This window comes from Sphingobium sp. (assembly GCA_035196065.1).
Classification (GTDB): domain Bacteria; phylum Pseudomonadota; class Alphaproteobacteria; order Sphingomonadales; family Sphingomonadaceae; genus Sphingorhabdus_B; species Sphingorhabdus_B rara.
Genome location: CP136575.1, coordinates 2,563,066 through 2,676,419 on the forward strand (window position 1 = coordinate 2,563,066; position 113,354 = coordinate 2,676,419).

General features: G+C 59.2%; 110 protein-coding genes, 3 tRNA genes and 2 pseudogenes (1 of these 115 running past the window's edge). 39 read left to right on the forward strand and 76 right to left on the reverse strand.

Features of this window, described 5'->3' with window-relative positions:
• On the reverse strand, positions 1-44 hold the start of the coding sequence (locus tag RSE16_12315; GenBank protein WRH75485.1) for a fumarylacetoacetate hydrolase family protein. It extends 964 nt beyond the left edge of the window; 44 of the gene's 1,008 nt are visible here — the first part of the coding sequence; its start codon is at positions 42-44; its stop codon lies off the left edge, out of view.
• Positions 45-142: 98 nt separating this feature from the next.
• Here RSE16_12315 and RSE16_12320 point away from each other — a divergent pair, with 98 nt between their 5' ends.
• Complete coding sequence (locus RSE16_12320; GenBank protein ID WRH75486.1) at positions 143-1,069, forward strand: C13 family peptidase; 927 nt, start codon at positions 143-145, stop codon at positions 1,067-1,069.
• Between the two features lie 14 nt (positions 1,070-1,083).
• Here the strand turns inward: RSE16_12320 and RSE16_12325 are convergent, their stop codons facing one another.
• The 5 genes from RSE16_12325 to maiA all read right to left on the reverse strand — a co-directional run bounded on the left by RSE16_12325 (position 1,084) and on the right by maiA (position 6,005).
• Positions 1,084-1,638 (reverse strand): VOC family protein, encoded by a 555-nt coding sequence (locus RSE16_12325; protein ID WRH75487.1) that lies wholly within the window; start codon positions 1,636-1,638, stop codon positions 1,084-1,086.
• Positions 1,635-2,729 carry a 4-hydroxyphenylpyruvate dioxygenase gene (gene hppD, locus RSE16_12330; GenBank protein ID WRH75488.1) on the reverse strand — a complete coding sequence of 365 codons (1,095 nt, stop codon included), beginning with the start codon at positions 2,727-2,729 and terminating at the stop codon, positions 1,635-1,637. Before hppD ends, RSE16_12325 begins: the two co-directional genes overlap by 4 nt.
• Before the next feature lie 73 nt (positions 2,730-2,802).
• Positions 2,803-3,276 carry a MarR family winged helix-turn-helix transcriptional regulator gene (locus RSE16_12335; protein WRH75489.1) on the reverse strand — a complete coding sequence of 158 codons (474 nt, stop codon included), beginning with the start codon at positions 3,274-3,276 and terminating at the stop codon, positions 2,803-2,805.
• A 9-nt stretch (positions 3,277-3,285) separates the two neighbouring features.
• Positions 3,286-5,370, reverse strand: coding sequence for a TonB-dependent receptor (locus tag RSE16_12340; GenBank protein WRH75490.1), 2,085 nt, complete (start codon positions 5,368-5,370; stop codon positions 3,286-3,288).
• Positions 5,371-5,372: 2 nt separating this feature from the next.
• A complete protein-coding gene (gene maiA / locus RSE16_12345; GenBank protein WRH75491.1) occupies positions 5,373-6,005 on the reverse strand; it encodes a maleylacetoacetate isomerase in 633 nt (210 codons plus the stop codon).
• A 106-nt stretch (positions 6,006-6,111) separates the two neighbouring features.
• On the opposite strand from maiA, the gene RSE16_12350 reads away from it, so the two are divergent.
• Positions 6,112-6,528 carry a DUF2147 domain-containing protein gene (locus RSE16_12350; GenBank protein WRH75492.1) on the forward strand — a complete coding sequence of 139 codons (417 nt, stop codon included), beginning with the start codon at positions 6,112-6,114 and terminating at the stop codon, positions 6,526-6,528.
• A 36-nt stretch (positions 6,529-6,564) separates the two neighbouring features.
• Here RSE16_12350 and RSE16_12355 read toward each other — a convergent pair whose 3' ends face one another.
• Positions 6,565-7,419, reverse strand: a complete 855-nt coding sequence (locus RSE16_12355) for an ABC transporter permease (GenBank protein WRH75493.1) — start codon at positions 7,417-7,419, stop codon at positions 6,565-6,567.
• Between the two features lie 91 nt (positions 7,420-7,510).
• Between RSE16_12355 and RSE16_12360 the strand changes: the two genes are divergently transcribed.
• From RSE16_12360 to RSE16_12370, 3 genes are all read left to right on the forward strand, one after another.
• A complete protein-coding gene (locus RSE16_12360; GenBank protein ID WRH75494.1) occupies positions 7,511-8,167 on the forward strand; it encodes a GcrA family cell cycle regulator in 657 nt (218 codons plus the stop codon).
• A gap of 96 nt (positions 8,168-8,263) precedes the next feature.
• On the forward strand, positions 8,264-10,252 hold the full coding sequence (parE, locus tag RSE16_12365) for a DNA topoisomerase IV subunit B (protein WRH75495.1): 1,989 nt from the start codon (positions 8,264-8,266) through the stop codon (positions 10,250-10,252).
• A gap of 39 nt (positions 10,253-10,291) precedes the next feature.
• The gene (locus tag RSE16_12370) at positions 10,292-11,602 is read left to right on the forward strand and encodes a serine hydrolase (GenBank protein WRH75496.1); all 1,311 of its coding nucleotides are present in this window, start codon (positions 10,292-10,294) and stop codon (positions 11,600-11,602) included.
• On the opposite strand, the gene RSE16_12375 is transcribed toward RSE16_12370, so the two are convergent.
• The 9 genes from RSE16_12375 to RSE16_12415 all read right to left on the reverse strand — a co-directional run bounded on the left by RSE16_12375 (position 11,595) and on the right by RSE16_12415 (position 18,817).
• Positions 11,595-12,134, reverse strand: a complete 540-nt coding sequence (locus RSE16_12375) for a GNAT family N-acetyltransferase (GenBank protein ID WRH75497.1) — start codon at positions 12,132-12,134, stop codon at positions 11,595-11,597. The genes RSE16_12370 and RSE16_12375 overlap by 8 nt on opposite strands.
• On the reverse strand, positions 12,131-12,922 hold the full coding sequence (locus RSE16_12380) for a LysR family transcriptional regulator (protein WRH75498.1): 792 nt from the start codon (positions 12,920-12,922) through the stop codon (positions 12,131-12,133). The genes RSE16_12375 and RSE16_12380 overlap by 4 nt, the downstream gene beginning before the upstream one ends.
• Positions 12,919-13,320 carry a Co2+/Mg2+ efflux protein ApaG gene (apaG, locus tag RSE16_12385; GenBank protein ID WRH77353.1) on the reverse strand — a complete coding sequence of 134 codons (402 nt, stop codon included), beginning with the start codon at positions 13,318-13,320 and terminating at the stop codon, positions 12,919-12,921. Before apaG ends, RSE16_12380 begins: the two co-directional genes overlap by 4 nt.
• Positions 13,321-13,348: 28 nt before the next feature.
• Positions 13,349-14,557 (reverse strand): aminotransferase class I/II-fold pyridoxal phosphate-dependent enzyme, encoded by a 1,209-nt coding sequence (locus RSE16_12390; GenBank protein ID WRH75499.1) that lies wholly within the window; start codon positions 14,555-14,557, stop codon positions 13,349-13,351.
• A 26-nt stretch (positions 14,558-14,583) separates the two neighbouring features.
• Positions 14,584-15,630 (reverse strand): 3-isopropylmalate dehydrogenase, encoded by a 1,047-nt coding sequence (leuB, locus tag RSE16_12395; GenBank protein WRH75500.1) that lies wholly within the window; start codon positions 15,628-15,630, stop codon positions 14,584-14,586.
• Between the two features lie 77 nt (positions 15,631-15,707).
• Complete coding sequence (locus tag RSE16_12400) at positions 15,708-16,313, reverse strand: recombination protein O N-terminal domain-containing protein (GenBank protein ID WRH75501.1); 606 nt, start codon at positions 16,311-16,313, stop codon at positions 15,708-15,710.
• A gap of 1 nt (position 16,314) precedes the next feature.
• Positions 16,315-17,664: a phosphotransferase gene (locus tag RSE16_12405; GenBank protein ID WRH75502.1), complete on the reverse strand. Its 1,350-nt coding sequence runs from the start codon at positions 17,662-17,664 to the stop codon at positions 16,315-16,317.
• A 27-nt stretch (positions 17,665-17,691) separates the two neighbouring features.
• Positions 17,692-18,105 carry a ribose-phosphate pyrophosphokinase gene (locus RSE16_12410; GenBank protein ID WRH75503.1) on the reverse strand — a complete coding sequence of 138 codons (414 nt, stop codon included), beginning with the start codon at positions 18,103-18,105 and terminating at the stop codon, positions 17,692-17,694.
• Entirely contained in the window at positions 18,077-18,817 is a 741-nt protein-coding gene (locus RSE16_12415; protein WRH77354.1) for an NAD-dependent deacylase, read from the reverse strand. Before RSE16_12415 ends, RSE16_12410 begins: the two co-directional genes overlap by 29 nt.
• A 37-nt stretch (positions 18,818-18,854) precedes the next feature.
• On the opposite strand from RSE16_12415, the gene dapB reads away from it, so the two are divergent.
• A complete protein-coding gene (gene dapB, locus RSE16_12420; GenBank protein ID WRH75504.1) occupies positions 18,855-19,589 on the forward strand; it encodes a 4-hydroxy-tetrahydrodipicolinate reductase in 735 nt (244 codons plus the stop codon).
• A 7-nt stretch (positions 19,590-19,596) separates the two neighbouring features.
• On the opposite strand, the gene RSE16_12425 is transcribed toward dapB, so the two are convergent.
• Positions 19,597-20,592: a LacI family DNA-binding transcriptional regulator gene (locus RSE16_12425; GenBank protein WRH75505.1), complete on the reverse strand. Its 996-nt coding sequence runs from the start codon at positions 20,590-20,592 to the stop codon at positions 19,597-19,599.
• A gap of 55 nt (positions 20,593-20,647) precedes the next feature.
• On the reverse strand, positions 20,648-21,724 hold the full coding sequence (locus tag RSE16_12430; protein ID WRH75506.1) for an MBL fold metallo-hydrolase: 1,077 nt from the start codon (positions 21,722-21,724) through the stop codon (positions 20,648-20,650).
• A 268-nt stretch (positions 21,725-21,992) separates the two neighbouring features.
• Here RSE16_12430 and RSE16_12435 point away from each other — a divergent pair, with 268 nt between their 5' ends.
• Complete coding sequence (locus tag RSE16_12435) at positions 21,993-24,551, forward strand: TonB-dependent receptor (protein WRH75507.1); 2,559 nt, start codon at positions 21,993-21,995, stop codon at positions 24,549-24,551.
• A 152-nt stretch (positions 24,552-24,703) separates the two neighbouring features.
• Here the strand turns inward: RSE16_12435 and RSE16_12440 are convergent.
• The 5 genes from RSE16_12440 to infA form a co-directional block, all read right to left on the reverse strand.
• Positions 24,704-24,779: transfer RNA gene (locus RSE16_12440), tRNA-Phe, on the reverse strand.
• Between the two features lie 78 nt (positions 24,780-24,857).
• Positions 24,858-25,058 (reverse strand): DNA gyrase inhibitor YacG, encoded by a 201-nt coding sequence (gene yacG, locus RSE16_12445; protein WRH75508.1) that lies wholly within the window; start codon positions 25,056-25,058, stop codon positions 24,858-24,860.
• Positions 25,039-26,136 carry a ribonuclease E/G gene (locus RSE16_12450; protein WRH75509.1) on the reverse strand — a complete coding sequence of 366 codons (1,098 nt, stop codon included), beginning with the start codon at positions 26,134-26,136 and terminating at the stop codon, positions 25,039-25,041. The genes yacG and RSE16_12450 overlap by 20 nt, the downstream gene beginning before the upstream one ends.
• Complete coding sequence (locus tag RSE16_12455) at positions 26,133-26,702, reverse strand: nucleoside triphosphate pyrophosphatase (GenBank protein WRH75510.1); 570 nt, start codon at positions 26,700-26,702, stop codon at positions 26,133-26,135. The genes RSE16_12450 and RSE16_12455 overlap by 4 nt, the downstream gene beginning before the upstream one ends.
• Positions 26,703-26,713: 11 nt before the next feature.
• Positions 26,714-26,932 carry a translation initiation factor IF-1 gene (infA, locus tag RSE16_12460; GenBank protein ID WRH75511.1) on the reverse strand — a complete coding sequence of 73 codons (219 nt, stop codon included), beginning with the start codon at positions 26,930-26,932 and terminating at the stop codon, positions 26,714-26,716.
• Between the two features lie 262 nt (positions 26,933-27,194).
• On the opposite strand from infA, the gene RSE16_12465 reads away from it, so the two are divergent.
• Entirely contained in the window at positions 27,195-29,882 is a 2,688-nt protein-coding gene (locus RSE16_12465) for a TonB-dependent receptor (protein WRH75512.1), read from the forward strand.
• A 20-nt stretch (positions 29,883-29,902) separates the two neighbouring features.
• On the opposite strand, the gene RSE16_12470 is transcribed toward RSE16_12465, so the two are convergent.
• The 10 genes from RSE16_12470 to RSE16_12515 all read right to left on the reverse strand — a co-directional run bounded on the left by RSE16_12470 (position 29,903) and on the right by RSE16_12515 (position 41,525).
• On the reverse strand, positions 29,903-30,748 hold the full coding sequence (locus tag RSE16_12470; protein WRH75513.1) for a transcriptional regulator: 846 nt from the start codon (positions 30,746-30,748) through the stop codon (positions 29,903-29,905).
• Positions 30,745-31,953, reverse strand: coding sequence for a GNAT family N-acetyltransferase (locus RSE16_12475; GenBank protein WRH75514.1), 1,209 nt, complete (start codon positions 31,951-31,953; stop codon positions 30,745-30,747). The genes RSE16_12470 and RSE16_12475 overlap by 4 nt, the downstream gene beginning before the upstream one ends.
• Before the next feature lie 138 nt (positions 31,954-32,091).
• A complete protein-coding gene (locus RSE16_12480; protein WRH75515.1) occupies positions 32,092-34,182 on the reverse strand; it encodes a prolyl oligopeptidase family serine peptidase in 2,091 nt (696 codons plus the stop codon).
• 190 nt (positions 34,183-34,372) lie between these two features.
• Positions 34,373-36,469 (reverse strand): sodium-translocating pyrophosphatase, encoded by a 2,097-nt coding sequence (locus tag RSE16_12485; GenBank protein WRH75516.1) that lies wholly within the window; start codon positions 36,467-36,469, stop codon positions 34,373-34,375.
• Positions 36,470-36,604: 135 nt separating this feature from the next.
• A complete protein-coding gene (thiL, locus tag RSE16_12490) occupies positions 36,605-37,522 on the reverse strand; it encodes a thiamine-phosphate kinase (protein ID WRH75517.1) in 918 nt (305 codons plus the stop codon).
• A gap of 97 nt (positions 37,523-37,619) precedes the next feature.
• On the reverse strand, positions 37,620-38,057 hold the full coding sequence (gene nusB / locus RSE16_12495) for a transcription antitermination factor NusB (protein ID WRH75518.1): 438 nt from the start codon (positions 38,055-38,057) through the stop codon (positions 37,620-37,622).
• A 10-nt stretch (positions 38,058-38,067) separates the two neighbouring features.
• Positions 38,068-39,357, reverse strand: a complete 1,290-nt coding sequence (gene hisD, locus RSE16_12500; protein WRH75519.1) for a histidinol dehydrogenase — start codon at positions 39,355-39,357, stop codon at positions 38,068-38,070.
• Positions 39,350-40,000, reverse strand: coding sequence for an ATP phosphoribosyltransferase (hisG, locus tag RSE16_12505; GenBank protein ID WRH75520.1), 651 nt, complete (start codon positions 39,998-40,000; stop codon positions 39,350-39,352). The genes hisD and hisG overlap by 8 nt, the downstream gene beginning before the upstream one ends.
• Positions 40,001-40,101: 101 nt before the next feature.
• Positions 40,102-41,010 (reverse strand): alpha/beta hydrolase, encoded by a 909-nt coding sequence (locus RSE16_12510; protein ID WRH75521.1) that lies wholly within the window; start codon positions 41,008-41,010, stop codon positions 40,102-40,104.
• A gap of 233 nt (positions 41,011-41,243) precedes the next feature.
• Positions 41,244-41,525 carry a BolA family protein gene (locus tag RSE16_12515; protein WRH75522.1) on the reverse strand — a complete coding sequence of 94 codons (282 nt, stop codon included), beginning with the start codon at positions 41,523-41,525 and terminating at the stop codon, positions 41,244-41,246.
• 58 nt (positions 41,526-41,583) lie between these two features.
• Between RSE16_12515 and RSE16_12520 the strand changes: the two genes are divergently transcribed.
• Genes RSE16_12520 through cobS form a run of 3 tightly spaced genes read left to right on the forward strand, consistent with a single transcriptional unit; the run spans position 41,584 to position 43,706 of the window.
• A complete protein-coding gene (locus RSE16_12520; protein ID WRH75523.1) occupies positions 41,584-42,075 on the forward strand; it encodes a hypothetical protein in 492 nt (163 codons plus the stop codon).
• Entirely contained in the window at positions 42,076-42,684 is a 609-nt protein-coding gene (locus tag RSE16_12525) for a DnaJ domain-containing protein (GenBank protein WRH75524.1), read from the forward strand.
• A 29-nt stretch (positions 42,685-42,713) separates the two neighbouring features.
• The gene (gene cobS, locus RSE16_12530) at positions 42,714-43,706 is read left to right on the forward strand and encodes a cobaltochelatase subunit CobS (GenBank protein WRH75525.1); all 993 of its coding nucleotides are present in this window, start codon (positions 42,714-42,716) and stop codon (positions 43,704-43,706) included.
• A gap of 36 nt (positions 43,707-43,742) precedes the next feature.
• On the opposite strand, the gene RSE16_12535 is transcribed toward cobS, so the two are convergent.
• Entirely contained in the window at positions 43,743-47,042 is a 3,300-nt protein-coding gene (locus RSE16_12535) for an amidohydrolase family protein (protein WRH75526.1), read from the reverse strand.
• Between the two features lie 197 nt (positions 47,043-47,239).
• On the opposite strand from RSE16_12535, the gene RSE16_12540 reads away from it, so the two are divergent.
• Entirely contained in the window at positions 47,240-47,674 is a 435-nt protein-coding gene (locus RSE16_12540; GenBank protein WRH75527.1) for a hypothetical protein, read from the forward strand.
• Here RSE16_12540 and RSE16_12545 read toward each other — a convergent pair.
• On the reverse strand, positions 47,671-49,761 hold the full coding sequence (locus RSE16_12545) for a bifunctional (p)ppGpp synthetase/guanosine-3',5'-bis(diphosphate) 3'-pyrophosphohydrolase (GenBank protein ID WRH75528.1): 2,091 nt from the start codon (positions 49,759-49,761) through the stop codon (positions 47,671-47,673). The genes RSE16_12540 and RSE16_12545 overlap by 4 nt on opposite strands.
• Positions 49,762-50,048: 287 nt before the next feature.
• Positions 50,049-50,408 (reverse strand): hypothetical protein, encoded by a 360-nt coding sequence (locus tag RSE16_12550; protein WRH75529.1) that lies wholly within the window; start codon positions 50,406-50,408, stop codon positions 50,049-50,051.
• Positions 50,409-50,588: 180 nt separating this feature from the next.
• Between RSE16_12550 and RSE16_12555 the strand changes: the two genes are divergently transcribed.
• From RSE16_12555 to RSE16_12580, 6 genes and pseudogenes are all read left to right on the forward strand, one after another.
• Positions 50,589-51,107, forward strand: a complete 519-nt coding sequence (locus RSE16_12555) for a helix-turn-helix domain-containing protein (GenBank protein ID WRH75530.1) — start codon at positions 50,589-50,591, stop codon at positions 51,105-51,107.
• 199 nt (positions 51,108-51,306) lie between these two features.
• Positions 51,307-51,834, forward strand: a complete 528-nt coding sequence (locus RSE16_12560; protein WRH75531.1) for a CarD family transcriptional regulator — start codon at positions 51,307-51,309, stop codon at positions 51,832-51,834.
• A gap of 132 nt (positions 51,835-51,966) precedes the next feature.
• Complete coding sequence (locus tag RSE16_12565) at positions 51,967-52,698, forward strand: DUF2807 domain-containing protein (GenBank protein ID WRH75532.1); 732 nt, start codon at positions 51,967-51,969, stop codon at positions 52,696-52,698.
• A complete protein-coding gene (locus RSE16_12570; GenBank protein WRH75533.1) occupies positions 52,698-53,216 on the forward strand; it encodes a DUF192 domain-containing protein in 519 nt (172 codons plus the stop codon). The genes RSE16_12565 and RSE16_12570 overlap by 1 nt, the downstream gene beginning before the upstream one ends.
• A gap of 48 nt (positions 53,217-53,264) precedes the next feature.
• Positions 53,265-53,651 carry an NADH:ubiquinone oxidoreductase subunit NDUFA12 gene (locus RSE16_12575; GenBank protein WRH75534.1) on the forward strand — a complete coding sequence of 129 codons (387 nt, stop codon included), beginning with the start codon at positions 53,265-53,267 and terminating at the stop codon, positions 53,649-53,651.
• Positions 53,652-53,803: 152 nt separating this feature from the next.
• Positions 53,804-54,103, forward strand: a pseudogene (locus tag RSE16_12580) (DUF2155 domain-containing protein).
• Here the strand turns inward: RSE16_12580 and aat are convergent.
• Positions 54,091-54,879: a leucyl/phenylalanyl-tRNA--protein transferase gene (aat, locus tag RSE16_12585; GenBank protein ID WRH75535.1), complete on the reverse strand. Its 789-nt coding sequence runs from the start codon at positions 54,877-54,879 to the stop codon at positions 54,091-54,093. The pseudogene RSE16_12580 and the gene aat sit on opposite strands and share 13 nt — an antisense overlap.
• Positions 54,880-54,997: 118 nt before the next feature.
• Here aat and RSE16_12590 point away from each other — a divergent pair, with 118 nt between their 5' ends.
• The gene (locus tag RSE16_12590; protein WRH75536.1) at positions 54,998-55,777 is read left to right on the forward strand and encodes a phosphoribosylaminoimidazolesuccinocarboxamide synthase; all 780 of its coding nucleotides are present in this window, start codon (positions 54,998-55,000) and stop codon (positions 55,775-55,777) included.
• 50 nt (positions 55,778-55,827) lie between these two features.
• The gene (locus RSE16_12595; protein ID WRH75537.1) at positions 55,828-58,692 is read left to right on the forward strand and encodes an insulinase family protein; all 2,865 of its coding nucleotides are present in this window, start codon (positions 55,828-55,830) and stop codon (positions 58,690-58,692) included.
• 1 nt (position 58,693) lies between these two features.
• On the opposite strand, the gene RSE16_12600 is transcribed toward RSE16_12595, so the two are convergent.
• Complete coding sequence (locus RSE16_12600) at positions 58,694-58,846, reverse strand: hypothetical protein (GenBank protein WRH75538.1); 153 nt, start codon at positions 58,844-58,846, stop codon at positions 58,694-58,696.
• Between the two features lie 174 nt (positions 58,847-59,020).
• Here RSE16_12600 and purS point away from each other — a divergent pair, with 174 nt between their 5' ends.
• The gene (purS, locus tag RSE16_12605) at positions 59,021-59,251 is read left to right on the forward strand and encodes a phosphoribosylformylglycinamidine synthase subunit PurS (GenBank protein WRH75539.1); all 231 of its coding nucleotides are present in this window, start codon (positions 59,021-59,023) and stop codon (positions 59,249-59,251) included.
• A complete protein-coding gene (gene purQ, locus RSE16_12610) occupies positions 59,251-59,916 on the forward strand; it encodes a phosphoribosylformylglycinamidine synthase subunit PurQ (protein WRH75540.1) in 666 nt (221 codons plus the stop codon). The genes purS and purQ overlap by 1 nt, the downstream gene beginning before the upstream one ends.
• On the opposite strand, the gene RSE16_12615 is transcribed toward purQ, so the two are convergent.
• Positions 59,869-60,261 (reverse strand): hypothetical protein, encoded by a 393-nt coding sequence (locus tag RSE16_12615; GenBank protein WRH75541.1) that lies wholly within the window; start codon positions 60,259-60,261, stop codon positions 59,869-59,871. The two genes, purQ and RSE16_12615, sit on opposite strands and share 48 nt — an antisense overlap.
• A gap of 5 nt (positions 60,262-60,266) precedes the next feature.
• Positions 60,267-60,998, reverse strand: a complete 732-nt coding sequence (locus tag RSE16_12620) for a queuosine precursor transporter (GenBank protein WRH75542.1) — start codon at positions 60,996-60,998, stop codon at positions 60,267-60,269.
• A 59-nt stretch (positions 60,999-61,057) separates the two neighbouring features.
• On the opposite strand from RSE16_12620, the gene RSE16_12625 reads away from it, so the two are divergent.
• Positions 61,058-61,134: transfer RNA gene (locus tag RSE16_12625), tRNA-Arg, on the forward strand.
• Positions 61,135-61,182: 48 nt separating this feature from the next.
• On the opposite strand, the gene def is transcribed toward RSE16_12625, so the two are convergent.
• Complete coding sequence (def, locus tag RSE16_12630; protein WRH75543.1) at positions 61,183-61,740, reverse strand: peptide deformylase; 558 nt, start codon at positions 61,738-61,740, stop codon at positions 61,183-61,185.
• Between the two features lie 63 nt (positions 61,741-61,803).
• Positions 61,804-62,400, reverse strand: a complete 597-nt coding sequence (gene recR / locus RSE16_12635; protein WRH75544.1) for a recombination mediator RecR — start codon at positions 62,398-62,400, stop codon at positions 61,804-61,806.
• A 43-nt stretch (positions 62,401-62,443) separates the two neighbouring features.
• Here recR and fmt point away from each other — a divergent pair, with 43 nt between their 5' ends.
• Together fmt and truA are read left to right on the forward strand one after the other, a co-directional pair.
• Positions 62,444-63,349 carry a methionyl-tRNA formyltransferase gene (gene fmt / locus RSE16_12640; GenBank protein ID WRH75545.1) on the forward strand — a complete coding sequence of 302 codons (906 nt, stop codon included), beginning with the start codon at positions 62,444-62,446 and terminating at the stop codon, positions 63,347-63,349.
• On the forward strand, positions 63,346-64,086 hold the full coding sequence (gene truA, locus RSE16_12645; protein WRH75546.1) for a tRNA pseudouridine(38-40) synthase TruA: 741 nt from the start codon (positions 63,346-63,348) through the stop codon (positions 64,084-64,086). The genes fmt and truA overlap by 4 nt, the downstream gene beginning before the upstream one ends.
• Here truA and RSE16_12650 read toward each other — a convergent pair.
• The 12 genes and pseudogenes from RSE16_12650 to RSE16_12705 all read right to left on the reverse strand — a co-directional run bounded on the left by RSE16_12650 (position 64,083) and on the right by RSE16_12705 (position 78,033).
• Positions 64,083-65,975, reverse strand: coding sequence for an amidotransferase 1, exosortase A system-associated (locus RSE16_12650; protein ID WRH75547.1), 1,893 nt, complete (start codon positions 65,973-65,975; stop codon positions 64,083-64,085). The two genes, truA and RSE16_12650, sit on opposite strands and share 4 nt — an antisense overlap.
• A gap of 9 nt (positions 65,976-65,984) precedes the next feature.
• Complete coding sequence (gene xrtA / locus RSE16_12655; protein ID WRH75548.1) at positions 65,985-67,547, reverse strand: exosortase A; 1,563 nt, start codon at positions 67,545-67,547, stop codon at positions 65,985-65,987.
• A complete protein-coding gene (locus tag RSE16_12660; protein ID WRH75549.1) occupies positions 67,544-68,731 on the reverse strand; it encodes a TIGR03087 family PEP-CTERM/XrtA system glycosyltransferase in 1,188 nt (395 codons plus the stop codon). The genes xrtA and RSE16_12660 overlap by 4 nt, the downstream gene beginning before the upstream one ends.
• Complete coding sequence (locus RSE16_12665; GenBank protein WRH75550.1) at positions 68,728-69,801, reverse strand: FemAB family PEP-CTERM system-associated protein; 1,074 nt, start codon at positions 69,799-69,801, stop codon at positions 68,728-68,730. Before RSE16_12665 ends, RSE16_12660 begins: the two co-directional genes overlap by 4 nt.
• Positions 69,798-70,643, reverse strand: coding sequence for a DUF3473 domain-containing protein (locus RSE16_12670; protein ID WRH77355.1), 846 nt, complete (start codon positions 70,641-70,643; stop codon positions 69,798-69,800). The genes RSE16_12665 and RSE16_12670 overlap by 4 nt, the downstream gene beginning before the upstream one ends.
• Positions 70,644-70,664: 21 nt before the next feature.
• Entirely contained in the window at positions 70,665-71,795 is a 1,131-nt protein-coding gene (locus RSE16_12675) for an XrtA-associated ATPase (protein ID WRH75551.1), read from the reverse strand.
• A gap of 26 nt (positions 71,796-71,821) precedes the next feature.
• Positions 71,822-73,528: a hypothetical protein gene (locus tag RSE16_12680; GenBank protein WRH75552.1), complete on the reverse strand. Its 1,707-nt coding sequence runs from the start codon at positions 73,526-73,528 to the stop codon at positions 71,822-71,824.
• Between the two features lie 2 nt (positions 73,529-73,530).
• A complete protein-coding gene (locus tag RSE16_12685; protein ID WRH75553.1) occupies positions 73,531-74,463 on the reverse strand; it encodes an AAA family ATPase in 933 nt (310 codons plus the stop codon).
• Positions 74,464-74,477: 14 nt separating this feature from the next.
• The gene (locus RSE16_12690; GenBank protein ID WRH75554.1) at positions 74,478-75,980 is read right to left on the reverse strand and encodes a GNVR domain-containing protein; all 1,503 of its coding nucleotides are present in this window, start codon (positions 75,978-75,980) and stop codon (positions 74,478-74,480) included.
• A gap of 17 nt (positions 75,981-75,997) precedes the next feature.
• The gene (locus RSE16_12695) at positions 75,998-76,639 is read right to left on the reverse strand and encodes a polysaccharide export protein (protein WRH75555.1); all 642 of its coding nucleotides are present in this window, start codon (positions 76,637-76,639) and stop codon (positions 75,998-76,000) included.
• 196 nt (positions 76,640-76,835) lie between these two features.
• Positions 76,836-77,366: pseudogene (locus RSE16_12700) on the reverse strand (methylated-DNA--[protein]-cysteine S-methyltransferase).
• A complete protein-coding gene (locus tag RSE16_12705) occupies positions 77,365-78,033 on the reverse strand; it encodes a dienelactone hydrolase family protein (GenBank protein ID WRH77356.1) in 669 nt (222 codons plus the stop codon). Before RSE16_12705 ends, RSE16_12700 begins: the two are co-directional and overlap by 2 nt.
• Before the next feature lie 278 nt (positions 78,034-78,311).
• On the opposite strand from RSE16_12705, the gene RSE16_12710 reads away from it, so the two are divergent.
• The 5 genes from RSE16_12710 (at position 78,312) to RSE16_12730 (ending at position 83,267) form a co-directional block, all read left to right on the forward strand.
• Positions 78,312-78,878, forward strand: coding sequence for a F0F1 ATP synthase subunit delta (locus RSE16_12710; GenBank protein ID WRH75556.1), 567 nt, complete (start codon positions 78,312-78,314; stop codon positions 78,876-78,878).
• A gap of 8 nt (positions 78,879-78,886) precedes the next feature.
• The gene (gene atpA / locus RSE16_12715; GenBank protein WRH75557.1) at positions 78,887-80,416 is read left to right on the forward strand and encodes a F0F1 ATP synthase subunit alpha; all 1,530 of its coding nucleotides are present in this window, start codon (positions 78,887-78,889) and stop codon (positions 80,414-80,416) included.
• A gap of 95 nt (positions 80,417-80,511) precedes the next feature.
• Positions 80,512-81,390 (forward strand): F0F1 ATP synthase subunit gamma, encoded by an 879-nt coding sequence (locus RSE16_12720; protein ID WRH75558.1) that lies wholly within the window; start codon positions 80,512-80,514, stop codon positions 81,388-81,390.
• A 28-nt stretch (positions 81,391-81,418) separates the two neighbouring features.
• Positions 81,419-82,963: a F0F1 ATP synthase subunit beta gene (gene atpD / locus RSE16_12725; protein ID WRH75559.1), complete on the forward strand. Its 1,545-nt coding sequence runs from the start codon at positions 81,419-81,421 to the stop codon at positions 82,961-82,963.
• 49 nt (positions 82,964-83,012) lie between these two features.
• A complete protein-coding gene (locus RSE16_12730; GenBank protein WRH75560.1) occupies positions 83,013-83,267 on the forward strand; it encodes an ATP synthase F1 subunit epsilon in 255 nt (84 codons plus the stop codon).
• 106 nt (positions 83,268-83,373) lie between these two features.
• Here RSE16_12730 and RSE16_12735 read toward each other — a convergent pair whose 3' ends face one another.
• A complete protein-coding gene (locus RSE16_12735; protein WRH75561.1) occupies positions 83,374-84,270 on the reverse strand; it encodes a DMT family transporter in 897 nt (298 codons plus the stop codon).
• Positions 84,271-84,470: 200 nt separating this feature from the next.
• On the opposite strand from RSE16_12735, the gene RSE16_12740 reads away from it, so the two are divergent.
• Both RSE16_12740 and RSE16_12745 read left to right on the forward strand, forming a co-directional pair.
• On the forward strand, positions 84,471-86,009 hold the full coding sequence (locus tag RSE16_12740; GenBank protein WRH75562.1) for a CpaF family protein: 1,539 nt from the start codon (positions 84,471-84,473) through the stop codon (positions 86,007-86,009).
• Between the two features lie 107 nt (positions 86,010-86,116).
• Positions 86,117-86,434, forward strand: a complete 318-nt coding sequence (locus RSE16_12745; protein ID WRH75563.1) for a hypothetical protein — start codon at positions 86,117-86,119, stop codon at positions 86,432-86,434.
• 72 nt (positions 86,435-86,506) lie between these two features.
• Here the strand turns inward: RSE16_12745 and RSE16_12750 are convergent.
• The 4 genes from RSE16_12750 to RSE16_12765 form a co-directional block, all read right to left on the reverse strand.
• Positions 86,507-86,583, reverse strand: a tRNA-Arg gene (locus tag RSE16_12750).
• A gap of 34 nt (positions 86,584-86,617) precedes the next feature.
• Positions 86,618-87,103, reverse strand: a complete 486-nt coding sequence (locus tag RSE16_12755; GenBank protein ID WRH75564.1) for a DUF1178 family protein — start codon at positions 87,101-87,103, stop codon at positions 86,618-86,620.
• A gap of 3 nt (positions 87,104-87,106) precedes the next feature.
• A complete protein-coding gene (grxC, locus tag RSE16_12760) occupies positions 87,107-87,367 on the reverse strand; it encodes a glutaredoxin 3 (protein WRH77357.1) in 261 nt (86 codons plus the stop codon).
• 31 nt (positions 87,368-87,398) lie between these two features.
• Entirely contained in the window at positions 87,399-88,163 is a 765-nt protein-coding gene (locus RSE16_12765) for a ComF family protein (GenBank protein WRH75565.1), read from the reverse strand.
• A gap of 42 nt (positions 88,164-88,205) precedes the next feature.
• On the opposite strand from RSE16_12765, the gene RSE16_12770 reads away from it, so the two are divergent.
• A complete protein-coding gene (locus tag RSE16_12770) occupies positions 88,206-89,030 on the forward strand; it encodes a methyltransferase domain-containing protein (protein WRH75566.1) in 825 nt (274 codons plus the stop codon).
• A 3-nt stretch (positions 89,031-89,033) separates the two neighbouring features.
• Here the strand turns inward: RSE16_12770 and RSE16_12775 are convergent, their stop codons facing one another.
• On the reverse strand, positions 89,034-89,408 hold the full coding sequence (locus tag RSE16_12775; protein ID WRH77358.1) for a (deoxy)nucleoside triphosphate pyrophosphohydrolase: 375 nt from the start codon (positions 89,406-89,408) through the stop codon (positions 89,034-89,036).
• Between the two features lie 125 nt (positions 89,409-89,533).
• On the opposite strand from RSE16_12775, the gene RSE16_12780 reads away from it, so the two are divergent.
• From RSE16_12780 to RSE16_12790, 3 genes are all read left to right on the forward strand, one after another.
• Complete coding sequence (locus RSE16_12780) at positions 89,534-89,713, forward strand: Flp family type IVb pilin (GenBank protein WRH75567.1); 180 nt, start codon at positions 89,534-89,536, stop codon at positions 89,711-89,713.
• A 95-nt stretch (positions 89,714-89,808) separates the two neighbouring features.
• Positions 89,809-89,988 carry a Flp family type IVb pilin gene (locus RSE16_12785; GenBank protein ID WRH75568.1) on the forward strand — a complete coding sequence of 60 codons (180 nt, stop codon included), beginning with the start codon at positions 89,809-89,811 and terminating at the stop codon, positions 89,986-89,988.
• A gap of 171 nt (positions 89,989-90,159) precedes the next feature.
• Entirely contained in the window at positions 90,160-90,564 is a 405-nt protein-coding gene (locus RSE16_12790; protein WRH75569.1) for a PilZ domain-containing protein, read from the forward strand.
• Positions 90,565-90,567: 3 nt separating this feature from the next.
• Here the strand turns inward: RSE16_12790 and pgl are convergent, their stop codons facing one another.
• The 9 genes from pgl to acs all read right to left on the reverse strand — a co-directional run bounded on the left by pgl (position 90,568) and on the right by acs (position 102,703).
• Positions 90,568-91,275, reverse strand: a complete 708-nt coding sequence (pgl, locus tag RSE16_12795) for a 6-phosphogluconolactonase (protein WRH75570.1) — start codon at positions 91,273-91,275, stop codon at positions 90,568-90,570.
• A gap of 15 nt (positions 91,276-91,290) precedes the next feature.
• Entirely contained in the window at positions 91,291-91,905 is a 615-nt protein-coding gene (gene eda / locus RSE16_12800) for a bifunctional 4-hydroxy-2-oxoglutarate aldolase/2-dehydro-3-deoxy-phosphogluconate aldolase (protein ID WRH75571.1), read from the reverse strand.
• Positions 91,906-91,914: 9 nt separating this feature from the next.
• Positions 91,915-92,883 carry a glucokinase gene (gene glk / locus RSE16_12805; GenBank protein ID WRH75572.1) on the reverse strand — a complete coding sequence of 323 codons (969 nt, stop codon included), beginning with the start codon at positions 92,881-92,883 and terminating at the stop codon, positions 91,915-91,917.
• Positions 92,883-94,721 (reverse strand): phosphogluconate dehydratase, encoded by a 1,839-nt coding sequence (gene edd, locus RSE16_12810; GenBank protein WRH75573.1) that lies wholly within the window; start codon positions 94,719-94,721, stop codon positions 92,883-92,885. The genes glk and edd overlap by 1 nt, the downstream gene beginning before the upstream one ends.
• Positions 94,714-96,159 (reverse strand): glucose-6-phosphate dehydrogenase, encoded by a 1,446-nt coding sequence (gene zwf, locus RSE16_12815; GenBank protein ID WRH77359.1) that lies wholly within the window; start codon positions 96,157-96,159, stop codon positions 94,714-94,716. The genes edd and zwf overlap by 8 nt, the downstream gene beginning before the upstream one ends.
• 84 nt (positions 96,160-96,243) lie before the next feature.
• Complete coding sequence (locus tag RSE16_12820; protein ID WRH75574.1) at positions 96,244-97,278, reverse strand: ACP S-malonyltransferase; 1,035 nt, start codon at positions 97,276-97,278, stop codon at positions 96,244-96,246.
• Positions 97,275-99,467, reverse strand: a complete 2,193-nt coding sequence (locus tag RSE16_12825; protein ID WRH75575.1) for a thiamine pyrophosphate-dependent enzyme — start codon at positions 99,465-99,467, stop codon at positions 97,275-97,277. The genes RSE16_12820 and RSE16_12825 overlap by 4 nt, the downstream gene beginning before the upstream one ends.
• Before the next feature lie 52 nt (positions 99,468-99,519).
• A complete protein-coding gene (locus tag RSE16_12830) occupies positions 99,520-100,659 on the reverse strand; it encodes a CaiB/BaiF CoA-transferase family protein (GenBank protein WRH75576.1) in 1,140 nt (379 codons plus the stop codon).
• Between the two features lie 82 nt (positions 100,660-100,741).
• Complete coding sequence (acs, locus tag RSE16_12835) at positions 100,742-102,703, reverse strand: acetate--CoA ligase (GenBank protein ID WRH75577.1); 1,962 nt, start codon at positions 102,701-102,703, stop codon at positions 100,742-100,744.
• 221 nt (positions 102,704-102,924) lie between these two features.
• On the opposite strand from acs, the gene RSE16_12840 reads away from it, so the two are divergent.
• Positions 102,925-103,707: an SDR family oxidoreductase gene (locus RSE16_12840; protein WRH75578.1), complete on the forward strand. Its 783-nt coding sequence runs from the start codon at positions 102,925-102,927 to the stop codon at positions 103,705-103,707.
• 1 nt (position 103,708) lies between these two features.
• On the opposite strand, the gene prfB is transcribed toward RSE16_12840, so the two are convergent.
• The 3 genes from prfB to RSE16_12855 form a co-directional block, all read right to left on the reverse strand.
• A complete protein-coding gene (gene prfB / locus RSE16_12845) occupies positions 103,709-104,836 on the reverse strand; it encodes a peptide chain release factor 2 (GenBank protein WRH75579.1) in 1,128 nt (375 codons plus the stop codon).
• 84 nt (positions 104,837-104,920) lie between these two features.
• Complete coding sequence (locus RSE16_12850) at positions 104,921-105,619, reverse strand: acyl-CoA dehydrogenase family protein (GenBank protein WRH75580.1); 699 nt, start codon at positions 105,617-105,619, stop codon at positions 104,921-104,923.
• A 10-nt stretch (positions 105,620-105,629) separates the two neighbouring features.
• Positions 105,630-106,763: an acyl-CoA dehydrogenase family protein gene (locus RSE16_12855; protein ID WRH75581.1), complete on the reverse strand. Its 1,134-nt coding sequence runs from the start codon at positions 106,761-106,763 to the stop codon at positions 105,630-105,632.
• A gap of 81 nt (positions 106,764-106,844) precedes the next feature.
• Between RSE16_12855 and RSE16_12860 the strand changes: the two genes are divergently transcribed.
• Positions 106,845-107,120: a DUF167 domain-containing protein gene (locus RSE16_12860; GenBank protein ID WRH75582.1), complete on the forward strand. Its 276-nt coding sequence runs from the start codon at positions 106,845-106,847 to the stop codon at positions 107,118-107,120.
• Here RSE16_12860 and RSE16_12865 read toward each other — a convergent pair.
• Entirely contained in the window at positions 107,117-107,911 is a 795-nt protein-coding gene (locus RSE16_12865) for a class II aldolase/adducin family protein (protein WRH75583.1), read from the reverse strand. The two genes, RSE16_12860 and RSE16_12865, sit on opposite strands and share 4 nt — an antisense overlap.
• Before the next feature lie 71 nt (positions 107,912-107,982).
• Positions 107,983-109,272 carry an adenylosuccinate synthase gene (locus RSE16_12870; protein WRH75584.1) on the reverse strand — a complete coding sequence of 430 codons (1,290 nt, stop codon included), beginning with the start codon at positions 109,270-109,272 and terminating at the stop codon, positions 107,983-107,985.
• Positions 109,273-109,414: 142 nt separating this feature from the next.
• Here RSE16_12870 and RSE16_12875 point away from each other — a divergent pair, with 142 nt between their 5' ends.
• Positions 109,415-110,476: an alpha/beta hydrolase gene (locus RSE16_12875; GenBank protein ID WRH75585.1), complete on the forward strand. Its 1,062-nt coding sequence runs from the start codon at positions 109,415-109,417 to the stop codon at positions 110,474-110,476.
• A gap of 25 nt (positions 110,477-110,501) precedes the next feature.
• Here RSE16_12875 and RSE16_12880 read toward each other — a convergent pair whose 3' ends face one another.
• Positions 110,502-111,563, reverse strand: coding sequence for an ATP phosphoribosyltransferase regulatory subunit (locus RSE16_12880; protein ID WRH75586.1), 1,062 nt, complete (start codon positions 111,561-111,563; stop codon positions 110,502-110,504).
• Positions 111,564-111,717: 154 nt separating this feature from the next.
• The gene (gene serA / locus RSE16_12885) at positions 111,718-113,301 is read right to left on the reverse strand and encodes a phosphoglycerate dehydrogenase (GenBank protein WRH75587.1); all 1,584 of its coding nucleotides are present in this window, start codon (positions 113,299-113,301) and stop codon (positions 111,718-111,720) included.
• Between the last annotated feature and the right edge of the window lie 53 nt (positions 113,302-113,354).

Genomic DNA, 113,354 nt, shown 5'->3' on the forward strand with positions numbered 1-113,354 from the left:
ACAAGGCGGCCATCACGGCCGGATTTCAATGATGCTAATTTCATATGGCGTTCCTGCTGTAGAGCTTGATCATGGCTGGACATTGATCTTGCGGCAATCGCTGAATTCGTCCTAAACTGGTCCAAAGGGGAAATGACAGGCGATGAGGGTCAAGACAATCCTTGCGGCGATGGTGGGTGCGGCGGTTCTGGCTGGCCCATCGAGCAGTCAGAACGGCTTCGACAACCGATTGGCAGCGGACAATGGCTGGTCGATGGAGCAAAGCCGGAGCGCGGCTTGGCATTTTGCCCAGCACCGGCGGCTTTCGGGGGCGATCGCCGCATTGCAGCCGCAACGCCCCGGAATCGTCGATGCCTATGTTGTCTCTATCGGCCTCGATTCCGACCCGGTTTTCGGGCGTGAAGCCGGTGAAGCGCAGAAAGTTCTCGCCCGCCGTTATGGCGCGGTTGGCAGGTCCATATTCCTTGCAGCTGGTGCTGGCCCAGAAGCCATCGGCGCACCGCAGGGTTCGCCGCCCAATCTGGCAACCGCCCTCGCCGCCGTTGCCGCCAAGATGAACCCCAAGGAGGATGTACTCGTCCTTTTTGCTACAACCCATGGCGATCCGCGGCTCGGGCTGGTCTATCGTGATGGCAACAATGCGGTAGGTATGATCGCACCCAAGAAGCTCGCATCGCTTCTCGACGATCTGAAGATAGAACGACGGCTGATCATCTTGTCGGCCTGCTATTCCGGAGTGTTCGTGCCCGCATTGAGCAACGAGCAAAGCGTTGTCGTGACGGCGGCTTCTTGGCAGCGCACCTCCTTCGGCTGTGCGCCAGGCAATGACTGGACCTTTTTCGGAGACGCCTTCATCAACAACGCGCTTCGCAAACCCCAGCCGCTGGAAAAGGCCAATGACGAAGCCCGATCGCTGATCGCCCTTTGGGAGGCTGGCCGCGGCCTTGTTCCGTCTGATCCGCAGATATTCGTTGGCGCCAAGGCGCGGGCTTGGCTCGATCCACTTGAGGCACGCATGCCCAAGACGGAAACCCCCAAGGTCGGCCGGGCCGCCAACGAAACGAGCTGACGGCATAGCCAGCCTTATTCGGATGCCTCAACCGGCGGTTTGTGCAGCCAGTCTGCATGGCGCGGCGCTGTCTTGGTGCGGCTCCAGTCGTCCAGCATCGCAGGGGCAACCCGCTTCAGTTCGGCATATTGGTCTTCGGTACCAATGTCGCAGGCCAGTTCGAGCCGGTGGCCATTGGGATCGAAGAAGTAGATCGACCGGAAAATGCCGTGCCATGTCGGACCCAGCACCTCGACACCCTGCGCCTCGATATGTGCCTTGGCGGCTTTCAATGTTTCGAAATCGCCGACCTTGAACGCCAGATGCTGCACCCATTTGGGCGTCTGTTCATCGCGGCCCATTTCCGGTTGGTTGGGCAGTTCGAAAAAAGCGAGCACATTGCCACCGCCGCAGTCGAGGAAGATGTGCATATAAGGATCATATTCGCCGGTCGACGGCACATGATCCTCGGCAAAGGCATTGGTATAAGTAAAACCCAATACCCGCTCATACCATTCCACCGTCTCCTTCGCGTCCTTGCAACGATAGGCGACGTGGTGGATGCGATCTGTCTTGAATGGCACGGTCATTCTGCAACCTCCAATACGCCACGTTCGATCTGGTCGCGTTCAATGCTTTCGAAGAGCGCCTTGAAATTTCCTTCGCCAAAGCCTTCGTCGCCGCGGCGCTGGATAAACTCGAAAAACACCGGTCCTATTTGCGGCTGCGCAAAGATCTGCAAAAGGAGGCGCGGCGCCCCACCTTCAATGGTGCCATCAATCAGTATGCCCCGCATCTTCAGTTGATCGACAGGTTCGCCATGACCGGGAAGCCGATCTTCCAGCATGGCATAATAGGTGTCGGGCGGTGGGGTCATGAAGGTGACACCCAGTTTCTGCAGATTGTTCCAGCAGGCAATAAGATCATCGCAGATCAGCGCGATATGCTGGATACCTTCGCCATTATAGGCGCGCAGATATTCCTCAATCTGACCACCACCTGCCTTGCCTTCCTCGTTCAGGGGGATGCGGATTTTGCCATCTGGCGCGGTCATTGCCTTTGACGTCAGGCCGGTATATTCGCCCTTAATGTCGAAATAGCGGATTTCGCGGAAGTTGAAGATCCGCTCATACCAAGCCGCCCAATGCGCCATCCGGCCGCCATAGACATTGTGGGTCAGGTGATCGATCGACTTGAAACCGGCACCCACCGGAAAATGCTCAACGCCGGGCAGGAACACGAAATCAATATCATATATCGACAGCGCGTCAGGATTTTCGAGCGTGGCATATCGATCCACAAGATAGATGAACGCGCCGCCAATTCCTTTGATTGCGGGTATGCGCAATTCCATGACGCCGGTGCGGCTTTCGACAGGTTCGGCGCCGCGCTCAATTGCCTTCTTATAAGCCTTGGCGGCGTCCTTGACGCGAAACGCCATGCCGCAGGCCGAAGGGCCATGTTCGGCGGCGAAGTAGGCGGCGGGGCTGCGCGGTTCATAATTGGCGATCAGGTTGATTTCACCCTGCCGCCAGAGATGCACATCCTTTGACCGGTGCCGGGCAACACGGGTGAATCCCATGCTTTCAAAGACCGGTTCGAGAAGGCCTTTTTCAGATGCAGTAAATTCGACAAATTCGAAGCCATCAAGGCCGAGGGGATTATCGAAAAGATCGGGCATGGAAAATCATCCAGAAGAAGCAGAGCTATGTTCGCTTCCCCGATCGCCCAATTTGGTATCAATTGCAACTAGTTTATGCGCTGCCGGCTGGATCCGCACCCTGCTCCATCTCGTCCACCCGCGCACGCAATTTCGCCAGGATCGAGACAAGCTGCTCCGCCTCGCCCCGATCCAATATGCCCTCAATCCCGGCCTCCACCGAAAGCGCGAGGGGGACGATCTGCCCATAAAGTTCCTGCCCCACCGGCGTCAGCGCCAGATGGTGCGAGCGGCCATCGGTTTCATTGGGCGCACGCCCGATCAACCCGCGATCGACAAGCGCCTTGGACGCGCGATTGACCGTCACCTTGTCCATCTGCGTCGCGGCGACCAGTTCGCGCTGCGTTGCACTGGCGCGTTCACCCAGCACTGCCATCACCCGCCATTCGGGAATTTTCAGGCCGAAACGCCCACGATAGCTGCGCGCGATAAATTCGCTCACCGCATTCGACGTTGTCGACAATTGATAGGGCAGAAATTCGCCGAGGATGAGTTTGGAACGGGCCATGGTTCGACGCTAGTCAAAATTCCAGCTTAGGCCAAGCCAAAGGGTGCGCGGATTGGCCCGTTCAATAATGCCGCTGCCCGAAATCGCTGCCTCCACCCGCGCATCGAACAGATTTTCGCCGCGCAGTTGCAGGCGCACATCACGCCCCACATCGAAACCCAGATCGAAATCCATCGTCACCGCATCGGCCAGCACGCGTATATTGGCATCATCTTCAAACTGGCTGCCAATATAGCGCAAGGTCGTCGCAACCGAGACCGGATCAGCATCATAGGCCAAGGTCGCATGGCCGAAATGCTGTGGCACCTGTGCCGGGCGCAAACCGTTTAGCGGGGCCGAAGCGCCAGTCCCACGCACTTCGGCATCAACATAGGCATAGCCCAACCTTGCATTCATCCCGGCGCCCAGATCGAAACGCACGTCTGCCTCTATCCCCTTGGATAGGATAGCGTCGAGATTGCGTCGCTGCCGATAGGTGCCGCCCGCAGCAACAAAACCTACGCCTGCAAAATTGCCGGGCCCCTGCCCCAGCGTGACATTGGCAATCGCATCGGAAAGCCGGTTGCGGAAAATCGTGATCCCAAGGTCAAGACCGCCGGTTTCAAATTCGATTCCGGCATCAACGCCTTCGACGCTTTCCGGTCGCAGCAATTCATTGGCCGCAGTGGCATCGGCACCCACGCGGAACGGCCGGTAAAGTTCATTCAGCGTCGGCAATCGCCATGCGCGATATGCGGCCCCGCGCAACGTGAAAATGTCATCAATATTCCAACCAAAACCGGCACGCCCGGTCCATTCGGTACCGCTGCGATCGGCGAAGCGATCATCCGAACGCACCGTGCCTCCGATATTCACCTCTCGCCGGAAACCATCCTGGATGGCCCAGCTATCCAGCCGCCCGCCCGCCGTCAGCGTCAGTTCATTGATTGGTTGGTAGCTCAACTCCGCAAAGCCGCCATAAATGTCGGTCTGTCCGCCCGCAGTGCGAAAACGCGTCGGCGCGCCTGCGACATAGGTGAAAAATTCGCGGGTCTCACCACTGGTGCGTCGCCATTCGCCGCCGAGCCGCAATTCCGCACTGTCACCAACCGGCGGGCGGATCTCAAAACGTGTACCAAGACCGGTAGATGGCGTCGCAAACTGGTCGAGCGTGGGGGTCACGCTATTGCGATCTGCGGCGACCGCGCCAAATTCCGACGCAAATTCACGCAACTGGAGATAGCCGGTCGCCGCCCATTGCCAATCACTGTCGCGGTCAACAAGCCGCACACTGGCATCCACCCCGCCATTGCTGTTGTCGCTGAAATCGACACCGCGATCACGCCTATCGGTGAAGGCACGCAGATTGGCCTGCAAGTCGGTCGATGCGGAAATTGGAGCAACAGCCCGCAGCGCAACGCCCGCCTGTTCATAAGCGGCACGCCGGTCGGCGCTTCCGCGCTGTCCAGCCAGGATCGGGATGAAGCCATCGCCACGCATATAGCTGCCGCCGAAGGAGAAGGAGCCAGCGCCGATCCGGGTTGCCAGCCGCGCCTTGGCGTCAATTGCGTTGCGGCTGCCATAGGCAAGGCCAAGACTAGCTTCTTCGCGGTTCTGCGCGCTATCAAGTTCGACCACGCCGGACACGGCGCCCGGCCCTGCCGCCACCTGTCCGCCGCCCTTGCGCACGCGGATGCTGGCAAGGTTGAGCGCATCATAACCGGGCCAACTGACCCAGCCGCCAAAGGGATCGGCCTGCGGCACATCGTCAAGGAACAACAGGGCGCGCGAAGAGGCGTTTCCGCCAAGACCGCGCATTGTGATGCCCTGACTGGTCGGGTTGGCCGTGCGCGCATCGGAACGGCGGAATTGTTGCAATCCCGGAACATTGAGCAGGCTGGCCTCTATCCGGCCAGAATCGACATTGACCGTGGCTATCGTCTCGGTCCGTTCGGATACCGAACCATCAAGATTGCCGATCACGTTAATCCGGCAATGCAGCCAGATTTCATCTTCTGGATGCGGCGGGCATTCCACCTCTTCGGCCTTGTTGGCCTGGGCATAAGCCGGCGTCGCTGCTGCCAGCAATGGCAGGATTGCAAGATGAGAACGCATTTTCATGCCGGCTTCACCGCATCCGGTGCGGCCTTGGCAAAGGCCGGGAGCGCCTGCAACGCCGCATCGATGCGCACCAGCTTGGGAAATGCGTCCAGCGGGGTATCAAATCGGCGGGCATTGGCCATTTGCGGGACAAGGCAGACATCGGCCAGGTTCGGCAAATCGCCCCCGAAAAGCCCCTGCTCTGGGGCCATCGCCTCCAGCGCGGCAAAGCCTTCGACGATCCAGTGGCGATACCATTTGGCGACCGCTGCATCGCCTGCACCAAATTCGCTTTTCAGATATCCCAATATGCGCAGATTGTTCACGGGGTGAATGTCCGCTGCAATGACCAGCGCCTGCGCCAGCGTTTTCGCGCGCGTTGCAGGATCCGAGGAAACCATCGGCGGATCGGGATAGTTGGCATCCAGATAATCTATAATCGCAAGACTCTGCGTCAAATCATGGCCATCAATGCTGAGCATGGGCACAAAGCCTTGCGGATTGCGTGCGACATAATCGGCCGCCTTGTGTGAAGCGGCGAGTAGGTCGGTCGGGACCGCCTGATAATCCACGCCTTTCAAGTTTAGGGCAATGCGAACACGGTAACTGGCGGAAGAACGCCAATAATCGAACAGGAGCGTCTCGGTCATGCGATGCGGCCTAGCATGGCTTCTGCAACTGGCAAGTGGCTTGCGGCAAAAGCATTGCTTCCCGCAATCGATGCGTTAAAATTCGGCCTAAGGAGACACTGATCCCATGCGTAAATACATGCTTTCGGCGCTATTCTTGGCGGCTGTTTCAACGGCGGCGCAAGCAGGCGCGCCAATTACCGGTCGATGGATTACGCAAACCAAGGATGGCGTGGTTGAAGTTTATGCCTGCGGCGAATCCATTTGCGGCAAGCTCGCCAAATTTCTGACCCCGCCACCGGGCGGCAATGCGCAGAAAGATGTCAATAATTCCAATCCCGCGCTGCGCAGTCGCCCGCTGCTGGGCATCAACCTGCTGTCGGGTTTCAAATCGGATGGAAAGGAATGGAAGGGCCAGATTTACGACCCCCGTTCTGGCAGAACCTACCGTTCGGTCGTGTATAAAGGCAAATCAGGCAATCTGGTCGTCAAGGGCTGTGTTGGCCCTATCTGTCAGGCGCAGACCTGGACGCCTGAACCCTGATCTGAACGGGCCCGCCCCGCCTTCGAGAGGAGCCACTCAGTTACGCAGCTTCCACCCGGAGCGCAGCAGCGCATAACAGGTGACGCCCAGCACTATATTGATCCCGAGCAGCAAAAACGCGCCGAACAGGATCGGGCTGTCGGCACTGTCAATAAAGCCATAGCGGAAGCCCGAAATGGCGTAGAAGAAGGGATTGGCGTGGCTGATCGCCTGAAAGGTAGGCGACAATTTATCGACCGAGTAAAAGGTGCCCGACAGCAAGGCGGCGGGCGCGACAACGAAATTGGTGATCGCCGCCGCATGATCGAATTTTTCCGCCCAGATTGATGTCATCACGCCGATCAGCGCCAGCAACATCGCCCCCATCAGCCCGAACCACAATACCGCCCAGAAATGCACCGGCGTCACATTGACGCCCGGCCATAACGCCATGGCGAGCCAGACGGTACAGCCCACCATCGCTGCGCGCGTAACCGCCGCACCCACCATTGCGACCAGCAATTCCAGATTGGACAAGGGTGGCATCAGATAATCGACGATCGTCCCCTGGATCTTGCCGACCAGCAGCGAGAAGCTGCTATTGGCAAAGCTGTTCTGCATCATCCCCATGATGATCAGGCCCGGTGCAATGAAATCGGCAAAGGGCACGCCCAGCACTGACGGTTTGATGCCCCCCAGCGCGACGGTGAAGATGATAAGATAAAGCAAAGTGGTGATTGCAGGCGCCCAGACGGTCTGCGTCTGTACCTTCATGAAGCGGCGCACTTCCTTAAGATAGAGCGTCTTCAAGCCGACCCAATTGACGTTGCGGATCAAGCGCTCACCTTGAATAGGAAGCGCATCATCACCAGATTCGGCAGGGCGGGTGGAATTATTCTGGATAGTCATCATATTTTGGACTATCGGCTTGCCCCTTGCGCGGCAAGGCGCTTTTATCATCTGCACCCCTTTAGCGCCGCTAAAATGAAAGTTGGAGTTTTCGATGTCCTGGACCGACGAACGGATCGATCGCCTTAAATCCATGTGGGAAAAGGGCCTGACTGCCAGCCAGATTGCCGATGAACTTGGCGGAGTGAGCCGCAACGCGGTGATCGGCAAGGCGCACCGCCTTGGCCTGAAATCGCGCCCATCGCCCGTGAAGGCGAATGAGACAGACGCGAAACCTGCACCTGCCGCAGCCAAGGCGAAGCCGAAAGCTGCCGAAAAGGTCGCTCCGCGCGCTGCCGCGCCTGCGCAACCGGAGCGTGCACCGGCAGCCGCTGCGCCGGCCGCACCTGTCGCCCCGCGTCCGCAATCGGACATGCCGAAAATCGTTTCGATCGGCCCCGGCGGCTTCATGCGTCAGGGCCCCGGCGACCAGCAGGCTCCCATCCCGCCTGCCCCGCCGCGCCGTCTGGTGCCCGCCAAGCCGAGCCCGGAAATCGCCGACAAGACCAGCCTGCTCGATCTTTCGGACAAGGTATGCCGTTGGCCGATGGGCCATCCGGGCGAGCCCGACTTTCATTTCTGCGGCGTCGCGGTCAATCCCGGCTTTCCTTATTGTGTCGAGCATTGCGGCCGTGCCTATCAGGCGCAATTGCCGCGCGGCGTGCGCCGGCCACCGCCGCCCATGCCCTTCGGCACCCCGCGCGTCCGCTAAACCCGCACGGCACTGGCAACGACAAAGCCAGTGTTTTCCACAAGCCATTTCGCCGCTCTCTTGCGCCGCTGACTCCGCAGCGCCTATAGCGGCGACATGAGTGATGACCTGTTCGGCGGCGCAGTGCCTGCCGGTTCTGAACCAAGCGGCTATGATGCCTCGGCAATTGAGGTTCTGGAGGGGCTTGAGCCTGTCCGGCGGCGGCCCGGCATGTATATCGGCGGCACCGATGAACGGGCGCTGCACCATCTTGCTGCCGAGGTTCTCGACAATTCGATGGATGAAGCGGTTGCAGGCCATGCCACGCGCATCGAAATCACGCTGGGTACCGGCAACAGGCTGACGATCACCGATAATGGCCGCGGCATCCCGGTTGATCCGCACCCCAAATTTCCCGGCAAATCCGCCCTCGAAGTGATCATGACCACGCTCCATTCGGGCGGCAAGTTCGAGGGTAAGGCCTATGCCACCTCCGGCGGTTTGCACGGCGTCGGCGTTTCGGTGGTCAACGCCCTCTCAACCGACACGGTGGTCGAGGTCGCCCGCAACAAGCAGCTTTACCGCCAATGCTTCGCGCGCGGCGCGGCGCTGGGCGGGCTGGAGGAAATGGGCCCCACCCCCAACCGGCGCGGCACAAGCATCGCCTTCACCCCCGATCCCGAAATCTTTGGCGAGGACGCCAAGTTCAAGCCGGCGCGGCTGTTCAAGCTGGCGCGATCAAAGGCCTATCTTTTTGCCGGTGTCGAAATCCGCTGGAAATGCGACCCATCGCTCGCCAGCGAAGATGTGCCGCAAGAAGCGGTATTCCAGTTCCCAGGCGGGCTTGCGGACCATCTGAAGGAGCAATTGGGCAGTCGCAATTGCGTCACCACCGATTTCTTCCACGGCAATCAGACATTCCCCGACGAGCAAGGTCGCGTCGAATGGGCCGTCGCATGGCCGCTTTATTCGGACGGCAGCTATAGCTGGTATTGCAACACCATCCCCACCCCCGATGGCGGCACGCATGAAGCCGGCGTCCGCGCCGCGCTGACCAAGGGGCTGCGGGCCTTTGGCGAGCTGGTAGGCAACAAAAAAGCAGCCCAGATCACCGCCGACGATATCTTCAACGAAGCCGAACTGATGCTGTCGGTATTCATCCGCAACCCGCAATTTCAGAGCCAGACCAAGGACCGGCTAACGTCACCCGAAGCAGCGCGGCTGGTCGAAAACGCGGTGCGCGACCATTTTGACCATTTCCTTGCCGACAATATGGAACGCGGCAAGGCGATGCTCGGCTTCATCCTTGAAAAGGTCGATGACAGGCTGCGCAGGAAAGCCGAGCGTGAGGTCAAGCGCAAGACCGCGACTAGCGGCAAGAAGGTCCGCCTGCCCGGCAAGCTCACTGACTGCTCGTCCGACGATCCGGCCGGCACCGAATTGTTCATCGTCGAAGGCGACAGCGCCGGCGGCAGCGCGAAACAGGCGCGTGACCGCAAAACGCAGGCGATATTGCCCATTCGCGGCAAGATATTGAACGTGGCATCGGCCACCGCCGACAAGATCCGCGCCAATCAGGAAATTGCCGATCTGACGCTGGCCTTGGGCTGCGGCGTGCGCAAAGATTGCGACCCGGACAATCTGCGGTACGACCGGATCATCATCATGACCGACGCAGATGTCGACGGCGCGCATATCGCGACGCTTTTGATGACCTTTTTCTTTCAGGAAATGGCCCCCATTGTGGAGCGCGGCCATCTCTATCTTGCACGTCCGCCGCTCTATCGCCTCACAGCTGGCAGCCAAAGCGCCTATGCGCAGGATGATGCGCACCGTGCCGAACTGGAAGCCACGCAGTTCAAGGGCAAGAAGGTCGAGGTTGGCCGTTTCAAAGGTCTGGGCGAGATGAACCCCGGCCAGTTGCGCGAAACGACCATGGACCCGAAAAGCCGTTCATTGATCCGCATCACCCTGCCGCATGAGTATCAGCGGCAAATGGCGGTGAAGGAACGCGTCGAGCAACTGATGGGTAAAAGCCCCGAAGCGCGATTCCGCTTCATTCAGGAACATGCGACAACGCTTGACGAAGCAGCCATTGATGCCTGATTAAGCGGGCAGACAGGGGCAACGTCTAAGGAGATCGCGATGCGCAATTTCTGTTTGTTTGCCGCCCTTGCCGCCATGGCCCCATTGTCGCTGGCCCAACCTGTTGCCGCGCGAGAACCGGCAAAAGATGCCGCAAAGCCCGCCCCAACGATTGATCGACGCATTGGTCAGTTGGTGCCGCTGATCAAAGGTGAAATCACGCCGGAAAGCTTTTTCTCGCCCACATTTCTTGCCGCCGTGCCATCCGCACAGTTCAAGGCGATCAGCGCAAGCATCACCGCCCAATATGGGCAACCGACCCGGATTGTCTCGGCCACGCCCGCCCGATCCAATGGTGCAACCGTCAAACTGGCCTTTGAAAAGGCAGTCGCGACCGTCGAAGTCGATGTCGAACCGGGTGCAGTGGGCAAAGTAATCGGCCTGTTGATATCGGGCTTTGAAGTCACCGGCGACAGCGTGGAAGCGATCAGCGCAGAGTTTGCCGCGCTACCGGGCGGCAGCGGCTTCCTGCTTGCCGCGTTGAACGACGACGGACGAATCAGCCCGATTGCCAGCCGCAATTCCGATCAACAGTTCGCCATAGGTTCGACCTTCAAGCTCTATATCCTGGCCCAATTGGCGAGCGAGGTGCGTGCCGGAAAGCGCCAGTGGAACGATGTCGTGCCGCTGACGCATCACAGTTTTTCCTCCACGGCAACGCAGGGCTGGCCCAAGGACAGCCCGGTCACGCTGCACACGCTGGCCGGATGGATGATTTCGGTCAGCGACAATGGCGCAACCGATACGCTGCTGTCGCTTTTGGGGCGCGAGGCCGTCGAACAGAAACTGGCGAGCATCGGCCATAGTGCACCCGACAAGACCCTGCCCTTCCTGTCGACGGTGGAAGCCTTTGCATTGAAAGCAGACGCGCCGCTGCGCACCCGTTTTCTCGCCGCTAGTGAAGCGCAGCAACGTGTGCTTCTGGACAAGGAGGCAGCGCATCTCACGCTGGAAAATGCAACCGGCGGCAGTATCGGCGGCGCACCTGCATCGATCGATACAATCGAATGGTTCGCCTCAGCGCAGGACATTGGCAATCTGATGCGGCACATTCGCATGCAGCGCGATGACCGGATGATGGCTATTCTTTCGATCAACGACGGGCTGGGCGCGGCCGCCGCAAAGAAATGGCGTTATGTCGGTTATAAGGGCGGGTCGGAACCGGGGGTGATCTCGATGAGCTATCTTCTGCAATCGCCCGCGGGCAAATGGTATATCGCCAGCGGCAGTTGGAACGACACCCAGCAAGAGATCGACAAAGCCCGTTTCGCGGCGTTGATGGAAAGACTCGTCGGGGTCGCTCTCAACTGAGCTTGCGCACCGCCCATTCGTTCCGCAACAATCCAAAGATCAGGCTGTCGCGTATGCCGATATGGGTTTCCCATTCCTCGCGCAAATACCCTTCGCGCTGGAAGCCAAGTTTGCTCAGCAGACCGACCGACGCAGCATTTTCGGGGTCGGTGTCAGCCATGACGCGCCGTGCGCCAAGCTGTTCAAAGGCGTAATCCAGCGCACAGCAAATGGCTTCATGGGCATAGCCATTGCGCCAATGCGTCCGGCCGAGAATATAGCCGAGTTCAAGATTGTTGCTGCGATGCGGCAGCAAGATCACCCAGCCAAGCGCGGCGGTGCCATCAACCGTAATGGCCCAGCAGACATGATCGGCGCTGCTATCGGCATTCCAGCCGATATAATCGCGGCTTTCATCAACGTCACTATGCGGTCCGCTCGACCAGTAACGCATGACCTCGCCGTCTGACAGAACATCAAATAATGCCGGTGCATCTTCAAGTGTCAGTTGGCGCAAGACCAATCGGTCTGTGCGCAGGGTCGGCGCAATCATGCGGTCAATGCTTCGACCAGCGCCTTGACCTTCTTTTGCCGCCATTGCGGCAATGGCGCGACCAGCCAATAGGCAAGCGGATGTTCGCGGCTGTTGTCCAGCGCGCGTACGCGCGCCGAATCGAGATCACCGGCAACCAACAGAAAGGGCACAACCGCCTCACCCAGACCGATCGCGGCGGCATCAATGGCAAGCCCGGCATCGCCCAACCGAAGCCCGGCCTCGCCTTCGGCCATGGGGCAGCCCGGCCAGCTGATCCGCGTGGTGGCGCCGCCGTCTGGAGCGCCAACACGAACAAAGGCGCCATCGCCCAGCTTTACGCCTTCATGTTCGCCGGGGCCTTCCGCAAGGCGGATCGCAAGATCGAGATTGGCTTCGGTAAAATCGACATCATCATCGGCTGATACCAGCGTAAACTGTACGTCCGGATTGGCGGCACCAAAACGGGCGAGCCGGGGCGTCAACCATTTGGCGGTGAAATCACGCGGAGCAGCAATGGTCAGATAGTTGGAGCTTTGCCCCGATTGCATCGCACGCACTGATTCTTCAAACTGCAGGAAACCGGCGCGCAGAGCATCGAGGCCCTTGTCCGCTTCAGGCGTCAGTTCCAATCCCTTGGGCGTACGGCGGAACAGCACGACGCCCAGCATATCTTCCAGTGCGCGAATCTGCTGGCCGACCGCCGCAGGTGTAACGGCAAGCTCGTCTGCCGCCTTGGTAAAGCTGAGATGGCGGGCCGCCGCGTCAAATACGCGCAGGCCATTCAAGGGAAGATGCGTACGCTTCATCTTGCCGTTGCCGGAGCCACCAGTTCAAAGAGCGGGATATTGACGAGGAAGGTTTCGCCGCCATCACGCAGAAAGCGGTAATGACCTTCCATGGTGCCGCTGGGCGTAGTCAGCGGGCAACCCGATACATAATCATGGCTGCCGCCGGGGCGCAGCAAGGGCTGTTCGCCGACAACGCCATCACCATCCAGATGGCTGATCTTTCCGGTGCCATCGGTGATTTTCCAGTGCCGGGTCAGTAGTTTGACGGCATCGTCGCGGTGGTTTTCGATACGGATATGATAAGACCAGAACCAGCGTTTCTGCGCCGGAACCGACTGATCATCCAGAAAATCGGTAATCACCCGCACGGTAACGCCGTTTGTGGTTGCAGATTCTTTGAAAAAGGAATCGAGTATCACGGCGCTACATCCTGCAAATTAAGGTTCAGAGACCGACCTTTAACAAGGCCTGATCCAGATCGTCGATCAAATCCTGCGGATCTTCAAGACCGATATTGATCCGAAGCATCCCTTCTTCAACACCCATCAACGCACGCTGTTCGGCAGAGACGCTGAAATGCGTTGTTGATGCCGGGTGACAGCACAGGCTGCGGCTGTCACCGATATTGTTCGATATATCGATCAGTTCGAGGGCATTGAGCAGCGCCATAGCCTGCGCCCGGCCGCCGTCGAGGACGAAGCTGAAGATAGGCCCGCAGGCCTTCATCTGGCGCATCGCCAGTTCATGCTGTGGATGGCTGGCAAGGCCGGGGTGGAGCATTTTGGGCACACGCTTTTCGAGAAAACGTCCGACTGTCAGGGCATTTTCTGACTGGCGCATCGCGCGCAGTTCCAGCGTTTCGAGGCCTTTGTGCACGACCCATGCGTTAAAGGGCGAACAATTGGGGCCGGTGTTGCGCTGGAAAGGCAGCAACACGTCGGTGATCCACTTTTCCGTCCCGCACACCGCGCCGGCCAGGACCCTGCCCTGCCCGTCCATCAATTTGGTCGCGCTATAGGCCACGACATCGGCACCATAATCCAGCGGGCGTTGCAGCACGCTGGTGGAAAAGGCGTTGTCGACAACGGTGGTAATGCCATGCTCTTTCGCCAAGCCGCAGACATAAGCCATATCGACAATATCCATGGTCGGATTGGCCGGTGTTTCAAAGAAGAACACCTTGGTGTTGGGCTGGATTGCCGCTTTCCAGGCATCATTATCACGGCTGTCGATCGTCGTGGTGGTAATGCCCCAGCGCGGAAGCAGGCTGTCGGTCAACCAGCGGCACGAACCAAATGCCGCGCGGGCGGCAACCACATGGTCGCCGCTGCTCAACTGGCACAGTAAAGCGGTGGTCATCGCCGCCATGCCGGTGGCCTGCATCCGGCACGCCTCCGCCCCTTCCATCAGCGCGATGCGTTCTTCGACCATCGCAACGGTCGGATTCTGCAACCGGCTATAGGTCATGCCCTGCTGTTCACCTGCAAAGCGGGCCGCAACGGTTTCGGCGTCATCATAAGTGTAGCCGGATGACAGGAACAGCGCCTCTGACGTCTCGCCATGTTCGCTGCGCCAGGTGCCACCGCGCACGGCTTGCGTGGCGGGCCGCCATTTGGAGGTAATCTCGCGATTGAGGCCGGTGGTTTTCTTCATGGGTCGCTTTTCGGATGGAGCAGGGTTCAGGTCAATGCTGCAAGCACAGCATCACCCATTTCGCGGGTGCTGTGGCTGCCGCCCAGATCGGGCGAGCGCACACCAGCGGCGAGCGCCTTGGCAACCGCAGCCTCGATCCGGTCGGCCGCCGCAGCATGGCCCAGCGAATAGCGCAGCATCATCGCCGCCGACAGGATCGTCGCCAGCGGATTGGCCTTGCCTTGCCCGGCAATATCGGGCGCGCTGCCGTGAATGGGTTCATACAGCCCTTTCTGCGCGGCATCGAGCGTTGCGCTGGGCAACATGCCGATAGATCCGGCACACATGCTGGCCTGATCCGACAATATGTCGCCAAAAAGATTGCCAGTGACGATCACGTCGAACTGGCCAGGGTTGCGCACCAACTGCATCGCGGCATTATCGACATACATGTGGCTCAGTTCGACTTCAGGATAGTCGGCCGCCATTTCGATCACCACGTCGCGCCACAATTGGCTGGTCTCCAGCACATTGGCCTTATCGACCGAGCAGAGCTTCTTGCCACGCGCCATCGCGGTTTCAAAACCGACACGGGCGATGCGGCGCACTTCATCCTCGTCATAGGACATGATGTCATAGCCCTGCCGCTTGCCATCGGCGGTGGTACGCATGCCCTTTTCGCCGAAATAGACATCGCCATTGGTTTCGCGCACGATCACCATGTCGATCTGTGCGGCAACCTCTGGGCGCAGCGCAGATGCGTCTGCGAGTTCGGGAAACAGCTTTGCCGGGCGCAGATTTGCAAAAAGCTCCAACTCCTTGCGCAAGCCAAGGATCGCCTGTTCGGGGCGCAAATGCCGTTCGAGCCGGTCACAATCCGGGTCGCCCACCGCGCCAAAAAGGATCGCATCAGCGCGGCGCGCAAGGTCTAGCGTTTCAGGCGGAAGCGGATGTCCCACAGCCTTATAGGCCGCACCGCCCACCAGCGCCTCTTCATAGGTCAGCCCGGGCAAATCGAGCGCATCCAGAACACGGCGCGCTTCGGCAATGACTTCAGGTCCGATCCCGTCTCCGGGCATGAGGGCGATTAGCATATCAATCCAATGTCCATACTAGCAGCAACCTGAGCGGCGGCTGTCCTTTGCAGGTGCCTTTGCCCCCTCGAACCGGCTTATGCAACCGCCCTTTTCAGCCGGTCGACCAGCCTTTCGCGTGCCGCGAGCACATCGGCGCGCTTCTCCCCCAGCACATGCCGGATCAACGCCTCGCGATTGCCGGCCATCGCCTTCAACGCGGCACCGGTACCTTCGCCTTCGAACGCATCGCGCGTGCCATAGCCCAGTTCTGCGAGCAGCAATGTTTCATAACGGGCCATGGCAACGGCCCAGCCGCGGGCGGCCGGTGCCAATTCGACCGCCGAAAGCAAGCCATCCAGCGCAAGGAAAAGCTGGGGATAGGCATAGGCTTCGGGCAATGTGGAGGCGGTGAGCGCGCAGGCCCACTCAATCGCCGCCGTCGCCAGCGGTTCGCCGAGCAGGTGCGCGCGGCTGTGCTGCAACTCCACTGACAGCGACGCAAGCTGCCCCGATGTGCGTGCGCGCCATTCGCCCGAGACGATATTGCCCGGAATCAGCACCGGGCGCAGCGTCCTGCTCCGCGCGCCCTGAACATAGCCCGCAAGCAGCCCATATTCCTGCGTCAGACAGCGGACAATCGCCCCCACCTCCCCATGCGGCCGGACGGCGCAAACTATGGCACGTTCAGCGCCTTGTTGCATCTCAACCGGCCAGCCAGCGCGCCTTCGCAGCAGCGAGCGAGGCATATTTGGGGCTGTCATTGGCCAGTTTGGCGAGCATCGTCGCGCGCAGCCTTTGCAGCAGGCCCGGCGTTGCTAGGCTTTGCTTGCCCGCCAACAATGCCGCCGAAAGCGCGGCATCATGAACTTCGACCGGATTTTCCGCCTCACGGATCAACATGCCGAGCGCGTTCATCGCAACCGCCGCCATGAACTTGTCACGACCCGAAGCCTTTGCCTTGACGCTGTCATCAACCCAGAGGCGGATCGCCTCCAGCATCTCGACCGTCGAAGGCTCACCTGCGCGGCGGGCTGGGATGGATGCGGGCGCAGCCACCGGCTGCCTTTCGGCCTCGGGCGCATCTTCCTCCAGCAGCAGCAGCAGGTCGACCTCATTCTCGCTCGTCCGCCGGCCAATCACCGCCCGTTCGAGCGTGCGGTCAGCACCAATGCGCCAAATTTCGGCCATTTGCATGCAGCCCAGCGCCCACCAAAGCGTGCGATAGACCAGCCAGAAACGAAAGCGCGTCCGGTCAACAGGCATGCCCCCGGCCGCTTCATAGGCGGCAAAATAGCTTTCCAGATCCCCCACACCAAAGGCTGGCCGGTCAAAATGGCCAAAGCGCCATACCGCCATGCAGCCATAGGCCAGATCCTCATGGCCATCGCCCCAATGCGCCAATTCCCAATCGAGCACTGCAGCAAGTCCGTTTGCATCGACCATCACATTGCCCATGCGAAAGTCGCCATGGACAAGGACAGGATCGGCAGGCGGCGGCAGATGCGCCTCGCACCAGCGCAGCGCGAGCGCGATCACCGGCCGGTCGCCGCCATAGGCAATGAAGCGCTTTTTCAGCTCGGCAAGCGCATCGGCCGTATCCATTAGCGGGATCGCAATATCGGCCCGCGGCCGGATCGCATGGATGCGCGCCATTTCGCGAGCAATATCGGCCAAAAGCGATGCTGGGGGTGCCGAAAGGATCTTGGCAGGGTTCACCTCAGCCGCGACCCGGCGCATGATATAGCCGGTTCCCAGATCATCGTTTTCAACCAGATCGCCGACCACAATAGGGGCGAGCACGCCGCCGGCATGTGCTGCACGCACCAGCGCCGCCTCTACATCATGGCCAAAAGCGCGGCCTTCCATGAAAGCTGCAGACGGGGCGCGGCGCAGGACATAACCCTGCCCCGCGCGGTCAAAGCTCCAGCTTTCCATGTTTGCGCCGCCCGAAAGCCGGCCCAGATTCTCGATCGCTGCACGGTCGCCGAGCACCCGGTCCATGCAGGCTGCCAATTTATCTTGAAAGTCCTCCATGCCCTTTTCGTTAGGCATGGCGCGCAGCTTGGCAAGGGAAAAGCTTCAGCGTGCCGACCAATAGTCAAAGGCGCGTTGCTGGTGTCCGGCCAGATAGGCACGCGCCTCTGCGCCTTCCCATACGCCCTTATAGTCCTCACGACCGACCCACCAGCCCTGCCCGGGCAGGCCGTCGCCCTCGCGCACCACAAGGCAGGCGAGCGCAGGTTCGCCACATAAGGCCGCCTCGGCATCGATCCGGTCTAGCGTGCGACACAGCGCGCGCATCTTGGGCCGGGTAAAGCGAAAGCCAAGCATCATCAGCATTTCGGAATAGCTCATCGCCCGCTGTTCGCGCGCGGCCTGCTGCAACATCGACCGGATACCCGGAACATCGGCAAGGCGGCTGGCAATATCGGGGCCGTCATCAAGAAAGGGGTTGTCCTTCACCTCAGTTGCCTGCGCCCGACAGGATTTCATCGACCCAGTCCGGCACGATCTGCGTAGCCGGGCCATGGCGCGCTTCATCGAACCAGCGGCTGCCCTGCGACGGTTCAAGATTCAGCTCGATCGTCCGCACCCCGTTCATCCGCGCCTCGCGCACAAAACCCGCCGCGGGATAGACCGCGCCTGAGGTACCAATGCTAACAAACAGGTCGGCCCGATTGAGCGCATGATAGATCTTTTGCATATGGTAGGGCATCTCGCCGAACCAGACGATGTCCGGCCGCAACTGGCCTTCAACACCGCATGCCGGGCAGGCAGGGCGGTCAATCAACGGTTCGCGCCAATCGGGGCGATCGTCGCAGGAAAGACACCATGCCGTCAAATGCGTCCCGTGCATATGGATCAGCCGCTCATTGCCCACACCGGCCATCTCTCCGGCCCGGTCGTGCAGATCATCGACATTCTGGGTCACGATCGTCAGGCTGCGTCCCTCGCCCCGCCATTCGCGGTCCAGCCGTGCCAGCGCATGATGCGCGGCATTGGGCTGTTTCGTCTGAATCGCGGCGCGGCGCATATCGTAAAAACGCAGCACCAGATCGGGATCGCGGGCAAAGGCTTCGGGCGTTGCCACATCCTCGACGCGATGTTTTTCCCACAATCCGCCTGCGTCACGAAAAGTATCAATCCCGCTTTCGGCACTAACGCCCGCGCCGGTTAGGATAACAATATTGCGAATATCGGCCATCTCGACCATGAAGCATCAAAATCAAAGGCGGGCAAGCATGACGAAAATCGGTATCATCGGATCGAATGGACGCATGGGCCATGCGCTAGTTTCAGCGATAGAGGAAGCAGGCCTTGTTCATGCCGGTGGCATCGACAAGGATGGCGATCTTGCCGCACTCGTCGCCGCGTCCGACATATTGGTCGACTTTTCATCCCCCCATGCGCTTGAAAGCAATCTTTCCGCCTGCATCGCAGCCGGCAAACCCATTGTTATCGGCACCACAGGGCTTGAGGAACGGCACCATTGGCTGATCGACGATGCCGCACAGGACATTGCCGTACTCCAGACCGGCAACACTTCACTGGGCGTCACCATGCTGGCGGCACTGGTGCGAGAGGCGGCCTCGCGGCTGGGCCCTGATTGGGACATTGAGATTGTCGAGGCGCACCACCGGATGAAGGTTGATGCACCATCGGGCACTGCCTTGCTGCTGGGCGAAGCGGCAGCGGCGGGCCGCCATGTCGATCTTGCCAGCCATAGCGAGCGCGGGCGTGACGGTATCACCGGAGCACGGCGCGAAGGCGCAATCGGCTTTGCCTCGCTGCGCGGCGGCACAATTGCCGGCGATCACCAGATATATTTTGCCGGCAATGAAGAGAGCATCACCCTTTCCCACCGTGCGGAAAACCGGATGATCTTTGCACGTGGCGCGGTAAAGGCGGCGTGCTGGCTGCAGGCGCAAAATCCGGGGCGCTACACCATGCCCCAGGTGCTCGGCCTCGAAAGCTAAGCGGGCCCTAGCTTCCCCGCTTCACCAGATGAACCGGCACGCGCCGTTCGGTCACCGGCTGGCCGGCAATACGGTTCAGCACATTTTGGACCAGCAATGCCCCTGCCTGATCGAATTCGGGTTCGATCGTCGTCAAAGGCGGTGAGGAATAATTGCCGGCACGGATGCCGTCAAAACCGATCACCGAAACATCGCCCGGAACGGAAACCCCGTGGTTTGCCAGTTCGCGCAATATGCCGAGTGCAGTCAGATCACAGGCGGCGAAGATTGCGTCAAAATGCTGCCCGCTTTCGATCAGTGACGCTACCGCCTTGACGCCCTGTTCCTCTCGCGACAAATTTTCGTCGACATCGACAAATAACGGCTTGATCCCGGATTTGGCGAGTTCATCGACAAAGCCATCATAGCGTTCACCGAACTGGCGCTGTTGCGAAGCACGCGCGCCGATAAAGGCAGGCGCACTCCGCCCGCATCCAAGCAGGTAACGCGCCGCAATCTGGCCACCACCTTCATTTTCACTGCGCACCCAGCGCAGTTCGTCATCGGGCGCGCCCCAGCAGACCCAGGCCTTGCCCGGATGGTCGAGCCCGCGAAAATACTCCCATGCCTCCGCATTTTGCGTCGTGCCAATCACGATCATGCCATCGGCCTGCCGCGCATCATCATATTGGCCGAAGAAATTGTCGGGGCTGTCCTGGAAGGAAACGATAAGGTTATAACCCTGAGCCGCTGCAGCGGCGGCAATGCTGCCCAGAAGCGAGAAATAGAAGGGATTGGTTTCGGTCGGGCTTTCGCCGGCCCGGCCGATCAGAACCACAGCGAGGGTAAGCGTTTCGCCGCGCCGCAGCCGGGTGGCATTCTGGTTGATTACATAGCCCAGTTCACGCGCCGCCTCGATCACCCGCGCACGGGTTTCGTCGCTGACCTTGGGGCTGCCGCTCAACGCACGCGACACCGTCGGCTGGGTGACACCCGCGCGCTGCGCTACATCAAATGCTGTCACCCTGACTTGCATAGGCCCCTTCCCGAACGACCGCCTCTTTAGCGGCGCGCACGGGTTACATCAACGTCTGCCGCTCAATTGCCTTGCTGCCTGCAGGAAGGCTGATCATCATGCCATCTTCGCCCACCACAATCTTGCCGTCAAAACTGTCCGCCGATCGCCCGACAAAGGCGGGATAGAAGAAACGGACCGGCATGGGCGGCACGATATGGGTGAAGACCAGTTCGCGCACCCCGGCCCGCGCCGCGCTTTGTGCGGCCTCTTCAGGTGAGGCATGATAATCGAGGATGTCGCGGGTGATCTTCGCAGTGTTTTCCGCGCCCCGCTTTTCAAGAGCTGCCGTCATCTTTTCGACCAGCCTGGGTTGCAGCGCCTCATGCAGCAGCAGGTCCGCATCCTTGGCAACCTTTTCCAGATTGGCGGATTTCGCTGTGTCACCGCTGATCACGACCGACCGGCCCTTATAGTCAAAGCGATAACCGACCGCAGGCGATACCGGCGTATGATCGACGCGAAATGCCGTGATCTTCACTCCGCCATCGTCAAACACAACCGCGCTATCCCCGGCCATTGCGAAAGGAACCGCAAGCGCTCCAGCCCCCGATGGCGGCGTGATCGCGGCGCCATGGTGCGCGGTTCGATAGCCATTGTCCTGCGCATAGGCCGCGTTGAACCCCGCAATCACAGCCTCGACACCTTCAGGTCCGTGCACCGGCAAGGGCGTGGTTGCCGAACTGCCGGTCCAGCGCAGCAGCATCATGGGGCCCATGCCGTCGATATGATCAGAGTGGAAATGCGTCAGCAACAACCGTTCGATCTTGCCATTGGGGATGCCCATCATCGAGATATTGCGCGCGCCGCCTTCTCCCGCATCGACGACAAAAATCCGCTTTCCCGCGATGATAACGGTGCATGCACCAGCGCGATCGGCATTGGGCAAGGGTGAACCTGTGCCGCACAATGCGACATGCAGCCCGTCAGCAAGCCCCGTGGTTACATCGCGCCCTGCCCGTTCGCCGACAGCGCGGGCGAACAGCGCTTCACCGATTTCCGACTGATATTGCCGACCGGCGAACAACAGCGCGGCCGCAATCACCGCACCCCCCAAAATCCAGCGCCACTTCTTTGCCATGCCTCGCTCCTCCCTCAATCCCAGTGCCTTACCATGCGGCGTCGGAACAACACCTCCTTAAATTGTAACATGATGTTGCAAATTTGCCGCGCTGAACGAAGAATTATCACATGCCAGTCTTACCGCATTGCGCGCCCATGACCGAGCGGCTACGCGACGCGCCATGGTTACCTAGGCCAAACTGATCCTGGCAGGGAGGCGGTCTGCCCTACTGCCACAGAAACGCCGACCATATTGTCGGCACGACATTCAACGGGAGAGAATGATCATGAAAATAGCGAAGCAGGCAGCGCGCGTGGCGTTGCTTTCAACCATCAGCATTGCATCGCTCGGTATCGGGTCGATGGCGGTGGCGCAAGATGATGCTGCAGCCTCTGCAAATGACGAAGAAGTTATCGTCGTTACCGCAACCAAGCGCGAACAGACGCTTGAAGAAGTGCCGGTTGCCGTATCGGTAACATCCAGTGCAGAAATCGAACGTGCCCATGTGCGCGATCTGAACGACCTTCAGACACTGGTCCCCTCGTTGCGCGTCAGCCAGCTGCAGAGCTCGGCCAACACCAACTTCATCATCCGCGGTTTCGGCAATGGCGCCAACAACCCTGGCATCGAACCGTCGGTCGGCGTGTTCATCGACGGCGTCTATCGTTCGCGTTCGGCCGCCCAGATTGGCGATCTGCCCAACCTGCAGCGCGTCGAAGTGCTGCGCGGCCCTCAGTCGACGCTGTTCGGCAAAAACGCTTCGGCAGGCGTGATCTCGATCGTCACTGCCGCCCCGCAGTTCGAATTCGGCGGTTCGGCCGAACTCAGCTATGGCAATTTTGACGCAATCGTCGCCAAGGCCGATGTCACCGGCCCGATCAGCGATACCCTCGCCTTCAGCATCGGCGGCAATTACAACAAGCGCGACGGTTATGCGATCAACCTTGCCGATGGCAGCCGGACCAACGAACGCAATCGTTGGGGCACGCGCGGCCAGCTGCTGTTCCAGCCGAGCGACAGCGCCAGCTTCCGCTTCATCGCCGATTATGACAAGATTGACGAAAATTGCTGCTTTGTCGGCAACGTCCTTGATGGCCCCACCGGCAACGCCATTCGCGGGCTGGGCGGCCGGGTCAATTCGGGCGGGATCAATACCTACAACGAATATTACAACTTCGCATCGACCAACCAGATCGAAAATTTCGGCTTCTCGTTGCAGGGCGACCTTGATTTTGACGCCCTCAAGCTGACCTCGATTTCGGCCTATCGTGAATCGCATGCATTGACCAATGCGGACAGCGACTTCACCAGCGCCGACCTGATTGGCCAGAACCTCGGTGACGTTGACATCAAGACGATCACCCAGGAACTTCGCCTGACGTCTGACTTTGACGGACCAGTAAACTTCCTGCTCGGCGGCTATTATTTCAAGGAAGACATCGGCAACAAGCAGGCGCTGACTTTCGGTCGTGATTTCCGCAACTATGCAAGCCTGCTCAGCGGCGGTGCATATAGCGGACTTGAGCCCACGATCCGTGCGCTTGCCGGCCTTCCGGCAGCCACTGCGACCACGCAGTTCGGTGCGCAGGGCCAGGGCCGTTTCGAAGACTGGGACTATAAGAACACCGCATGGTCGCTCTTCGGCTCGGTCGATTGGGAACTGACCGATCGTCTCGTGCTGACCGGCGGCTTCAACTACACCAAGGACAAGAAGAACGTCCTCAGCAACACCGTGACCACCGACGTCTTCTCGTCGGTTGATCTGGTGCGCGTCGGTGCAAATGCAGGCATTCCGGCAACCATCCCCGCCGGTTCGTTCCCGGGCCAGACGGCAGCACTGTTCCCGCGCACCACGCCTTGCGCAACGGGTGCACCGGCAGGAACCTGCAACCCGTTCCTGGGCCTGCGTCCTCTGCAGTTCATCCCCCCCTTCCTCAACATCCCCAATGCGGTGGAAAGCGGTCGGACAAACGACAGTGACTGGTCTTACTCGATCCGTTTGGCCTATGAAGCGACAGACAACATCAACGTCTATGCAAGCTATGGCACGGGCTTCAAGGCAACTTCCTGGAACCTTTCGATCGACTCGCGTCCCTTCGCAGCCGATTTCATTCCAGGTTCGGCGGCCCAGTTCCCTGCCCCTGCCGCTTCGCCCATCCGCACTGCAGCAGGCGCAAACCTGCCAAACAACCTGACGACCGGCACGCGTTATGCGAACCCGGAAAATGCAACCGTCATGGAAGCAGGCATCAAGGCGCGCTGGGATAATGTTGCCTTCAACATCACCGTGTTCGACCAGTCGATCAAGGGCTTCCAGGGCAATGCCTTTATCGGTACCGGCTTCGTGCTGACCAATGCGGGCAAGCAGTCGACCTTCGGCGTCGAATTTGACGGCAGCGTGTCGCCGATTGATCCGCTGCGGATCAACCTCGACTTCACCTATCTCGATCCGAAATATGACAGCTATGTCGGCAGCGCCTTTGGCGATCTGTCGGGCCGCCAGCCCGCCGGTATCCCCGAACTGTCGATGACGATCGGTGCAACCTATACGCATGAAATGGCGAATTCGAACGCGCTGATCCTCAGCGCTGACTATCACCATGAAGCACAGGTCGCTCTGGACGATAACCCGGCCAACAGCCGCTATCAGCGCGAAGTGAACGCCCTCAACGCGTCGCTGACCTATCGCCTTGATTCAGGTCTGCAAGTCACGCTGTGGGGCCGCAACCTGACCGACGCACGCTACATCACGACGATCTTCCCGTCGGTGGCGCAGTCGGGTTCGATCTCGGGCTACCCGTCAGCACCGCGCACCTATGGCGCGTCGGTCAAGTATAAGTTCTGATCTTATCCAACATAAGGCCTGCAAAGGCCTGAAAAACGAAGAAAGCCGGCCTGCAAAGGTCGGCTTTTTTCATGCCGGAAACGCGGGCATAAAACGCCAACAACAGCGGCCTGCATTGCAGCACGCAAAGCGGATTTCTGAATTTGGGGAAGTGGTGCCTCGGGGCGGATTCGAACCACCGACACGCGGATTTTCAATCCGCTGCTCTACCAACTGAGCTACCGAGGCATCTGCGATGGGCCATGCACACCGCGATTTGGAGCGCCGCCTATAGGCAGGGCAGCGGGGGGTTGTCCAGCCCCTATTTCACCTGTCGCCATCCCAATTTTCCGGCCAGTCTTCAGGCAGGTCCGGGTCGGCGGGCGGGCCTTTCATCCGATAGCCTTCGCCCAGCCAGTTCAGAAGGTCACGATCCTTACAGCCCTTGCTGCAAAATGGCTTATGCTGTGCGTCTTCTGGGTGGCCGCAGAGCGGACAGGCGGAGGCTTTAGGATTGGACATGGACATGCCCATAGCCTGCAACAGATGAATCGGAAACCAGTTCGATGGGATAACCGAGCAACGTTGCCGCATCTCCCACAGCGTCAGGCCAAGCCCGCAGGACATCGATAGTCGCCGGGGGTGCAACGATCCGCCGGGTTCCTGCGCCAACGGAACGGGCGGCCTGCCGCAACAAGGCAACCGCCCGGCTTTCAACCGAGAGTCGACCGGGCGTTATCGCGCATAATATTTCGGGGATTGATGGCCGGCTGCGCGGGCGCACGATCTGCGCAAAACCGAAACCATTGGTCGCTGTGCGCTCATGCGGGCCAAGCACGGCACAGGCGTCTGCCAATGCGGTATCGACCCGCTGCCGCGCGGCACGGTCGGGCAGCGCAAGGAAATCGATGCCCACCTGCCCGCCAATATCAAGCAGGCGCAAAAGGCGGGGTATCTGCTGTGCTGCCGCCAAATTGAGCGCCAACGGATCACCGCCGCCGTCAATATCGATCAGGGTCATGGCGCGGGTGCGCTCTACCGACAACAGCCCCCCTTCAACGGGAAATTCGCCGCGCACAGCCTGATCGGCAAGTCCTTCAAAATCGGCTTCGTCCAACGCGGCACTGTCGATTGCGATCGGCGGCCCCCTGTCTCCCAGCAGCCCTGCCAGATCACGCGCCGCAAGCGCATCGCCGCACAATATGCGGTCGGCTCCCTCCACCAAAGGCAATAGAAAATGTCGCATTGCGCTGTCCGTCGCAATCGGACCCGCTGCAGACTGCATATCAATATCGGGGGCGGGACGGACAATAGCGAGTTTCCAACGCCCCGGTTCGGCAATCGGCATCCGCACCAGTTCTACGGCCAGCAGCGCGCCTTCGGGCAGCTTTGGCGCTTGTTCAAGCTGCGCCTCAATCGTGCCGCCTATATCGACCAGCGGCTTTCCATTGGACGTGCGACCGATGACGCGGGCGGTGAAATGGCTTCCCGTGGCACCCGCATGCCAACAGGAACGATAGATCCGGAATTCAACAAGCTTTCCGTTTTCAACAACCCCTGCGCGCATTTCGCCGGGTGCAGCATCCCATAACAGGGTGCGGTTCATTCGACCGGATAGCCGGCCGCACGCAATAATGCGCGGGTTTCATAAAGCGGAAGGCCGATAACGCCAGAATGGCTTCCCGCCATCCAGTCCACCAGCGCCTCGGCGCGACCCTGGATTGCATAGCCGCCAGCCTTGCCAATCCCCTCGCCGCTTTCAATATAGGATGCGATTTCCGCCTCGCTAAGCCGCTTGAAACGGACGATGGTATCACTGATCCGCGTGCGAACCTGGCCGTGGGTATCGATCACGCACACCGCGCTCAACACATGGTGCCGCCGCCCGCTCAGCAGTTCAAGGAACTGCCGCTGCATTGCTGCATCACTCGCCTGTTGAAGGATGCGCCGTCCAACGGCGACCGTGGTGTCGCCTGCCAGCACGATCTCGTCCGCCTCACGGGCAACCGCGCGCGCCTTTTGTTCAGCAAGGCGCAGCGCATAGACGCGCGGAATTTCACCCTTTAGCGGCGTTTCGTCGATATCGGGGGATGCAATCCTGGCTGGCGTAACACCAATCCGGGCGAGCAAATCGCGGCGGCGCGGGGATGAAGAGGCAAGGGCTAGCCGCAAGGCGGCCGTCCTTATTTGAAACGATATGTGATCCGGCCTTTGGTCAGATCATAAGGGGTCATTTCGCATAGCACCTCGTCGCCGACGAGAACGCGAATACGGTTCTTGCGCATCTTGCCAGCGGTATGGCCGAGAATCTCGTGACCATTTTCCAGCTCGACGCGGAACATTGCGTTGGGCAGCAGCTCGCGCACCGTGCCGCGCATTTCAATAAGTTCTTCTTTTGCCATTCGGCCCCTTACAGATTTTTTCTATATTGGCGGGAAGGTGCAGCGCCTTTAGCGACAACATGGAGAAAAGAAAAGAGCGAGCTGAACGTCTGTTTCACCCTTGGATCGGGCCGCGCTTTGCGACAAAAAACTACAAAAATGGGACTGTTAATTGCGCCCATAGTTCCCATAAATAACACTCAAACGAATATCGGACATTCTCCCCATGCTTGCGACCCTCTCTCTGCGAACGAAAACGACCTTGTTCTGCGCAGCTTCGCTGTTGGCATTTCCGGTCCATGCATCTGCAGACACCAGTGCAGCGGAGGCGATTCCGCCAAGCGCGGAGGAAAAGCCGGCGCAGGAAATCATCGTCACCGCCGAACGGATTCGCGGCTCGGTCGATACTGACGTTCCACCCATTGACGAACTATCCGCCGACGAGATTGAAGGACTGGGCGCATCTTCTGTTGCCGATATCCTGACTGCCGTGGCACCACAGGCGGGAAGCGGGCGTGGACGCGGCGCCGGCGGACCTCCGGTCATCCTGCTCAACGGCCAGCGCATCGGCAGTTTCCGCGAATTGCGCGACCTGCCGCCAGAGGCAATCCGCCGGGTCCAGATCTTCCCGGAAGAACTGGCGCTGAAATATGGATTCCGTCCCGACCAGCGCGTGGTGAATTTCATCCTTAAGGACAATTTCGCGTCATTCAGTGTCGAAACCGACCTCGCGCTTCCCCAAGACGGGGGTTTCAGCCGCAAGGAATTTGAAACAACCTTCACCCGCATCGGCAAGGACAACCGGCTCAACATCGATTTCGAATTCGAAAGCCAGAGCCGCATCACCGAGGATGAGCGCGACATAGTGTCTAGCGAGACAGCAGCGCCCTTTGCACTGCAGGGCAATGTCTTGTCAGCCATTTCGGGTGCATCGATTAGCCCGGCGCTAAACGCGCTGGTCGGCCGTCCCGTGACCATCGCCGCTGTACCCGGCACGCCGACACTGGCTGGATTTGCCACGACCGCCAACCAGCCGGCATCGGGCAATATTGGCGAGTTCCGTACCCTGCTGCCCAGTTCGCAGCGCTACAGCGCCAACGCGACATGGAGCAAAGTGCTTGGCCCACAGAGCAATTTTTCGCTGAACGGCCGGCTCGAATCCGAAGACCAGCAGAGCCTTTTAGGATTGCCATTTGCCAGCCTGGCCGTGCCGGCAAGCAACGCTACCAACCCCTTTGGCACAGATGTTGTCGTCAACCGCTATTTCGAAAACCCGCGTCCGCTAAACCGCGAACGCACGACGCAAACCGCGCAGACCGGCTTTTCCCTCAACCTGCCGGTCGCCGGATGGCGCTGGGCACTGACCGGCGACTATACGCTGATCGACAGCGAAACGCTGACCCAGACCAATGGTGATTTCACCGCACTGCGCAGCGGCATCACTGCGGGAACGGTCAATCCCTTTGCTTCCACGCTGGGCAACGACCTTTTGTTCACCGCTCCCGATACCGCCGACAGCAGCAGCGGCACGCTTTCCATGCGCAGCACCTTTGCCGGCGAATTGTTCGACTGGCAGGCAGGAACCGCGCAGATCACCCTGCGCAACGGCTTTGACCGGCAGACGATCGACAGCGTCGCCGTGCGCCGTGCTATCGTCACCTCCGCCGATCTGACGCGTGAGAATATCAACAGTGCGTTCAACCTCGAATTGCCGCTGGTCGATCGCGGCGTCGGCGCGCTGGGCGGCATCGGCAGGCTCTCGGTCAACGGCAATATGGGTTTCACCGACCTTTCCGATTTCGGCACGCTGATCGAATATGGCGCGGGCCTGCGCTGGCAGCCGGCCGATAATCTCAGCTTCACCGCATCGATCATCGGCGATGAAAACGCGCCGTCGCTGGGGCAGCTTGGAAATCCGCTGATCGTCACCCCCAATGTCGCGGTCTTCGATTTTACGCGCAATGAAAGCCGCTTCATCGAAGTCGTCACCGGCGGCAATCCCGGCCTGCAAGCCGAAAGCCGCCGCGACCTGAAACTGGGTGTCGACTGGTCACCGAAATTTGTCGAAAGCCTGTCGCTGCAGTTCGAATATTTCCGCAACCGAAGCGACAACACCACATCGGCTTTCCCGATCCTGACACCCGAAATCGAGGCCGCCTTTCCGGGGCGCGTGACCCGCGCCGCCAATGGCCAATTGCTGCGCCTTGACCAGCGTGCCGTCAATTTTGATCAGGAACGGGGCCAGCGGATCCGCTGGGGTTTCAACATTTCCGGCGCATTGGGCGCCCAGCCCTCGCCTGGCGGCTTTGGCCGACCGGGTACAGCCGCGCCGGCAGGCGCACGCCCGCAAGCCGCTGCCGCCCCCGCCCCCGCAGGCGCGCGTCCGCAAGGCGCTGGTGCGCCGACTGGTGGCGCTAGGCCGATGGGCATGGGCGGGCCAGGCGGCGGTCGCGGTGGGATGATGATGGGTGGCATGGGTGGCCCACCCAGCCGCTGGAGCATCGCGCTCTATCACACTTACCGGATACAAGAGGAAATTCTGATCCGTCCGGGCGTGCCCGTTCTTGATCTGCTCGATGGCTCTGCCACCAGCAATCTGGGCGGCGCGCCGCGGCATGAATTGTCGCTCAATGGCGGCCTATTCCACAAGGGCATGGGACTGCGCTTTGAGGGCAGTTATAGAGGCAGCACACGCGCCGATGGCAGCGGCCTTCCCGGCAGCACCGACCTGTATTTCAGCGACCAGATGGCGATGAACCTGTTTCTGTTTGTCAGCCTCGACCAGCGTGGCAATCTGACCAAGAAACTGCCCTGGCTGAAGGGGAGCCGTATCGCCGTGCGCGTGGAAAACCTGTTCGACGATTATGTGAAGGTGCGCGATGCGGCGGGGAACCAGCCGCTAAGCTATCAGCGGGGCTTTCTGGATCCGCAAGGCCGCGTTGTTGAGTTGAGTTTCCGCAAGCGGTTTTGATGCACCTGTGAGGCGCGGCATCAACCGGCTTTGCGCAGCTTTCGGACGATCCGCCAGCCATAGGCCTTAAGCCGGTTTTGCGCCGGATAGCGCCCGGGAGCTAGGGGTCGCAGCCCTGCCTTGCGCAACAGATGGTTGAACGCACGGGCATCTGCCTCGGCATAGCTCCAGTCGCTCCGCCATGTAATCGACAATGATATGGACGGGTCGGGGCCGACCTTTACATGGTGCGGCGCCATCACAGGGACAAACACCGCCTCGCCCGGAACGAGCGTCCATGGCGTTCCGCCCGCAGCCAGTTCGTCGCGCCATATAAGGTTGCGATGCCCGCCCGTATGATAGCCTTCATGGGTTTCGTCTGGCGCAAAACGGGGATCACCCGCCGGAAACTGGGTCATCGTCTTGCTGCCCTTCAATTGCAGCAGGATGTTATGTTCGGGATCGAAATGATAGGGCGTCACTGCCTGAGGCGATGACACAAAAATGAACCCCTGCGGCATCAGCATCGCCCCGGTTTTCGCCTCGATCAGCGGTTTCAGTTCGCCCAGCAGCGACAGCAACAGATCGCGATAATCGGGCATCTGCTCGATATTCTTCAGCACCGCCCAACTGCGGCAGCTATCGACATGGCGGATCGTGTCGCCAATCGACAGGCCGTTTGCGATGTCGCTTTCAGGATCGACGCCGGTGGGCAGATCGCCCCGATTATATTCAACCGACGCTGCAGGCAGGCTTTCGCCCAGCCGCGCCAGCGCATTTAGCGTCAGCAACGGATGGTCCCGCAAATCATGCTCAACTTTGTGCGCGGCTTCCGGATAATTGCCCGCAAAGCAGGCTAACGCCGCGTCCCCGAAAATGGCTGTCATTGCTTCAATCCACTGCCAATCCTGTTTGAGCTGCCGACGATCTGCCTGATCCTTGCCTTGGCCTTTTCTGCACCGATCATTGCCGCAAATGCCGCACGCCGCAACGGGCCACCGATCGCAACCGAATAGCGGCCAATGGCGCGCCGCCCCGTCCAGATGCTGTCGATCATGGGATGGTCCTGTGCGGCACAGCTATCGCACCAGGCAAGGTCGGCATGGTTGAGAAGTTCAAGATTTTCGATCTGCAGCAAAACGCCCGGCGAAAAGCGCGAATAATCCTCGTCAAACGCGGTCTTGAAGGCAAACGCGCCAGGCAGGCAGAGGAAATTCACCAGCATTGCGATCGCACGGCCATCAAGCCGCAATGCCAGCAGGTCGAGCCGGCCTGCGCTATGCGCGCCTTGTAGCGCAGCGCGGAACATTGCCCGCGTCTTGTCTGCACAATCGAGCGCTGACCCGTTGGCCCCCTTCCAGCCGCGCCGTTCGAGCGCGAGAAATTCGTCGATCCAGCCATCAAGCCCTTGCGCGCCAAAGCCATGCTCGCAGTTGAGTGCACCGAGTTCGGCCAGGCGCTTATGCTGACGACGCAATTCCTTGCGCTTCTTTCCGCGTACCGCCTGTTCAAGATAGGCATCGGGCGCAAGGCCACGTTCCAACAGCGCGCGCCCCTCGTTATGGACCTGCGCAATCTGGCGTTTCTGTGCGGCGCAGATGCGGTGCAATGCCGCCATCACAGGGCCCTCGCCCGCCATGGCGCGCAGATGCAGGAAATTCGCTCCACCGTCATGACCATCGAGGAAAGTCAGCAATTTTGACCAGAAAGCCTCTTCATGACCGCGTCGGATCAACGGCGCGCCCAGAAAGGCATTGGGGTTGAGCCAGTTCTGAAGATGCGCAATCGGCAGCCGGGCGTAAGCCGGCATATGCTGCATCGGAAACAAGCCAATAATCTCGGCATCGCTGACAATCGCAAAACGCAAATCATCCCCGGGGCATAATTTGTCCGCAGCGGCGGCCAGATACCAATATTCTGAAAAGGCATTGGGTTCGGCGGGACTCTTCGCAATCTCACCCAAGACTGCGTGCAGGCCCGTATCGCAAAGGAATTCTGCAGCAGTTACAAGGCGCACATCGACCGCCATGCCGCGCCTCTGCGCCGCTGGCGACCTATCCAGTTTATCGATGACAGCCCTGTCCGCGTCCATCGCGCGCCACATCCCCTGCTTTCCAAGGATGAATGTTAAGACAAAAGCACAAAGATTGCGTGAAGATTTGTAAACAAAGAAAAGGCCGCGCTGCCTGTGCAGTCGCGGCCTATTTCCAATTCATGGGGCGTTATCGCCTCAGCCGTTGACCTTGACGGTCACTGCAGGTTCCTTGTCCGGATCGGTGGCGATATAGGCCGGGTTGAACCGGCGCGCCCAATTTTCCGCCTCTACCAGCCATTCGATGTGAACATCTTCATAAGGCAGGTTGTGCGTGCCTTTGGGCTGTTCGACATAACGGAAATCGACGCCTTCCTTCTTGCCCGAACCCTTCAACCGCGAAACCAGCGTGCGCGACTGTTCGATCGGAATACGGGCATCGCGCAGACCGGCAACGATAAGGATCGGCGACCAAGGCCCGTCGGTGTTGCGCGCCGAAGAAATGCCAATGAGGTCGTCTGACGTCGCCTGGAAATTCGCACCGAATGAACCGAAGGTGCGGGTATCAAACGCCTTCATCATCGGGAAATCATAGACGCCGGCACCGGCAATAGCGCATTTCCAGACATTGGGATCGCGCTGCGCGCCGCGCGCAGTGGCATAACCGCCATAGGACCAACCCATGATGCAGGCGCGATCCTTGTCGATCAGGCCGCTATTGGCAAACCAGGTGACCGCATCGTTGAGATCATCCTGCATGCGCAGGCCATAACCATTGGGCTTGCGCCCTTCCTTGACGAAATCCTTCCCATAACCGCCTGAACCACGATAGTTGGGCTGGATCACGACATAGCCGAGTTCGGCCATCGCCTGATGCCAGGGGAAGAAGCCGAATTCCTCCTGATCGCGCACGCCGAACGGGCCGCCATGCGGCATCACAATCACCGGCAGATTCTTGCGATGCGGGCGATTGCGCGGATAGGTGACGACTGCCTCAATCTCCATACCGTCCGACGCCTTGTAGCGGATGGAATCGGTCGGGTTGAGTTCGGCATCCTTCAGGATCGGGTGGAACCAACCCAGCAGCTGCATCTTGCCGCTTTCGGTATCATAGAGAAAATAGCCGCCGGGCTCATTGGGCTTGCCCTTAAAAAGGACCAGCTTGGTATCGCCATCATTGGATGAGACCACGCGCACATTGCTGCGGCCGAAATCCTCATCCATAAACTTTTGCACTGCTGCAAGACGGGGATCAAACCAACGGGTCCGCTCCTTTGTCGTCGTATAGGCAACACCCGCCAGATTATTGTCGTCTTCGGTAGCAATCAGGTTATCAACGTCATAGCCCTTGATACCAAACACAGGCTCGCCAACGACCTCCATGGTGCGGACGTTGATCTTGTAAACCTTGCGGAACCCATCCTTGTTGCTCGTGGCATAGGCCATGTCCGGTTCGTCGAGGAAGATTTCGGGAACGATCTGTGTACCGGTAAAGGTCGGATCCGCCTCGTTTGAAACCGTCTTGAACGTATCGTTCGGGCCGGAGCGATACATCAGGCGCTGCTTACCGCTGCTGCCATCGCCGCCAAGACCTGCGCGAACGACACCCTTGCCATCAACCAGCCAGCTGCCGACGAGGACGTTTGAACGCTGCACGGTCTTGTATTTGCCGGTGCGGGCATCAACCTCGATCACCTCGGGATTGCCTTCATAGTCAACGCCATCCTTGATGCTGTCGCGCTGGACGAGAAGGGTTTCCTTGGCATCGTCGATATACATGATGCGTGCGCCGTTTGCACCGGTCTCGTCCCAGGCCAGCGGCGTCATCTTGCCGGTTTCGACATCATAGCCGACCAGCCGCGCCATATCGATGCGGCTGCCGTTGATATTTTCGCGCGAGGTCAGCGTATAGACGATCGTGCGGTTGCCCACCCAGCGCCAGCTTGCAACCGAGCGGTCACCCACTTCGCGCTGTTCTTCAGCGGCAAGGAAAAAGGTTGGCGCAGAACCAGGCTTGTTGAGGTCGATCCAGCCCAGATTATCGACGCCGTTGCGCGACATCATCACTGCAATCTTGGTGCCGTCAGGCGAAAGGCGTGGCGAGCGCATGAACGGGCGCTTGCCAAAAACAGCGGTTTCGGCGCGGCCACGCAGACCGTTTACGACGATCGCATCCTTCGCTTCTGCACCTTGGCCGGCATCACCACCATTGGCCGATACGGGCACAGACAAGGACACCGAAAGGGTGGCGGCCGACAACAGCAAACCCGCCAATTTAGACATTCGCATCAATAGCTCCCCAGCTTAAATTTCTCTTTTTGGTTATAGTGTATCGTCACAACGAAACAACCAGACTCTCATCGTTTCGCCGTGAAATTCGACGAAGTGCAACGCGGCATTTTTCCTAGGGTCGAGACAAAGAAAAACCCCGCCGGATCGCTCCGACGGGGTCTTGATTTTCTAGGCGTCGCCGATGCGATCAGACAGCGCCATGTGCCAGCGCTGCAAGCAGCAACAGGGCAACGATGTTGGTGATCTTGATCATCGGGTTGACGGCAGGACCAGCCGTATCCTTGTAAGGATCGCCAACCGTGTCGCCCGTCACCGCAGCTTTATGGGCTTCGCTGCCCTTGCCGCCATGATGGCCGTCTTCGATATATTTCTTGGCATTATCCCATGCGCCACCACCCGAGGTCATCGAGATGGCAACGAACAGACCGCCCACGATCACACCGAGCAGGAGCGCACCGAGAGCGGCAAAGCCCTCTGCCTGGCCTGCAACAGCCGTGATGATGAAATAGACCGCAATCGGCGCGAGGACCGGCAACAGCGACGGAATGATCATTTCCTTGATCGCCGCCTTGGTCACCAGGTCAACCGTACGCGCATAGTTCGGCTTTGACTTGAAGGTCATGATGCCCGGATCGTTTGCGAACTGGTCACGCACGTCCTTCACCACTTCGCCAGCCGCACGACCCACAGCGGTCATGCCCATCGCACCGAAGAGGTACGGCAGGAGCGCGCCGAGCAGGAGCCCGACGATGACATAGGGGTTTTCGAGGCTGAAATTGACCGTCAGGTTCGGGAAGAACTCGCGAAGGTCGGTCGTGTAAGCGGCGAACAGCACCAGTGCGGCAAGACCTGCCGAACCGATGGCATAGCCCTTGGTCACGGCCTTGGTGGTGTTGCCAACGGCATCGAGAAGGTCAGTCTTTTCACGAACGCTGTCGTCCAGACCGGCCATTTCGGCGATACCGCCCGCATTGTCCGTCACCGGACCATAGGCATCGAGTGCCACGACCATACCGGCCAGTGCAAGCATCGCGGTTGCCGCAAAGGCAATCCCGATAACGCCAGCCAGCTGGTAAGCGATGATGATGCCAGCGCAGATCACGATGGTCGGCATGGCGGTCGATTCAAGGCTGATAGCCAGACCCTGAATGACGTTGGTGCCATGGCCCGTTTCCGACGCCTTGGCGATCGACCGTACCGGACGATAGTTGGTGCCGGTATAATATTCGGTGATCCAGATGATCAGGCCGGTGATGATCAGGCCGAGCAGCGAGCAGTAGAACAGCGTGCGGCCGGTGAAACCGCCCACATCCGTTTCCATGCCGCCCATAGCATAGCTGATCGAGAACCAGATCGCTGGAACCGAAAGAACCGCGGTAACAAGGAAGCCCTTGTACATCGCACCCATGACATTGGTGCCGCCGCCCAGACGGACGAAATAGGTACCGATGATCGAGGTTACGACACACACACCGCCAATGAGGAGCGGGAGGCTCATCAGGTTCATCAGCAACGCACTGTCGGTTACGCCCTTCACCAGAAGCGCGATGAGGACCATCGTTGCGCCAACGGTGACGACATAGGTTTCGAACAAGTCCGCAGCCATACCGGCGCAGTCACCGACATTGTCACCGACATTGTCGGCGATAACTGCCGGGTTGCGTGGATCGTCTTCCGGAATGCCTGCTTCGACCTTGCCAACAAGGTCGGCGCCGACATCTGCAGCCTTGGTGAAGATACCACCGCCGAGACGGGCGAAGATCGAGATGAGCGATGCGCCAAATGCCAAAGCAACCAGAGCGTCGACAACGGCGCGGCTGTTCGGTTCCATCATGGCGATATCGGTCAAATACCAGAAGAACACGGCAATCGCGAGCAAGGCGAGGCCAGCGACAAGCATGCCGGTGATCGCACCCGCACGGAACGCCATGGTCAGGCCAGCCTGCAGGCCGGTCTGCGCAGCAGCTGCCGTACGCACGTTCGCACGCACCGAGATGTTCATCCCGATATAACCGGCAACACCGGAAAGCACGGCGCCGATGACGAAGCCGATGGTCGGAATGACGCCCAGGAACGCGGCAACAAGCACAGCAACGACCACACCAACAATGGCGATGGTGCGATACTGGCGGCCCAGATAGGCCTGTGCGCCTTCTTGAATGGCAGCTGCGATTTCTTGCATTTTTTCATTGCCTGCCGAGGCGCCCAGCACCTGGCGGCTGGTGACGAAGCCGTAGATTACGGCCAAGACACCGCAAATAATTGCGATTAATGTCAAAGACATGGAGTCTCCTTCCCCCTTGTATCTCTATATCAAAGTTGCGGACGTTCGCACGGGCGCCCAACCGCAAGCCGGCCAGCTATGCTGTGGAATGCAGGCTTAGGCAACCCTTAAAAGCCGCAGAAATCTGCGATAGCTTCAATGATGTTGATAACCCAGCGAAGGCGGCAGCGGGAGCGCAGCCCCTGCATGAAGGAGTGAGATGCCGCTGCCCTCGCCTACCTGGCCGATAATCGTCGCCGCAACGGGGAGCTCAATGTCAGCAGAAATGGTAAAGAGCAGCTGGTAATCATCGCCCCAGCTTGCCGCCTGCAAGCGGCTGTCGCGATTTTCGCCGCGACAGGCGCGATAGTCTTCACTCAAGGGAATTTTTGCCAGATCAATCTCGATTGCAACGCCGCTAGCGGTGGCGATACGTTCTACATCGATCAGCAGACCATCGGATACATCCATCATCGCCGTGACATTCGGCGCGAGCGCCTTGCCATCATCGATGCGGGGCACCGGGCGATTATAGGCAGCGGCCAGCGCGGGCGGCGGATCAAAGCCTGCCTCGATCAATTCAAAACCGGCAAGCGCGTCGCCCAACACACCGGTAACACACAATAGATCGCCTGGCTGTGCACCACCGCGCGAGGGCACTGGCCGGAAGGTCGCCGCACCAATGGCAGTCAGCCCGACGGCGCGCTTGTCGCCCCGGTTGGAAACGGTATCACCGCCAAGCAAAGGCACGCCATATTGCCGCAGCACCTGCCCCAGCCCCTCTGCAAAGCGGCGGTCCCAATCACTGTCGCCCAGCATGAAGCCGAGCAACACGCCCAAGGGCCGGGCACCTTTTGCTGCAAGATCGGAAAGGTTCACCGCGACCAATTTCCAGGCGATATCGGTGGGATCGGCAGATTGCAGCCAGTGGACGCCTTCTGCCATCATGTCATGCGTCAGGATCAGGCTTTCCCCGCCCAATTCAATCACCGCCGCGTCATCCCGCAAATCGCGCGCAGCGGGATCGGTCGCGATAGCGCGCATCATCTGGATGAAAACGGATTCCGTGGTCATATCATGCTTGTAGCGCTGGTTTTCGTTTCAGCCAAAGCGCGAATCTGTGGCCCACGGTTCTGATCAGCGATGACACAATATTGGCGAATGAAGGGACTTAGGCCCTTTTTTCCTTCGCCACCGCATCGAGCAGGCCATTGACGAACTTCGCATCTTTGTCGTCGAAAAACGCATGGGCTACATCAAGATATTCGTCGATCACGGTTGCAGTTGGCACGTCAGGGCGTGCTATGATTTCATAGGTGCCGGCGCGCAGCAATTGCAGCATCGTCTTGTCCAGACGACCAATCTTCCACTGTTCGCCCAGTTTCGATTCGATCAGCGCATCGATTTCCGTACGCCGGGCATGGACGCTGCTGACAATGTCATCGAAAAAGCTCTGCTCGGCCTCGGTATAGACGGCATCCTCAATTTCAGCGCCCAGCCGGTGCGCATGAAATTCATCGAGCAATCGGGCAAGGCCGATATTCTCCATGTCCATCTGATATAGCGCCTGCACAGCGGCGAGGCGGGCGGCGGAACGGGCCTTGCTCATGATATGACTTTCATAATCTGACTTTGACGCTTGCGGCATGCGCGGGAAGGCCTTCTGCCTCGGCAAGCGCAACCGCCGCCGGGCCAATAGCCTTCATCGCGCCGCGATCCAGCGCAATGAAACTGGTACGCTTCATGAAATCGAGCACAGACAGGCCCGATGAAAAGCGGGCGCGCCGACCTGTGGGAAGCACGTGATTAGGGCCAGCGACATAATCGCCGATCGCCTCTGGTGTCATCCGGCCGAGGAAAACCGAGCCAGCATGGCGGATCAAACCGAACAGCGCCTCTGCACGGTCATCGTCAACGGCAAGCTCGACATGTTCGGCCGCGAGGCGGTTCACCAATGGCATTGCCGCATCAAGGCTTTCGCAGACAATGATCGCGCCATTTGTCTGCCAGCTTTCAGTTGCTACCTTTGTCGTTGCCAACTGGGTCAACTGGGTCGTCACAGCCGCCGCAACCGCATCGGCAAACGCGGCGTCATCGGTGAACAGCACCGACTGGCTTGTCGGATCATGTTCAGCCTGACTCAAAAGGTCGGCCGCAATCCATTCAGGATCATTGGCCGCATCAGCAACGACAACAATTTCGGACGGCCCGGCCACCATGTCGATCCCGACCTGGCCGTATAGCTGGCGCTTTGCCTCTGCCACAAAAGCATTGCCCGGGCCGGTGATCACATCGACCGGCGCAATGCGTTCACTGCCATGTGCCAGCGCGGCAATCGCCTGTGCGCCGCCAAGCCGCCAAATCTCATCCACGCCGGCAAGATGCGCGGCGGCCATCACTGTCGGATTCACCTGCCCGTTCGGCGTCGGCGTGACCATCACGATCCGTTCCACGCCTGCAACCTTGGCGGGAATAACGTTCATCAGCAGCGACGACGGATAGGCGGCACGGCCGCCCGGCACATAGACACCCGCTGCATCGACCGCGCTCCAGCGCGCACCAAGACGCACACCAGCCGCGTCGCGATAATCGCGATCTTCGGGCAATTGTGCAGCATGATAGGCGCGAATACGTTCGGCTGCGAGTTCCAGCGCATCGCGTAACGCAGGCTCCAGTGCAGCAAAGGCGGCTGCGCAATCTTCCGCCGAAATCTGCCAGCCCTGTTCGGCAAGGCTGAAGCCGTCAAAGCGCTGGGTCAATTCGAGCAGGGCAACATCGCCGCGGGAGCGCACATCACGGATCGTCGCCGTAACGATCGCAGAAACATCCGCATCGGTTTCACGTCGGGCATTGACGAGCGCGTCAAATTTCCGATCAAAATCTGCGTCGCTGCTCGACAGTCTAAGCATTGGCTGCCTCGCGGAATTTCTCCACCAGCATCGCGATCCGGGCATCGGTCTTGAACGCGGCGCGATTAACGACAAGCCGCGCCGAAACCTGCGCAATCGTCTCAACCTCGACCAGCCCGTTTTCCTTCAACGTTTTGCCGGAAGAGACAAGATCGACAATCCGGCTCGACAGACCAAGCAGCGGCGCGATCTCCATCGCGCCGTTCAGCTTGACGCATTCGGCCTGCACGCCGCGGGCGGCAAAATGCTTGCGCGTCAGATTGGGATATTTGGTGGCAACGCGGACATGGCTCCATGATCGCGGATCGTCGCTAGCGGCCAGTTCAGCAGGCTCCGCAACCGAGATGCGGCAATGGCCAATATCGAGGTCGACGGGGGCGTAAAGCTCCGAATAATCAAATTCGTCGATCACATCGGAACCGACGATCCCGATCTGCGCTGCGCCATGGGCTACGAAGGTCGCCACATCAAAGGCGCGCACGCGGATAACCTGCACCGAAGGGTCGGTACAGGCAAACATCAGCGCGCGGCTGTCCTTGTCGAAAAAGGCGGGTTCGGGGTCGATGCCCGCCGCCTGCATCAGCGGCAGCGCTTCATCAAGGATCCGGCCTTTCGGAATGGCAAAGATGATCGGTGCGGTCATTACCGGCGCGCTTTACGAGCGCTAAGCGCCAAGGGCAAGGAGTAGCACGCACAAGATGCTGCTTTCACTGCGCAGGATGCAGACGCCCGTTGGCGAGAATGTCAGCCGGTTTGCGAAAGGAAGGCGCGCATAGCCGCGATCACTGCCTGCGGTTGTTCCCAAGTGACAAAATGGCCGCAATCCTCAATCCGTTCGATCTGGATATTAGGAACAAAAGCCTCAATCCCCTCAATATTCGAAGGCGGAAGCGCCTTGTCCTGCATGGCCCAGACCAGCAGCGTCGGAATTTCAAGCTTGGGGAAGTCGGCGGCGGCCCAATCGGGCACCGGGCAAACCTCCCCGATTGCGGGCACGACCATTTGCGAGGCGCGATACCAGTTGATCATGCCAAAGGCGGTATCGGGATGCTGCCAGCCAGCGCGCAAATCGTCATATTCCTCCTGCTCCATCGCAGGCGGCTTTACCCAATTCATCGCTTTTTGCAGGACTGGAAACAGCCCGCGCGTCGCCATAACCGAATCAATCGCGGTATCGCGGAACATGCGGATATATTGCGCCGAGGCCCGCTGCGTCGGATCGTTGATCAAAACCCGCTGATAAATGCAGGGATGCGGTGCATTTGCGATCATCGCGCGCGTCACTCGCCCGGCCCATTGCGGTCGAAATCCGGCGGGTTGGCCATTCAGGGCAACGCTCCATGCGACCGCGCCGCCCCAATCATGGCCGGCAATAGTAAATTGCTCAATTCCGAACGCATCGGCCAGCGCGAATATATCAGCCGTCAGCTTGTCGGTCGAATAAGCGGACACCGCCGAAGGCTTTGATGAACCGCGATAGCCCCGCTGATCAGGGGCGATACAATAATATTGGTCTGAAAGTGCAGCCAGTTGATGGCGCCAGGTGCGGTGCGATTCAGGAAAGCCATGAAGAAACACGATAGGCGGATTGTCCGGATCGCCATGGACAGCGACATCAAGTTCAACACCGGTTGAAATCTTTACACGGCGCATGGATTGTAACAACGCATTAACTCCAAATAATATTACACCTGCGGTACGCATAATTAATCGAAATCGAATGATCGGTATTGTATGGATTAATCATTATATGCCACTTTGTGTCAACATCACTTGAGAATTAGGTATCAATACATTCAGATACACTAACATAATCAGCACATACTAAGTCTTACGGCCGGCAACGGAGTAACGAGGGTGCGACCTCGACTTCAGGCCGGGCCGGATCACTCCCCCGGTGCGCGCGCCTTGATGGCTAGGGCGTGCACCCTGTCCCCAGGCAGGTCGCCCAGCGCCTTGTTCACCATCCGCTGCCGCAGGACGCGATTCACCCCGGCAAAGGCGCTGCTTTCTATTTCAACGGTGAAGTGGCTCTCGCCCGACCCATCATCGCCGCTATGGCCGCGATGTGTTGCGCTGTCGTTGGTCACGGTAAGATGATTTGGGGTGAAGGCTGCTACTAACAGTGCCTCCATTTCACGCTGGATTGGGCCTTTGCTCATTGTCATATGGTAGGTTGTGACAAAGCTTTCGACAAGCAGCATAGCAACGAATATCGGACGAAAAATGGACGTGACAATCATCAAGGGAACCAGCGACGACCGGATCAGCATCATCCGGAATGATGGATCCTGCGCCGATACCAGTTTTCCAAAGAAAGGCCCTTTCCCGCACGATGCTGTCCACTTTGCAGTGGAAAAGCATCTCGGATTGGCACGCGGTTTCTGGGGCATGGTGGCGGCGGGACAGCATCCCGAAGAATTGGCCGACATTGCGAAAATGGCGGGCCATGCAAGCGCAAAGCGCGCGCAAGTTCCCGAACCGCAGATCGTGGAACTGTTGCAGGCCGAACGCATCGTCGAATGCTTCGAAGCTGATATGTGGGGTGGCGGGGCAGAGGATGGCATGCTGCTCGAAACGATTGAAGTGGCATGCGGATATTCGCATGTACCGCCGCCGCCGATGGGCAGCAGCCATATAGCGGCGATCCGCGACGAACTGACGCAACTCGGCAGCCAGTGGGCAAATGGCCGCATTGAATTCCATTGGGCAGCTTGAATGTCCGCCCCGCGCAATCCAGACCGATTCCATGGCCGCATGCACAGTTCGCGGCGTCAGTGCCAACATCCAACCTGCCAGCGCGCCGGTGAATTTCGCGCGCCTAACCCCTATGGTCGCCCGCCCGGACCCAATGGTCCGGGTGACTATCTCTGGTTCTGCCTCGATCATGTCCGTGAATTCAACGCAGGCTATGATTGGTTTGAGGGGATGAGCGCGGAGGAAATCGCCAAGGCGCAAAGCCCGATGAACGTCTGGCCCAGTGAAACCCGCGCCTTCAGGGCAAATGGCAATGTCGATTCGCCGCCGCGCTGGGCCGATTTCCGCGATCCAATCGATGCGATATCGGCGCGCTTCAAGGGGCGGATGGAAGATGCACGCCCCGCGACCACCGCAAACGGCCATATATTGTCCGCCGACGATAAAAAGGCGTTAAAGACGCTAGGGCTTGGCCATGATGCGGATCGCAAAGCCATGCGCTCGGCTTATTCGCGACTGGTACGCAAATATCATCCCGACAAGAATGGCGGCGACAGGGCGCATGAAAAGGCTTTGCAAGATGTGATTGCCGCTTATACGCACCTCAAGACGGCACCGGCCTTCGCCTAGCCTTGCAGATTTATTCCGAGACCCAAGACATGACCGATATCCCGAACATCCAGCCAGACAGCCGTTCCACCACCATTCTTTCGGCCCCCGACAAGACAGTGAATGTGCGCGAAATGTTTGGCATCGACATCGACATGGAATGCCCGGCATTCAGCGAGGCGGACGAACGAGTACCCGATCTTGACCCCTCCTACGTATTTGACCCGGACACCACGCTCGCCATTCTTGCAGGCTTTGCCCATAACCGCCGCGTGATGGTGCAAGGCTATCATGGCACAGGCAAATCGACGCATATCGAGCAGGTTGCAGCGCGGCTCAACTGGCCATGTATCCGCATCAACCTGGATGCCCATATCAGCCGTATCGACCTGATCGGCCGCGATGCCATCGTGCTGCGCGACGGCGTGCAGGTGACAGAATTCCGCGAAGGCCTGCTGCCCTGGGCATTGCAGACACCGACCGCACTGGTGTTCGACGAATATGATGCCGGCCGCCCCGATGTGATGTTCGTAATCCAGCGCGTCCTCGAAACCGAAGGCAAGCTGACCCTGCTTGACCAGAACCGCGTCATCCGGCCCAACCCATGGTTCCGCATCTTTGCGACCGCCAATACCGTGGGCCTTGGCGACACTAGCGGCCTTTATCATGGCACGCAGCAGATCAATCAGGGCCAGATGGACCGTTGGAACATCGTTGTCGGGCTGAATTATCTGCCCGCACAGGTCGAAAGCGAGATCGTTCTGGCCAAGGCCGAAGGCGTCGATCCGGCGGACGTTGCCAATATGGTGAAGGTCGCCGAACTGACCCGCCAGGGCTTTATCAATGGCGACATTTCGACGGTGATGAGCCCGCGCACGGTGATCACCTGGGCGCAGAATACCGCGATCTTCAAAGATCTGGGCTTCGCCTTCCGCCTGTCCTTCCTCAACAAATGTGATGAGGCAGAACGGATGCTAGTCGCCGAATATTATCAGCGCGTCTTCGGCAAAGACCTTCCCGAGAGCGTCGTTCGCAAGGCATGATGGACGAGGCCTTTACGGCCTCGCCCATAGCTTTTCTCAGTCGCCGTGCGAATGGCCTGCCGCGCCGGCAATCCCGGCACTGCCGCTACCGCCGCCTTGTGCGCCTTCCCACCAATAAGCCGGCCGCTTGCGATTGCCGGTCACTTCCTCATTGAGCGTTGCGGCATTATAGAGACGGCCGTTGAGCATCACCTTGGCGATCTTTTCGGAATTGCGGATGTCCGCCGTCGGATCGGCGTCAAGGATGACGAGGTCGGCAAGCTTGCCCGGTTCGATCGAACCAATATCCTTGTCATAACCCAGCGACCGGGCAGATTCGATTGTGCCGGCACGCAATGCCTCGACCGTTGTCATCCCGCCACGGACAAACGACCAAAGCTCCCAATGCGCGGCGATCCCGGGCTCCTGCCCATGCGCACCAATGGCCACCGGAACGCCCAGCCGCGCCAGCTTGGCGGCTTCGCGCGCGCTTTCATCGTCGACATAATTGTCTTCGGGCGCAATCGGCCGCCGGGCATTGGCCGCGACGAGCAAGCTTTCGGGCACATGCTTTTGCAGCAAAGGCTGTTTCCAAACATCGGTGTGCGCCCGCCAATAGGGGTCAGCCGCCGGGCCACCATAGGTGACAACCAATGTCGGTGTATATCCAACCTTTGACCGCGAGAAGAATTGCTGCACATCCTGGTAAAAGATTTCCAGCGGCACATTATGCTCAACCGTGGTGTTGCCATCGGCGATCAGCGTCATGTCGAGACCGAACAGCGATCCACCCTCGGCGACCGAGCGCATATTCTCTTGTATTGCGGCGGCTACAACCTGCTGGCGCTGGTCACGGCGGGGCTGGTTGTAATTTTTAATGCTGTGCGCGCCCTGCGCCTTCAACCGGCGGATATGCGCCAGCGCATCGGCCTTGCTGTCAATCTGCGCATAAACATGCGGGCTTTTCGCACCATAGACGATTTCGCCTGTTGAAAAGCTGCGCGGGCCGATGATCTTGCCAGCACGCACCATTTCCAACGCCGGGAAGACCAGCGCCGAACGGCTGGACGGATCATGACGGGTGGTCACGCCAAGCGCGAGATTGACCATCTCCGCCCAATTGGCCTGCGGCGTATATTCATCGACGCCATAAGGGCCATGGGCATGCGCATCGATCAGGCCGGGAATGATTGTCTTGCCGCTGACATCGACGGTTGGTGTACCTGCGGGAATTGTCACTTCACCCCGGCGACCCACCGCCTTGATCCGGTTATTTTCAATCAGGACAATGCCATCCTCGATCGCGCCGCCATCGGGCGAAGCCATGGTGACCAACCGCGCGCCAACCAGCGCGACAGTGCCGGTCGGCTTGTCGGCATTGACGCGCATTGAGAGGGAAACGCCAGTTCTCGGCGATTCAAACTTGGTCGGCTTGGCATCCTTGGCCAAGGGGGCAGACGCAAACATCGCGCTACGCTCGCCAGTGAACAGTGTCGGCCCGAGCGACCAGTGCAGCCTTGCGCCGCCATTGGACCAGTGGATCCAGTCGGCGCCATCGCCACTGGCTTTCGCGACGGGCATCGGCCCACCCGAAGGCGATGCCGTCACCGTCTGTGTGCCGGGCATCAAGGGCATGACATAGGCCTGGTAATTCTGGCGGAAGGCAAAATGGCTGCCATCGGGTGACACGCTATAGGCGTTGACCATTTCCCCTTCGGCATGGGTACGCCGCGCCTCTCCGTCCAGATCTGTGCTGACCAGCTTCGCGCCCTTGCCGTCGCTCGTCGTGAAGAAAATCCGGTCGTTCGCCGCACCGAAATGCGGGGCTTCGCCATCGCGCGCGAAACGGACGGGTTCGCCGCCAGCAATCGCCACCCGGTAAAGCCCGGGTTCAGCCGAAGCAATCGGGCTGACCAGATTGCCGCCGCTGCCTTTTTCAAAGACGATGGTTTTACCATCAGGCGCAAAGCGCGGGCGCGCATAATGGCCGGCCGCCTTGGTAACGATGCGGCTGGCGCCACCATTGGCACCGACAGTCTGAATGCTGCCAAGACCGGCGTCGGTCCAGCGGACATAGGCTATCGTTTTGCCGTCGGGCGACCATGTGGGATAGGCCTCCATCGCATCGGCATCGTTGGTCAGGCGCCGCGGTTCGCCCCCTGCCATTGCCTTCACCCACAATTTGCCAAGCGTTTCGAATACCACCCGGTTGCCATCGGGGGATACCGCCGCGCCGCGCGGGATTTTCGTTTCAAAACTGTCGGGCGCAACCTCCACCGGCGGGCGCGGCGGATCGATAACGCCGCGGCTATCCTCTATGCGAAAAGGGATGATCGCGCTTTTGCCGCTGGCAAGATCAAGCCGGTTCAGCTTGCCGCCCGCCCAAAAGACGAGCGCTGCCGAATCCGGCGTCCAGGCCATATTGGGGTAAACGCCGGTGACCGCCCAGGTTTCTTGCACATCCTGATCCAGCGTATCGAAGAGCTTGCGGTCTGCGCCGGTTTCAAGATCACGAAGATAGAGTTTTGAACGGGTTTTCTCGCGCCGGACATAGGCCAGCTTTTTCCCATCGGGTGATGGCGTCGGGCGCACGGCGCCGCCCTCTCCGCCGACGACAAATTCGGTCTCGCCAGTTTCTAGATCATATCGTTCGATCGCGAAAATCTGGTTATTCGAATCCTGCGCATATTCGAAAATCGGTCCCGATGTCGTATTGCGCGTGAAATAGATATGCTTGCCATCGGGTGCGAAAATCGGTTCGCCTAATTCCTTTTGGTGCGTTTCATTGGGGCGTTTCACCAAAGGCACGCCTGACCCGCCCGAAATATGGTATAGCCAAACCTCTCCCGTGCCGAGCGAGCGTTGCGTGGTGAAATGCTTTTTTGCGGCAATGAACTGGCCGTTCGGGCTCCAGCTTGCCTGATTGAGGAGGCGGAAATCTTCTTTGGTCAGTTGGCGCTTGTCACTGCCATCGACATTCATCACCCAGATATTGTCACCACCGCCCCGATCGGACGTGAATGCAATCCGCTTGCCATCGGCTGAAAAGCGCGGCTGCGTTTCATAGGCAAGCCCCTCTGCGATGCGGTTTGGCGTGCCGCCCGAAATTGGCATGACATAGATGTCACCCAACAGGTCAAACGCGACCGATTTTCCATCGGGGCTGACATCGACATTCATCCATGTGCCTTCGTCCACTGCGATAGGGACTTCACGAATGGTGAGGCCGGGAGGCGCATTGACATCCCATTTCGCGTCTTCGCCCTTGTCCTGTGCGGACAGCGGCACGGCCGCAAGGGCACCAAGACAAACGCCGGCAAGCGCAAGGTGCGAGGCCGAAAAGAGATGCAGCTTCATGTAAAATCCTCCTGTCTGCCCGCTATCCGACGCGTCAGGGCATGAGTCAATCCGCCGCCATGGATCGTTTCGACGAACAACCATCACGCCCCGTCGCATGACACCCACCCTCATTCATCGCACAGCAATCTTTAGACGCCACTCGTGGCCTGACACGGGCGGGAAAGGTGCAACTGCGGGGGCGATGGAGGTCGCTAATGGTAGGGGTTTTTCGTGAAGGGCACACCAAAAGGCCATCGCGGCGGCATGAGCCGCTGATCATCGGACCACCGGCGGTTTCGTGGAAACGCCGCTTTGCCATCGGCTTGGTGCTTGTCGGTGCAGCAACCGCAGCGCTGCTATTATTTTCGAAAGTGGCGCAGGCTCACCCTTCCCCGCATGTTCATGCACAGGTCCTTGAAAGGCCGATTGCAGGCGTTCGCAACAATTACTGGTATGATTACCGTTCGGATATCGAGGAAGCCGAGATTGAACTGCGCAAGGATTTGCGCCGGGCAAAAACGGCGCAGGATGAACGTGAGGCTTGGGCCGAATATCATCGCGAACTGCGCGACGCCCGGTCTGACTATCGCAAGGAAATGGCCGAGAGAGGCTATATCGCGCGGCGCGGCCGCGTGACTGTCGGCAATTAACCGAACACCCGATCTGCCTGCGCCACGGCATCCGATGCGCGCAGGGCGGACAGGATACGCATCAGGTGCTGAAGGTCATGTACCTCCAGATCCGCCTCGAATGTGTGGAAGCTGGCGTCGCGCGCGGTCAGGCGCAGATTGATGATATTGGCCTTGTGATAGCCGAATATCCCGGCCATTTCGGCGAGCATGCCGGGGCGGTTATGAATGATCACACGCAACCGCGCAGCGCCGCCATCGCTGCCCTGCCCCCAACTGAGATCAACCCAATCGGCATCGGTGATGCTGTCCAGCCGCGCGCAGTGGATCGTGTGGACCTCAACCGGCTGATCGACGCGACGGATACCGACGATGCGGTCGCCGGGCACTGGATGGCAGCATTCGCCCAGTTCAAACGCTACGCCCGGCGTAAGGCCACGAATGGAAATGACCCGTTCCGGGGTTGGCCAATCGGTGTCTTCACCAGGATCAAAGCCCGGCACCAGTGCCTGCATCACATCGCGATCGGTAAGCTTGCCCGATCCGATCGCCAGCATCAGTTCGTCATCACTGGGAAGTTTCAACCGGCCAAGCGCGGCCTTAATCGCCTTTGCACCGATCCGGCCGGGCACGCGTGCAGAGATATCTTCGAACAATTGCCGGCCAAGCTGCACCATTTCGCCGCGTTCGCGATGGCGCACATGGCGGCGGATTGCGGCCCGGGCCTTACCCGTCGCAACAAAATTCAGCCAGGCAGGTTCGGGCCGGTGCGCCTTGCTCGAAAGGATTTCGACCATGTCGCCATTGTTGAGCAATGTCCGCAGCGGCACGTGGCGGCCATTGACCTTTGCCCCCACGGCACGGTCGCCCAGATCGGTATGCACCGCATAAGCGAAATCAACCGGTGTTGATCCCTTGGGCAATTGATGCAGCGCGCCCTTGGGCGTGAACGCGAAGATGCGATCCTGATACATCGCCATCCGCGTGTTTTCGAGCAGCTCTTCAGGATCGTGGCTGGTTTCCAGAATCTCTAGCAGGTCACGCAGCCAGCCGGCCTGCCCATCGGGCACATCTTCCTGCTTGTAAGCCCAATGTGCCGCCAGCCCATATTCGGCGGCGCGATGCATATCTGCGCTGCGGATTTGGACTTCGACGCGCATATTCTGCGCGAACATGATCGTGGTATGCAGCGAGCGATAGCCATTGCGTTTTGGCGTCGAAATGAAATCCTTGAAGCGGCCGGGCACCATCTGCCAGCGCCGGTGCAGTACGCCCAGCGCGCGATAACAGGATTCCACATCATCAACGATCACGCGAAAAGCGTTGATATCGGACAATTGATCGAACGCGACATGGCGTTCCTGCATCTTCTTCCAGATGGAATAGGGATGCTTTTCCCGCCCCGAAACCCGCGCCTTTATTCCGGCGCGCTCCATCGAACCGGCAATGGACTGGTTGATTTCCTCGATCAGCTTGTCGCCATTTTCACGGATCTGCGCCAGCCGGCTGGTGATCGTCTTATAGGCTTCTGGCTCCAACTGCTCGAAAGCAAGCAACTGCATTTCATGCATATATTCATACATGCCGATGCGTTCTGCCAGCGGCGCATAAATATCCATCGTTTCGCGCGCGATCCGCCGCCGCTTATCCGGGCTTTTGATGAAATGCAGCGTGCGCATATTGTGCAGCCGGTCAGCCAGCTTGACCAAAAGCACGCGTATGTCATCCGAAATGGCGAGCAGGAATTTACGCAGATTCTCGGCTGCGCGTTCATCGTCGGTCTGCGCCTCGATCTTCGATAATTTGGTAACGCCATCTACAAGGCGCGCAACCTCAGGGCCGAACTTGCTTTCGACATCCTCGATACTGGTCAGCGTATCTTCGACCGTATCGTGCAGCAGCGCGGTGATGATCGTGTCTTCATCCATCTTCAGATCCGTCATCAGCCCGGCAACCTCTACCGGATGGCTGAAATAAGGATCGCCCGACGCACGCTTTTGCGTGCCGTGCATCTGGACGGTGAAGACATAAGCCTTGTTGAGCCGATCTTCATCGACATCCGGTGCATAGGCGCGCACCCGTTCAACAAGTTCATATTGCCGCATCATGGGTTTCCTAGATGTGGGATTTACACCGCGATGCAACATAAAAATTTCGATTGCGGCAAATGCTTTGGTCGATGTGCCGGCCCCATCGGACGGAGAAGCAAGAATGGCAGCCGCTGCCTGCGGCAAGGTTGAATGAAAAACGCCGGTGGCACCTTGCTGCACAGGGGGAGAGGAGGCAGCAGGCGCGCACCGGCGCAAATCATTCTCGGCCTTTGCGGTTCACCGGGCTATCCCCGGGACCGTTGAATTCAGGAAGCGTGGCCGATCAGCCCCCCGGATTGTGGCGATCAATCCTTGGCGATGATCACTTTTTTCTTGCTGTTGCAGCCATCGATGGCCGACGCATCAAGTGCACGGTCGCCTGCCGTGAAGCTGGTGACTTCGCCGAACTCGCGGGCGACGCTGGCGCAAACATTGCGCGGAGCAGAGCTGGTCAGCGGCGCACGGCAGGTGGTGCCGTTGCACTGGAACACAACACCGCGAACGACAGCCTTGCTGGTTGCAGCGGGCTGGGCCAGCTCAACAGTATAATAGCGGCCAGCGGCCGACTGGGCGTGCGCCTGCGGTGCAGCGAAAAGAAGAACTGCGCTGGTTGCGACAGCGGTAACGAGCGCGCCAAAGCGCGTGGAAGTTTGGGAGAGGGTCATTTTCATTATCCTTGATCTGGATCTTGTTTCCGCCCCGTGCCGACCCATATCAAAGTCAGCTATCGGATTGGGCCCCTGGAAAACCAGTTGCGAATCACTACTTACTTAGGTAGAAATTAAGTTGCAACTGAAAACTTATATTGGTCTGGCAAAAAAATTCAGACCCGTTAGGACCGTCCCATGGGGAAATTGAGAGAGCCACTAAACGAGATCGCCAATTGCGGGCTTCCGGCCGCGCTTGAGGCGATTGGCGAGCGTTGGTCTTTCATGATCCTGCGGGCCGCCTTTAACGGCGTTCGCCATTTCGAAGAGTTCCTTTCTGAGATCGGGATTGCCCGCAACATATTGGCAAACCGCCTGACCCGCCTGACCGAAGCGGGCATATTGCATCGCAACCCCTGCCCCGATGATCGACGCCGCGTCGAATATCGACTGACCGCAAAGGGACTCGATTTTCTGCCAACGATGATCGCCCTGCGCCAATGGGGCGAACGGTGGGAAACCGGTGTGCCATCTAACCCGGTATTGTGCGATGAACGCGATCGCCGTCCGATCATGCAGGTTGCGATCAGAAGTCATGACGACCGTATTTTGAATAATATGGATCTGTGCTGGATCGATGCTTCCGAAGTGTCTGCCAAGGCGACAGAGATCACGCCAGAGGAACGCAGCAAGGTTCGCAAACTCGGCTCTGCCTGAACCGTCAGTTGCATATCGCAATGCAACATTGAAATTTTCTTGCGAATCTGTTATGACGGGTAAAATTCGAGAGCGATTGGGGCGTTCTCGGGCATCAACTGACTAGAAAGACAAACAATCAACGCTTGCCGAAGCAATCGGAGCGAAATGCCAACGGCATTAACGCCTGCGTTGATATAATCAGAAAGGGTCCGTTTTCATGGCGTCCAGCGCAATCTTATTCGATGTTGGCGATTATGTTGTTTATCCCAAGCATGGGGTCGGCCGCGTAATCGAGTTGCAGAATTCCGAAATCGCCGGAATGCAGCTCGAACTTTACGTGCTGCGGTTTGAAAAAGAAAAAATGACGCTGCGCGTTCCGGTGAACAAGGCCGAGAGCGTTGGCATGCGCAAATTGTCTTCGGACAAGACCCTGAAGGAAGCAATGGAAACGCTGAAGGGCAAACCGAAGGTCAAGCGCACCATGTGGTCGCGCCGTGCACAGGAATATGAAGCAAAGATCAATTCGGGTGATCTGGTTTCGATCGCCGAAGTGACGCGCGATCTGTTCCGTCCCGACGACCAGCCTGAGCAGAGCTATTCGGAGCGCCAGATTTTCGAAGCGGCGTCGAGCCGTCTTGCCCGCGAGCTGGCAGCGATGGAAAAGACCGATGAGCCTGCTGCGCTCAAGAAAATCCTCGGCGTGTTGAAAGAGGCCGCGCCGCAATATTATGAGCGCGCCGAATAATCGGGTCGTCATAGTGCATCAGACAAAAAGGGCATCTTCGGGTGCCCTTTTTTCTTGCCCACAAAACCGCCGGCGACGAACCGAAAGCGAAGCTGTTTGACCGCTACTGTGGCAAAAGGCATAGATACCGCCATGCGATCCACCAAAGCCATCTTTCATCTGGCGCTGATTGCGCCTGCCCTGTCCCCCCTAGCGGCTCCGGCAATGGCCGCAGAGCGCAGCTTTCTGATCGGCAGTTTCGAAGAGTTGCTGGTCGAAGGTGACATGCAGGTCATTTTCGACAACAACCGGTCACCCTCTGCCAAGGCGAGCGGAGACCGCCAGATGATCGAGGCTGTGAAGATCGAACGCAATGGACGAACCTTACGCGTCCGCATTCAGGAATATGAAGGCCAGACAAGCAAGGCGCCAGCCACCACGCCTTTGGTGATCCGTCTGGGCGGCCGTGACGTAAACCGCATCTCGGTGGATGGCAGTGCCAATGTCACAGTCAACCAGATGCGCGTCATCGGCGGCACCGGCACGGTCAAATTATCCGGCCCGGGATCGATCGACATCGCCCGGCTGGAAAGCGACCGTTTGAGCCTGAGCGTCGCCGGCCAGGGCATTGTGAAGATCGGCAGCGGTACCGTGCGCGCGGCACAAATCGGTATCAATGGCGGCGCGACGGTCGATGCGGCAGGACTGCGGCTCCAGCAGGCAAAGCTTGCACAAACCGGCAATGCCGCAACACATTTACAAGTCACCGACACGGTTGAAATCGTCAATTCAGGATCGGGATCGATCACCGTCGACGGCAAGGCGACCTGTTTCATTCGCCAGCCCGGTTCGGCCCGGATCATCTGCGGAAAGGCAACAAAATAATGCGTAAGTTTTGGCCATTGCTGGCGCTGGCAACAGCGGCGCTGATGGGATGCGGCGGCACCGCCGACAGCTTGGCGGCAACCCAAAATGCCACAGGTTCGTCATGCGATCCCGGCGCAAAACTGGCGCCGAGCGAGGCGGGGCTCGATCAGGTCCAGCTTTGTGTCAAAAGCGGGACAAAAAACCACGCCTTCACCGTTGAGGTGGCCCGCACTTCGGCGCAGCAAGCACGCGGCCTGATGTTCAGAACCGCACTCGCCGATGATCGCGGCATGATCTTTCCCTTTCCCGATACGCGCATGGCCAGTTTCTGGATGAAGAATACGGTCATTCCGCTCGATATCATCTTCGTTCGGGCAGACGGCCGGATCGAGAATATCGCCGCCAACACCACGCCCTATTCAACCGACCCGGTCGAATCGACCGCGCCTGTAGTGGCTGTGCTGGAACTTCGCGGCGGTTTGGCCGCCGAGCTTGGCATAAAGGCGGGCGATAGCGTGCATTGGCAGGCGCGCTGACTGCCTTTTTGATTGCAAGGCTTCACGCTTGCGCTTAATCGGCGGCGCATGGGAATATTGGCAAAAATCTTCACTTGGTGGGACGGCGCGACGATCGGTACAGCGCTGTTCAGCGCGCGTAACGGTATCATGGTGGGCGAGGATGCGGAGGGTAACCGCTATTACCGCAACCGTGACGACAGCCGCCGCTGGGTGATTTATCATGGCCCGAACGACGCGAGCCGTGTTGCACCCGAATGGCATGGCTGGCTGCACCATACCTTTGAAGGTGAGCCGGACAGCTATCTTCCGCCCAAGCGCAATTTCGAACTACCCGCCGGCGTCAATGCAACCGGCAGCCAGGCGGCCTATCGTCCCGGCGGCGCCATCGAACAGGGCGGAAAAAGACAGGCCGCAACCGGCGACTATACCGCATGGAGCCCGGATGCAGCATGAGGCGGCGCGTTCCGCCTTTGCTGCTTGCATCGCTGGTCGCGTTGTCTGCCTGCCAAAGCGGTGAGCCGCAGGCCGCATCGAAGGAAAAGGCAAAAACGACCGCAAGTGCTGACCGGCCCGTTTCCGCACTGGTCGATCAGCCCGGTACACCGATGGCAGAGCGCATTGCCGTTGTCGGCCTATTGAACAAGCGCAACGGCCAGACCCGCGATTTCGAACTAAAGCCTGGCGAAGCCGTCCGTTTCGGCAAGGTGGTGATCCGCGTGCGCGCCTGCGAAAAAACCGCGCCATGGGAAACCTATCAGGATCAGGGTGCCTTTGTGCAGTTGATCGTCAATCAACGCCCCGCCGGCACCAATGCCGCAGAGCGCTGGGTTCAGGTCTTCTCGGGCTGGTTGTTCAAAGAAAATCCGGCCGCCAACATCGTGCAGCACCCGGTTTACGATATCTGGGTCAAGGAATGCAGGATGAGCTTCCCGGGCGAAGAAGCGGCCGATGAGGAACCGGACACCGAAACGCCCGCCAACAAATCGTCCAGCGAGCCCCAATCGCCACCCGATGCTGCAGCGCCCGCACCCGCGCCAGCCACCGAAGAAGCCGGCGGCGCTGACGAAGCGACGGTCGAGACCTGATCGCGTGACAGCGCTGCTTCGAGCAGCTTGAGATACTGCCGCTGCGATACTTCGATCGCGCCCAATGATTGCAGGTGATCGGTCATGAACTGGCAATCGAGCAGGGTGAAATTGCCGACACGCATACGTGCAACCAGCCATGCCAGCGCGACTTTGGACGCATCGGTAGCGCGGGAAAACATGCTCTCGCCGAAAAATGCTCGTCCCATGGCAAGCCCGTAAAGCCCGCCAACAAGCTGTCCGTCCGACCAGCATTCAATGCTGTGCGCCATGCCCATGCGATGCAGCTCGCAAAATGCCGCTTCAATATCGCTGTTGATCCAGGTTTCCTGCCGATCCTCCGTGCTTTGCGCACAGGCCTGGATGACCGCGGCAAAGCTGGTATCCGTCGTCACAATGAAACGGTCCTGCTTTATCGTTTTGGCGAGCGATTTCGATATATGAATGCCATCCAGCGGCAGTATCGCCCGGGTCTTGGGCTCTACCCAAAACGAATCCCTGTCTTCACGTGAATCTGCCATCGGGAAAATGCCGTGCGCATAGGCTTTCAACAGCAAGTCGAGATTCATCGCCACTTTGTTTCCCCTAAACAACATCCCTAACATCAATTGCACGGAAAGTCATATTGGGCTAAAGCCTGCCCATGCCCCGGCCCGATCGATCGCCTTTGCGCGACGATGGCGCGGGGTGATTTGTTTTTTACGGGAACTGCCGATGACACGCCGCCGCAAAATTTATGAGGGCAAGGCCAAAATTCTGTACGAAGGCCCCGAACCCGGCACCCTGATCCAGTATTTCAAGGATGATGCCACCGCCTTCAACGCGCAGAAGCGCGGAACAATCACCGGCAAGGGCGTGATCAACAACCGCGTGTCCGAACATGTCTTCACGCGGCTGGCCCATATCGGCATCCCGACCCACTTTATCCGTCGCCTGAATATGCGTGAACAGTTGATCCGCCAGGTTGAAATTGTCCCGATCGAGGTGATCGTTCGCAATGTCGCGGCAGGCACGCTTTCAAAGCGGCTGGGCATTGAGGAAGGCACACCCCTTCCCCACACACTGCTCGAATATTGCTACAAGGATGACAGCTTGGGCGATCCCCTTGTAGGCGAAGAGCATATCGCCTGCTTTGGCTGGGCAAGTCAGGAAGAGATGCAGGATATCAGCTCGATGGCGATCCGCGTCAATGATTTCATGTGCGGGATGTTCGCAGCAATCGGCATCCGCCTTGTCGATTTCAAGCTGGAATTCGGCCGCCTGTATGACGGCGATTTCAGCCGCATCATCCTGGCCGATGAAATCAGCCCTGACGGTTGCCGTCTATGGGACATTGAAACCGGTGAAAAGCTCGACAAGGATCGTTTCCGTCGCGACCTGGGCGGCGAAGCAGAGGCCTATCAGGAAGTTGCCCGCCGGCTTGGCCTGATTCCCGAAGAGGGCGAAGGCGCGGTTCTCGACATGGTCACGCATCGGTTGCGCAAGGGCAAATGATTTACAACTTCGCCGATTGCGTTTGAAGGCAAAGCGGCGATAACGGCGCGATGGGGAAGAAATCCGCCGCCATATCCTTGGCCCTTGCATGCGCATTTGCGTGTCTTTCGGTTCCAGTCGAGGCATCAGCCGCCGACAAGGCGCAGCGCACCGCGCCGTGGAACAGCGAGACCAGCGATCTGGAGGCGGACAAGCGCATCATCTATGGCGTTCTGCCCAACGGCCTGCGCTATGCCATTCGCCATAACGAACGGCCTGAAAACCAGGTCCTGATCCGGCTGGCGGTCGAATTCGGATCGGCTGCAGAAGCAGATAACGAACAGGGCCTTGCCCATTTTATCGAGCATATGGCGTTCAACGGCACCACCAATGTGCCCGAGGGCGAAATGGTGCGCAAACTCGAACGGCTCGGGCTGAGCTTTGGCGCAGATACCAATGCCTCGACCGGCTATCTGCGCACGCAATACAAGCTTGATCTGCCCAAATCCGATCCACAGCTCATCGATCAGGCGCTGTTCCTGCTGCGCGAGACGGCAAGCGAAGTGCTGTTCAATCCCGAAGCGGTCGAACGCGAGCGCGGCGTCGTGATCGCCGAAATGCGCGACAGGGAAAATTACAATTTCCAACGCGCCCGCGCGGTCAACCAGCTATTTTATCCCGACAGTTATTTTTCCACCCGCTATCCTATCGGGACGCTGGATGTGCTCCAAAATGCGCCGGCCGAACGCATGCGCGCTTTATATCGCCGTTGGTACACCCCGGACCGCACCCGGCTGATCATTGTCGGACCAGTCGATCCCGTCGCGATGGAAAAGGCGATCCTGCGCCATTTCGCCTCATGGCGCGGCGAAGGCCGGCAGTTGGGCGATCTGGACCGATGCGGTTTTGATACGCAGCGTCCCAGCGGCGCGGGCGTCTTTAGCCATCCCGAAGTAAGCGAGGCCATCAGTGTCGAGCAGATTTTGCCCGACAGGCCGCGCCCCGATACCTTCGAACGCGCACTGCTCGATCTTCGCATGCAGATTGCGGCAGGGATTATCGGTGACCGGATCGCGCGCAAAAGCCGCCGCGAAGATGTGCCATTGCTGGGCAGCAACATCGGCTTTTCCGCAGGTTTCTGCGATAAACATGCAAGGGTTGGATTCGCCATCGGTTCAAAGGATGGCGCGTGGCGCAAAGCCCTGCCCATCGTCGAACAAATGGTGCGTCAGGCGGTCGAACATGGTTTTGGCGAGCAGGAAATTGCCGAGCAGATCCAACGGCTGGACGCGGCCTTTGCCAATGCTGTGCGCAGTGAAAGCACCACAACGAGCGGGGCCTTTGCCAATGAACTGACCAATCTGGACGATGATATCGTCACCGCCGCCGATTACCGCCAGCGGCTTTGGTTGCAATTGCGGCCGTTCATGGGCGCGGATAGCGTCAGCCGCGAATTTGCCTATTGGTTCAATAAGCTGGAACGGCCGCAAATTTTTCTGTCCGGCCGCAAGATCGACGGCGTGACAGAGGCAGACATAGTTTCCGCCTTCACTGCCAGCCGGAACAGCGCTGTCACCCCGCCCGATCTGCGCGTGGCCAAAGGCTGGGCCTATTCCGATTTTGGCACAGCGGGTGTCCTTGTCAGCGACACCCGAATATCCGATCTCGATATCCGCACATTGCGTTTTGCCAATGGCGTCCGGCTCAACCTGAAAAAGACTGATTTTGAAAAGGATCGGGTGCGTTGGTCGTTGCGGGTCGATGGTGGACGGATGCATTTCGCACAGAAAGACCAACCTCTGGCGATGTTCATGCAGGGTGCTTATGTCGGCGGCGGGCTTGGTGCCTATGACGCTGATGATCTGCGCGCAGCCCTTGCCGGAACAACCGCAGCCCCGATCCTAGCCGTCGGTGCAGACCATTTCGGCGGATCATCGGCGGTGGTTCGAAAGGATCTGGAACGCCAATTGCAATTGCTTGCCGCAATGATCACCGATCCTGGCTATCGCGGCGACGCCGTCAGGCTGTTTCGCCGCCCACTGGCCGAGTTTTACAGCCGCTTGAACGCGACACCCTCTTCCACACTGACGCAGGGGCAGGCGCGTGTGATGAACGGCGATGATTTGCGGTTCGTGCTACCGCCGCGCGAACAACTGGAAGCCGCCGATTTTGCTGCGCTTCGTACCGCTCTGGGCGATGTTTTGGCGACAGCGCCGATCGAGATCGGGCTGGTCGGGGATTTCGACGAGGCAGAAGCAATCGCGATGGTCGCACGCACCTTTGGCGCCTTGCCGATGCGAAAAGCCGAGGCCGGGATCGATCCGGCGGCACGCGCCACCCGATATAGCGGCGCCTTTGGCATCCATATTCTGCCACACCGCGGTGAAGCAAACCAGATGGCTTGGCGGCGAGTCTGGCCGACAACAGACGACAGCGACCAGCGGCAGGAACAGACGATGGAACTGCTTGCCGACATCGTCCGCATCCGCCTTCTTGACGAACTGCGCGAGAAACTGGGCGCGACCTATGGTGCGGGCGCATCGTCGGATATGTCGGACATTTATACCGGCCGCGGCACATTTTCGGTTGGTACCAATGGCGATCCCAAGGATATCGACGCGATCGAAAAGGCAGTCGAGGCGGTCATCGCGGAAATCACGGCAGCGCCGGTCGACGCCGACCTGTTCGAACGCGGGCGCAAGCCTTCGCTAGAAAGCTATGCCGACTGGCGGCGTCAAAACTCAACCTGGATGCAGATCGTCGATCAGGCGCAGACAGAACCCGAGCGGCTTGAACGCTTCCGCCGCAATGAAGAGCGGTTCCGCTCGATCACGGCGCAGGATGTGTGGGAGGCGGCCAAGCGCTTTCTGGCGGATAAGCCCAGCTATATCTTTCGCGCAATGCCCGAGGCAAAGGCAACCGCACCAGCCGGCTAGATCAACCTTTGGTCTTGTATCCGCACAATATGCCAAGGACGAAGGACAGGAACAGCGCCAGTTGCACCTCGTCCTGCGTATAGCGGCTCCAGCCAAAAATCTGCGAGCCAAATCCGAACATGGCGACGAACATCGCCGCTGATAGACCGACCATATCGCACCTCCATGGCTCTGCTGCCACCTTTGTCGTCGATCATGTCGCATAACTTTTCCTGGTCAACCAACGGTTCGATTTTGAGGTTATTGCGCGTTTAACCATCAATCGCCCCCTTGTTTCCGGCCCGGTGGCAGCTATAGGGGGCGAAACTTTCCCAGCAGGCAGTTTCATATGAAAACCCGCGTTTTTGTTACCCTGAAAAATGGCGTTCTCGATCCCCAGGGCAAGGCAATCCACCATGCGCTTGAAGGGCTTGGCTTTTCCGGGGTGCAGGACGTGCGCGCCGGCCGGTTGATCGAGATCGAGCATGACGAAAGCGTCGGCAAAGCCGAGCTTGAAGAAATGGCGCGCAAGCTGCTCGCCAATATGGTGATCGAGAATTTCGAGATCGAGGCCCGCTGATGCGCGCCGCAGTCATCCAGTTTCCGGGGTCCAATTGCGACCGTGACATGGCGGTTGCCATTCGCGAAGTAACCGGCGCCGAAACCTCGCTGGTCTGGCACCGCGAAAGCGAACTGCCCGCAGGGCTGGATCTGATCGCCGTTCCGGGCGGCTTTTCCTATGGCGATTATTTACGTTCGGGCGCGATGGCCGCGCGGTCACCGGTTATGCAGGCGGTTATTGCTGCTGCCGGCCGCGGTGTTCCAGTGCTCGGCGTCTGCAACGGTTTCCAGATATTGACCGAGGCAGGCCTGCTGCCCGGCGCCTTGATGCGCAATGCCGGTATTCGCTTTGTCTGCCGCGAAGTGAAGCTGACCGTCGAAAACAGTCAGTCAATCTTTACCAGCCGCTATGACGCCGGCGAAGAGATTGTGATTCCAGTGGCCCATCATGACGGTAATTATTTTGCCGATGATGCAACGCTCGACCGGCTGGAAGGCGAAGGCCGTGTCGCCTTCCGCTATGCCGAACCCGTCAATGGCTCGGCGCGTAACATTGCAGGCATATTGAACGAGGCCGGCAATGTTCTGGGCATGATGCCGCACCCCGAACGCATGATCGAAGCGGTGCAGGGCGGATCAGACGGTCGGCGGCTGTTCGAAGGGCTTATCCGCGAAATCGCCTGATTCCGGCACAGCCGGTTTTGACTGGGGCTGCAGCCAGCGGCCTACCAGCAACAGCATAGTCGGCCAGAACATCGTATTCCAGATATCGTGCCAATGGGCCGCATCGGGCATGATTGCGCTATTGGATGCTTCTGCCAGCATGTCGAGCCATTCGACACCGCAGGCCAATGCCAGCGTTGCAAGCCAAGCCAGCACCCAGCCGCCCTTGCGGCGCCAGACCAGCCTTACCAGCAGGAATAGGCCCATACCGGCATAAATATGCAGGGCATCTTTGGCGAGCCCGGTCGATTCGATCACCACAAGCTTGAAATGCTGAAAATCCAGCGGTGTGTAACCGAACAGCATGGCGATTAGACCTGTGTTTTGAACGGCGTGAAATTGGTGTGATCGTCAAAGATATCCACGCCTTCACGCCGTTTGAGGCCACCGACAACCGCATAGGTGACCGGCGTCAACACCACTTCCCACAACACCTTGAGCAGCCAGTTCGTCACCATGACGGCAAGCACCGCTTCATTCTCCCAAACGCCCCAAAATGCCAGCGGGTAGAAGATGATGCTGTCGACCCCCTGCCCCACCACGGTCGATCCGATGGTGCGCGACCAGAGATGCTTGCCTTTGGTCCAGACCTTCATCCGCGCCAGAACATAGCTGTTGACGAACTCGCCCGCCCAAAAAGCAACGATTGAGGCAAAGACAATGCGCGGCACTTGGCCGAAAACGCTTTCATAGGCAGCCTGCCCTTCCCAACCATCCGCCGGCGGAAGGCTGACGACGACCCAACTCATAAAGGCCATGAACAGCAGCGCTGCAAAACCCGCCCAGATCACCCGGCGCGCGCGCGCATAACCATAAACTTCGGTGAGGACGTCGCCGATCACATAACCCAATGGAAAGAACAGGATGCCTGCGCCGAACACCCAGGGCTCACCGCCCAATTCGATCTGCGCCGGCTTTGCCGCACCAATCACGTTGGAAAGCAACAACACGGCAACAAATGCCGCCATGACAAAGTCATAATAGCGGAAATGCCGCCCCGCGGCGGCGCTGGCGCTTTGCGCTTCGATATGGGTTTCGCTCATGCAGGAAGCCATATCTGCTTTGCAGCGCGGCGCAAAGCCGTTATTGGCGCAGGCAGCGCGCGCCCTTAGCTCAGCTGGATAGAGCGCGAGACTTCTAATCTTGAGGTCGCAGGTTCGACTCCTGCAGGGCGCGCCACTTTCCCAAGATCAAAACTGCACCGCGCCTCCGCGCAGCGCAAGGGCATCAAGCCGCGACTTTGCGCTGCTTCTCCAGTTTCTTCAGCACCATCTGGCGCTTGAGCCGCGAAAGATGATCAATGAACAATATGCCTTCAAGATGATCCATCTCATGCTGCAGGCAGATAGCCATCAGGCCTTCCATATCTTCTTCATGCACCTTGCCATCAATATCCTGCCACCGCGCGCGGATGCGGGCGGGGCGCTCAACTTCGGCAAACTGGTCGGGAACCGACAGGCAACCTTCGGCATAGGTTGAATATTCGTCTGACGGATCGAGGATTTCTGGATTGATGAAGATACGAGGATTGCGAACCACGTCATGATCGTGGTTGCACGGCCCGTCATGGTCGTGATGATGATCGGCAGGCTCCTGTAGATCGATCACCAGGACGCGCTTCGGCACGCCGACCTGGATCGCCGCCAAGCCTATACCGGGAGCATCATACATGGTGTCGAACATGTCTTCGACCAGTTGCTTAAGCTCGTCGTTAAACTCCGTCACCGGATTTGAAATCACTTTGAGCCGCTGATCGGGCACTTCAAGAATGGGGAGAATAGCCATGCGCGCAAAATAGGCGGCGCGAGGGCATTGGTCAACCATTGCCCCACCGAAAAGCTGGTCCCGTCAGCTGACAGGACGCCGCGCCCGCAGCGCCTGCGCCAATGTACCTTCATCGAGATAATCCAACTCACCCCCCACCGGCACGCCATGCGCCAGCTGCGTCAGGCGGATCGGGAAGGCTTCCAGCCGCTCGGCAAGATAATGGGCCGTGGTCTGCCCTTCGAGGGTCGCATTCATCGCCAGCACCACCTCGTCAATGCCGCCCTCGGCAACGCGCGCCACCAGCCCATCGATATTGAGGTCTTCAGGGCGCACCCCATCAAGCGCGGAAAGCCGTCCGCCCAGCACATGATATTTGCCGGGAAACAAACGGGAACGATCGAGCGCCCACAGGTCGGACACATCCTCGACAACACATAATGCGCGGGTGTCGCGGCGGGGATCGGCGCAAATGCCGCAAGGGTCGCTGGTATCGACATTGCCGCATGTCGCGCAGGTTTTGAGCCGTTCTTCGACGGCTTCCAGCGCGCGCAGCAACGGCTGAAGCACCGTTTCGCGCTTTTTCATCAGATGCAGCACGACGCGGCGGGCAGAACGCGGGCCCAGCCCCGGAAGACGGGACAATGCCTGCGCCAGCGCGTCTATTTCTTGCGATGCCATATCGGGGTAGCTAGTGCCCCTTGCAGATAAAGGAAAGACTTGGATGCGCATCATCTTCATGGGAACGCCGGATTTTGCTGTGCCGACGCTGAACGCGTTGGTGAAAGCCGGGCATGATGTGGTCGCAGTCTATTCGCAGCCCCCTCGCCCCGCAAACCGGGGAAAGAAACTGACGCCATCGGCCGTCCATGCACGGGCGGAGGCTTTGGGGCTGGAGGTGCGCACGCCGGTCTCGCTGAAAGCGACTGAAGAACAAGCCGCCTTTGCCGCGCTGCATGCCGATGTCGCCGTGGTTGCGGCCTATGGATTGTTGCTGCCACAACCAATCTTGGATGCGCCCCGTCATGGCTGCCTCAACGTCCATGGCTCGCTCCTCCCGCGTTGGCGCGGTGCAGCGCCAGTGCAACGCGCCATCCTTGCGGGCGACGAAACAACCGGCGTCATGATCATGCAGATGGAAGCGGGGCTGGACACCGGGCCAGTCCGCGCGACTGCCTCCACCGCTATTGACCGCAAGACGGCAGGCGATTTGACCGACGAACTGGCCGGGCTGGGCGCTGCGCTGATGGTAAAGGTGCTCGCTGACCTTGATGCCCACCCGGCGGCCGCGCAACCTGACGACGGCGTGACCTATGCCCGCAAGATCGAAAAGGCAGAGGCGCGGCTCGATTTCAGCCAGCCTGCCGAAGCGGTCGAACGGCAAATTCGCGCATTCAACCCGGTACCGGGCGCCTTTTTCGAACTGGGCGGGGAGCGTTACCGCATACTCGCTGCCGATAATGTCGATGGCGTCGGAAACAGCGGTGGCGTGCTGGACGACCAGTTGACCATCGCCTGCGCTGACAGGGCAATCCGCCCGACAATCATCCAGCGCGCGGGCAAACCAGCCATGGCGCTTGCCGAATTCCTTCGCGGCAACCGCATAATGGCGGGCACCATACTTTCATGAACCGTTTTGCCTTCACCATCGAATTTGACGGCACGCCCTATATGGGCTGGCAGCGGCAGGGACATGGCCCGTCGGTGCAGCAGGAAATCGAAGAGGCGATTGGCCGCGTCACTGGCGAAGCGGCAATCCTGCACGCGGCAGGTCGCACCGATGCCGGCGTGCATGCACTGGCGATGCGCGCCCATACCGATATCGAAAAGCCAATCGAACCCTTCCGGCTGATGGAAGCGGTTAACGCGCAATTGCGACCCCGGCCGATCGCCATTCTAGCCTGCGAGATTGTGCCTGATGACTGGCACGCCCGCTTTTCCTGCATCGGCCGCGCCTATATCTATCGCATCGCCAATCGCCGTGCGCCTTTGGCACTCGAAGCCCGCCGGGCTTGGAAAGTGCCGCAGCCACTGGACGCCGATGCCATGCATGAAGCAGCGCAGCGTCTGGTCGGCCTGCATGATTTCACCACCTTCCGTTCGGCCCATTGCCAGTCAGACAGCCCGGTCAAGACATTGGACCGGCTCAATGTGCGGCGCGAGGGCGAGCATGTGCTGATCGAGGCTGCGGCCCGCAGTTTCCTGCATCATCAGGTGCGATCGATGGTCGGCTGCCTCGCCTTTGTCGGCATGGGACGCTGGACTGTCGATGATCTGCAGGTCGCGCTGGAGGCGAAGGATCGGGCGGCACTGGCGCTGAATGCCCCGCCGGACGGGCTATATTTCGTGCGCGCGGTCTATCCCTAACCGAAAATCCGCGAGACCGATTTTTCCAGCATCAGCAATTGCCAGAGCAGCCGGCTGTGATCCGAACGGCCGGCGATATGTTCATCGGCAATGCGCGCAATGGCCGCACTGTCAAACCAGCCGGTTCGCGCCAAGGTGGTATTCGACGCAATCCCACGCGCGGTATCTGCGAGCGGCCCGCGAAACCATTGCGCGATCGGCGTTACAAAGCCCATTTTCGGGCGATAGAGGATATCCTCGGGCAGATAGCGCTCCATCGTCCGCTTCATAAGCCATTTGCCCTGCCCGCCGCGCACACGCATATTTTCCGGCAGGCTTGCCGCAAATTCGAGCAAGCGATGATCGAGCAGCGGCTCACGCGCCTCCAAACCCACCGCCATGCTGGTGCGATCGACCTTGGTCAATATGTCGCCGGGAAGCCACAATTTCATGTCTGCATATTGCGCCCGATCAAGCCCGCTGCGCGCCGGCGCGCCATCCATCAACCGGTGCATATGATATTCGGCCCGATAGCCACGGAGCAATTGCTGGGTGCGGCGGGAATAAAGCCGGTCGCGCAAAGCCGGCGGGGTAACGCCAACCGCCTCGGCATAGCCCTCTGCCCCTGTACGCCCTAGCGAGAGCAGCGTTGTTTTCGCGCGCAACGGACGCGGTGCCCAATCCGCCTTTGGATAGAGCCTGCCCAGCGTTCCGAACAGCGGGCCACGGATGGCTTGCGGCAAAAACGCACGCATCCGCTCTTCGCCTTGGTGAAAGACATGGCGGCGATAGCCGGCAAAGGCCTCATCCGCGCCATCGCCAGACAGAGCGACCGTCACATGTTCACGGGCCATCTCGCTCACCCTGTAGGTCGGAAGCGCGGAGGCATCGGCAAAGGGTTCGTCAAAATGGAAGGCGAGTGTATCGACCAGACCGAAATCGTCAGCCGCCACCGTCTTACTGTGATGATCGGTCAGGAACCGCTTGGCAATGCGAGCGGCATATTGGCTTTCGTCCAATTCCCCAACATCAAAGCCAATCGAGCAGGTCTTCACCGGCAGGCGGGATGCCTCCGCCATCAGGGCCACTACGCTGCTGCTGTCCACGCCGCCTGAAAGAAACGCCCCCAAAGGCACATCGGCGACCATGCGGCTGAGCACGGCATGGCGCATCAGCCGCAGCAACTCCTCTTGCAACTCGGCCTCGCTGCCCTTCACCCGCCTTGAAAAGTCGATATCCCAATAGCGTGTCGGTGCAGGTTCTGCCTTCCCTTGGGTGAGCAACCAATAATGGCCCGCCTCCAGTTTGCGAACCCCGGCAACGATGCAGCCATGATCGGGCACATAGCCAAAGGCCAGATAGTCATCGACCATTGCCAGATCGGGTTCGCGCCGCAGCCCCGGATGTTCAAGCAGCGCCTTCAGTTCCGAACCGAAGATGATGCTGCCGTCCGCCAGCCGCGCATGATAAAGTGGCTTTACGCCCAGCCGGTCGCGCGCCAGCAACAGGGTGCGGTGGGCGACATCATAAAGCGCGAAAGCAAACATGCCGTGCAATCGCTCCACACTGGCAGGCCCCCATGCGCGATAGGCCTCCAATATTACTTCGCTGTCGCTATGCGTGCGAAACGCGTGGCCCATCGCCTCCAATTCGCGGCGCAATTCCTGGAAATTGTAGATTTCCCCGTTGAAGGAAAGCGCGAAACGCGCGTCTTCGGTCAACATCGGCTGTGCGCCGCCGCCAAGGTCAATGATCGACAATCGGCGATGGCCCAGACCTATTCCGGGCGCGGTCCACACGCCTGATCCATCGGGCCCGCGATGCGCGAGCACGTCTGTCATCCGTCGCACACGTTCAGGATCGACGGGTTTCGAACTTTCGACATGGAAGATACCGGCGATGCCGCACATAATCGCTATCTAGTCCAATCCGGCCATTCGGTCAGCCAGTTTGTCGATATCACCGACAGATTTGACAAAAGCATCCATCGTCGGCCGGGGGCTTTGCTTGCCCGCCTGTTCGGACGATACCAGTATTGCGACCGATTGCTGATCGCCGCCGGTCAGCCGCGCCTTCATCGTTGCAAGTTTGATTGCAGCGGCGGACCCGCTGGTAACGCCACCAACACGATAGAAACTCAGCACCTCACGCCTGTGCTGATGCCGCGAACTTATCCGTTCACAGCGGCCATTGGTCGGCGCGGGGCAACCCTCGATCCATGACCAGACGTCACCCAGCCCTTCAGCACCCTGCCCAAATCCTATCAGTTCGCGGCCCTCGCTCTGCCGGTCATAGACGGCGATGAACAGGTCGGCCGTCTGTCCCTCAACGTTCTGATAGCGACCAAGCAGCGTGTGGCTGGCATCGACAAAGCGCGGTTGCCAGGGATGGACTGGGCGGTAATCAACACGCTGCCAGCCAGGAACATCGGGCAAGGCGATCTGCGCAGGCACTGGGGCGGCGCGCTGCGCGACATAATGCGTCCAGCCGAGGGGAATGAGCAGAACTGCGGCAAGCATCGCGAAAGCCTGGGCCTGGGGGAGCGGCCTGGGCGCGCGGATGTTCCAGCCATCCACCTTGATCGGCGCTGCGTCGGCGGCGCGATCAAAAAAGGGCCAGCCGGCGCCGAGGACGAGGGCGATCACAACGCCGAAAAAGACCCAGCCGTAAACGACATGGTCAAAACTGGCGGCGAAATCGACATTACCATGATGGGCAATATAGATCGTTCCAAAGGCCCGAATGCCATTGGCAATGATTGGGATCACAATACAGGCCGCCATGAACGCGATCCGGCGCGGCCAGTTGCTGAAGCACAAATTGGCGACCAGCGCCCCCAGCGCCACCATGGCAATCAGGAATTTAACGCCCGAACAGGCCTCCGCTACGCGGAACAGCGCCGTCGGGGTCGAAATATAAATGCCATCGATATGGGCCGGAACGCCGGTCAGCCCAAGCAACCACATGCAAATGTCCGCCGTCAGGATTTGCAGTGCGGGCACAAATTCTTCGCCAAATGGTACAAGGAACAGCATGTAGAATAGCGGGAATAGCAGGCCAAAAGTCACCGCCGGGCCGAGAAGCAGAGCGACGCTGCCCTGCAGCATCATGACCAAGGCCAAATGCCTTGCCAGCGCGACTTCGCCGGCATTGCCCAACATCCAGCCCAGCGCGCCCGCACCAATCCAGAGCAGCGGCAAAGCCCACAGCTGCGGCTGCAGTTTGCCAAGCTCTGCCTTGCGCTGGTCAACCAGCCACCACAGGATCGGCAGGATCAGCAGGCAATGGTTGAAGGTCGAACTGTTCCACCAGATTGCCGCCATATCGCCCGCATCGCGCCAGAAAAGCGCAAGTATGAAGGCCCAGGCAATTGCCAGATTCCGAAGCGCGCCCTTCCACTCCACGCTGGCGAAGCCAAGGGCCGAACCGGTCATGGCGTCTTTGCCATCAACCGGAAGCGAAGCCGCATCCGGGCCGCTCACAACAATGTCTCCAGCGCCGCCAATGGCACGTCCCAGCCATAATTTTTCACGACATGGGCGCGGGCTGCCTGTCCCAATGCGACCCGCCTGTCGGTATCAGCAAGTAGTTCGCACACGATCCTTGCTTCGTCCAAGGCCGAACCCGCTATCCGGTAATGGATGCCGTCTTCCGCCATAATCCCTTCGGCGGCCGCCGCCGAGGCAACCACCGGCTTCGCCATCGCCATGGCCTCCAACACCTTATTCTGGACACCCCGGGCAATCCGCAACGGCGCAACCACCACATCGGCGCCGGCAATCCATGGGCGGACATCATCAACTGCGCCGGTCACTTGAACACCAGGCAAAGCCGAAAGCTGCGCCACCGCAGGCGCAGGGTTGCGGCCGACAATAGCGAATGTCGTTCCGGGATGGGCGGCACGGATGGCCGGAAAAGCATTGTCCGCGAAATCGGTCACCGCCTCGATATTGGGGCGGTAATCCATCTGGCCGGTGAAGACGATCAGTGGATCGGGAAATGGCGGATGCAGCTTTTTGAAGGGTGCAGCCGGGTCGTAAAAGCCGGTGTCGATGCCATTGCCGATTGCGTGGACATTGCCAGCGCCACTGCGGGCGCGGAACAGCGCGGCTTCGGCTTCGCTGACAAAGAGGCAGGCGTTGGCCCGGGCTGCGACTTGCGCTTCATAGCCGGCGAGCTTTTCTCCTTCACGCTGATGGATCCAGCGCATCAAGGCGTTTCCTTCGCCGGCATAGCTTTCGAATTTGGCGCTATCAACGTCGACAAAATCCATGATGATGCGACCGATATAATCACCCGGCACATATTGCGCCATCTGCCCCGAAAACACAAAGACATGGCTGATCTTGCCGCTGCCGAGCCGTTCATCAATCCAGCGCTGAAACGATTTGGAAGCAAAGGACGTCAGCGATACCGGCTTGCCGCTGGCCAGCGCCTCGATGCCGGCGAGCCATTGCGGCTTGGCGCGCAGTTCGACATGCAGCGAGGCAAGCCCTGCCCGTTCGCGCTCTGCACAGTCGAGATCGCGTTGGTCATCGGCAAAGGCAGCGACATGGACCGGAGCAAGCGAGCGCAGCTTTTGCAGCAGATGAAAAGAACGGATCTTGTCTCCCCGGTCTGCAGGCCAGGGAATACGGTGGGCCAGAAACAATATCTCTCGCATCATCCCAGACCTCTGGAAATCCAGGGCCCGGCAAGATTGGCGAGCGGCAGCGGCATTTTCTGCCAGATCGAGACAAAGGCGCTGTATTTACCGCTGGTCGGATTGACATCACGGGGCGCCACGCCATCTGTAGTACGCGTAGAATAAGTTAGAGGTTCCGGCCGAAAGCCCCAGTTTTTCTTGAAAAAATAGGCACCAGATTCAACCTTCGACCGGCCGAAATCAAAGCGTGTGCAGCCTTTCCGGCGCGCATGATTCATCAGCGCATAATACATCACATCATTCGCACGCAGCGCCCTGGCTGCCCAGATGCCGCCGCCCCAATAGGGCATGACCGCGCCCTTGTGATACAGGCTGAGCACGCTGGCAACCGGCGCGCCATTGAACAAAACCGTCAATATGTCGGCATCATCGCCAAAGGCTGACAGCGTCTGCGCCATCAGCGCGCGGGGGAATACAGGCGTTCCCAGATTGCGCACGCTTTCGGAATAAATGCGATAATGCCAATCAAGATCCCGCGAACCGCTGCCGGTTTCAATGGTCAATCCGCCGTCCAGCCCCTTGCGCACCTCTGCGCGCTGCTTGCGCGGAATGGTGAGCAGTTCAGCTTCATCATCGACAGCCAGTGCGCGTTCGAAATTGGCATGCGCTTCGGCTTGCAGCGTCCACCCATGGAGGGGGATTGCGCCGCCGCGCAATTCGGCGGTGGTGCAGCGTTGTTCAGACGCCAGCGACCAGAGCGAGTCGGCCAGTCGGTCTGCGATCCCTTGCGTCCCTGCCAATATGCCGCCGCCCACGGCAAAACCCGAAGAAACCAGCGCATTGCCGAAAAGCGGTGATTTTATCGCATGGCAGGGCACAAGCCCGACGATCTGGCCCGCATCATTTTCGGCAACGAGCATGAAAGCGCGATTGCCCGTTGCCACCTCTACCGCGCGCAGCCATTGGGGGCGATGAAAAGGCGTCGATTGTGGATGCGCCAACACCCAATTGTCGATCTGGCCGCGATCGGATTGATCCGACAAATCCGCCTGACGAACTATAATATGTTCGTTGACCATTGGCGCATTCATGCAATTCTTGTCCGCTCGCGCTCGACAATATGGTCAAGCCGATCCCATTGGAAATCCCCGATCAGCCGTTCAAGCTTGCCCGCCATTGCGTCCAACCGGCTATAATGCCGCAATTTGGACCGCAGAGATGCATTGGCAACGCGTGGCTGGCCGGGGTCGATTTCCCAAGGGTGGAAATAGATGATTGCCGGCCGCTCCTCCCGATTGACCTGGCGGATCGCCCAGCGTGAATAGGCATAAGGCAAGAGGCGGAAAAAGCCGCCACCGCCTGCGGCAATGCGGCGCTTCCCCAGCATTGCGGTGGTCACGGGGATTTCAACAAGGTCGCTCCCCGAAACCGGTTTGAAGGCAAAACGGGGCGCGTCTGCCCAGCCATAATGATCATGGGCAATGGGATTGATGCTCGAAGAATAGAGATAACCCTGTTCCGCGATGATCTGATGTGCCCAATGCGTGTCTTTGTTGATCGAGAAACTGGGCGCGCGATAGCCGCGCACCGCGGCACCGCCCAGATCTTCAATTGTCTTGCGCGACCGATCAAGATCGTCAGCAAATTGCGCCGGTGTCATCGTAAAGACGCGGTCATGGGCGCAACCATGATTGGCCAGTTCATGGCCCGCAGCCACGATCCGCTGCATCAGTTGCGGATAGCGTTCAGCAACCCAGGCCAGCGTGAAGAAGGTAGCCTTAATGCCAGCTGCGTCGAACATTTCCAGCAATCGATCAGTATTGCATTCCACGCGGCATTCGCGCGCAGGCCAGCTATCGCGCGCGATCACATCCTCGAACGCGCCGACCTGAAACCAGTCCTCCACATCGACCGACAAGGCATTCAGCAACAGCGGGCCTCCCCATCATTCGGATCAGGCTGCACGCACATCGCGCATACGGGCGGCCATCGAATGGTTTTCCTTTTCCATCCAATCGATCAACATGGCAAGCACGCGGCGCATCGTGGCATCTTGTTCTGCCATCCGCACTTCCATTTCGGCAATGCGCGCCTGTAAACTCACGTCGACACCTGCGCTTATTGTCGGCACCGCCGCCAGATGCGACGGCATGGCGACGACATTGGCGCTGTCGATTGCAGCGGCTGGTTCCTCTGCAGCATCGACGACCACCGCGGGCAGATCGACAGCCAATGCCGGTGCCTGCGACGACATCGGCGCTTCATAAGCGAAAGGCTTGCCCGCCATGTCGGCGATCACCGCCCCGACGAGCGGACCATCGATCATATCGATCTGCTCAACCGCACCCATCAGGAGGCAGCGGTTCATCAGCGCATTAAGCTTACGCGGTATGCCTGTTGTTTCGTCATATAGTGCCGCATAGGCATCGTCCGAAAGTTGCGGACGGCCGGTCCAGCCAGCCTTGCGCAGCCGGTGCTGGACATAGGGCTGGACTTCATCGGCATCCATGGCTTCCAGATGGTGCGTTGCAATCACGCGCTGGCGCAGCTGCTCCAGTTCGGGCGCGGTCTTTACCAGATCGCGAAATTCGGGCTGGCCAAGAAGGAAAATCTGCAGAAGCGGCATTGATCCCAGCTGAAAATTGGAAAGCATGCGCAATTCTTCCAGTGCATCGATCGCCAAATTCTGGGCTTCATCGACCACCAAAAGGCAACGACGGCCGGCGCGCGCTTCTGCATGAAGGAAATTTTCGATGGCTTTCAACGCCGATGCTTTATCAAGCCCGCGCGTGTCGATGCCATAGCTTTCCGCGACCATTTGCACCAGATCGACCGCGTCCAACTGACTGGTGACGATCGTTGCCGCAGTCAGGCGAGCGCGATCGATCGTCTGCATCAGATGGCCGACCAATGTCGATTTGCCAGAGCCCACCTCGCCAGTGATGACGATGAAGCCCTCACCCTGTGCCAGGCCATATCCCAGATAGGACAAAGCCTTGCGGTGCGTTCCGCTTTCAAAATAATATTGCGGGTCGGGTGTCAGTTGGAAGGGACGTCCCGAAAGGCCATAAAATTGATCGTACATTGTATCAGACTTTCCTGTCCGTTGGCCTAGAAGCTGTAGCGCAGACCGAGCAGCGCAGATGCGGTGACATCGCTGGCGAAGTCTTCTTGCTTCACACTATCAATTCCGACGGCCGCCGTTGCTGAAAGGCCGCGCCAAAGTTGGCGGTAATAGGCAGCATTTGCGCCGACATTATACACGTCCGACGCAAGGCTGAAGCCGGGGTCCACCCAATTGCCATAGACATTGGTTTCGAAGCGCGAGCGCCGGTCAAGATCACGGCCGAGGAAACCAGCGACATAATAATTTTCATCAACCAGACCATCGAGCTGCGCCTGTGCGCCAAGACCTGAAGTGAGGAATTTCTGTTGGTTATAGCCGATAGCTAGCCCGCTTTCCCAACCGCCGCTGTTGGTGACGACCGATGCCGCAACGCCGCGCGAGCGGAAAGCGGCAGAGCGCAGCGATCCCAGCGCATTGTTGAAGCAGGAAGCCCCAGCCGCGCCAAAGGCACAGCTGCCGATATCACCCGACAGCGGATTGCGGATGCTGTTGAACTGGGTTGGCAACGCGTTGAGGCTGCGGCTGAGCGAGCTACCAAAGCCGGTCACTGTGTCATAGACCGAGATATTGGCGGCGAGCCGTTCATTCGGCTGATAGCTGAAGCTGCCAAAATAAGTGTCGGTGCCATAGCGGCGACCGTAACGCGCCTCGAGCGAGGTGCGGTTGCTGGGCCGCCAGAGTACGCCGGCATCCCAGATCAGCCCGTCGCTTTCATAAGCGATCAATCGGGGCGATGCCGGATCGGTAACAAACCGTCCGCTTGGCGTGATGATCGGATTGCCCAGCGCATCGCGCAACGCATCACGTTCGCTGATGCTGATATCCTCATAGCCCACGCCACCAACGGCCGCGAGGGTCGGGGTGATCGGCACGGTCACATCTGCGCGCGCATATTTGGCATCGAAACGCTGGTCGAGTTGGCTGGCATCCTCACGATCCCATCCCGCACTGACCGCCCAACCAAAGGGCAAATTACCCGGCTGCATGCCGACCGAGGCCATAGCGGAATGGCTGACGCTATCATCGAAAAGGTCGGCCGCAAGCTGGCCGGGGGGCAGCGGGCCAACATCATTGGCGTCAACCTTGGTGTAGCCTGCACGATAAGCGGCATTGACTGAAAGGTCACCGACCTGTGCCGCAAAGGTCGGTCCGGTATAGACCGAATAAACCTGCGTCACATTATCCTGATTTCCAAGGATGGTTCCCGGTGTGCCGACGCGATTGTCGATACGAGACCGCGTTGCGATACCGCCCGCCTCAATGCTGAGGTTACGGGTGATCGCGACCGAACCGCGTGCAAGGCCGCTGATATTGTCTTGCCCTTGGACATCATCATCATAGCCAATCAGCCGTTCATAACGGACATTGACCTGCGCCTCTGCCCGCCTGGTGTTGATTGCTGCATCGACACCGGCGGCGATGGTCGAATAGGTCAACACCTCTCCGCTGCCACCGACATCAACCAGCAAGACCTGCTGCGCCTCAATATAGGGGGTGACTTCAACACGGGCACGATCCCCGCGCCGCGCTTTCTTGGGCGCTGGTGCGTTGCTGACCGGCGATGCCGTTGCGCTATCGTCGGTCGGTATCCAGCCACTTTCCAGTGATTGTGCCTGGGCAGGCGCGACAAGGGCAATCACCGATGTCGCAAGCATGAGACCGCCTAGGCGGAAAAATCTGCGGTTGAGCATGGTCAGGCTCCATATCCGTAATAACTGCCGAACTTGCGGCCAGTCGGGGAAAACTTGGTTTTATTGAGAAGCAGCTGGATATTGTCGCAGCCGCTGAGCAAAGAGAGCGCATCGCGCAGCGCCGTATCAGTCGTGACGTCGGCGTGAACGACCATCACCGCTTGCCCAACATGCAAAGCCAGCACCGAGGCGGGCGATGCCGCAAGCGCGGGCGGGGAATCGAAAATGATGATGCGTGTGGGATCATGCGCCGTCAGCCGGTCCAGCACCGCCGCACTGTGCGCAGCCGCAAGATATTCGGTGTCCTGATTGGTCTGGCGGCCCGCCGGAAGTACCGACAACCCGGCAATGTCAGTTTCAATCACAAGATCTTCGGCATCTATTGTCGGGTCGGCCAGCGCATCCATCAGGCCGCGCTCGCCTTCAATGCCAAGCCGCGACATGATGCTGGGCTTGGCAAAATCGGCATCGACCAGAAGAACGCGGTTATCCTTCTCGGTCGCCATCGACAGAGCAAGGTTCAACGCACAGAAAGTCTTCCCCTCATTGGGGTTGGCCGAACAGATCAGGATGCGTTCGCCATTCTCAATGGGTTCGAACCCCTTCCCACCCCGCGCAGCCAGCAGAAGCTGGCGCTTGACGATACGGAACTCTTCCGAAAGCCCGGTAACGGGGCCTTCCGGAACGATATAGTTCGACGCGCGCAGGCGTTCGCGGTCGACATTGGCCTTGAGCTTATGGAAATTGGGTGCGCTCACAGCTTCGCGCAGTTGCGGTGCGGCAACGTGCTGCGCACCAGGCTGAGGCTCGACGGCAACCGGCGCAGGATCGGCGGCAGGCGGTTCGGGGCTGCGCAAGGCCGAACGGAAATCGTAAATCTCGCTCGCGCGCTCAAGCAAGGATGCAGGCGGCTTGATCGGACTATGATTGTTCATTTTATCGGGTCCTGTCATGCTGCCATGCCGCGCTGGATGAATTCAACCACAAGCAGGACGGCAAATACGCCCACCAGCGCTGCACTGCCCCCGGCAAACTGCCGCAGCTTGCGCTTACGCTCGATGCGCTGCGCACTGGTCAGCATCTGCGAAATCGATCCAACCACCGGCAGGCCGCTGGCTTTTTCCAGCTTCGCCGCTGTGGGAAAACTTGTCTGCAAATGGCCGAGCGCAAAGGCAATGCCGGCGCCGGCGCCTATGCCAGCGAACAGCACCATGGCGAGCAACAAGGGACGGTTCGGTTTCGCCGGTGCAGACGGGACACCCGGTTCATCGACAACCTGAAACTGGACGGTGCCAGTCTCGGTCTCCACCTGACCGCGCAGGCGGATCGCCTCCCGGTCGGTGAGCAGCTTGTCATATTGCGCCTTCAGCACTTCATAATCGCGGCTGATGCGCGAATATTCCGCCGAAAGGCCGGGTTCGGAAATCTGCTTTGCAGTAAAGTCGCTAATCTGTGCCTGCAACGCGGCCTTGCGTGCGGTCAATGCCGTAACCGACGCCTGCCGTTCGGCGAGCATCGATTGTAGCGAGCTATAAGCGGGATTTGGCATACCCCCGGCCCCGCCACCACCGCCGCCCTGCGACCGCAGGATGGAAATCTGGTTGCGGATCGCGATCACGTCCGGATGGCTATCGGTATAGCCCCGTGCCTTCATCCCGGCGAGCTCTGCATTGGCTGCGGCGACCGGGCTGCTGCCACCACCGCCGGCCATCGAAAGCGTGCGCGGCGTGCCGGCAAGCTGGCCGTTCAGCGCAGCAAGCGCGCTGCGTGCCTGGATCAACTGTGAATCAAGTTGAGACATTTCCGCCCGTGCGGCCGCCATCTGGGCGGAAATCGATCCCGTGCCGTTGCCGGGAAGCATGCCCATATTCTGGGTCTCGAAAGCCACGCGTTTCGCTTCGGCTTCCTGCAACTGCTTCTGCCGCGCTTCCAACTGGGCATCGAGGAATTTCATCGTCTTTGCCGTCTCGGCACGGTCGCCAGAGATATTCTCCTCTTCAGCAATATCGATCAGCTTTTGCACGATATCGCGCGCCATGCCCGGCGAGTTATGCTGCGCGGTGATCGAGAAGACGTTTTCGTTGGTCATGTCCGCCTTGACGGCAATGTCCTGACGCAGCTTGGCAATTGCGCCTGCAAGTTCACCTTCCGAAACGACTGTCCGGCCGAGGTCGGTACCCTTGACGACGCGTTCCAGATTGGCCGAACTGCTGAGTGACTGCTGCAACTGTTCGATCGCCTTGCGCCGTTCGCCGGCGGTGATGCCGACCTTTTCGTCAAGCACCGTTTGCGGGCGTACCATGATGCGCGCCGAGGATTCATATGTTGAAGGTATAAGCGCGACAATCAGCCAGCCGATCAGACACACGCCCCAAGCGATGGCAAGCGCCAGCCAGCGCCTGTGCCAGACGCTGTGGACTGCGATACGCAGTTCATCGTAGAGGCTGGTCATCCGCTACGTCGCCCCTCTCAAAACATGCTTTCAGGGATGATGATCACATCACCCGGTTGCAGCAGCACATTGGCCTTGCTGTCGCCGCGCTTCAGCAGATCGCCGATGCGCAGCGTATATTCCTGGCTGCGTCCGGTTGCCTTGTTGAAACGGACCAGCCGAGCCTTGTTGCCAGCGGCATATTCCGAAAGCCCGCCGACAGCGATCATCGCATCAAGCAAGGTCATGTCGGCGCGAAACGGGATCGATGCCGGCTTTTCAGTGGCGCCGACAATCCGCACCTGCTGATTATTGGTTGCGGCAAATTCGTTGACGATCACCGAAACAATGGGATCGTTGATATATTGCGACAGTTGCAGCTTGATATCCTGCTGCAACATAGTCGCAGTCTTCCCGGCTGCCGGCATGTCAGTAATCAACGGCGTTGTGATGCGGCCATCGGGGCGCACCTGCACCTTTGCCCCCAGTTCGGGGTTGCGCCAAACGAAGATGGTGATCTGGTCGAGCGGACCGATCAGATATTCTTCGCTCGCCTGTTGTTGCGCCGGAATAGAAGGCGCGGGCGGCAAATTCGATCCACCCAGCGACGAACAGCCAGAAAGCGCCATGCCGCTCGCACCCAATGCAAGAAAAGCCTTCAAACTTAAAGACTTATTCATTTTACGTCCCTTCCGATCCGCAGCGAAACCCGAAGATTTCGACGGAAAAACAAGCTGTACCGCACACAGCCTCGCATTCCCTATGGCTAAAAAGGGTGAACAGACCGTTAGGATTGATGTCCCAAAGTTGTAAAAATAGCTCCCGGCTCTGCCCCGCGCAGCTCAGGCAGGGGACATGACAGCTAGGACTTAGCGGTTAAACCGCGCGCTCTCGCTCGAGCAGCTTTGCCTTGCGGTCGAGCCCATAGGCATAACCGCCGAGCGAACCGTCGCTGCGCACGACGCGGTGGCAGGGAATGAGTATGGCGACACTATTTGCACCATTGGCAGAGCCGGTAGCCCGAACGGCGCTGGGCTTTCCAACTGCGGCGGCAACCTGGGCGTAACTGCGCGTTTCGCCCGGCGGGATGCGCCGCAATTCCTGCCATACGGCCTCTTGAAAGGCGGTTCCGGCGATGTCGACCGGCAGGTCCGGCATTTGCGCGGGATTTTCAACGGCGGTTGCGGCCTGTTTGGCCAGTTCAGCCATATTCGCATCTGCAGCCAATATTTGCGCACGCGGGAAACGCCGCAATAGCGCGCCTTCATCTTCGTCAAAGGACAGGCGGCAAATGCCCTTTTCGCTTGCAGCAACCAGCATCTGGCCCAGCGATGTATCCACCACTGCCCAGCGGATCACAGCGCCAAGCCCGCCATCCTTCCAGACATTCGGTTGCATGGCCAACCTAGCCGCCACAGGCCCGGAAAAGCGCAAGTGTGCGTTCGCGCGCCAGATCAGCGCTGGGTTCGTGATAATCCTTGCGCCGGTCCGAATTAAAACCGTGATTGGCATCATAGACAAAGACCTGGGCGGTCGGGTGGGCCTTTTCGATCAAAGCCTCTACCCCCTCCATCGGGATGCCCTGATCAAAGCGGCCGAAATGGGCGATAGTGGCACAGCCGGGAGCCTCGCCGGCAAAAACCGTTGGCACCATGCTGCCATAATAAGAAGACGCGGCGGCAAGATCGGTGCTGATCTGCGCCATCCGCCAAGTGACAGACCCGCCATAGCAATAGCCGGTGATGAACACCGGACCTTTGTCTTTCAGGGCATCAATGCATGTCTGCGCATCGGCGAGCGATTGTTCAAAGGGGTGCAGTTGGCGCGCCAGTTCCACTGCGCGTTCAAATTCAGGGCCGGTATAGTCGCATTCAAAGCCGGGATGTTCGCGGTCGAACAAGGCGGGGGACAATACTTCATATCCATCCGCGGCATATTCATCGCACAATTCACGGATATGATCGGTGACGCCAAATATCTCTTGGATGAGCACAAGCCCGCCGCGCCGTTCGCCTGCCGGCTCGACATGATAGACGGCGATCTCCGCACCATCAGACATTTGCATCTTGATCATCTCGCCCACAATCTACCCTCCGGCTCTTTATTACCCTGAACTTGTGTCACCATGCGGCGACGGCATTCGAGGGTCCATTTTTCCTCTCGCCCCTTCGGTCTAGGTGGCGAGATGGATATTAGATCATGTTCAGCATGATGATTCATTGAACACAACCCCAATCGTCCATCTTGCATCGCAGCAAATCCCCTGCTAGGCGCGCGGCGACTTTGCAAAAGGGTCGTCCTTTTGCACCACAGGTCATGTTCAAATCCTGTCTGTTTTAAGGACCCAAACGCGTGGATAATTCCAGCGGTAATCAGGCTAATGTGCAAGCAAGTCTTGCAGGGCGCTACGCCACAGCGCTGTTCGAACTCGCCCGCGAATCGAAAGCGATCGACGCCGTCGAAGCCAGCCTTGCCAAAGTGCGGGCCGCGCTCTCCGAGTCGGCCGATTTTGCATCGCTCACGACCAATGCGGCCGTTTCACGCGACGATGCGAAAAAGGCTGTCGCGGCAATCGCCAAGACGCTGAAGCTTGATGCGCTGACGGCAAAGACGCTCGGCGTTCTTGCTGACAATCGCCGTCTTGCCGAAACACGTGCGGTGGCAAATTCCTATGCCGCACTGGCAGCTGCGCATCGCGGTGAGATCACCGCCGAGGTCACCAGCGCCCACGCCCTGTCGGCCGCGCAGTCCAAGGCGCTCGCCGCCAAGCTTAAAGAACGCGTCGGTCGCGATGTCGCGATCAGCGCCAAAATCGATCCTGCGATCCTCGGCGGCCTGACCGTCAAGATCGGCAGCACCCTGATCGACAATTCGATCCGGACCCGTTTGAACACCCTCGCTAACGCGATGAAAGGCTAAGTTACATCATGGATATCCGCGCCGCAGAAATCTCCAAGGTCATCAAGGACCAGATCGCCAATTTCGGCACCGAAGCCCAGGTTTCGGAAGTCGGCTCGGTGCTCTCGGTTGGTGACGGCATTGCCCGCATCCACGGCCTCGACAATGTCCAGGCGGGTGAGATGGTCGAATTTTCCAATGGCATCAAGGGCATGGCCCTGAACCTCGAAGCTGACAATGTCGGCGTCGTGATCTTCGGTTCTGACGCTGAAATCCGCGAAGGTGACGTTGTAAAGCGGACCGGTACCATTGTGGACGTTCCCGTCGGCAAGGAACTGCTCGGCCGCGTGGTTGACGGTCTTGGCAACCCGATTGACGGCAAGGGCCCGCTCAAGACAACCAAGCGCGCCCGCGTTGAAGTCAAGGCGCCCGGCATCATCCCGCGCCAGTCGGTGAACGAACCCGTGCAGACAGGCCTCAAGGCTCTGGACGCTCTCGTCCCCGTCGGCCGTGGCCAGCGCGAACTGATCATCGGCGACCGCCAGACTGGCAAGACCGCCGTCGCGATCGACACCTTCATCAACCAGAAGGGTGTCAATGCAGGCGACGATGAATCGAAAAAGCTTTATTGCATCTACGTCGCCGTCGGCCAGAAGCGTTCGACCGTCGCGCAGATCGTCCGCGCGCTCGAAGAAAATGGCGCGATGGAATATTCGATCGTCGTTGCTGCGACCGCTTCGGAGCCCGCTCCGCTGCAGTATCTTGCGCCCTACACCGGCGTCACCATGGGTGAGTATTTCCGCGACAATGGCATGCACGCCGTGATCGTTTATGACGATCTTTCCAAGCAGGCCGTTGCCTATCGCCAGATGTCGCTGCTGCTTCGCCGCCCGCCGGGCCGTGAAGCTTATCCCGGCGACGTTTTCTATCTCCACAGCCGCTTGCTTGAGCGCGCTGCAAAGATGAGCGACGCCAATGGCGGCGGTTCGCTCACCGCTCTGCCCGTGATCGAAACCCAGGCCGGCGACGTTTCGGCCTACATCCCGACCAACGTGATCTCGATCACCGACGGCCAGATCTTCCTTGAAACCGACCTCTTCTATCAGGGCATCCGCCCTGCAATTAACGTCGGTCTCTCGGTCAGCCGCGTGGGTTCGGCCGCACAGACCAAGGCGATGAAGAAGGTTTCGGGCTCGATCAAACTCGAACTCGCCCAGTATCGCGAAATGGCTGCGTTCGCGCAGTTCGGTTCGGACCTCGACGCCTCGACGCAAAAGCTGCTCAACCGCGGTGCGCGCCTGACCGAGCTTCTGAAGCAGAAGCAGTTCAGCCCGCTGCCGTTCGAAGAGCAGACCTGCTCGATCTTCGCCGGCACCAACGGCTATCTGGATGGTATCGCCACCAGCGACGTGACCCGCTTTGAAGAAGCGATGCTTGCCGACCTGCGCACCAACCATGCCGACATCCTGAAGGGCATCCGCGAAAGCCGTGACTTCAGCGACGACAGCAAGAAAGCGCTGATGGCTGCGCTCGACAAGTTCGTGAAGACCTTTGCTTAAGAAACCCGTCGCCCCTGCGAATGCAGGGGCCGCAGGCAGTAAAGATTAACTTACAGCGGCCCCTGTTTCGGCACGGGCGACGATAAGGAAACCTGATGGCTAGCTTAAAGGCCCTCAAAATTCGGATCAACTCGGTCAAATCGACCCAGAAGATCACCAAGGCGATGAAAATGGTCGCTGCCGCGAAGCTGAAGCGCGCGCAGGAAGCGGCCGAGGCATCGCGTCCCTATGCCGAACGGCTTGAAGCGGTTGTTTCTTCGATTGCATCGAAAGTGACCGTTGGCCCGCAATCGCCAAAGCTTCTTGCCGGAACGGGCAAGGATGATGTGCATCTCTTTGTTGTTGCCACCAGCGACAAGGGCCTTGCCGGTGCGTTCAACACCAACATCGTCCGCCTCGCCCGCAAGCGCGCCGAAGAACTGAAGGCGCAGGGCAAGACAGTCAAATTCTATACGATCGGCAAAAAGGCAAAAGACGGCCTTTCCCGCCAGTTCCGCAATGACATTGTAGTCAGCGTGGAACCCGGCGATCTTGGCAAGCTTGGCTTTGATACGGTGCAGGTCTGGGCAAAGGATCTGAATGACCGTTTTGAAGCTGGCGAATTTGACGTTGCGCATCTGTTTTTCAGCAAGTTTGTCAGCGTCCTGACGCAGGAGCCGACCGAATTGCAACTGATGCCGGTCGCTTTGTCGAACGACAATGCCCCCGCCGGTGCATCGGCCTCTGTTGAATATGAACCCGATGAGGAAGAAATCCTCGCCGATCTGCTGCCGCGCAACGTGGCGGTGCAGCTGCTCCGCGCACAGCGTGAAAATGCGGCATCGGAACAGGGTTCAAAGATGACAGCAATGGACAACGCCACGCGCAATGCTGGCGACATGATCAACAAGCTGACCATCCAGTATAACCGCACCCGTCAGGCTGCGATCACCACCGAACTCGTTGAAATCATTTCGGGCGCAGAAGCGCTCTAAGACATCCGTAAAGGCAAGGAAGACGAACATGGCTACCGCCCCGAAGAAAACCGCTGCAAAGGCCGCCGCTCCGAAGGCTGCCGCCGCCAAGAAGGCTCCCGCGAAAAAGGCCGCTGCGCCTGCGAAAAGTACTGCCGGTGCTGCAACCGGCCGCATCAGTCAGGTGATTGGTGCCGTCGTCGACGTTTCGTTCACCGGCGAACTGCCTGCGATCCTTTCGGCACTCGAAACCGACAACAACGGCAACCGCCTCGTTCTCGAAGTTGCGCAGCATCTGGGTGAAAACACCGTGCGTACCATCGCAATGGACTCGACCGATGGTTTGACCCGCGGTCAGCCCGTGCGCAGCACCGGTGCCCAGATCTCCGTTCCCGTCGGCCCGGCAACGCTTGGCCGCATTCTGAACGTCGTTGGTGAGCCGATTGACGAGCAGGGCCCGGTTGCCACCGAGCTGCGCGCACCGATCCACGCAGAAGCGCCGCTGTTCGTTGACCAGTCGACCGAAACCGAAATTCTTGTCACTGGGATCAAGGTGATCGACCTTCTCGCGCCTTATGCAAAGGGTGGTAAGATCGGCCTGTTCGGCGGCGCAGGCGTCGGCAAGACCGTTCTTATTCAGGAACTGATCAACAACATCGCAAAGGGCCATGGCGGCACCTCGGTGTTCGCCGGCGTGGGTGAGCGTACCCGCGAAGGTAACGACCTTTATCACGAATTCCTCGACGCCGGCGTTATCGCCAAGGACGCCGATGGTAACCCGACCCCCGATGGTTCGAAGGTTGCGCTGGTGTTCGGCCAGATGAACGAGCCCCCGGGTGCGCGTGCACGCGTTGCCCTTTCGGGTCTGACCATCGCCGAATATTTCCGCGATCAAGAAGGCCAGGACGTGCTCTTCTTCGTCGACAACATCTTTCGCTTTACCCAGGCGGGTTCGGAAGTGTCGGCGCTTCTCGGCCGTATTCCTTCGGCTGTGGGTTATCAGCCGACGCTGGCAACCGACATGGGCCAGTTGCAGGAACGCATCACCTCGACCAACAAGGGTTCGATCACCTCGGTTCAGGCCATTTACGTTCCCGCGGATGACCTTACCGACCCTGCACCGGCTGCATCGTTCGCCCACTTGGACGCAACGACCGTTCTTAACCGTGCGATTTCCGAGCTTGGCATCTATCCGGCGGTTGACCCGCTCGACTCGACCTCGCGCGTTCTGACCGCCGCAGTTGTCGGCGACGAGCATTATGAAACCGCCCGCCGCGTTCAGGAAACGCTGCAGAAGTACAAGTCGCTGCAGGACATCATCGCGATCCTCGGCATGGACGAGCTTTCGGAAGAAGATAAGCTCACCGTTGCCCGTGCGCGTAAGATCCAGCGCTTCCTGTCGCAGCCGTTCCACGTTGCCGAAGTCTTCACCAACATTCCTGGTAAGTTCGTGCAGATCGAAGACACTGTGAAGTCGTTCAAGGCTGTCGTTGACGGCGAATATGACCACCTGCCCGAAGCTGCCTTCTACATGGTCGGCGGCATTGACGAAGCCGTCGAAAAGGGCAAGAAACTGGCTGCTGAAGCAGCTTAAGGACCTCGTCCCCTCCCGCCAGCGGGAGGGGAGGTAAGGAAACAGAAAAATGGCACTGCATTTCGAGCTCGTAACCCCTGAAAAACTGGTCCGCAGCGAAGGCGTTCATATGGTCGTTGTCCCCGGTGCAGAGGGCGATTTTGGTGTGCTCGAAGGGCACAGCCCGATGATGTCGACACTGCGCGACGGCACGATCAGCATTTATGCCAGTGCAGGCGCAACGCCCGAAACGATCGCGGTGGACGGCGGCTTTGCCGAAGTCAGCGACAAGGGGCTGACGATCCTTGCTGAAAAGCTGGGCTAAGCCCGACGATTGATTGGCCCTCTGGGTCGCAAGAAATTAGACCGGTGCGGGCAATGCTCGCGCCGTTTCTTTTTGGGCGATGCCTGCGCAGGTAAGAAAGCGCCGGTTAGCGTTGCGTTCCGGCTATGACAGCATTGCGCTGCAACTGCCACATGATCAGCCCCGCCGATACAATCAGCGCAGATCCGCCCAGCGCCATCGCATCGGGCCAGTGACGGAAAACAAGCGCATCAATCAGCAACGCCACGGGCAGTTGCACATAGGCCGCCTGCGCTGCGTCCGCGGCGGTGCTGCGCGTTGTACCCAGATAGATCAGCCAATGCGCGGTGCTTGCGCTCACGGCGACAATCGCGCAGCGCAATATTACCGAGCTTTCGGGCCAGCCGATTTGCCAGGGTTCGAACCCGCTCATATCCCCGATGCTAGCGACAATGATCATCACCGGTGCTGCAACCATAGCGATAGCAAACTGCAGGGCCATTGGTGAACCCGTCCCTGCCGCCATCCGATTGAAGATGAGCATCAATGCCATGAACACCGCCGCAATCAATGGCATGAAAGCGATAATGCCAAGTTCCGCAAGATTAGGCCGCAGGACGATTGCCACCCCGGCGAGCGCAATGGCGGTGGCGAGCCATGCCGCGCGCCGCATCGGTTCGCGCAGCAATGCTGCAGAAAGCAGCGCGGTAATGACCGGGCTGACAAAAACGATAGCCGTGGCCTCTGCGAGCGGCATCAGGAACACACTGGAAAAGAACAGACAGGCCGATGCCGCCAGCGAAAAACCGCGCGCAAACTGGACCCAGGGCCTGCGCACCGATAGCAAAGCTTTCCCTTGCGTTACGATCACGAAGGTTGCCAGCAAGGGCACCGCGATCGCAAAGCGCAGCGCCGCAATGGCCGGCGCAGGCCAGAGACCGGCCATCGATTTGATCACCGCATCACCACAAGTCAGTAATGCAAAACCTGCAAGTGCCAGAGTGAAGCCGGACGAATTGCGCATCTGTTTCCTACGATCAATCTAAAACGGCCGGGCTGGCGTCGCTATGCTCCGCCGTTCCATAGCGGCGTGTCATCATTCAACCAAAGCGATAGTTTTCGGATCCGCATTTCGGATCAGGAGCGCGAACAATTACCCATTTGTTCACCATTTCGCGATAGGCCCGGTTCACGACAAACATCCGAAACAGGAAAAGTGGCCCGATGAGCGCATTTGGAAAACGACCGGGATTGAACGGCAGCCGCCCCGCCTTTGGCGTCGCGCGGCCAATGTCGGGCGCCACAGGCTCCGCAGGCGGACAAAGCCGCAACTCCGATCCCTTTGCCGACATTTCGGCACCCAAGGGCGGCGAGCAATTCCCTTCTATCGATTCGCTGGATCTGAACCCGGGTCAGCAAGCCAATACCCAAAGCGACGCCATGATGCGCCTCGCAGAGCGCGCAAGTAACAGCGGAGAAACCGAAGCTGCTGCAGAAGGTTTCGAGGCCTCGGTGCATCGCATCAAGGAACAGGTGTTACCGCGCCTATTGGAACGCGTTGATCCCGAGGCAGCGGCATCGCTCAACAAGGAAGAATTGACCGAAGAGTTTCGGCCGATCATCCTTGAGGTTCTCGCTGAACTGAAGCTTACCTTGAACCGGCGCGAACAATTCGCGCTGGAAAAGGTTCTGGTGGATGAACTGCTGGGTTTCGGTCCGCTGGAAGAATTGCTGTCTGATCCGGAAATTTCGGACATCATGGTCAACGGCCCACACCAGACCTATATCGAGAAAAAGGGCAAGCTCCAGCTTGCCGGTATCCAGTTCCGCGATGAAGAACATCTTTTCCAGATCGCACAGCGCATCGTGAACCAAGTCGGCCGCCGTGTCGACCAGACCACCCCACTTGCCGACGCCCGCCTCAAAGACGGTAGCCGCGTGAACGTTATTGTTCCCCCGCTTTCGCTGCGTGGTACGGCAATCTCGATTCGTAAATTTTCCGAAAAGCCAATCACCATCGACATGCTCAAAGGCTTTGGCTCGATGAGCGAGTCGATGGCCACCGTGCTGAAAATTGCCGGTGCCAGCCGGATGAATGTCGTGATTTCGGGCGGTACCGGCTCGGGTAAAACAACAATGCTCAACGCGCTTTCCAAAATGATCGATCCCGGCGAACGCGTTTTGACGATCGAGGATGCCGCGGAGCTTCGCCTTCAGCAGCCCCATTGGCTCCCGCTTGAAACCCGTCCGCCCAATCTGGAAGGCGATGGCGCGATCACGATCGGCGATCTTGTGAAGAACGCCCTGCGTATGCGTCCTGACCGCATCATCCTGGGCGAAATTCGTGGCGCAGAGTGTTTCGATTTGCTCGCCGCCATGAACACAGGTCATGATGGTTCCATGTGTACGCTCCACTCCAACAGCCCGCGTGAATGCCTGGGCCGTATGGAAAACATGATTTTGATGGGTGATATCAAGATCCCCAAGGAAGCCATTTCGAAACAGATCGCCGACTCGGTCGACATGATCGTCCAGGTGAAACGCTTGCGCGACGGTTCGCGCCGCACCACGCAGATCACCGAAGTGATCGGCATGGAAGGCGATGTCATCGTCACCCAGGATCTGTTCAAATTCGAATATCGCGACGAAGACGCCGACGGCAAGATCATCGGTGATTTCGTATCGGGCGGCGTGCGCCCTTATACGCTTGAAAAGGCACGCCAGTTCGGTTTCGACCAGCCCTATCTCGAGGCCTGCCTCTGATCCGGCATGTCCGTCCGGCTGCTCCGCCTGCCGGAAACCGCTTGCCTAGCCAGCCTGCCGTGCATTAATTTATCTGCTCCGGAATTCCTCCGGGGAGGATGATTTGCATGAAAAAAGCTCATCTGATTATGGTGGCGGCAATCCTGACCGCACCTCTCGCTGCCTGCGGCGAGAAAGCCGACAACGCTGCACAAGAAACCGGCGAAGCTGTCGAAGCGACCGGCGAGGCTGTTGACGAAGCGGCTACCGACGCTGTCGATGCTGCAGAAAAGGCAGCTGATGAAGCCGGCGAAGCTGCAGAAAAGGCCGGTGCGGCCGCAGAGAATATGGCCGGTGATGCCGCCAAAGCCGCTAGTGAAGCCGCTGCAAAGGCCGGCGATGCTGCGAAGAAAGCAGGCGATGCCGCCAAGGAAGCCGCGAAGTAATCGCGTGACCTCATCGGCGTAAAAAGCCCGCTCGGTCACCGGGCGGGCTTTTTCATGTCCCAATACAGGGTTTGGTGCGCCCGACGGGATTCGAACCCATGGCCCCCAGATTAGGAATCTGATGCTCTATCCTGCTGAGCTACGGGCGCGCCAAGACGCCCATAGCGGCGCTGCGGAATAGCGTCAATTTTTGGCGTCGGGTGGAATGAAGGGCAAGGGCAGCGGCGCGACGGCTATACCTTCGTCATGCAGTTCGCGGGCGTCGTCGATCGTGGCATTCCCATGAATGACACGGTCGGCCGCTTCGCCATAATGAATGGCGCGCGCTTCTTCGGCAAAGCGATCCCCGACCCAATCCGACTTTTCCAATATTTTCGCCTGCATCTCGGCTATCTTGCCGATAGCTTCGACCAGTTCGCTTGGCATTTCAGCCATGTTCGCCAGCGGAACCGCAGGATCAGAATGACCGCGCGATTGTGCGGCCGGCTCGATCTGGTTGCCTTTCCTGCCAATGTTTGGGGCCATCACGGCCTTCCGAATATCCGCATCGCCGCACATAGGGCAGATCAGCAGGCCCTTGGCCTTTTGCTGCTCATAATCCGACGATGACGCAAACCAGCCTTCAAACTGGTGTGCACCCCGATTGCAGACAAGGTCAAAGGCGATCATGCGTCAGGCACGACCTAGCAGCGGATCAAGCTTTCCAGCGGCATCAAGCGCATGGAGATCATCGCAGCCGCCAATATGCTGACCGTCGATAAAGATCTGTGGAACGGTGGTGTACCCATTTGATCGCGACAGCATATCCGCGCGCTGCGGTCCACTACTCGCATCAAATTCAGTGTAAACCGCACCCTTTGCATCGAGTAGCGCTTTCGCGCGGTAGCAATAGGGGCATGCGAATTTGGTAAAGATTTCGACTTTTGCGACCATGATGATCAAATGGTGCCCCATCGCGGCCACGTCAAGAGAGAGGATCAGGCGATATGTCCAACTCTAACGCTTCGGGCAGGACACGTGCCCAGCAGAAGATCGTGACATCCGCCGCGCCAGCCTTCAGCAACGCGCGGACGCAGGCATCGGCCGTAGCGCCACTGGTATAAACATCATCGACCAGCACGACCGATCGGCCCTGCACCCTGCCCTGCTGCCTTGGCCGGATTGCGAAGACGCCTTTGACCATCTTTGCACGTTCGCGCGCTGAAAGGCCGCCCAGCGATCGGGTCGCCTTCGTGCGAACCAACAAATCCGGGCAATGTTCAGCAGGCGACAGCCGAGCGAGCTGCGCTGCGATTAAAGCTGACTGATTATATCGGCGACGCCACAGCCGCGTCCAGTGCAACGGCACCGGAACCAGAAGAGGAGAATCCGGCAATGCGGACAGATGCCGGCGCAACTGCTGTGCGACAAGGCGCGCTAGACCGATCTTGCCGCCATGCTTGAGTTTCAAGGCGATCTCGCGGCTTATCGGGCCATAGGCGACGGCTGCCTTTATGCCGCTATGACGCGGCGGCTGGGCAAGGCAGGCGGCGCATTGCGCACCTTCTGCAACGGCATAGGGCAAGGGTAGATCGCATGATTCGCAGCAGGGCTCGCCAAGGAAATGCAGCGCCTGCCAGCAGGTCGCACAAAACTGGTCTGGATCGGGGGTGATAACGCCGCAGCCGGGACATCGCGGCGGAAGCGCGAAATCCAATATCGACCGCAATGGCGCCATCAGCGTCTGCATCTCCCTCTTGTCCCGCATAAGTCAGACGGGCACAAGCAGCTTATGCAATCAACCCCACCGCAGCTATTCGATTACCGCCGACGCCGTGCACTGCGCGAACGGGCTATAGCCCGAACCGCTGGTCAATCGTTCCTGTGGACATGGCTTGCAGAAGAAATTGCCGACCGGCTGGCATGCACGACGCGCCAGTTCGAACGCACGCTCATTCTGGGTCCGCTGGCCGCCAATGGCGATATCCTGTCTGAACCCAAATTGGGGGACGTCATATGCTTGCCGACAGCGGAAGAAGATCAGCTTGGCCAAGACACGCAGTCTTTCGACCTCATTATCGCAGCAGGCACGCTCGACAGCGTGAACGACCTGCCTGGCGCATTGGTGCAGATCCGCCGTGCCTTGAAACCCGATGGACTATTTCTCGGTGCGCTTTTCGGGGCGGGCAGCCTTGGTGCGCTTAAACGGGCCATGATGATCGCAGATGCTGACTCGGTGCGGGCGCATGTGCATCCGCAGGTCGAACTGCGGTCGGCAGCTGACCTTCTCGCACGAACCGGTTTCAACCTTCAGGTTGCCGATCGGTCCGGGCTTGATGTTCGCTATGGCGACTGGCGCAGCCTGGTGCGCGACCTGCGCGATGCGGGTATTGGCAATTGCCTTGCCAGCCGCGCACCCTATTTAGGGAAACACTATCTGCAACGGCTGGATCTTGCCTGGACGCAGCTTGCAGACAGCAGTGGCAAGGTTGCCGAATCGTTTGAAGTTCTGCACCTCAGCGGTTGGTCGCCATCTGCCAGCCAAGCCAAGCCTGCGGCACGCGGCAGCGGCCAGATATCGTTGGTCAAACTGCTCGACAAATCGGGTGAATTGTAAAATCTATCCGTTCAGTTGATTGCGCAGCAATTCGATCAGCGGAAGGTCGGCGGGCGGCATTTCAAGATCATGCATTTGATCAAGGCTGAACCAGCCGATTTCCTGTTGCTCGACACCGTACGGATCACCGCTCCATTCCCGGCCCACATAGAGCATCAGCAGCAGATGCTTTGATCCCAGTGGCGCGCTGGCAAAGCAGCAGGGCAACAGGGATTCGGGCGAAACATTCATTGCGAGTTCTTCGGCAAGCTCCCTGACCAACGCCTGTTCAGGACACTCGCCCTCTTCCAACTTGCCACCCGGAAATTCCCAAAGTCCAGCCATTGGGCGGCCTTCAGGCCTTTTTTGCAGCAGAATCAGCCCGTCTGCGCGCACCATCGCAGCCGCGACCACGAGCAATAATGTCGGATTATTTTTCAATTTGGTTCCAACTTGAAAGTGTTTGTTAACGCATATGTGGAAAAACGCCACGGTCGCAACCATCACATGAAATGGAACAGATCATGTTGAATTTTTTTCGTGGCATCAAACAATGCCAGATGGGCGCGACGGCAGTAGAATATGGACTAATCGCATCCCTTTTGGTGATCGCAATGATGGCTGCATTTACCAACTTTGCAAATACAACATCCGGGATGTGGAACAGCGTCAGCAATAAGGTCGTCACCGCATCAGAAGGCTGAGGCTTTAACGATTTGGTAGCAGTTGATGCGTTATCGGTCCAGTTCAGCCATTTTTTTGGGCTGCCGGGTGAATGAATGTGAACAGGAGACCTGACATGAAAATGATCAAGAAGCTTTTCAAGAATGAAGAAGGCGCAACCGCAATCGAGTATGGCCTGATTGCCGCTCTTATCGCAGTTGCTGCTATCGTTGCTATGGGTTCGCTGGGTAACAACCTCACGAACACCTTCAACGAAGTGAACACCTCGCTTGAAGGTGCGAACGCCAAGAACTAATCGGTTCTTGCCAGCCATGCTCGCATGGCAGCGAAAAAAGGGGGCGGGAACTTTCGGGTTCCTGCCCTTTTTCGATTCGGCGCAAGCCGCACGCCATTAACGAATTGGCGACTTTTGTTCACTATCAATGGGGCATCGACGCCATGCGTAGCACGGATAGAAGCCGCGAAAATGAACAAGCCGCTTGACCCCAATATGGTGAATTCCCAGACGGGAAAAAACCGTTCGAACGATCGTAACAGCTTGTTGCTGAAAGCTGTTTTGCGCTTTCCCACATCTAAGGCCGAAGGCGAAGTGCGCGTCCGCAATCTTTCATCGGGCGGATTGATGGCCGAAGCCGCCGTCCAAGCCAGCCGGGGCGAAATCGTCGAGGTGAACCTCAAAAATCTCGGCTGGGTTACTGGCCGCGTCGCTTGGGTCGCAGAATCGCGTTTCGGGGTTGCCTTCGATTATCCCATCGATCCCAAGGCTGCACGACAGAGCATCTCGTCGCCTTCCGAAACCGACAAGATACCCCATTATCTGAAAAAACTGGATCGCCTTGCGGTGCCCAAGGCACCGCTCCGCCGAATCTGACGATCAGACGGTCAGGCAGTAAATGTCGACCGGAACCGTCACCGCATCGATTACGCGGCCTACCGGATAAGTCGATTTCGCACCATCTTCGACAGCCTTTTCAAGCAGTTGCTGCTTATCTTCGCCACTGATGACCAACATCGTCGTGCGCGCCTCGGCGATCGCCGTTGCCGTCAAAGACACCCGATCAACCGGTGCGTCGGCCGGCATGGGATCGGGACGAACGCCAACTGCCTTGACCCCCTTGGGCGGCACCATCGCATTTTCCAGATCCGGCCCTGCAAAGATTGACGCGGTATGGCCGTCGCTGCCCATGCCGAGCCAGACCAGATCCGGCGGCCAGTGCAGGTCGGCAAGCCGCGCATTGGCGGCGCTGCCGGCCAGCTTGTAATCGGCGGCATCGCTGTTCAGTGGCAGAACGCGCGCACCTTTCGGCAGGAATATCTTGGCGAGCATCGCGACATTGGAAAGCGGATCGCTAACAGGAACGAGACGATCATCAGTGGGGATGATCGTGACACCTTTCCAACGCAGCGGCGCTTCAGCGAGCTTTTCCAATATGGGACGCGGCGTGTTTCCGCCGGGAAAGGCAACCAGCGCCTGTCCGCGTGCATCTAGCGCGCTTTCAATGATAAAGGTGACGTCGCCGACAACACCGTCGACAAACTCCTCGACCGAATCAAATTCCCACCACTCGATTTCTTCGGCCATCCTTCTGTCCTTTGCTTATCGCGCCAACGCAGTCGCGGCGCGGGCCGCAGCCTCAATCGCTGCGACATCCGGCGTTCCTTTAGCAACAAGCCAGCTACCGCCAACACATAAAATCTCAGGTACAGCGAGCCAATCGGCGGCATTGTCCTGCCGGATACCGCCCGTCGGGCAGAATTTGCAGTTGTAAAAGGGCCCGATCAGCGATTTCAGCGCCGGAAGCCCGCCGCTGGCTTCTGCAGGGAAGAATTTGAAATGCTCCAGGCCAAGGTCCATCCCGCGCATGATGTCACCCGCATTGGCAACGCCCGGCAAAAAGGGAATGCCACTTTCAACTGCAGCGGTGCCCAGATTGTCGGTCAGCCCCGGCGAGACGATGAATTCGCTTCCCGCGTCGATTGCTGCGCGCAACCCGGCCACGTTGACGACCGTGCCGGCGCCGACAATCGCGCCCGGAACCTTTTTCATCTCTGCAATCGCTTCAAGGCCGGCTGCCGTGCGCAGCGTAACCTCAAGAACCCGCAAGCCGCCAGCAACCAGCGCCTCAGCAATCGGCCGGGCATAAGCAACGTCTTCTATCACCAGCACCGGTATGACAGGCGCAGTGCGCATAATGGTTTCAATCGGCTTCATATCCTGTCCCTAAAGATGCTGGCGCGCATATGCGGCTGCAGCGCCGAATAGCCCGGGTTGGGGGTGCGTGATCAGTTTGACCGGCAGACCTGCCATCAAGCCTTCGAAACGACCCTTGGCGCAAAACCGTTCTGCAAAGCCCGACCGCAGCAATGTTTCCTTGATCCGAAGCCCCAGTCCGCCAGCTATGACGACACCGGAAAAGCCGCCCTGTGCAAGCGCAATATCGCCGGCAACGCTCCCCAGTGCGAGGCAGAATCGGTCAACCGCAGCGGCGGCAAGGCTATCATCGCCAGAAGTGCCCAGCGTCCAGAGCGCCTTGTCGTCGACTGGCTGAAACGCCTTGCCCTCGATTGCAGCCAGCGTTTCATAGATATCGACGAGCCCGGGACCCGAAACCACCCTTTCGACCGATACCCGGCGGTAACGTTTGCGTAGCCGCGCCAATATTGCATCCTCGATTGTATCGAGCGGCGCGAAATCGATATGCCCGCCCTCGGTCGGCTGGACGTGATAGCCATGGTCGGTGCGCAAAAGGTGCGCAACCCCAAGTCCGGTGCCGGGTCCGACGATGCTGATGGTACCCGTTGCGCCCAACGGCTGGTCGGGACCGCACAGATGCGTGAAATGGGCTGGTTCTGCCTGCGCAACGGCATGGCCCACCGCTTCGAAATCATTGACGAGCGCAAAGGTTTCGACCTTCAACTTCTCACGGATCAGCGCGGGACGGATGATCCAGGGATTGTTGGTGAACTTGATCACCTCGCCGCCCACCGGACCAGCGATGGCGATCGCCACAGCATTGGGGACCGCACCGTCAAGCGTTTCACCATAGGCCTCCCACGCCGTCTGGAAAGACGCATGTTCGGCAGTTTTCATGGTCATGGGCTCGCCAAGCGAAACAACCCTGCCATCCGCCACTTCAGCCAGCGCAAAACGGGCGTGCGTGCCGCCAATATCGATCGTGACAATCTGCATCACAGGCCTGCTTCCGCAAGCATCGCAGAGCCGCCTTTTTCAGCTTCGTCTGCGAAATGGCGCATCACCGCGAACAGTTCGCGTGCGCAGCCCGGTTCGAACGGCGGCTGTTTCGCGTCTTCGCGTGCAGCCCATTCGGCAGGCTCGACCAAGGCTTCCAGACTGCCCTGATGCGCGCAAAGGCGCACGACATCGCCATCGCGCAGTTTGGCGAGCTGCCCACCCTTTGCAGCCTCTGGGCTGATATGGATCGCGGCAGGCACCTTGCCGCTCGCGCCGGACATGCGGCCGTCGGTGACCAGCGCAACCTTGTACCCCTTATCCTGCAACACGCCCAACGGTGGCGTCAGCTTATGAAGTTCGGGCATGCCATTCGCTGCCGGGCCTTGGAACCGAACGACGACGACGACATCTCGGTCAAGTTCCCCCGCCTTAAAGGCGGCCAGCACGTCATTCTGATCGGCAAAGACACGCGCCGGTGCCTCAATCGTCCAACGGCTTTCATCGACGGCGCTGGTCTTGAAAGTCCCGCGTCCCAGATTGCCTGTAACCAACCGCATTCCGCCGTCGGCGCAGAAGGGATCTGCAACGCTGCGCAATATGCTTTCATCACCCGTTTTTTCAGGTGCCGGATCCCAGACGAGGCTATCGCCATTCATACGCGGCTCCTGCGCCCCAGCGCGCAGTCCGCCGCCATAAACAGTCAGAATATCATCATGGACAAGGCCTGCATCGAGCAGTTCTCGAATGACAAAGGGCATCCCGCCGGCCGCAGCAAAATAATTCACGTCGCCCGCGCCATTGGGATAGACCCGCGCAATCAACGGAACGACAGAGGACAATTCGTCCATATCCTTCCAATCGATCATGATACCGGCCGCCCGGGCGATCGCTGGCAGGTGGATGGCATGGTTGGTCGAACCGCCGGTTGCAAGCAACCCGACAATCGCGTTCACAATCGCCTTTTCATCGACGCATTGGCCAAAGGGGCGATAGTCCGCATTCGGCGCACCATCCTTATCCCAGCCTATTTCGGTGATCCGGTGCGTCGCCGCGCGCGTCAATTCCTGCCGCAGCTTGGTACCTGGATTACAGAAGCTGGAGCCGGGCATGTGAAGGCCCATCATCTCCATCATCATCTGGTTGGAATTGGCTGTTCCATAGAAGGTGCAGGTGCCCGCGCCATGATAAGATGCAGCCTCAGCCTCCAGCAGTTCCTCGCGGCCGACCTTACCCTCGGCATAAAGCTGGCGGATGCGTTGCTTCTCCTTATTGGCAAGGCCCGACGGCATTGGTCCAGCGGGTATCAGGATCATCGGCAAATGGCCAAAGCGCAGCGCGCCGATCAAAAGGCCCGGGACAATCTTGTCACACAGGCCAAGAAGCACCGCGCCTTCGAACATCCCGTGGCTTAGCCCTACGGCAGCGCCCATGGCGATATTGTCGCGGCTGAAAAGCGACAATTCCATCGACGGCTGGCCCTGCGTCACCCCGTCACACATCGCCGGAACACCGCCGGCGACCTGCGCAGTCGCACCGCGTTCGCGGGCGAACATCTTTATCTGTTCAGGATAACGTCCATAAGGCTGATGCGCGGACAGCATGTCATTATAGGCGGTGATGATACCGATGTTCATCGCATGTCCGCCGCGAATAACAGGCTTGTCATCGCCGCTTGCCGCAAAACCGTGTGCCAGGTTTCCGCAAGACAGCGTAGGCCGATTGACGCCAGCGTCGCGTGCCCGCGCGATCAGATCAAGATAAGCGGTCCGGCCCTGCCTAGACCTCTCTATGATGCGTTTAGTGACTGCATCGACGACGGGGTTCAACTCATTCATGCCAGCTTACTCCATCACGCTCGACCAGCGCTATCGCGGCATTGGGCCCCCATCCCCCCGCACCATAATTTTTGGGCTTCAACCCGGTTTCCGACCACAAGCCGCGAATTGCATCGACCCAAGTCCATTGCGCTTCCACCTCGTCGCGACGCACGAACAGCGTTTGGTCGCCCTCGATAAGGTCCAGCAGCAGCCGTTCATAAGCAATACGGCGGCGCGAAGCCGCAAAGGCGGCGGTCAGCGACAGATCCAGCGGCACCTCGCGCAGCGTGACGCCGCCACGATCAAGCCCGGGCTCTTTCGCCATGACCAGCAATCGGACATATTCTTCCGGCTGCAAACGGATGACCAGCGTATTCGCCTCAAGGCGCCCGCCACGCTCCCGAAAGATATTGTGCGGCACGGGCTTGAACCGGATCACAATTTCGCTGCGCCTTTCGGCCAGTCTTTTACCGGTGCGTAGATAAAAGGGTACGCCCTGCCAGCGCCAGTTATCGACAAAGGCCTTGATCGCTACAAAGGTTTCGGTGTCGGACGCCTTGCCAAGATCGCTATCATAGCTCTCGACCGCAGTTCCGTTGACGGCACCCGCGCCATATTGGCCCGTCACGACATCACCTTCCGCAACGGTGCGAAGCGAGCGCAACACCTTCACCTTTTCGTCGCGGATCGCGGTCGCATCCAGATTGGCGGGCGGCTCCATCGCGGTCAGGGCAAGCAGCTGCAGCATGTGGTTTTGCACCATGTCACGCAACGCGCCGGTATCTTCATAAAAGCCGGCACGCCCTTCCAAACCAACGGTTTCGCTGACCGTGATCTGGACATGCTCGATCGCGTTTGCGTTCCACAAGGGTTCGAAAAGCATGTTCGCAAAGCGCAGCGCCATCAGGTTCTGCACCGTTTCCTTGCCCAGATAATGGTCAATCCGGAAGGTGCGGCTTTCGGGAAAAACGGCGTTGACTGCATCGTTGATCGACTGGCTTGAGGCCAAATCATTGCCCAGCGGCTTTTCAAGACCGATCCGCACATTATCGCCGGCAAGCCCAGCACCATGCAGCCCCTTGATCGTCGGTTCAAAAAGAAAGGGTGCTGTCGAAAGGAAAATTGAAAGCCCGCCGGATATATCGCCAATCTTCTCTGCCAACCCGGCAAACCCTTCCGGCCGGGATGCGTCGAGCGGCTGGTATTTCAGGCGGGTCAAAAAGGCGTCGATCTTGCCTTCATCTTTGCGATCATCCGGCAGGAATTCGCAAAGCGCTTCGCGGGCGAAGGCGCGAAAGCTGTCATCATCATGCTCGCTTCGCGCGGTGCCGAAAATGCGCAACGCCGGCGCGATCAGTTCGTCAGAGTGCAAGGCATAAAGCGACGGCAGCAACATGCGCCGCGCCAGATCGCCCGTGGCGCCGAACAGCAGCAACGTCTCGCTATGCTGGCTCATACACTTGTCTCCCGCGAACATGACCGCGCGCCTTCGACAACCATATTGATGCGAAGTCAAATGACTAGGCGGCAAGCGACCGGTTTATTCGTATGTCACCAGCCTGCGCTGATCGTCCATACCCATAGATACCAGCAACGGATCGCTTGACTGGCGCGACTGAAAATCCGCCTTCCCCTTCAGATCGCGCCATCCGCATGCAATCAACGCCTGCGCCACGGGTGCGCCCAGCGTCGTGCCGGGCCCCAAAATGGCAATCTTGTCCGGGCAATATTCCTGCGCGGCGACTTGCACGGCGCGGGTGAAATCATAGGGACGGTTAATCTGCGCGCCGAGCGTATAATCGTAGATAGCAGCCGGATCGAATGCCTTTGGCGACCAGATTTTTCCTGTGCCGTCAATCGCAGGAACCGCACCCTGGTCAAATGCCGCAACCGGATTGGCCGCCCTAGCCATCGGTACGATATGATCCAGCAAGGGCGAATGGAAGGCGGCGTGATAGTTCAGCTTCAGCGGAAAGCGATCATCCTTTGGGAGCCGATCCATCAGCCATTTGAGGCCCGCATCGTCGGCTGCAAACACGATCATCGCGCCGAGGCGGATCGAAACATAGATTTTGCGCGCGGCAGCCCCTGCTTCGGCAATCACCTCTGCAACTATAGCCGCTTTTGCCGGATCGATCCGCCAGTCGGCATCGGCCAATGACCAGACAAGTTGTCCACCCTGCCCGTTTTCGTGCATCAACCCGCCCATATTGTTGACGAGCCGGGCACCGGCATCAAGATCGACCACGCCGGCGCAGGCAAGCGCCAGATACCAGCCCATCGAATTGCCCGTCACCGCAACCACTTCAAAGCGCTCACGGTCGATCGCGGCAAAATCTGCCAATGCGCAAGCATAGATAAGAAGCGACGCATTATCGCCGGGCATATGCAGCGACGGGCTGTATTTCTCTGCCCCGTCGAGTTGCGAAATGGTCGGTTGGCCTTGCGATGCGCGATAGGCATCGAGCCGGGCAACAAGTTCACCACCGCCGCCATGGTGGCGCCGCAAATAGCCTAATTCAGATGCGTTATAGGTTCCGCGACCGGGACAAACGACGAGCAGTTTCTCTTTCATTTGCCTGCCGCCTTCAGTGCAGCCTCAATGATCGTCGCCTTGCTGGGCAAGGTCAACTCGGCTGCAGGGCCAAGCGCGATGAAGCAGTCGTCGGCGGTCAGGCGGCTGGTATCATTCCCCCGGCCTGCCTCAGCAAGGATGGTCATCAGTTTTTCCGACGGGCTGCCCGCGCGGCGGCATTCGTCAACGATCAGGATATTCTTTGCCGGGGCAACCGCTGCGACGATTTCTGCCTCATTAAGCGGATGCAACCAGCGCAGATCGATAATGCGCAGATCGATGCCCTGGGCACGCAACTCTGCCTCTGCCTGACGGCTTAAATAATAACCATTTCCATAGCTTATGATCGCAAGTTCGGTGCCGTTACCATGCATTCCGATCTGGCCCAAACCGATCTGCTTCGCATCAGAAGGCGCGACATAATCTGCCGTCCATCCGCCATCGCCGGTGAGCAGATCGGTTGTGTGATAAAGGGCGATCGGTTCAACAAACACGATCACGCGGCCATCCTCATGCGCCAGACGCACACATTCGCGCAGCATCGCCGGGGCATCGGCGGCGCAGCTTGGCACGGCGACAATGATACCCGGAATATCGGTCAGCACCGCAAGGCTGTTGTCATTGTGGAAATGGCCGCCAAAGCCCTTCTGGTAAGGCAGCCCGGCGATCCGGACGACCATCGGGTTGCGATACTGCTGGTTGGAAAAGAAACTGAGCGTCGCTGCCTCTCCGCGGATCTGATCCTCGGCATTGTGCAGATAGGCAAGGAACTGGATTTCAGGGACGGGGACAAAGCCATTATGCCCCATGCCGATGGCAAGGCCGAGGATGGTCTGTTCGTCCAGCAATGTATCAAAAACCCGCGCCGCGCCGAATTTTTCCTGCAACCCCTGCGTTACGCCATAAACGCCGCCCTTGCGGGCGATGTCCTCGCCAAACAGCGCGACATTGGGATAGCGCAGCATCAGGTCAGCCAACGCAAAATTGATCGATTTGGCCAACGTCACCGGCTTGGCAAGGTTGCGCAAGTCCTTGGCGAACAGCGCATCCCGGTCTGCCGACGCGGGAAGTGCAGGCGATGGCTGCGCGGCGGTTTCCGGCTCGATCGGCGCCATCACCTCTTCCCGGGTGGTCAGTTTGGGTTTGGACAGTGCCTCAAGCGCGACCCGTTCCACCTGTTGCCGCATCGCCTCATAGCGATCGACAATTTCCTCCCGGCTCAATCCGCCATGCTGAATCAGGGCACGGGCGCTGTGCAGCAGCGGGTCTTGCGCTTCATTGGCCTCAATCGTTTCCAATGCGGCATAGCTTGCTTCCACGTCAGCGCCGGCATGACCCATCAGGCGCACCGTGCGCATATGAAGAAAGACCGGCTTCCGCCGGCTGCGGGCGTAGCTGATCGCCTCTTCACAACCGCGCATCGCATCGAGCATGTCGACGCCGTCGCACTGGATATATTTCAATGCAGGGCGGTGCGCAAAATTCGCTTCGACCCAGCCACCGGGTGTGCGGACTGAAATGCCGATGCCATTATCCTCGCAAAGGAAAACCAGCGGCATGGGGAGATGCTGATAGGCCGCCCAACAGGCACTGTTGATCGCGCCTTGCGCGGTGGAATGGTTGGACGACGCATCCCCGAACGAACAGAGAATCACCGCATCGTCGGGCAGCGACGCATCGCCAAGCCGAAGCCGCTGCGCCATGCCGATGCTGTGCGCAGCGCCAACGGCCTTGGGCAGGTGCGAGGCGATTGTGCTGGTTTGCGGTGGCACAAAGCTGTGGGCGCAGCCCAATACCTTGTGTCGTCCTCCCGAAATCGGATCGTCGGCAGAGGCCGCAAAACTGAGCGCCATATCATAAAGCGGAGTCAGCCCCCCCGCCTGCTTCTTCCGCTGGATCAGGAAGGCCGCGTCACGATAGTGGAGAAAAGCCATATCGCTGGTTCTGCTTGTCGCAGCGAGCGCCGCTGTACCTTCATGGCCCGAACTGCCGATCGAATAGAAAGTCTTGCCCTTCGATCGGCGCGCCCAAAGGTCAAGATGGCGCGACATGATCTGACTGTCGAACAGGTCGACAAGAATATGCGCCGCGGGAATCGGTACATTCTGGTTGCTGCGCGCCGCGGGCAGATCGCCCGCCAAAACGCGCCGGCCAAAGGCTTCATCTATGATCGTTGGTCGGTCAAACATATCCGCCGATTAAGCGGAAAAAGGTTCAGATGAAACCAAAATCCCGAGGGCGTCAGCCCACAACAACCGCACCTGCCCCGACCAGCGCTTCGACCGCGTCATCGGAAAGCCCCGCCTCGGCCAGCACCGCCGCATAGTCACCGCCGCAAGTCGCAATCACAAATTCCGAAGCCTGGGATTGCGTGGCAAGGCGTGGCGCGATTTGCGGGTGCAGCCATCGGCCATCCTGCAGCATAGCCTTGCGTTCGGCATTTACGGGATGCGAAGCAGCCTCGACATAATCGAGAACCGGAGTGACGCAGGCATCGGTTAATGCGAAGATCGCCTCCCATTCGTCGCGGGTTTTTGATGCGAAGGCTTCTTCGAGCATCTGATGCTGCTGCGACCATTTCGAAGGATCATGTTGGCCACCAAAGGCGTCCTTGTCGATCGGCAGTCGCTCCATCATCGCTGCAAAAAATTGCGGTTCAATGCAGCCAACAGCCATATATTTGCCGTCGCTGGTCGCATAGCAGCGGTAAAAGGGCATGGCCCCGTCCAACAGGTTCGCGTCGCGTTCGTTACGCCAACGGCCAAGCCCTGCCATGCCATGGACAAAGCTCATCAGGCTATGCGTACCATCGATGATCGCGGCATCGACAATATTGCCTTTACCCGTCACCCCGCGCTCGACCAGCGCGGCGAGAATACCGGTCACAAGGAACATCGTGCCACCGCCAAAGTCGCCGACCATATTCAAGGGCGGCACCGGTGGTTCGCCTGCCTTGCCGATGGAGTTCAAAACGCCGGTCATGCTGATATAGTTGATGTCGTGACCCGCCATCTTGCTCCACGGGCCGGTCTGCCCCCAACCGGTCATCCGGCCATAGATCAGCTTGGGATTGACGGCATGGCAGGCATCGGGGCCGATGCCCATCCGCTCGGTCACGCCGGGGCGCAGGCCTTCGATCAGTACATCCGCATTTGCGACCATTTTCAGCAGAGCTTCAACGGCTTCCGTCTTTTTAAGGTCGAGCATGATTGACCGCTTGCCACGGCCATCAACAGCCTTTGGCATTGCAGGCCCTGGACGATCGACAACGATCACATCGGCACCCATATCGGCAAGCAACTGCCCCGCATAAGGGCCCGGGCCAATTCCAGCCAGTTCGATGACCTTGATCCCGTTCAGCGGACCCTGCCGTGCGCTCATGCTAACTCTCCGTTTAATCGTCTAATTAAACGGGCATATCGGCAAGCTTGAGGGGTCGCAAGCCCTTTGCACGGATGAGAGTTTAACGGTTCCGCCGTCCTTCGATCAGGCTGTCAACCACGCTGGGATCTGCCAGTGTCGACGTATCGCCCAACGCGCCGAACTCATTCTCCGCAATTTTGCGCAAAATCCGCCGCATGATTTTGCCCGAGCGGGTCTTGGGCAAAGCAGGGGTGAAGTGGATATGATCGGGCGAAGCTATCGGGCCGATTTCCTGCCGCACTTGCATCCGCAACTCGCCTTCCAATTCGGCGCTCGGCTCTTCGCCTGCATTGAGCGTGACATAGCAATAAATGCCCTGCCCCTTGATCTCGTGCGGGAAGCCGACGACTGCGGCTTCGGCGACCCTGTCATGCAGCACCAACGCGCTTTCGACCTCGGCTGTGCCCATACGGTGGCCGGAGACGTTGATAACGTCGTCCACGCGGCCAGTGATCCACCAATAGCCATCACCATCGCGGCGGCAGCCATCGCCGGTGAAATATTTGCCTTTATAGGTGGAGAAATAGGTCTGCACGAACCGCTCATGGTCGCCATAGACGGTGCGCGCCTGCCCGGGCCAGCTATGGGTGATGCACAAATTACCCGACACATCGCCGCGTTGATCCCCCTCTTCGGCAATGACACCGCCTTCGGCATCCACAAGCTGCGGCCGGATGCCGAAAAAGGGACGGCCGGCGCTTCCAGGTTTCATGCCATGTGCCCCCGGCAGCGTGGTGATCATCGTGCCCCCGGTTTCGGTCTGCCACCAGGTGTCGACAATTGGCAATTTCCCTTCGCCCACTGTCGCATGATACCAGCGCCACGCCTCCGGATTGATGGGTTCGCCTACCGTACCGAGCAGGCGGAGCGACTTGCGACTGCGAGCCTGCACCGGCGCTTCGCCATCGCGCATCAACGCGCGCAGCGCCGTGGGTGCGGTGTAGAAGATGTTCACCTGATGCCGGTCTACAATATCCCAGAAACGGCCATTGTCGGGATAGCTTGGAATGCCCTCGAAGATCAGACTGGTCGCGCCGTTTTGCAGCGGCCCGTAAACGACATAGCTGTGCCCTGTGACCCAGCCGATGTCGGCCGAGCAGAAGAAGACTTCTCCAGGCTGATAATCGAAAACATAATGGAAGGTGGTCGCCGTCCATACCGAATAGCCGCCGGTCGTATGGAGCACACCCTTCGGCTTTCCAGTGGAGCCGGAAGTGTAGAGAATGAACAGCGGGTCTTCTGCGTTCATCGGCTCGCACGGGCAGTCAGCCGGCACATCCGCTGCATATTCATGATATAAATGGTCACGATGCGGCCGCATATTCACTTCATCGCCGCTGTGCGCGATCACCAACACGCCTTCGACACCATCGACCTTTTCGAGCGCGGCATCGACATTGGCCTTTAGCGGCACATGCTTTCCGCCGCGCAGGCCGGCATCGGCGCAGATCACGAAACGGCTCGCGCAATCCTCGATCCGGCCGGCAAGCGCTTCAGGAGAGAAACCGCCGAACACAACCGAATGCACCGCGCCAATCCGCGCGCAGGCCAGCATCGCGACCGCGCCTTCGACGATCATCGGCATGTAGATGGTGACCCTGTCACCCTTTGCCACGCCCATTTTCTTGAGCGTATTGGCCATGCGGATCACTTCGACCTGAAGCTCTGCATAGCTGATCTTGCGCGTCGGGCTTGACGGTTCGTCGGGTTCAAAGATGAAGGCAATCGCATCGCCCTTACCCGCGGCGACATGGCGGTCGACCGAGTTGTGGCACAAGTTGAGGACGCCATCTTCATACCATTTGATCGATACCGGATCATAGGACCAATTGCCTATGCGCGTGGGCGCGGTCGACCAGTCGATGCGCTTGGCTTGCTCGCTCCAGAAGGCGTCGGGGTCGGTTATGCTGGCTGCATAAAGCCGGTCATAGTCGGCGGCGCTGCAGTGCGTCGTACGCTTTGCAGCCTCGGGTATCGGAAACCAGTCCTGATGCTCGCTCACTTGCTCTCTCCCGGAATGCGGCATATCTTCTGGCAAGGCTTTGCTGGAGTAAGCGCGGTGATTCAAGGGTAAAGAGCGAAGAGCACGAGCGATCTACATTGTGTTACCCCCTACTTGATCGGGGGGGCATGGTCTGACATCTCGGTTTACACCTTCGCCTTAGACCATAGATTCCCGCTTTCGCGGGAACAACAATCCCTGATGCTCTCAAGGAATACCCCATGCCCAAGCTTGAAAACAAATCCGCCCTTGTCACCGGGGGCGCCCGCGGGATCGGCGAAGCCATCGCCCATGTGTTTGCCCGCGAAGGGGCGCATGTGATCGTTGCCGATGTCGACGCCGAAAACGGGCGGAAAGTCGCCGACAAGATCGGAGGCAGTTTCTTCGAACTCGACGTGTCTTCGGAAGCCGACTGGCACAGGCTTGCCGCATCATATCCGACCATCGACATAGTGGTGAACAATGCCGGAATTACCGGTTTTGAAGATGGGCCTGCCCCGCACGATCCCGAACATGCGAGCCTTGCCGAATGGCACAGGGTCCATGCTGTAAACCTTGATGGTACCTTTCTCGGCTGCCGCTATGCGATCGGCGCCATGAAAGCGAAAGGCGAAGGCGCGATCATCAACATGTCGTCGCGCTCTGGCCTTGTCGGCATATCCGGGGCGGCCGCCTATGCCTCATCCAAGGCGGCGATCCGGAACCATAGCAAGTCGGTCGCGCTTTACTGCGCGCAGCAAGGCTGGCGTATCCGGTGCAATTCGATTCATCCTGCCGCGATCCTGACCCCGATGTGGGAAGCGCTGATCGGCAATGGCCCCGATCGCGAAAAGCGGATGGCCGCGATGGTATCAGACACACCGCTCAAGCGTTTCGGCACGGTCGAAGAGGTTGCGGCGCTGGCGCTGCTCCTCGCATCAGACGATGCCACCTATATGACGGGCAGTGAACTGCACCTTGATGGCGGATTGCTCGCCGGAAGCGTGGCCTCACCGGGAGACTAGACTAGTCCACATCCTCGACCGACACGGCTTCACCTGTCACGCGCTGGGCAAGCGCGGCAGCGATGAAATCATCAAGGTCGCCGTCGAGCACATCGGCCGGGGTCGGGCTGGTCACGCCTGTGCGCAAATCCTTCACCATCTGATAGGGCTGAAGGACATAGGAACGGATCTGGTGGCCCCAACCGATATCGGTCTTTGCCGCATGTTCGGCGCTCGCCGCTTCCTCACGCTTGCGCATTTCGGCTTCGAACAGCCGCGCCTTCAACATGCCCATCGCAATTTCGCGGTTCTTGTGCTGGCTGCGGTCAACCTGGCTGGCGACGACAATTCCCGACGGCGCGTGCGTGATGCGAACGGCGGAGTCTGTGGTGTTAACGTGCTGCCCACCAGCGCCCGATGCGCGATAGGTGTCGATCTTGAGGTCGGCCGGGTTGATATCGATTTCGAAACTGTCATCGATCACCGGATAGACCCAGACCGAGCTGAACGAGGTGTGCCGCCGCGCAGATGAATCATAGGGCGATATGCGAACCAGCCGGTGGACGCCGCTCTCGGTCTTGGCGTAGCCATATGCATTCTCGCCTTTGACCATGATCGTCGCCGATTTGATGCCGGCGGTGTCACCTGCCTGATATTCGATAGTATCAACCTTATAGCCGCGCTGTTCGGCCCAGCGGCTGTACATGCGAAACAGCATTTCGGCCCAATCCTGGCTTTCGGTTCCCCCAGCGCCAGCATGGATTTCAATAAAGGTGTCGAGCGGATCAGCCTCGCCCGACAGCAAGGCGGATACCTTGTCCTTGTCAGCCCTGTCAGCAAGCGCCTTGAGCGATGCCACACCTTCATCGGCAAGGCCTTCATCGCCTTCCATCTCAGCAAGCTCGATCAGTTCAACGGTTCCGCTTTTATCTGCGTCGATTTCCTTGACGGTCGAAATGGCAGCATCAAGGCGGCGTCGTTCGCGCATCACCTCTTCGGCCTTCTTCGGATTGTCCCACAGCTTGGGATCCTCGACGCGCGCGTTCAATTCATCAAGGCGGCGCAGCGCACGATCCCAGTCGAGCGACATCTTGACGAGATTAAGGGCGGCGTCGATCCGTTCGACCAGGGATTGCGCATCGGCGCGCATGGGGAAACTCCAATTTCAGGCTTGATGTCAGGCTGCGGCCTTTAGCGGAAAGCGTTGGCAAGTCAAAGCGGGCCAAACACAAATTCACCCGCGCCGCGTCACCTCTGCCCATAAACCGGCTCCGCCCATCTGTGCCGTCATGCCGCCCAATATCCCGGACCAATAGGCGTCATTGCCATGGTCTGAACGCCAGTCGACCAATGGCCCGGTAAGCTTGTGGAGATCATATTCGCGGGTAAAGCCGATTGCACCATGGACCTGATGGGCAATGCTCGCCGCCACCCCGATCGCCTTGTTCATGCGCAGCTTGGCACAGGCAACCTCGAAAAGGGCGACGTCGAAATCACCATTGGCACGATCAAGCGCTGCTGCTGCGGCCGCACCGGCAACATTGACCGCGGCTGCCTCGGTCGCGAATATTGCCAGCACCTGCTGCACCGCCTGAAACTTACCCAGCGGCTTTCCAAACTGCTGGCGGGTGTTCACATAATCGATGCTCATCGCCAACGCAGCATCAAGCGCGCCAGCGGCCTGCGCAACGCGGATGAACGCGCCTTGCGGGCGGGTAATGTCCCCGCCAACAATCAGTTCGCCAACAGGCAAATGCGGCACTTTCGCTCCCGCTATCCGAAGCACGGCAAAGGCATCGCCCCAGTCGCCGCCAAAATCGGCCGTCAGCAATTGTCCGAAACCCGCCGCTTCGACAGGGGCCATGCCCCCGCTGGCGGCTTCGGCGAAAACCGCCTCTGCCGTATCGCACAAAAGGCTGCGCTGCTCGCTCATGCCAAAACCCTCATCTCAAACCCAGCCCCCGCGCAATGATCCCGCGGATGATTTCGCGCGTGCCGCCGCGCAGTGAAAAGCTGGGCGCCGAGATCAGCAGTGATCGCATCAATTTTGCAAGGTCATCCTGCCGGGTTGAGGGGCAATCGACCAAAGCTTGCACGCGCTGCGGCAGGGCTTGCTCGAAACTATTACCTAGATCCTTCACCATCGAGGCTTCGACCATCGGGTCCTCACCCGCCGCCAATTTTGCGGCAGTAGACATAGACATCTGCCGCAACGTCCACAGTTCAGCGGTCAATTCGCCGATCAGGGTGCGCAATTCCGGATCGGGATCAGTCCCTGCCGCGTCGATCAGTGCGGTCATCAACACATGGCTCGACAAATAACGTTCAGGGCCAGACCGTTCGAGTGCCAGTTCGGCAGTCGCCTGCGTCCAACCCTGCCCGCGCGTGCCGATAAGTGCCCATTCGGGCAACAGCACATCGTCAAAGAACACTTCGTTGAAATGATGTTCGCCTGACATGTCGATAATCGGGCGAATGGTGACGCCGGGCGCATCCATCGGGATCAGGAATTGCGAAAGGCCGGCATTGCGTTCGCTGCCTTCCTCGCTGCGCACCAGCGCGAGCATGACATGACTGAGATGCGCACCCGAGGTCCAGATCTTCTGCCCCGAAATCCGCCAGCCTTCAGTCGTCAGCCGCGCCGTCGAGCGGACAGAGGCCAGATCCGATCCAGCGCCGGGTTCAGAAAGACCGATGCAGGCATAGAGTTCACCGGCACACATTCCGGGCAGATAGCGTGCCTTGGCTTCGTCGCTGCCATAGCGCAGGATCAGCGGGGCCGTTTGCCGGTCGGCAATCCAATGTGCGCCCACCGGTGCCCCGGCAGCCAACAATTCTTCAATAACCACATAGCGTTCAAGCGGATGGCGATCATGCCCACCAACGTCTTTCGGCAAGGTCATGCCAAGAAAACCAGCTGCACCCAACGCCTTTGAAAAATCAGGGTCGCTGATCAACCAGCAATTGGGGACGCCTAGCTTTACGGCATGAGCGCCAAGAAAAGCACGAATATCCGCCCGCAATGTGGTAACATCGCCCGGCAGATCGAAAGGGAATATAGTAAAGCTTTGTTGCATCAAGATCAGCCATGCCAGCGGCGCAGGGGCTGTGCAAGATGGTGAACTCGCATAATGCAAATGTGATACTAAGGAGAACCGATGCCGCATTCATCCAGCCCCGATATCGACGCCATTCGTGGCCTGATCGATGCACGGGGTGAACTGTCGCTTCGTGTCGTGCCCGGTGCGCGCGTCGAACGCGCCGCTATCGAAAACGGAATGCTAAAGATCTGGACCCGCACCGCAGCCGAAGACGGCCGGGCAAACAGGGCCGTGCTTTTGCAAATTGCTGAGCTACTCGACCTGCCAATTCGCAATATTGAACTGTTGAGCGGCGCGACCAGCCGGCAAAAGCGGGTCGCTATCCGTCTCTAGTTGCGGTAGCTGGGATCGATCCGGTCCAATTTGCGCAGCAAAGCAGGCCAAGCAAGCCCTTGCGCCAACATCGCCATACCGCCCGCAGGCGACTGGGTTTCGACTTTCCCTTCCACGCCCTGCGGCGGCGTGTGGAGGTTTTCACGACCGGCCGACAGCATCTTCACCTGTGCGTCACAGGCGCGTTCAAGAAAATAGAGCCGCAGGAAGCAGTCCGCGACACTTTGGCCGACCGCCAATGTGCCATGGTTACGCAGGATCATCGCATGCTTGTCGCCAAGATCCTCTACCAACCGTTCGCGTTCATCAAGGTCGGTCGCGATGCCTTCATATTCGTGATAGGCAACATTGTGTTTCGCGATCATCGCGGTCTGTGTGTGCGGCAAAAGCCCCTCTGCCATCGCGCTGACGGCCTGACCCGCAGGGGTGTGCAGATGCATCACGGCATGGGCATCATCGCGGGCCATGTGGATGGCGCTATGGATGGTGAAGCCAGCAGGGTTCACCGGATGTGCCGTCGGAACCACCGGTTGGCCTTCGACATCAATCTTGACCAACGACGAGGCAGTGATTTCCTCAAACATCATGTCATAGGGGTTGATCAGGAAATGATGTTCTGGCCCCGGCACGCGAGCGGAAAGATGGGTAAAGATCAGATCATCCCAGCCATAATAAGCAACCAGCCGGTAGGCAGCGGCAAGATCAACGCGCACCGCCCATTCTTCCTCGCTTACCGCGCCGCGAATATGGTCATCATTGGCAGCGTTCGCAGTGTTCATCATTACCGACATGTCTCTCTCCTGAGATTTCCCATCATCATTGACCGCTTTTGCAACGGTTTCAACGGATTTTCAAAAACCGATCAGTCCGCAAAAGGATCGCGCACCAAAATGGTATCCTCCCGCTCGGGCGAAGTGCTGACCAGCGCCACAGGCGTTTCGATAAGCTCCTGGATACGCTGAACATATTTGATCGCCTGCGCCGGCAGATCGGCCCAGCTGCGTGCACCAGCAGTGGTTTCCTGCCAGCCGGGCATTTCTTCGTAAATCGGCTCGACATTCGCCTGATCGGCAGCATGGCTGGGCAGATAATCCAGTATTTTGCCGTTGAGGCGGTAACCGGTGCAGATGCGGATTGTTTCAAACCCGTCGAGGACGTCAAGCTTCGTCAGCGCGATACCGGTGACACCCGATACCGCGCAGCTCTGCCGCACGATCACCGCATCGAACCAACCGCAGCGCCGCTTGCGCCCGGTGACGGTGCCGAATTCATGTCCACGTTCGCCAAGACGTTGGCCGATTTCATCTTCCAACTCGGTCGGGAACGGCCCCGATCCGACACGGGTGGTATAGGCCTTGACGATACCGAGAACGAAGCCCGTTGCATTGGGGCCCAGACCCGATCCAGATGCGGCAGTCCCGCTGACCGTGTTGGAGCTGGTGACAAAGGGATAGGTGCCATGATCGACATCGAGAAGCACACCCTGTGCACCTTCAAACAATATGCGTGCACCCGCCTTGCGCACCTTTTTCAGGCGGCGCCATACAGGCTGGGCATATTGCAGCACAAAGGGCGCGATTTCGCGCAGGTCGCGGAGCAGGCGCTCACGATCAACTGGCGGCTCGCCAAAGCCTGCACGTAAAGCATCATGGTGCGCGCACAGGCGGTCCAGTTGCGCATCTAGCGCATCAAGATGCGCCAGATCGCAAACGCGGATCGCGCGGCGACCGACCTTGTCTTCATAGGCAGGGCCGATGCCCCGGCCTGTTGTACCGATCTTGCCCGAACCAGCGGCGGTTTCGCGCAGCCCATCCAGATCGCGGTGGATTGGCAGGATCAGCGGGCAATTGTCTGCAATCGCAAAGTTTTCGGTGTTGATAGCAACGCCCTGCCCTTCAAGCTTTTCAATCTCGCTCTTCAGATGCCAAGGATCGAGCACCACGCCATTGCCAATAATCGATAGCGTGCCGGTTACGATGCCGGATGGCAACAAGGAGAGTTTGTAGGTCTGGTCGCCGACGACCAGCGTATGACCGGCATTATGGCCACCTTGGAAACGAACGACTGCGTCCGCGCGGCTCGCCAGCCAGTCGACAATCTTGCCCTTGCCCTCGTCGCCCCATTGCGCGCCGATTACGGTAACATTTGCCATGTGATTTTCCCTTTGGGGATCGGGGACAATTGCACCCCGTTGGCCTTTTTCTGCACAGAAGGAAATTTCTGCGAAGGGATTCGCCTTACGTCCCGTTATGAAAATGGACGCACCTCGTCCACCCAAAATAAGACGCGAAGGAATGATGATGCGAAACTGGATCGTGGCAGCGGCAAGCGTCGCAATCTTGGCTGGCGCAGTGCAAGCCCAGCGCGGCGCCGAGCGGTTGAGCAGAGAATGCCGCCAGCAAATTATCGAACTGTGCGGCCAGGAGCGCGGCAAATTACGCGAATGCCTGCAGGACAAATCATCGGCATTGCCGGAAAACTGCTCGGCGGAAATTCGTGCCCGGGTTCAGGCGCGCATGGGTGACGGCCAAACAAACGCCCCCGCGCAGGATGGGCAGCGATTGGCCGCATTGGGCGGCGTCGAACAAAGCTATGGCGACAATCCATTGCAACGGCTGGATTTCTACAAGGCCAAGACAAACAAGATCCGGGCACCGCTGATCGTCTTTGTCCATGGCGGCGGCTGGAAACGGGGCGATAAACGCAACGCCACCGGAAGCGACAAGATCACCCATTACACAGGACGCGGCTATCATTTCACCTCCATCAATTATCGGCTCGTGCCCGCCGCCAGCGTTGAGCAGCAAGCGGCAGACGTGGCGGCCGCACTTGCCCATCTTTCGAAAAATGCTGTGAAAATGGGCATCGACCCATCGCGGATAGTGCTAATGGGGCATAGTGCCGGCGCGCATCTATCAGCGCTGGTCGGCAGTGATCCAAAATATCTGCGCGCCGCCGGGCATGATCTCGGATTGCTTGCCGGGGTTGTTCCAATTGACGGTGCTGCATATGATGTACCTGCTCAAATGGCCGACGGCGCGAAAATCATGCAGGACACATATGCCGACGCCTTTGGGACAGATCCCGCGCGTCAAAAGGCACTGTCGCCCTATTGGCACGCAGATGGGCCGAATGCGAAGGCGTTCCTGATTCTCCATGTCGAGCGGGCCGACGGCAAGCGGCAGTCGGAAGCATTAGCTAAGGCACTGCGCAAGGGTGGCGCCGACGTGCAGCTTGAAGCCTTTTCCGGAAAGGGGATGCGCGGCCATGCCGAGATCAACCGTAAATTGGGCGACCCTGATTATCCGGCCACGCCCGTGGTCGACGCCTGGTTGGAACAGCTTTTCGATAAATGAGTTGCGGCAGCAGCGCGAGCGCGGTTCAGATCGGTTCCGGACGCCCGTTGACCAGCACGTGCGAACAGATCTGCGCTTCGGCGCTGTCGTCGGGGTTCATCTGGGCCACTGCTACCCAGCCCTCCGCCCGAAGCGCAGCGGCCTTTTGCGGCAGAGTACCAATCGGCAGGAAAAGGCGGCGGCGTTCCCCTTGAGCAAGGCCGGCGTCGATCAGCGGATCGATATAAGCCGAAAAGCCCACAGCGGGTTCCTCGCCAATCCGGTAGCTCCCGCCGCGGCCAATCTCGCCGGACGCGTGGCCGGAGAATAGCGAAAAACCAAACCAGCTTTGATATTCAAAGCCATGGAGTTCGGTAGGATCCAGCGTGACACGCACGTCCGCCGGTACGGAATCGGCAATCGCGGCAATCGCATCAAGCCGCTCCTTCAGTCGTCCGTCGGCGTCAAATGCGCGCATCCTGTCCAGCGCCTCGGGGAGCGGACCGGCAGCAGCGATCAGGGGTGCAAATTCGGCTGGTACCGCGCCCGCATCCTTCGCGTCGAGCGCTGCCTTTAACGCGGCAACATCACCCTGCGGTGCCAATGTGTCGATCAGGTCAGGCATGGTGAGGTCGAGTGTCAATTCCTTCGCCCCGGCAGCCTTCAGCCCTTCCAGCGCGACCTGCACAACTTCGCTTGCCGCTGCGACCGAGTCGAGCCCGATGAGCTCAGCGCCAACCTGCATCATCTCGCGTTCGGGCCGTAGTTGCGTGGCACGCAGCTTGACCACCGGGCCGCCATAGGAGAGGCGCACAGGGCGCGGATGGTGACCCATGCGCGTAGTGGCAATGCGGCCGATCTGGCCGGTTATGTCGGAACGTACAGCCATCGTCTCACCCGAAACCGGATCAACAAAGCGCAGCAAATCTCGCGCCGACGTGCCAAGGCTGCCCGTCAGGCTGCTTTCAAACTCGGCAAGCGGAGCCTGCACACGTTCATAGCCGAAACTGGCGGCGGTATCGAGAATGGCCCGCACCAGCCGTGCGGAGGCATCAGCCTCGGGTGGCAGGCGGTCACGAAAACCGGTGGGAAGCAGGCTGTTGGTCATGCGGAAAGCGGTGGCGTTTCGAACACAAGGTTTCAAGCGAAAACACACTTGCCACCCTCGGCTTGATCAGGGGACCATGGTCCGGCGTTACCGAAAACCGGCATTCCAGACCATGGATCCCTGCATGCGCGGGAATGGCAAGCTTAAGCGGACCTCAAAATTTGAGCGCCATCGCGCGTTTCACGCCAGGCAGATTGTGAATTGTCTCAAGAACGGTGGCCGGCACCGGCGTATCGACCGAAAGCAGCAGAATGGCAACGCCGCCCGCTTCCTGCCGGCCGAGATGGAAGGTACCGATATTGATATCGGCTTCACCCAATGTGGTTCCCAGACGGCCGATGAAACCGGGCGCATCCTGATTGACGATGTAGAGCATATGCCCTTCAAGATCGGCTTCGACCTTTACGCCAAACAGTTCGACCAGCCGCGGCGTGCCATTGCTGAAAATCGTGCCTGCAACCGAACGCTCTCCGACATCGGTTTTCACCGATACGCGCAATAATGTGTGGTAATCGCCTTCGCGGTCATGGCGCACTTCGCGTATGTCCATGCCGCGTTCCTTTGCGAGATAGGGCGCGTTGACCATGTTCACCGCGTCCGAAAAACGACGCATGAAGCCCGAAAGCACCGCAGCCGTGATCGGCTTGATGTTCAGTTCTGCCGCAGCGCCTTCAACTTCGACGCTGACCTGCGTCAGATCGCCATGCGACAACTGGCCGATCAACGACCCCAATTGTTGCGCCAACGCCATATAGGGGCGCAGCTTCGGGGCTTCCTCGGCCGAAAGACTCGGCATGTTCAAAGCATTGGTTACGCCGCCGCTGACCAGATAGTCGGCCATCTGCTCTGCCACCTGCAGCGCCACATTCACCTGCGCTTCGTTGGTCGATGCGCCCAGATGCGGGGTACAGATGAAATTGGGCGTACCAAACAAAGGCGAATCCTTGGCAGGCTCCGTCTGGAACACGTCGAGCGCCGCACCTGCAACCTGACCGCTGTCGAGCGCGTCCTTGAGCGCGGCTTCATCGACAAGGCCGCCACGCGCACAGTTGATAATCCGCACGCCTTTCTTGCACTTGGCAATATTCTCACGGCTCAGGATGTTGCGCGTCTGGTCCGTCAGCGGCGTGTGCAGCGTGATGAAATCGGCCTTCGCAAACAGCGTATCGAGATCGGCCTTTTCGACGCCCATTTCAATCGCCCGTTCGGGCGTCAGGAACGGGTCGAAAGCCACCACCTTCATCTTGAGACCAAGGGCACGGCTGGCAACGATGCTGCCGATATTCCCGGCGCCGATCAGGCCCAGGGTCTTGCCGGTCACTTCAACACCCATGAAGTCGTTTTTCGGCCATTTGCCGGCTTGCGTCTGGGTGTTCGCCTCCGGGATCTGGCGTGCGAGCGCAAACATGAGCGCAATCGCATGTTCGGCGGTCGTGATCGAATTGCCGAACGGCGTGTTCATCACGACTACGCCTTTTGCCGAGGCTGCAGGGATATCGACATTGTCGACGCCGATCCCAGCGCGGCCTACAACCTTCAGATTGGGCGCGGCATCCAGGATTTCCTGCGTCACTTTGGTTGAGCTGCGGATCGCAAGACCGTCATATTGGCCGATGATCGCTTTCAGTTCTTCAGGGGTCTTGCCAGTGATTTCATCGACTTCGCAGCCACGCTCGCGAAAAATCACGGCAGCGTTCGGGTCCATCTTGTCGGAAATGAGTACGCGGGGTTTGGTCATTACATTGTTCCCTTTACGTCGCCCCTGACAAAGCAGGGGCCGTTGGAGATGTG

What these genes read in the sequence shown, in the direction of transcription:
- RSE16_12675 (WRH75551.1), bottom strand. Translation starts at nt 71,795, where the DNA reads ATGTACGATCAATTTTATGGCCTTTCGGGACGTCCCTTCCAACTGACA.
- RSE16_12765 (WRH75565.1), bottom strand. Translation starts at nt 88,163, where the DNA reads ATGCAGACGCTGATGGCGCCATTGCGGTCGATATTGGATTTCGCGCTT.
- RSE16_12860 (WRH75582.1), top strand. Translation starts at nt 106,845, where the DNA reads ATGCCGCATTCATCCAGCCCCGATATCGACGCCATTCGTGGCCTGATC.
- fmt (WRH75545.1), top strand. Translation starts at nt 62,444, where the DNA reads ATGCGCATCATCTTCATGGGAACGCCGGATTTTGCTGTGCCGACGCTG.
- grxC (WRH77357.1), bottom strand. Translation starts at nt 87,367, where the DNA reads ATGGTCGCAAAAGTCGAAATCTTTACCAAATTCGCATGCCCCTATTGC.
- RSE16_12730 (WRH75560.1), top strand. Translation starts at nt 83,013, where the DNA reads ATGGCACTGCATTTCGAGCTCGTAACCCCTGAAAAACTGGTCCGCAGC.
- RSE16_12720 (WRH75558.1), top strand. Translation starts at nt 80,512, where the DNA reads ATGGCTAGCTTAAAGGCCCTCAAAATTCGGATCAACTCGGTCAAATCG.
- RSE16_12375 (WRH75497.1), bottom strand. Translation starts at nt 12,134, where the DNA reads ATGATTGCGCCGACCCTGCGCACAGACCGATTGGTCTTGCGCCAACTG.
- eda (WRH75571.1), bottom strand. Translation starts at nt 91,905, where the DNA reads ATGAAGCCGATTGAAACCATTATGCGCACTGCGCCTGTCATACCGGTG.
- RSE16_12690 (WRH75554.1), bottom strand. Translation starts at nt 75,980, where the DNA reads ATGACCAGCCTCTACGATGAACTGCGTATCGCAGTCCACAGCGTCTGG.
- def (WRH75543.1), bottom strand. Translation starts at nt 61,740, where the DNA reads ATGGCTATTCTCCCCATTCTTGAAGTGCCCGATCAGCGGCTCAAAGTG.
- RSE16_12825 (WRH75575.1), bottom strand. Translation starts at nt 99,467, where the DNA reads ATGTTTGACCGACCAACGATCATAGATGAAGCCTTTGGCCGGCGCGTT.
- RSE16_12370 (WRH75496.1), top strand. Translation starts at nt 10,292, where the DNA reads ATGCGCAATTTCTGTTTGTTTGCCGCCCTTGCCGCCATGGCCCCATTG.
- RSE16_12570 (WRH75533.1), top strand. Translation starts at nt 52,698, where the DNA reads ATGCGTAAGTTTTGGCCATTGCTGGCGCTGGCAACAGCGGCGCTGATG.
- RSE16_12475 (WRH75514.1), bottom strand. Translation starts at nt 31,953, where the DNA reads ATGGACGCGGACAGGGCTGTCATCGATAAACTGGATAGGTCGCCAGCG.
- RSE16_12665 (WRH75550.1), bottom strand. Translation starts at nt 69,801, where the DNA reads ATGAATGCGCCAATGGTCAACGAACATATTATAGTTCGTCAGGCGGAT.
- RSE16_12355 (WRH75493.1), bottom strand. Translation starts at nt 7,419, where the DNA reads ATGATGACTATCCAGAATAATTCCACCCGCCCTGCCGAATCTGGTGAT.
- RSE16_12470 (WRH75513.1), bottom strand. Translation starts at nt 30,748, where the DNA reads ATGACAGCCATTTTCGGGGACGCGGCGTTAGCCTGCTTTGCGGGCAAT.
- RSE16_12325 (WRH75487.1), bottom strand. Translation starts at nt 1,638, where the DNA reads ATGACCGTGCCATTCAAGACAGATCGCATCCACCACGTCGCCTATCGT.
- RSE16_12695 (WRH75555.1), bottom strand. Translation starts at nt 76,639, where the DNA reads ATGAATAAGTCTTTAAGTTTGAAGGCTTTTCTTGCATTGGGTGCGAGC.
- serA (WRH75587.1), bottom strand. Translation starts at nt 113,301, where the DNA reads ATGACCAAACCCCGCGTACTCATTTCCGACAAGATGGACCCGAACGCT.
- RSE16_12320 (WRH75486.1), top strand. Translation starts at nt 143, where the DNA reads ATGAGGGTCAAGACAATCCTTGCGGCGATGGTGGGTGCGGCGGTTCTG.
- maiA (WRH75491.1), bottom strand. Translation starts at nt 6,005, where the DNA reads ATGACCGAGACGCTCCTGTTCGATTATTGGCGTTCTTCCGCCAGTTAC.
- RSE16_12550 (WRH75529.1), bottom strand. Translation starts at nt 50,408, where the DNA reads ATGACCCTCTCCCAAACTTCCACGCGCTTTGGCGCGCTCGTTACCGCT.
- RSE16_12660 (WRH75549.1), bottom strand. Translation starts at nt 68,731, where the DNA reads ATGATGCGAGAGATATTGTTTCTGGCCCACCGTATTCCCTGGCCTGCA.
- prfB (WRH75579.1), bottom strand. Translation starts at nt 104,836, where the DNA reads ATGCGCGCCGATGCGCAATCCCTGGTCGAACGGATCGACGCCGCCCTT.
- RSE16_12705 (WRH77356.1), bottom strand. Translation starts at nt 78,033, where the DNA reads ATGATCAAGATGCAAATGTCTGATGGTGCGGAGATCGCCGTCTATCAT.
- purS (WRH75539.1), top strand. Translation starts at nt 59,021, where the DNA reads ATGAAAACCCGCGTTTTTGTTACCCTGAAAAATGGCGTTCTCGATCCC.
- RSE16_12770 (WRH75566.1), top strand. Translation starts at nt 88,206, where the DNA reads ATGCAATCAACCCCACCGCAGCTATTCGATTACCGCCGACGCCGTGCA.
- RSE16_12755 (WRH75564.1), bottom strand. Translation starts at nt 87,103, where the DNA reads ATGATCGCCTTTGACCTTGTCTGCAATCGGGGTGCACACCAGTTTGAA.
- RSE16_12790 (WRH75569.1), top strand. Translation starts at nt 90,160, where the DNA reads ATGAACAAGCCGCTTGACCCCAATATGGTGAATTCCCAGACGGGAAAA.
- edd (WRH75573.1), bottom strand. Translation starts at nt 94,721, where the DNA reads ATGAATGAGTTGAACCCCGTCGTCGATGCAGTCACTAAACGCATCATA.
- RSE16_12615 (WRH75541.1), bottom strand. Translation starts at nt 60,261, where the DNA reads ATGCTGTTCGGTTACACACCGCTGGATTTTCAGCATTTCAAGCTTGTG.
- RSE16_12850 (WRH75580.1), bottom strand. Translation starts at nt 105,619, where the DNA reads ATGAGCGAGCAGCGCAGCCTTTTGTGCGATACGGCAGAGGCGGTTTTC.
- RSE16_12865 (WRH75583.1), bottom strand. Translation starts at nt 107,911, where the DNA reads ATGTCGGTAATGATGAACACTGCGAACGCTGCCAATGATGACCATATT.
- RSE16_12745 (WRH75563.1), top strand. Translation starts at nt 86,117, where the DNA reads ATGAAAAAAGCTCATCTGATTATGGTGGCGGCAATCCTGACCGCACCT.
- dapB (WRH75504.1), top strand. Translation starts at nt 18,855, where the DNA reads ATGACGAAAATCGGTATCATCGGATCGAATGGACGCATGGGCCATGCG.
- RSE16_12590 (WRH75536.1), top strand. Translation starts at nt 54,998, where the DNA reads ATGACACGCCGCCGCAAAATTTATGAGGGCAAGGCCAAAATTCTGTAC.
- RSE16_12735 (WRH75561.1), bottom strand. Translation starts at nt 84,270, where the DNA reads ATGCGCAATTCGTCCGGCTTCACTCTGGCACTTGCAGGTTTTGCATTA.
- RSE16_12840 (WRH75578.1), top strand. Translation starts at nt 102,925, where the DNA reads ATGCCCAAGCTTGAAAACAAATCCGCCCTTGTCACCGGGGGCGCCCGC.
- thiL (WRH75517.1), bottom strand. Translation starts at nt 37,522, where the DNA reads ATGACCACGGAATCCGTTTTCATCCAGATGATGCGCGCTATCGCGACC.
- RSE16_12525 (WRH75524.1), top strand. Translation starts at nt 42,076, where the DNA reads ATGTCCGCCCCGCGCAATCCAGACCGATTCCATGGCCGCATGCACAGT.
- RSE16_12540 (WRH75527.1), top strand. Translation starts at nt 47,240, where the DNA reads ATGGTAGGGGTTTTTCGTGAAGGGCACACCAAAAGGCCATCGCGGCGG.
- RSE16_12880 (WRH75586.1), bottom strand. Translation starts at nt 111,563, where the DNA reads ATGACCAACAGCCTGCTTCCCACCGGTTTTCGTGACCGCCTGCCACCC.
- RSE16_12565 (WRH75532.1), top strand. Translation starts at nt 51,967, where the DNA reads ATGCGATCCACCAAAGCCATCTTTCATCTGGCGCTGATTGCGCCTGCC.
- RSE16_12450 (WRH75509.1), bottom strand. Translation starts at nt 26,136, where the DNA reads ATGAACCGCACCCTGTTATGGGATGCTGCACCCGGCGAAATGCGCGCA.
- RSE16_12785 (WRH75568.1), top strand. Translation starts at nt 89,809, where the DNA reads ATGAAAATGATCAAGAAGCTTTTCAAGAATGAAGAAGGCGCAACCGCA.
- RSE16_12545 (WRH75528.1), bottom strand. Translation starts at nt 49,761, where the DNA reads ATGATGCGGCAATATGAACTTGTTGAACGGGTGCGCGCCTATGCACCG.
- recR (WRH75544.1), bottom strand. Translation starts at nt 62,400, where the DNA reads ATGGCATCGCAAGAAATAGACGCGCTGGCGCAGGCATTGTCCCGTCTT.
- RSE16_12510 (WRH75521.1), bottom strand. Translation starts at nt 41,010, where the DNA reads ATGCGCCGTGTAAAGATTTCAACCGGTGTTGAACTTGATGTCGCTGTC.
- RSE16_12520 (WRH75523.1), top strand. Translation starts at nt 41,584, where the DNA reads ATGGACGTGACAATCATCAAGGGAACCAGCGACGACCGGATCAGCATC.
- pgl (WRH75570.1), bottom strand. Translation starts at nt 91,275, where the DNA reads ATGGCCGAAGAAATCGAGTGGTGGGAATTTGATTCGGTCGAGGAGTTT.
- RSE16_12555 (WRH75530.1), top strand. Translation starts at nt 50,589, where the DNA reads ATGGGGAAATTGAGAGAGCCACTAAACGAGATCGCCAATTGCGGGCTT.
- RSE16_12515 (WRH75522.1), bottom strand. Translation starts at nt 41,525, where the DNA reads ATGACAATGAGCAAAGGCCCAATCCAGCGTGAAATGGAGGCACTGTTA.
- purQ (WRH75540.1), top strand. Translation starts at nt 59,251, where the DNA reads ATGCGCGCCGCAGTCATCCAGTTTCCGGGGTCCAATTGCGACCGTGAC.
- RSE16_12480 (WRH75515.1), bottom strand. Translation starts at nt 34,182, where the DNA reads ATGCGAATGTCTAAATTGGCGGGTTTGCTGTTGTCGGCCGCCACCCTT.
- atpA (WRH75557.1), top strand. Translation starts at nt 78,887, where the DNA reads ATGGATATCCGCGCCGCAGAAATCTCCAAGGTCATCAAGGACCAGATC.
- RSE16_12405 (WRH75502.1), bottom strand. Translation starts at nt 17,664, where the DNA reads ATGCCTAACGAAAAGGGCATGGAGGACTTTCAAGATAAATTGGCAGCC.
- RSE16_12485 (WRH75516.1), bottom strand. Translation starts at nt 36,469, where the DNA reads ATGTCTTTGACATTAATCGCAATTATTTGCGGTGTCTTGGCCGTAATC.
- RSE16_12410 (WRH75503.1), bottom strand. Translation starts at nt 18,105, where the DNA reads ATGAAATCCTGTCGGGCGCAGGCAACTGAGGTGAAGGACAACCCCTTT.
- infA (WRH75511.1), bottom strand. Translation starts at nt 26,932, where the DNA reads ATGGCAAAAGAAGAACTTATTGAAATGCGCGGCACGGTGCGCGAGCTG.
- RSE16_12415 (WRH77354.1), bottom strand. Translation starts at nt 18,817, where the DNA reads ATGGCCGATATTCGCAATATTGTTATCCTAACCGGCGCGGGCGTTAGT.
- RSE16_12360 (WRH75494.1), top strand. Translation starts at nt 7,511, where the DNA reads ATGTCCTGGACCGACGAACGGATCGATCGCCTTAAATCCATGTGGGAA.
- zwf (WRH77359.1), bottom strand. Translation starts at nt 96,159, where the DNA reads ATGAGCCAGCATAGCGAGACGTTGCTGCTGTTCGGCGCCACGGGCGAT.
- RSE16_12435 (WRH75507.1), top strand. Translation starts at nt 21,993, where the DNA reads ATGAAAATAGCGAAGCAGGCAGCGCGCGTGGCGTTGCTTTCAACCATC.
- RSE16_12820 (WRH75574.1), bottom strand. Translation starts at nt 97,278, where the DNA reads ATGAAAGAGAAACTGCTCGTCGTTTGTCCCGGTCGCGGAACCTATAAC.
- RSE16_12740 (WRH75562.1), top strand. Translation starts at nt 84,471, where the DNA reads ATGAGCGCATTTGGAAAACGACCGGGATTGAACGGCAGCCGCCCCGCC.
- cobS (WRH75525.1), top strand. Translation starts at nt 42,714, where the DNA reads ATGACCGATATCCCGAACATCCAGCCAGACAGCCGTTCCACCACCATT.
- RSE16_12380 (WRH75498.1), bottom strand. Translation starts at nt 12,922, where the DNA reads ATGAAGCGTACGCATCTTCCCTTGAATGGCCTGCGCGTATTTGACGCG.
- leuB (WRH75500.1), bottom strand. Translation starts at nt 15,630, where the DNA reads ATGCTAATCGCCCTCATGCCCGGAGACGGGATCGGACCTGAAGTCATT.
- RSE16_12430 (WRH75506.1), bottom strand. Translation starts at nt 21,724, where the DNA reads ATGGCAAAGAAGTGGCGCTGGATTTTGGGGGGTGCGGTGATTGCGGCC.
- RSE16_12400 (WRH75501.1), bottom strand. Translation starts at nt 16,313, where the DNA reads ATGCAACAAGGCGCTGAACGTGCCATAGTTTGCGCCGTCCGGCCGCAT.
- RSE16_12390 (WRH75499.1), bottom strand. Translation starts at nt 14,557, where the DNA reads ATGAAGAAAACCACCGGCCTCAATCGCGAGATTACCTCCAAATGGCGG.
- RSE16_12685 (WRH75553.1), bottom strand. Translation starts at nt 74,463, where the DNA reads ATGAACAATCATAGTCCGATCAAGCCGCCTGCATCCTTGCTTGAGCGC.
- RSE16_12875 (WRH75585.1), top strand. Translation starts at nt 109,415, where the DNA reads ATGATGATGCGAAACTGGATCGTGGCAGCGGCAAGCGTCGCAATCTTG.
- atpD (WRH75559.1), top strand. Translation starts at nt 81,419, where the DNA reads ATGGCTACCGCCCCGAAGAAAACCGCTGCAAAGGCCGCCGCTCCGAAG.
- RSE16_12335 (WRH75489.1), bottom strand. Translation starts at nt 3,276, where the DNA reads ATGGCCCGTTCCAAACTCATCCTCGGCGAATTTCTGCCCTATCAATTG.
- RSE16_12775 (WRH77358.1), bottom strand. Translation starts at nt 89,408, where the DNA reads ATGGTGCGCGCAGACGGGCTGATTCTGCTGCAAAAAAGGCCTGAAGGC.
- RSE16_12350 (WRH75492.1), top strand. Translation starts at nt 6,112, where the DNA reads ATGCGTAAATACATGCTTTCGGCGCTATTCTTGGCGGCTGTTTCAACG.
- glk (WRH75572.1), bottom strand. Translation starts at nt 92,883, where the DNA reads ATGCAGATTGTCACGATCGATATTGGCGGCACGCACGCCCGTTTTGCG.
- RSE16_12780 (WRH75567.1), top strand. Translation starts at nt 89,534, where the DNA reads ATGTTGAATTTTTTTCGTGGCATCAAACAATGCCAGATGGGCGCGACG.
- RSE16_12600 (WRH75538.1), bottom strand. Translation starts at nt 58,846, where the DNA reads ATGGTCGGTCTATCAGCGGCGATGTTCGTCGCCATGTTCGGATTTGGC.
- RSE16_12870 (WRH75584.1), bottom strand. Translation starts at nt 109,272, where the DNA reads ATGGCAAATGTTACCGTAATCGGCGCGCAATGGGGCGACGAGGGCAAG.
- aat (WRH75535.1), bottom strand. Translation starts at nt 54,879, where the DNA reads ATGTTGTTTAGGGGAAACAAAGTGGCGATGAATCTCGACTTGCTGTTG.
- hisG (WRH75520.1), bottom strand. Translation starts at nt 40,000, where the DNA reads ATGACCGCACCGATCATCTTTGCCATTCCGAAAGGCCGGATCCTTGAT.
- RSE16_12340 (WRH75490.1), bottom strand. Translation starts at nt 5,370, where the DNA reads ATGCGTTCTCATCTTGCAATCCTGCCATTGCTGGCAGCAGCGACGCCG.
- RSE16_12560 (WRH75531.1), top strand. Translation starts at nt 51,307, where the DNA reads ATGGCGTCCAGCGCAATCTTATTCGATGTTGGCGATTATGTTGTTTAT.
- RSE16_12650 (WRH75547.1), bottom strand. Translation starts at nt 65,975, where the DNA reads ATGTGCGGCATCGCCGGTATCTTCCATGTCGAAAGTTCGAAACCCGTC.
- RSE16_12620 (WRH75542.1), bottom strand. Translation starts at nt 60,998, where the DNA reads ATGAGCGAAACCCATATCGAAGCGCAAAGCGCCAGCGCCGCCGCGGGG.
- parE (WRH75495.1), top strand. Translation starts at nt 8,264, where the DNA reads ATGAGTGATGACCTGTTCGGCGGCGCAGTGCCTGCCGGTTCTGAACCA.
- RSE16_12855 (WRH75581.1), bottom strand. Translation starts at nt 106,763, where the DNA reads ATGCAACAAAGCTTTACTATATTCCCTTTCGATCTGCCGGGCGATGTT.
- RSE16_12680 (WRH75552.1), bottom strand. Translation starts at nt 73,528, where the DNA reads ATGCTCAACCGCAGATTTTTCCGCCTAGGCGGTCTCATGCTTGCGACA.
- hisD (WRH75519.1), bottom strand. Translation starts at nt 39,357, where the DNA reads ATGCTTAGACTGTCGAGCAGCGACGCAGATTTTGATCGGAAATTTGAC.
- nusB (WRH75518.1), bottom strand. Translation starts at nt 38,057, where the DNA reads ATGAGCAAGGCCCGTTCCGCCGCCCGCCTCGCCGCTGTGCAGGCGCTA.
- yacG (WRH75508.1), bottom strand. Translation starts at nt 25,058, where the DNA reads ATGTCCATGTCCAATCCTAAAGCCTCCGCCTGTCCGCTCTGCGGCCAC.
- RSE16_12575 (WRH75534.1), top strand. Translation starts at nt 53,265, where the DNA reads ATGGGAATATTGGCAAAAATCTTCACTTGGTGGGACGGCGCGACGATC.
- hppD (WRH75488.1), bottom strand. Translation starts at nt 2,729, where the DNA reads ATGCCCGATCTTTTCGATAATCCCCTCGGCCTTGATGGCTTCGAATTT.
- RSE16_12535 (WRH75526.1), bottom strand. Translation starts at nt 47,042, where the DNA reads ATGAAGCTGCATCTCTTTTCGGCCTCGCACCTTGCGCTTGCCGGCGTT.
- truA (WRH75546.1), top strand. Translation starts at nt 63,346, where the DNA reads ATGAACCGTTTTGCCTTCACCATCGAATTTGACGGCACGCCCTATATG.
- RSE16_12595 (WRH75537.1), top strand. Translation starts at nt 55,828, where the DNA reads ATGGGGAAGAAATCCGCCGCCATATCCTTGGCCCTTGCATGCGCATTT.
- RSE16_12830 (WRH75576.1), bottom strand. Translation starts at nt 100,659, where the DNA reads ATGAGCGCACGGCAGGGTCCGCTGAACGGGATCAAGGTCATCGAACTG.